The following is a 115,343-nucleotide window of genomic DNA, read 5'->3' as shown; positions in this document are numbered from 1 at the left end:
CGAATCAACGGCTCGGTCTACCGGATTTACATGAATGCGAATACGGGGGAAGAAGAGAAGATCGAGGAAGTCATGGATGCGGACGACCATTTTAAGAAGGAGCAGCATAATAAACCGTTTGTAAGCTAGGCCATTCATTGATTTTCCACAGCCTTCTAATCATTCAGGAGGCTGTTTTTTGTACATGTCCTTTTCGCAAAAACTTCATCTTTCAGGTAAAAAGTCATGGTATAATGGCCTGGTTATACAACGATGAAGATTACAGCAGGATGAGGATGGTGGCAGGAATGTTGCCCAAAATAACAGATATGCTATTTTTTCAGTTGGCTGCTTCGGACGACAAGACGGATACGTTTGATTATAGAGCCAGAATTATGGATATGAAAGAAGACAACTATCTGGTCGAAATACCGATCAATGTGGACACCGGCAAAATGAAGATGCTGCATCTCGGTGACGAGCTTTCCGTTGTGTTTGTAAATGAAAATGGACTAAGGCATTATTTTAATTCGCATGTTACCGGATTTGAAAAAGACAGGGTGCAGCTGATTCATATTCGCAAGCCGCTGGAACATGAAATCACAAAGGTCCAGCGGCGCAGCTATTTGCGGGTTCCGGCATCGCTGGAAATTGCAGTGCAGTCGCAGGAGCATGCCATTCATTTTATAACCCATACGATTGACGTAGGCGGGGGTGGTGTGTCCTTTAACGCCAGACCCGAAGCCGTACTGCAGTCAGGCTGGAGCCTTAAATGCTGGCTGCTGGTGCCTTACAAGAACGGGACCAGGGAGCATGTCAGGTTTGAAGCGGAAATTGTGAGGATTGTCGTGCAGGAGAACGGTACAAGCCAGGTTATGGCGGCCTATAAAAAAATTCCTGATCTGGAACGGCAGAAGGTTATCAGATACTGCTTTGAACAGCAGCTGGAGCACCGGCATTAAAAGAAATGAACGTATGAGGAGAGTAAAATTTCCGGTATGGAGGAAAAAGGCCTGTTTTTGCATCATCGTGCTAGGTGTGGTATAATTTTCACGTCGCAGGCAATGCCTGTTTTTTTATTGAGGCTTTAGGTTGAGGAGGGTGCCCCGTTGGTAAGGCAGAGTACGGCATCGAACGGGAAAATCAACATCGCCATTGACGGGCCTGCCGGGGCAGGCAAAAGTACGGTTGCCCGCAGGGTGGCTGAAGCATTATCTTATGTGTATGTGGACACTGGTGCCATGTACCGGGCAGCGACCTGGTATTTGATGAAACATGAGGTTTTACCGGAAGATGTCCAGGAAGTGCTTCAACATGTACCCAAAATGGTGATTGAATTAAAACCGGACCCGTCCGGGCAGAAGGTCATCTGCAACGGAGTGGATGTCACTGCGGAAATTCGTTCGCTGGACGTGACCGGCAACGTATCCAGGTATGCCAGTATCGCGGGTTTGCGGGAGCATTTAACGTCAGGCCAGCGCCGGATGGCGGAATGCAAAGGCGTAGTCATGGACGGCCGTGATATCGGTACGACCGTGCTGCCGGACGCAGAGTTGAAAGTATTCATGACTGCCAGCGTCAAGGAGCGTGCTCTTCGCCGATTCAAAGAATTGCGGGAAGTGGGCATCACGCTGGAGCAGCTCGAACGCGATATTGCGGCTCGGGACAAATTGGACGAAGACAGGGAAGTTTCCCCGCTTCGCCGCAGCGAAGATGCCATTATGCTGGATACGACGCATATGGATATCGAAGAGGTTGTCGATACGATCGTATCCTACTGCAAAACGGCGATAGGATGGAGAGATTGAGCAATGATTTATGAATTGTGCAGTGGAATTCTGCGCATCCTGTATCGGTTTCTGTTCAGATTGGAGGCGATCGGCACCGAGAACGTGCCGGCCGAAGGCGGTGTACTGCTTTGTTCCAATCATATCAGCAACCTGGATCCGCCTACCGTTGGTATCTTGCTGAACCGAAAGGTTCGCTTTATGGCCAAAGCCGAGCTATTTGATGTTCCTGTCCTTGGACCGCTGATCGCGAAGCTTGGAGCTTTTCCGGTAAAGCGGGGCGGAGTGAGCAAGGAATCGATCAAGCTGGCCCTCACGATTTTACGTGATGGAGAGGTTATGGGCATATTTCCGGAAGGATCGCGGAACGCCCAGGGAATGAGCAAGAAAGGGGCTGCAAGCTTTGCGCTTCGCAGTGGGGCCGCCGCCGTGCCTGTAGCGATCGTGGGCGACTACAAGCTGTTCCGGAAGACGAAGGTCATTTACGGGAAGCCGGTTGATCTCGAGCAGTACAAGGCGGCCGTGGAAGGCGATCCTTTGGAACTGGCAACCGAAGGCATTATGTCCAGAATCCGCACGATGAAAGAGACCGGTCAGCCGACACAGAGCTGAGCTTGACAAGCTGGGCATACATGAATGTTTTGAACTCTGCTATACGCAGGTTTGAATAAAGGTGTTTTTGAATTGAGGAGGGTATTGACATGTCGGAAGAAACAAGAAACCAAGAAGCTGTTGAGGCGGCAACTCAAGACGAGCTTGACCAGATGGTATCGCTCAAAAAAGGGGATACTGTCAAAGGAACAATCGTGAAGCTGGAAGATAACCAAGCGGTAGTAAGCATTGGATATAAATACGATGGCGTAATTCCACTTCGCGAGCTGTCTTTCGATGGAGAGGAGCCGCAGGTCGGACAAGAAATCGAAGCCAGGGTTACAAGCATCAACGACAACAAAGAGCAGCTGGTGTTGTCCAAGCGTGCTATTGACAGCGAGAATGCATGGGAGAAGCTGCAGCAGAATTTTGATAACCAGGATGTATTCGAAGTTACCGTAACCGATGTAGTAAAAGGCGGCGTTGTAGCAGATGTTGGTGTGCGCGGATTTATTCCGGCTTCCATGGTGGAACGTCATTTTGTTGAGGATTTCAGCGATTACAAGGGACGTACATTGCGCGTTAAAGTAAAAGAACTGGACCGTGAAAATAACAAGGTCATTCTTTCCCAAAAAGATGTGCTCGAATCCGAATTCGAAGCGAATAAGCAAAAAGTGATGTCCGAGCTGCAGGAAGGCCAGGAGATTGTGGGTACAGTTCAGCGTCTGACCCAGTTTGGAGCTTTTGTTGATGTGGGTGGTGTAGATGGGCTGGTTCACGTTTCCGAAATTGCCTGGACTCATGTTGACAAGCCGTCCGACGTCGTATCCGAAGGACAGCAGGTGAAGGTAAAAGTGCTCAAGGTGGATCCTGAAAAAGGAAAAATCAGCCTGAGTATGAAAGCAGCTCAACCGGGTCCGTGGGAATCCGCTGCAGGACAATTCAACAACGGTGATATTGTGACAGGCGTAGTAAAACGTCTCGTTAACTTTGGAGCATTCGTTGAAATCGCTCCTGGTGTAGAAGGTCTGGTGCACATTTCGCAGATTTCACACAAGCACATTGGAACTCCTCAGGAAGTGCTTGAAGAGGGTCAGGAAGTGAAAGCGAAAATTCTGGAAATGAATCCGGCAGAGAAGCGTGTCAGCCTGAGCATCAAGGAAACGGAAGAAGCGCCGGCACCATCGCCTAGAGCTGAAAGACCCGAAAGATCGCGTGACCGTGCTCCTAGAGAGCAACTGAACAACCCGAATGTATCCTTGAACAATGAAGGCATGAGCGTTACTCTTGGAGAGCGCTTTGGCGACAAGCTTAGCAAATTCAAGTGATTGAGCAAACGGCAATATTACGCATGAACGTACACCATCGGCGGACCCAGAGGGTTCGCCGATTGTTGTTGCAAACATCATTTTTTTGCTATGATTAGGTAGCGAAAATGGACAGGAGGAATGGCAATATGGCAAGACCCGTCGTGGCGATTGTAGGTCGTCCGAATGTCGGGAAGTCAACGATATTCAACCGTATCATTGGTGATCGTTTGTCCATTGTGGAAGACAAGCCCGGAATAACCCGTGACCGGATTTACGGTGTGGCCGATTGGAACGGCAAGCCTTTCAGCATTATCGATACCGGCGGTATCGAGATTGACGGCGAGGATGTGATTCTGAAATCTATCCGCATGCAGGCCGAGCTGGCGATTGAAGAGGCAGATGTCATCGTATTTATGTGTGATGCCAAGACCGGGGTCACCCAGGCGGACGAGGAGGTTGCGCAGATTTTGTACCGTTCTGGCAAGCCGGTCGTTGTCGCTGTGAATAAAGTCGATAATATTGAACGCAGCGATCTGATCTATGAATTTTACACTTTCGGTTTCGGTGATCCGATCGGTGTTTCGGGCAGTCACGGGACCGGCATTGGCGATCTGCTGGATGCCATCACAGACAGCCTTCCTGAGCTGGAGGATGACGAATATGGTGAAGATGTGATTCGTGTGGCCCTGATTGGACGCCCGAATGTCGGCAAGTCTTCGCTTGTCAACGCGATCCTGGGCGAAGAACGGGTCATCGTCAGCGATGTCGCCGGTACGACACGTGATGCGATTGATACGCCGTTTGAACGGGATGGGCAGCGCTATGTGCTGATCGACACGGCGGGCATGCGCAAGCGCGGCAAGGTGTATGAAACGACCGAGAAATACAGCGTTATGCGCGCGATGCGTGCCATCGAGCGTGCTGACGTGGTGCTGGTCGTGATCAACGGCGAAGAAGGCATTATTGAGCAGGATAAGCATATTGCCGGTTATGCTTATGAAGCCGGCAAGGCTTCCTTGTTTGTCGTAAACAAATGGGATGTCGTAGAGAAGGATGACAAGACGATGCGGCAGTTCGAAACGAAAATCCGTGATCATTTTCTCTTTATGACCTATGCCCCTGTAGTATTCCTTTCGGCCAAAACGAAACAGCGCCTGCACAAGCTGCTTCCCGTCGTTCAGCATGTATCGCAGCAGCATGCGATGAGAGTGCAGACACATCTGTTGAATGATGTCGTGTCCGATGCAGTAGCCATCAATCCTCCGCCTACGGATAAAGGGCGCAGACTGCGCATCAATTATGCGACACAGGTGGCCGTGAAACCTCCGACGATGGTGGTGTTTGTCAATGATCCGGAATTGATGCATTTCTCCTATGAGAGATACTTGGAGAACAAAATCCGTGCCGCTTTCAATTTTGAAGGAACACCGATTCGCATATTTACCCGGCACAAGTCTGATGAAGGTTAGGGGAGAGCGGCTTGATTTTACAGATTGCAGCTGTAGTGGTCAGCTATCTTTTGGGCTCGGTCAGCTTTAGCGTTTTGATCGGACGTTTTCTGAAGGGGGTAGATGTAAGGCAGCACGGAAGCGGCAATGCGGGGGCGACCAATACGTTGCGCGTTTTGGGCAAAGGTCCCGCCATTATGGTGCTGCTGCTTGATGTGTGCAAAGGCATTGCTGCCGTATGGCTCGGCTACTGGCTGGGGGGCGGTTCGCAATGGGCCGCTGCGCTGTCCGGCATTGCCGCCATCGCGGGTCATAACTGGCCGCTTTATTTTCATTTTCGCGGCGGAAAGGGCATTGCTACGGCCATCGGTGTGCTCGCCACACTCTGCTTCTTCCCGGCGCTTATCGCGGGAATTATCGCTATTTTATCTATTGTAATTACCCGTTACGTGTCGCTTGGTTCACTGATTTTTGTCATTCTGACACCATGGATGATTCTCGTACTGGGTTATTCGTGGCCGCTGTTTTGGAGCAGCCTTATTATTTGTGTATTCGCCGTTTGGAGGCACAGAACGAATATCAGCAAGCTGATTCAAGGCAAGGAGAACAGGCTGGGCTCCAAGGGAGGAGATCGACTTGGCTGACAAGGTTGCTGTACTTGTTGCTGGCAGTTGGGGAACGGCCCTGGCTTCGGTGCTGGCGAACAACGGGCATGAAGTGCTGATTTGGACCCGCAATGAAGGGCAGGCCGAAGAAATCAACACTCGTCACACGAACAGCCGTTACCTGCCGGATGTCGGGCTGTCTTCCCGCATTGCGGCGGTGACCGACATGAGTGTGGCCGCCGGGAATGCCAATGCGGTCATTATTGTTGCTCCTTCTGCGGTCATGCGGCAGGTATGCGCCGATTTCAAGCCATACTACAGGGAAGATATGCTCATTGTGCATGCGACGAAGGGGTTTGAGACCGAGAGTCTGAAGCGGATGTCGACCGTGATCGCAGAGGAGCTGGGTTGCCCGGAAGGTCAAATCGTAGTGCTGTCCGGTCCCAGCCATGCGGAGGAGGTTGTCCGCAAATGCCCAACGACCGTTGTCGTTGCGTCCCAGGATGAGCGCGGCGCGCAGGCTGCCCAGGATCTGTTTATGAATTCCTACTTCAGGGTATATACGAACCGTGACCAGGTTGGCGTGGAACTGGCGGGAGCGTTAAAGAACATCATTGCGCTCGGAGCAGGCATGTCGGACGGTCTGGGCTTTGGCGATAATGCCAAAGCGGCCTTGCTGACACGCGGATTGGCCGAGATTACAAGAGCAGGCATAGACATGGGGGCCAATCCGCTGACGTTTGCCGGACTGGCCGGCATTGGAGACCTGGTCGTAACGGCCACAAGCAAGCACAGCAGGAATTGGCGCGCAGGCTCGCTGCTCGGTCAGGGACAGCCATTGGATCAGGTGCTAAGCACAATGGGCATGGTGGTTGAAGGAATCCGGACCACGAAGGCCGCCTATGCTATCTCCAGCAAACTGAATGTGCAAATGCCTATCACGGAGCAGCTGTACAAAGTATTGTTTGAACAGAAGGACGTACGCAGCGCGGTGGAAGCGCTCATGGGGCGTGACCCGAAAACGGAGATGGAAGTCATGCCTTTAAAAACATGGGAGCAATGGCACTCCTAGAATACTCACCTTTTACTCCCGGCATTCATACACTGAATGTAGCAATGCCGGAGGAGGGGAGACAGTGAGCAAGAATTTTCCTAAGGACGCGCTGAACGCAATCAACAAAAAAAGCGGTAAGACGATATCCGAAAATGCCGTCAAAAAACTGGCAAGTACGGTTAAACCGGAGACATTGCAAAGTGAGGCAAAGCTTCGCCAACTGATCAAACAAGTATCCGCCATGGCGAATATCCCGGTGTCGGAAGATACAGTGAAGGACATAGTGGGCGCGGTTAGTAAGAGCGGCATGAATCCTTCCAACCTGGAAGCGTTGATGAAAATGATGATCAAGAAATAAACGGCCGTTTTGTTTTTTCGTCAAGCCCGCAAACCGGACAGGTTTGTGGGCTTTTTTCCAAGGCGAAGAGCAAAAGCGGGTGAAAGGAGCAGGCGGCTTTGAACAACATAAAAGGGTCGGACATGCTCCGCAATGTACCGGTGCTTGCTACAGCGCTGTATGATGCATCCGAGGCCTGGGCGGATTCTCCAGCCGTATGGCTGCTGGGAGGGAGCTGCTCGCTGCTGCTGCAGCAGGTGGAATTGGGCCGGCAGCCGAACGATATTGATATATATGCTGACCTTGCTGCTGCTAAGCAGCTGCATACAGCTGCGCCGGGCATATCAGAGGATGAGCAGGAGTTAAACCGCAGCGGCCTGTACACATCGCTCCTCAGCCATTACCGTGTAAGCGGGCTGCGGCTTGAGCTTGTCGGCGGCTTTGAAATCATGACCGGGGGTTCATGGTACAGGCTTGAGGTTGAGCATGTTCTGCAGGAGCATGCCCCGCAGATAAGGCTGAACAATAATCTGCTGTATCTTACCCCGTTAAGCCATGAATTCATGTTCAACCTGCTGCGGGATAGGCCTGACCGGTATGAAGCTATTGCGAAGGTAATGAATGTCCGGCCGGACATTCACGCCCCGCTTGTGAGCAGGCTAATGCAGGCCAACGTCTGGGCAGACAGTCTTTTAAGCCGGATGTCCGCTCTGCTGCCGTGGACCGCAGACTTGATTGCCGGGCAGCAAACCCGTGACAAGGGAGGAAAACAGTGTGAATCATGAAGTGACTTTTCTTCCTGCCGGAAAAAAAACGGTTGTCCGCACCGGCATGACCGTGCTTGAAGCCGCACGCAAAGCCGGTATTCATATCCCGACCCGTTGTGCCGGCAAGGCTTCCTGCCTGATGTGCAAAATTACGGTGATTCCTGCAGATGGGGAAATCACCCTGCCGACGGCTGCGGAAGAGCGCAAACTCGGGCTTCTGTTGAGTAAGGGAGTACGTTTGTCCTGTCAAGCCAGGGTTACAGGCAAGACGGAAGTAACTGTGCCTGAAGACCCCTTGAAGGCGGCTGTACGGCGGCAATTGGAACGGCAGGCTGAGGATGACCTGTGGTAAGCAATTAAAAATGTTGAACCATGCAAAACCGCCAAGGGCGGTTTTTCTGTTATGCGACGGGTATGGTCAGCTGTAAAACTGCATATATATTGCGGTAGCGGCCCAGGAAATTGAACAGGGATTCTTTCATTCCGGCTGCAATAGAATAGATGCAGTCATATTTATGAGGACACATACATAATATGATACCAGTCCAAATTCATGTACGCGTGCAGACCGCTCACGCCGATTCGATCAGCACATGAACCGTGCCGGAATGCTCGGCGGCGGACGACTTCCGTGCTTGCTCTGCCGCAGCAGGGGATCAAATCTTCTGATTGAACACGAAGCGTATGCTCTTGCAGCATTGTTCCTTCGGAGACTTTTGAGGAGGGGATTTCATTGGAGAAAGTAGACATTTTTAAAGACATTGCCGAGCGCACCGGAGGAGATATTTATCTGGGGGTCGTCGGTGCAGTCCGCACGGGAAAATCCACATTCATCAAGCGATTTATGGAAACTATTGTACTTCCCAACATTGCGAGTGAAGCAGATCGGCTGCGGGCCACCGATGAACTGCCACAAAGTGCGGCCGGTAAAACGATTATGACGACAGAACCGAAATTTGTGCCAAACAATGCGGTGCAAATCAAGGTGGCCGAGGGGCTTGACGTAAATGTCCGACTGGTGGACTGTGTCGGTTATGCTGTGGATGGCGCCAAAGGGTATGAGGATGAAAACGGTCCCCGCATGATTTCGACTCCATGGTTCGAAGAGCCGATCCCTTTCCAGGAAGCGGCCGAGATTGGCACCCGCAAAGTGATCCAGGAGCATTCCACACTGGGGGTAGTGGTGACGACAGACGGCACGATTGCGGAAATACCACGCAGCTCGTATATAGAGGCGGAAGAGCGGGTTATTGAGGAGCTCAAGGAGGTCGGAAAGCCATTTGTCATCGTGATTAACTCGACCCGCCCGCGCAGTGAGGAAGCGCTGGAACTGCGCAATGAGCTTGCTGCCAAATATGATATTCCGGTGATGACGTTAAGCGCTTCGACGATGACGGAAGAGGATGTCACTGGTGTGCTGAGAGAAGTGCTGTACGAATTCCCTGTTCATGAAGTCAATGTCAATCTGCCCAGCTGGGTTATGGTGCTGAATGAGCGGCATTGGCTGCGTACGAACTATGAAAGTTCAGTTAGAGATACGGTCAAGGATATTCGTAGACTGCGGGATGTGGACAGGGTGGTCGGCCAGTTCATGGAGTATGAATTTATCGAACGAGCCGGGCTCAGCGGTATGAATATGGGCCAGGGAGTGGCTGAAATTGATCTGTATGCGCCTGACGAACTGTACGACCAGATTCTTGTGGAAGTAGTCGGGGAGGAAATCCGCGGGAAAGATCATCTGCTGCAGCTGATGCAGGAATTCACCCATGCGAAGCGGGAATACGACCGGTTTGCGGAAGCGCTGGAAATGGTGAAGACGACCGGCTACGGCATAGCCGCCCCTTCGCTGGCTGAAATGGCGCTGGATGAACCGCAGTTGATTCGTCAGGGATCACGGTTCGGGGTTCGCCTGAAAGCGACGGCCCCATCGATCCATATGATCCGGGTGGATGTTGAGTCCGAATTCGCTCCGATCATCGGCACGGAGAAGCAAAGCGAAGAGCTGGTCCGTTACCTGATGCAGGATTTCGAGAATGATCCGATCAAGATTTGGGAATCCGACATCTTCGGAAGATCGCTCCATTCTATCGTAAGGGAAGGCATTCAGGGCAAAATTGCGATGATGCCGGACAATGCCCGCTACAAGCTGCAGGAAACTTTGGGCCGTATTATCAATGAGGGCTCTGGCGGTCTGATCGCCATCATTTTATGATGTATGGAAGATGTTTTTCTATAAAAATGTGTCTGGTACGAAAAACCGTGAAGAGTTGAACTCTTTGCGGTTTTTTTGTTTACGGGTATCCAGTCGAAGAAGTAGAACAAGAAAAACATAAAACCTATTTACATAGTCGGTTTAACGCGTTATATTAATATTCAAATTTAAATGATAGTACATACTTGAGGGGGAACAGAGAGAATGAAATCGAAAGCATCCAAAACGATGTGGCTGGTATCCGCGTTGGCGGTCATGGCCCTATTTCTTGGTGCATGCGGCGTTCAGCTTCCGGAGCAGGAGGCGGCGGACGGCCAGCAGAGCACCGCTGCAGCCGGTGGTGACTTGCGCGGCAAGCGGATTGCCCTGATCATGGAATTCAATACCGGAACTTTCTCGCAGCAATATGTGCAGGGTGTCGAAGAGGAAGTCAAAAAGTTTGGCGGTACGCTTACGAAATTCGTGGCAGATAACGATAAAGCGAAAATGGCTTCCCTGGTCGAAAGCGCGGTTAACCAACATTTTGATGCCATTCTGACAGACCATGGAGACGCCTTGCTTGAGCCGGGCTTGAAGAAAGCGGTGGAACGCGGCATTCCGGTCGTTGTGTTTGACGCAACGGTCAATGTGCCGGGAGCAACGGTTCTTTCCCAGGACGATCAAAAAATGGCCGAACTTACGCTGGAGCAGATGAAGAAGGATCTGAACGGCAAGGGCAAGATCGTAAAAGTATGGGTGGCCGGCTTTGCTCCGATGGAAAGACGCCAGCAGTCTTACGCCAAGTTTATGGAAGAGAACCCGGGAATCGAGGAGATCGCTTCCTTTGGCAGTGCGCAAAACCCGGCCCTGGACACTCAGGCCAAAATGGAAGCCGTACTGAAGCAGTATCCGAAGGGTGAGATTACGGCGGTATGGGCAGCCTGGGACGAATTTGCCAAAGGTGCAGCGCGGGCGATCCAGCAGGCCGGCAGAGATGAAATCAAAGTATATGGTATCGATATGAGTGACGAGGATTTGCAGATGATCCAGGATCCTGCCAACCCGTGGGCAGCTTCGGCGGCGGTCGATCCGACGGATATCGGGCGCGTTCAGGTCCGCTATGCTTACCAGAAGCTGCATGGAGACGAAACAGAGAACAGCGTCGTGCTGGAGCCGGTTTATGTACATCGTGATTCCTTGCCTGACCAGCAAATTTCCACAGCAGAGCTTTCTCAATATGTAGAGGGTTGGGGACAGAGCGAGCAGGGCAAAAAGGACTGGATGGCTGAATACGAAGTGTCCAAGTGACCGGTCTGATAATTCAAAATGGAGAGGAGGCGCGCTGAAGGCGCGCCTTTCCGGTGTTAGGAGGAAAATTCTATGAATTCAGGTGCCTACAAGCTGGAAATGAGCGGCATCTGTAAATCCTTTGCGGGTGTGGCAGCACTGCATGAAGTCAGCTTTACCGTATCCGGCGGGGAAATTCACGCTTTGCTTGGTGCGAACGGGGCTGGCAAAAGCACACTGATGAAAATTTTAGCAGGCGCATACAGTCCGGACAGCGGCAGCATCTGTGCGAACGGCAGCGAGCTGAGGATCAATTCCCCGGCGGAAGCCAAAAAAGCGGGCATCCATTGCGTGTACCAGGAGGTAGACTCTGCGCTTGTTCCCCAATTGACTGTTGCTGAAAATATTATGCTGGACACCCTTTCCACGCCAGGCGGAGGGCTGTGGGCGGGAGGATCGCGCATGCGCCTGCAGGCAAGGGAGGCGTTGGTCCGTCTGAAAGCGGACATTGATGTCCGCGCAAAGGTCGCGGATCTGACGCTGGCCGAAAAGCAGATGGTGCTGATCGCCCGCATTCTGACTCAAAAGGCGAATGTTATCATTTTTGACGAGCCGACGGCTCCGCTCAGCCAGGAAGAGACGGGCCGCCTGTTCGATACGATTCATCAGTTAAAGCAGGAAGGTGTTGCCTGCATTTTGATCACACACCGGCTGCCTGAGGTAACGAAGCATTGCGACCGCGTAACGGTGATGCGGGATGGCACTCGTGTATTTACGGGGGAAGCGGCGTCCGTGGATGCGGCTGGTATCGTGACATATATGCTTGGCAAAACCTTCGCGGAGGAATTTCCCAAGGTGGAGGCCGAGCAGGGGGAAATCGTGCTTGAAACCCGTGCCCTGCGGCGCGGAGCAAAGGTGCGCGGGGTGGATTTGCACGTCCGGAGCGGCGAGGTATTGGCCGTCGTGGGAATGGTGGGTGCGGGCAAGACAGAGCTGTCCCGGCTGTTGACCGGAGCGGACAGGCCGGAAGAAGGGGCTGTGCTGCTGCGCGGCAAGACTGTTCATATGAAGCAGCCTGCGGATGGAGTGGCCCATGGTATTGTCTCTGTTCCTGAGGAGCGTCGCAAGCAGGGGATTCTGATCGAGGAGTCCGTGGAACACAATCTGAGCCTGCCGCTTCTGGACAAGCTGAGCACGCTTGGCTTCGTCAACCGCCGAAGGGAACGCGCCCATGCCGGGCAGCTCGTATCGGCGCTGCATATCAAGGCTGCCTCCGTCCGGCAGGAGGCCAAATATTTGAGCGGAGGCAACCAGCAAAAAATCGCCATTGGGAAATGGCTGAACTCCGGAGCAGAAGTGTTTGTTTTCGATGAGCCTACGAAGGGTGTTGACATCGGAGCCAAAAGCGATATTTTCCGCTTGATCGGCAAGCTTGCAGCAGAGGGAAAGGCCGTCATCTACCTGACCTGCGAGTTTGCGGAGGGGCTCGGAATCGGGGACCGCATCGCGGTCATGTACGATGGTGTTATCGTTAAAGAGTTTGCGCGCGGGGAAGCCGATCAGGAGAGGCTGCTGCTGTACGCAAGTGGTGGAGAGGATGTAAGGCATGAAGGATAAATTGTTGAATTTGCTGTTCCGCTATGGGGCTGTAGTCGTGATTATAGGAGTAATCGCATACTTTTCGCTCACACTGCCGTACTTTTTTACTTATGATAATCTGACTGATATTCTTGGTTCGATTGCGATCGTTACCTTTGTAGCCATCGGGGTGACCCTGTCGCTTATCGTGGACGGCTTTGATCTGTCCGTGGGCTCGACGGTTTCCCTTACCACCGTGGCTTCCGCCTCGCTGATGATCTGGTATGAACAGCCGGTCTATATCGTGATTTTGGTATCGCTGGCCATCGGTGCGGTCATCGGGTTGCTGAACGCGTTTATGATCGTAAAGCTCAGAATTCCCGACCTGCTGGCTACTTTGGCTGTGATGTATATCGTCAGCGGGGTTCACAAGACCTATGCGCAGGGCTACACGATCTATAACCATATGCAGTTTCCGGATGGGACCAAGGCCCCGGGTGAAATGGCCCGCTCGTTTCTGCTGCTTGGACAGGGCAGATGGCTCGGACTGCCGTTCTCCGTCGTACTGCTGATCACCGCGGTTATTCTGGTGCATGTCTTTTTGACCTATACCAAGTACGGCCGGCAAATGTATGTCACCGGGGGGAACGAAGAGGCTGCCAGATTGTCCGGAATCAAGGTGAAGAAGGTGCGGACGCTTGCCTATGTCGCTTCAGGGCTGTTTGCCGCCATCGCCGGCATTTTGTATGCTTCGCGTGTTGGCTCTGGACAGATTGATGCGGGCGCTCCGTTGCTGATGGAGGCGGTGGCCGCCGTTTTTGTAGGATTTTCTGTGCTTGGGGCGGGCAAGCCGAACGTGATCGGCACATTTGTTGGTTCCATTCTGATCGGTGTGCTTGTGAACGGCCTGACGATGATGAATGTGCAATATTTCGCGCATGACATTATTAAAGGAATCGTGCTCGTTTTGGCGCTTTCCGTCACATTTTACGTACTGAACCGCCGGCGGGCTTGAAATTGTTGCTGGCATGTATTACTATAAACCTTGTTCCGCGTCGGAAATTCCCTGTACAACGGGCAGGAACGGCGGTGCTGATGAAAAATAAGCGGTTATACGTATATTTGATGGCAAAACGGAAAGAGATAATATTACTTTAAACACATACTAGGTTCAGGAGGTGAACAGGCAATGAACAAAACAGACTTGATTAATCAGGTGTCCGAGAAGGCGGAGTTGTCCAAGAAGGATGCTACCAAAGCGGTTGACGCGATTTTCGACGCGATCTCCGAAGCTCTCCAATCCGGAGACAAGGTGCAGCTTGTCGGATTCGGCAACTTTGAAGTCCGTGAACGTTCCGCACGGAAAGGACGCAACCCGCAAACAGGAGAAGAAATCGAAATCCCTGCGAGCAAAATCCCGGCTTTCAAACCCGGCAAAGCGCTCAAAGACGGAATTAAATAAGATTTCTTACATATTTCCATTGTTGCACGACAAGGCCGTGAATCTGATTCACGGCCTTTCGATTTGAAATGAGAATATACGGTCTTCACGGTACCAGGTTGACAAAAGAGGGGCGCGTCTGCATCATGGAGATATTGAAAACGGGAGGGACTCGTTATGGATGAAGAAAAAAGTACTGCCGATTATATCGTGATTAAAGCCAAGAGCAGCGGATGTCAGGTGTTTGGTCTGACACGCGGTCAGGATACCAAGCTGCACCACTCCGAGAAGCTGGACAAGGGCGAGGTGTTGATCGTGCAGTTCACGGAGCATACCTCAGGCATCAAGGTGCGCGGCAAGGCTCTTGTCATGACCAAGCACGGTGTTGTGGATACGGAAGAATGAAAAAGCAGGCATAGCCTGCTTTTTTTTGTTGTACAATGTGGTATGAAGCCTTGTCTCGGACAAAATAAAGCCGGCAAGGAGCGGAGGGGGCAACAAGCCATGAAACGGTTGACGGTTTTCGCCGGGGCGCTGCTGCTGACGGTTGGTGCGGCCGCACTTCTTCCCGCCCTGCAGCAGCTTGATCATTTTGCAGGCAGAGCGGAAAATACGAGGGCAGTGCTGCTGCCGCAGCCGCGGATGGAACTGAACGAATATAATCTGGTTGACCAGTTGAACGGGCTTCCACTGACGATGCAGATCGCCAAGGCGAGCTGGAAAGGGGTGGTGCTTACTCTTGACCTGAAAATGCCGGACACGGCCGCCGGCCCTGCCACGGTGTACGAAAATATAGCTGAAGCCGCCAGCTATTGTTTTTACGAGACGAGCAATGTGCAGCAGCTGCTGCTCCGAATCGTCGCCGAAGATCCCTGGACGGGAAAAAGACATCTGCTCATTGCGGCGGATATCAGGCGGGATGAGTGGCCGGCTGAGGCGCTGCGCACGCTTAAAGGCTGGTCAGAGCCTGAATTGCCGGAAGAACTCAAGAACGAATTCCGTATTTCGGATACGAAGCTATGGCGCACCCGCTACCATGTTCAGCCGCCGGCTGAAAACGCAGCCGCATTTTATACGCCTTAAGTCGCTTGTCTCCATGATTTATGTTATAATGGACGCTATTGCAATAAGTTAAATGGACAGTCTAGTAAAGGCTCGGAGGCTAAGGATGAAATCGTATCGCGTACCCCAGTTGGCAAAAAAATATGTGGAATACGACATGATACAGCAGCACACGGACATGCCGTCATTTCCTGAAAGCCGCGCCCGCCTGCTGTTTGCGTTCCTGAACCGGAGCGGTGACCAGAAGGACGGTCGGGATGAATTGTATCCGCTAGTTACATCATTGGTACAAATGGGGCTTGATACCCATGATATGATCGATACCGCCAAGGAAATGCCCAGCCCGTCCAAAATGAGATCCAGGCAGCTCAAGGTGCTTGCCGGAGATTATTTTAGCGGGCGTTTTTACCAGCTGCTCGCCCAGGCCGGAAGCATTGACGCTGTCGCGATGTTGAGTAAAGCAGTCTGTGATGTGAATGAGAGCAAGACGGGCATGTACCGCAGCATGTGCAAATTTCTCATGCCGCCTCAGGAATATTTGAACGGGATGGCGGTTTTGAAGAAGAGGCTTTTTATTTCCTTCACTCCCTGGATTCGCGAGTCTGACCGGAAGCTGTGGGAAAGCCTGCTTCAGGAATTCAGCCTGTGCGATACGCTGGCCGAGGAATTAACGAGACTGGAAGCGGCAGAGCGCTCCAGATTCAGCTTTGCCTTCTGGGGACTGCTGGAGAAAGGAACGGCGGAGGAGAAGGAGCTGCTGCTGAACGGAACGCTTGACGGCAAGTCATGGCGCCAGCTGCTGCTGAAATACAAGGTGGGTGATTTGCTGGCGGACAAGCTGGATGCCGTGCTCGGACGGATTCGGGGAATTCTGTCGGAAGCTGACGACAAGGACCGGGAAGAGTTCGGACGAATGACAGAGCCCTTCCTGCGTCTTATCCATACGCCCGGGACTGCCGTAAGGGAAGGTTAGGTGAAGTGAATGAAATCAGGTGAAGCCAAGCCGAAGGAACAGTTTGTGCATGAGGTATTTGAGAGCATTGCAGGCAAATACGATATGATGAACGACATCCTGAGCCTGCGCAGGCATAAGGCGTGGCGCAGTTTTACGATGAAGAAGATGGACATGCAAAAGGGAGATACCGCCATCGACCTCTGCTGCGGCACGTGCGACTGGACGCTGGCGATGGCCCATGCAAGTGAAACGGGGCACATCCGCGGACTCGATTTTAGCCAAAACATGCTTGAAGTCGGCAAGAGAAAAATTGAGCAGGAGGGAAAAGAAAATCAGATTACCCTCGTGCAGGGCAATGCCATGGAGCTGCCGTTTCCGGACAATACGTTTGATTATGCAACCATCGGCTTTGGCTTGCGCAATGTGCCGGATTTGCGACGCGTGCTGCAGGAAATGCAGCGGGTCGTCAAGCCGGGGGGGCGGGTCGTCTGTCTGGAACTGTCCAAACCGACCTGGCAGCCGTTCAAAGGCATTTACTATTTTTATTTTGAACAGATTTTGCCAAGACTCGGCAAATTATTCGCCAAACGGTATGAGCAGTACAAATGGCTCCCGGATTCATTGGCGCTTTTTCCGGGGAGGGAGGAACTGGCCGCCATTTTCCGGGAAACCGGACTGCAGAATGTAACGGCCCATTCCCTCACCGGAGGCATTGCAGCACTGCATATTGGAGTCAAGGAGAGTCAGCATGTTTAGGAAAATCGCTATTTTTTCGGAAATGATCAAAATCGAGCATACTTTGTTTGCTCTTCCGTTTGCCTTTATGGGCGCGATGCTCGGGTCTTTCATGGTCAATGGCGCGCTGCCTACCTGGGCGGAAATCGGCTGGATCCTGCTGGCCATGTTCGGAGCGCGTAGCGCCGCCTTCGGCTTCAACCGCATGATTGACCGCGTAATCGACGGCAAAAATCCCCGGACGGCCTCCAGAGCGATTCCGGCCGGGCTGCTTAAGTCGTCGGAAGTTATTATTTTTGTAATTGTGTGTCTCGCACTTCTTTTCTGGGCGGCCTCCCATTTGAGCCCGCTTGCGTTCCGGCTCTTTCCGGTAGCGCTCTTTATGCTTGTGTTTTACTCCTACACCAAGCGTTTTACGTGGCTCTGCCATATCGTGCTGGGCCTGACCATCGGCCTTGCCCCGCTCGGGGGCTGGGTTGCGGTTACAGGGAGATTTGATGCCGCGGCATTGGTGCTGTACATTACGATTGTATTCTGGACAGCCGGTTTTGATATCATTTACGCCTGTCAGGATGTTGATTTTGACCAAAAAGAGGGCGTATATTCGATTCCGGCCCGCTTTGGCGTGGCAGGAGCGCTGAAAATTGCCCGTGCGTTTCATATCATTACCGCGATCGGGTTTATCCTGCTGTTCTTTGCGGCTGATCTGAGCTGGTGGTATTTGGCTGGCATGATTATTTCATATATTATACTTTTTTATGAGCACTATATTGTAACGCCGAATGACCTTAGCCGTTTGCAAACCGCATTTTTCAATATGAACAGCATTTTGAGCATCGTTGTGTTTGCTTTCACTCTTATTGATTTGGTGGTGCGCCATTACGAATGACTAATTATGCGGGAAAACGTATTGTCGTCGGAATTACAGGGGCCAGCGGCTCCATATATGGTGTGAGGCTTACAGAGGTTTTGTTGTCCATGGGCTTCGAAGTTCATCTCGTTGTGTCGAACGCCGGGTGGAGGGTGCTGAAAGAAGAATTGGAATGGAATGTTACTGACCGGGAAGGCATACTGAACGACAAGTTCGGAGACCGTCCCGGTCCTCTTGTCTACCATCCAGTTACGGATATCGGGGCTACGATTGCCAGCGGCTCCTACCTGGCGGACGGCATGATTATCATGCCATGCTCTATGGGAACACTGTCTGCTGTAGCCCACGGTTCCTCGGATAATTTGCTGGCCAGGGCAGCGGATGTCATGCTGAAGGAGGGGCGGCCGCTCGTGCTGGTTCCCCGGGAAACGCCGCTGCACGCCATCCATCTGGAAAATATGCTCAAGCTGGCGCGACTGGGCGTTAAAATCATACCAGCCATGCCGGCTTTCTATTTCAAGCCGCGCAGTCTGGAAGACATCGTGTTGTTTCTCGTAGGCAAAGTGCTTGACAGCCTTCGAATTGAACATCATCTGTTTACGAGATGGGGGGATAACCATGGAGACAGTGATCAGTCGCACCACACGGGTAGGTAAAATTAAATATACGAACGCCTGGCCTGTCTTTCATTCTTTTAATCCGGAACTGCTGCAGCATTCTGTAGAATTGGTGTCAGAAGTTCCGGCCTTGCTGAACCGGCGCATGCTGGAGGGAAGTCTGGAGGTTAGCGCAATGTCTTCCTTCGCCTACGCGCAAGGCTCGGACCACTTTATGCTGCTGCCGGATTTGTCGGTCAGCGCGGACGGTGCCGTGCAATCGATATTGCTGTTTTCACGCGAGCCGCTTGAAAAGGCAGTCAACGGCACCATTGCCTTGACCAACACATCCGCAACATCGGTCAACCTGCTCAAAATTCTCGTTGAGAAGTATTTGAAGGGGAAACCGGAATACTTCACAAGCGAGCCGGATTTGACAGAAATGCTGCAGCGAGCTGACGCCGGTTTGCTGATCGGAGACCATGCGATCAAGGCTTCCTGGGAAAATAACGGATATTATGTGACGGATTTGGGCCAGCTCTGGAAAGAATGGACTGGCCACAGCATGACCTTTGCTGTCTGGGCTGTGCGCCGTGAGGCAGCTCTATCCAATCCGGAAGCGATCAGCGAAATTGTACATGCTTTCCATTCAAGCAAGGAGCGCAGCCTCAAGCGTCTTACGCCGCTCATCGACCACGCCGTGCGGGAAATCGGGGGCAGCGAGCATTATTGGCACGGATATTTTTCGAATTTATGTTATGATTTCGGCATGAGGCAGCAACAGGGTTTGGAGTTGTATTTTAAATATGCGTATGAATTGGGCCTGCTGAAGCACGAGATTAAACTGCAAATATGGAGTGACAATACGCTGACACGGGTGAAGGAATGAATCGATTGGAACTATTCGGGTTGCTGAAGAAAGATATGAATTTCATAGAGGAAGAGCTGTATCGCAGCATCGACAGCCGGGAAGAACTGATTAATGATACCTCGCTGCACCTGCTCAAGGCAGGCGGCAAACGGCTGCGGCCTGTATTTGTCCTGCTTGGCGGGAAGTTTGGGGAATATGATCTGCAAAAGCTGAAGCGGGTCGCTGTCCCGCTTGAACTCATACATTCGGCCTCCCTCGTTCATGATGATGTGATTGACGATGCCGAGACGCGGCGCGGACAGCCGACTGTGAAATCGAAGTGGGACAACCGGATTGCAATGTATACCGGTGATTACATATATGCACGGGCCTTGAGTATTGTGGCGGAGCTTCCAAATCCGGCGATTCATCATGTGCTGTCCAAAGCGCTGGTGCAGATGTCCATAGGCGAGATGGAACAGATCCGCGACTTTTTTAACGTTGACCAGGGTGTCCGCAATTATCTGCTCCGCATCCGCCGCAAGACAGCATTGCTGATTGCGGTCAGCTGCGAGCTTGGAGCGATGGCATCAGATGCCACGGCACGCATAAGCTCCTTGCTCTACTCCTTCGGCTACAATGTTGGAATGGCTTTTCAGATCCATGATGATATTCTGGATTTGCTGGGCACGGAAAAACAGATCGGAAAGCCTCCGGGCAGCGATATGAGACAGGGGAATATTACGCTCCCTGTCATCTACGCCTTGCAGCAGCCGGAATTGCGCGAAGCCTTGCTTGCGGAAATCAACCTGATCCGCGAGCGTGAAGACAGGCACAGCCCGCGTGCCGCCATCGAGCTGATCAAAAAAAGTGACGGAATTGCTAAAGCAGAAAATCTCGCTGACCGATATATTAAGAAAGCTTTAGATTCACTTGATCTTCTGCCTGAGGTTAAAACCAAAAAAACGCTGCGTGACCTTGCTCATTTTGTAACCCGCCGTTCCTACTGAGAACAACAGTGTGTATCAGCAAAGGGCCGGGGTGTGACGAAAATTTCTTAAAGAGGTAGTTCAAAAAGTCATCTTTTGATCACGAAGTAAGTCAGGAAGCGGACTCGACATCGAATCTTGAATTCAGCCGGGCCTGAGCGGATGCTTCCGAAGCATGTTTCCTACGGAAACATTTCAGGTGCTCACGTACCTCAAGTACGCTCCGCTCCTCAGTCCCTAGCTTCATCCAACCTTCTCGGTGCTGAAAACCTGACTTTTTGAACACGCACTTAAATGTTTACAAACTTTCTGTTAAAATATCGTTGATCTAGCCAAAACTGTATTTGCGATAGGGAGTGAGCCAATGGATCGTACATTTTTGATGGTTAAACCTGACGGTGTTCAGCGCGGGCTGATCGGCAGAATTATCAGCCGCCTGGAAGACAAGGGCTTCAAATTAACGGCCGCGAAGCTTGTGCAAGTGACCCGGGAACAGGCCGAACGTCATTATGAGGAGCATAAGGGGAAACCCTTTTTCGAAAATCTGGTCAATTTCATTACATCCGGACCGGTTCTCGCCATGGTTTGGGAGGGGGACGACATTATCACCCTTTCGCGCACTCTGATCGGCAAGACGTCGGTCACTGAAGCGCTTCCCGGCACGATTCGGGGAGACTTTGCCGCGCACACCCCCTTTAACCTGATTCACGGTTCCGACTCGCCTCAAAGTGCCGACCGGGAAATTGCCAACTTTTTTGGTCCTGAGGAAGAGGTTCAATACGATAAAAGCGTAGCGGCCTGGATCTAAGCAAAACTTATTGCACAAAGGAATGGTATCATGAGTGAGCTGGAAAGCGGTCAGCCGGACCCTGATTATAACGCATTTATCCGCAGCATCAAAGACAGCACAGGCATTGATCTCGCACAATACAAGGAAGCGCAGATGAAGCGCCGGCTAACGACACTCCGCAACAAGAACGGCTTCACCAGCTTTGTTTCGTTTTATAACGCCATGATGAAGGAAAAGCCGCTTTTTTATGAATTTCTGGATCGCATGACGATCAATGTATCGGAATTCTGGCGCAACCCCAACCGCTGGGAGGTGCTCAGGGATATTGTCCTTCCCGGTCTGCTGGCGAATAACCGCAAGCTGAAGCTGTGGAGCGCGGCCTGCTCCACCGGTGAGGAGCCGTACAGTCTGGCGATGGTGCTTGACGGCAAAGGCATCCTGGGGAATTGCACCATTCTGGCTTCGGATATTGATGATGGAGCCCTGGCGAAAGCCCAGGAGGGCAAATATCTGGAGCGTTCGCTGAAGGATGTGCCCAAGGACGTGGCCGGCAAGTATTTCAAGCCTGACGGTCAGATGTTCCGGGTCGATGACCGTCTCAAGCAGGCCATCCGGTTCCGGAAACAGAATCTGCTGCTGGACAAGTTTGAGGAAGGGTACGACCTGATCATCTGCAGAAACGTCATGATCTATTTTACGGAAGAAGCGAAGCATCAGCTGTATCATAAGTTTGCGGCAAGCCTCCGTCCGGGAGGGGTGTTGTTCGTAGGCAGCACGGAGCAGATTTTCTCGCCCGGCCAGTATCATCTGGAAGCGACGGAAACGTTTTTTTACCGCAAAAAATCGTAATGTCGATTGTGAATCACGCCTCTTCTCCTGCAACGGAGGGAGGGGTGATTTTTTTTACACGTTTTTCTTGCATACCAAGTGCATTTCTTGTCAAAGCGCATACCCTGTACTATAATGAGTTAACGGATTTTAGCGATGTACAGTTTAACAGTTTAAAGGGGGAACGCAGCATGAGTTTACGCTACTTGACAGCAGGGGAAACGCACGGACCCCAATTGACGGCTATTGTGGAGGGTCTGCCAAGCAACCTGCGTCTGGATTTCGAGGAAATTAATTTTCAGCTGCAAAGACGCCAGAAAGGCTACGGACGCGGACGCCGGATGCAGATTGAGACAGATACGGCCAATATCGTTGGAGGTGTACGGCACGGATTTACCACAGGAGCGCCTGTCGCCATTGTCGTAGAGAACAAGGACTGGACACACTGGCGGAACATTATGAACATTGAACCGATCGAGGGTACGGATGAGGAGAAGCGGCGAGTGCATCGTCCGCGTCCCGGTCATGCGGATCTGAACGGCGGGTTGAAATACAATTTGAAGGATCTGCGCAACGTGCTGGAACGCTCAAGCGCCCGGGAAACGGCGATCCGTGTCGCCTGCGGTGCGCTGGCTCGCCAGCTGTTGGCCGAATTCGGGATCAAGGTCGCCGGCCAGGTCATCCGTATCGGGGAAATCGAGGCTCCTTACAAAGAGCTGCCGATTGACGAACTAATTGCTGTAACCGAGGCATCCTCCGTTCGTGTAACCGATCCGGAGACTGAGAAGAAGATGGAAGCCTATATTGACGAGATCAAGAAGGAAGGGGATTCCGTCGGCGGCATCGTGGAATGCATCGTGGAAGGTGTGCCGATTGGCCTAGGCAGTCATGTGCAGTATGATCGCAAGCTGGATGGACGTATTGCCCAAGGGGTCTTGTCCATCAACGCCTTCAAGGGTGTGGAAATCGGCATCGGCTTTGAAGCGGGCAAGCTGCGCGGCTCCCAGGTGCATGACGAGATCCTGTACACAGAGGAGCAGGGCTATCATCGCCGAACGAACCGCCTCGGCGGCTTTGAAGGCGGCATGACAAACGGAATGCCAGTGGTTGTGCGCGGAGTCATGAAGCCGATCCCTACGCTGTACAAACCGCTTCAGAGCGTAGATATTGACTCCAAGGAAGCGTTCACGGCCCAGGTTGAACGTTCGGACGCCTGCGCCGTGCCGGCTGCCAGCGTGGTCATGGAGCATGTGGTCGCATGGGAAATTGCGAAGGCGCTGCTTGAGAAGTTCGGCGGGGATTCCATTGAGGAAGTACGCGCCAACATGGAAGCCTATCAGGCACAGCTGGAAAGGTACTAAGATGGGGACACTGACTGTTGAGCTGGGAGAAAGATCCTACCCGATTTATATCGGGCAGGGTTTGCTGGAAAAGGCCGGGGCCTATTTTGAACAGCGCGGACTGTCCAAGAAAAGTCCTCATTTGATTATAAGCGACAGCAATACGGCGCCGCTCTATTTAAATAAATTGACTGAGCGTCTCGCAAACGCAGGATACAATACGCTAGCTTTCGTCGTGGAAGCAGGGGAAAAGTCCAAATCGTTGTCTGTATATGAAGAGGTCATTACAGCCGCCATTGAAGGCGGGCTGGACAGAAGCTCCTCCATCACGGCGCTGGGCGGCGGGGTTGTCGGAGATCTTGCGGGCTTTGCCGCGGCAAGCTATATGCGTGGCATTCGCTTCGTCCAGATTCCGACCACGATTCTGGCTCATGACAGCAGTGTCGGCGGCAAAGTAGGCATTAATCATCCTCTGGCGAAAAATATGATCGGCGCTTTTCATCAGCCTGAGCTGGTCCTGTATGACGTGGATACACTGCTTACGTTGCCGTCGCGTGAGGTATCCGCCGGACTTGCGGAAATGCTCAAGCACGGCTTGATCTGGGACGCCGATTTTGCCCGCTGGTGCCAGGAACATGCGCAAGAGCTGCTGGCGCTTGAGCCGGAAGCGCTGGAGTATGGATTGGAGAAGGGCTGTGCGGTCAAAGCGAAGGTTGTTTCCCAGGATGAGAAGGAGAATGGGCAACGTGCGATTTTGAATCTCGGGCATACCATCGGCCATGCGATTGAGGCGATCGCCGGTTACGGCACGTTACTGCACGGCGAGGCGATTTCCATCGGCATGGTGGGCTCCGCCATGCTCGGCGTGCGGCTTGGCGCAGATCCATCCCTTGTGCAAGAGACGAGAGCCATGCTCCAGTCGCTGCGGCTTCCGGTCGTTCTGCCCCGTGAGCTGGAGACCGATGCCATAATGAGCGCGATGATGCATGACAAAAAGTTTAAAGAGGGCAGCATTACGTTTGTAGTGCCCCTTTCCATCGGACAGGTGGAGATCCGGAAGGACATTCCTGCCTCCCTTGTCAGGGAAATCGTGGAACAGCTGAAGGAGGTGTAGGTCTTGTACAACCGAGGAATCCGTGGGGCGACAACCGTCACGCACAATGATGAGCAGGAAATTCTTGAAGCTACCGTGCAGCTCCTGTCCGAGATGGTGAAGCGCAACGATCTGGACCCGGAATATATATCGAATATCTGGATTACCATGACCCAGGACCTGAATGCGACCTTCCCCGCCAAGGCGATCCGACAGCTGGAAGGCTGGGAGTTCGTGCCTCTGATGTGCTCTGTTGAAATTGATGTCAAAGGCGGTCTGTCCAGATGCATTCGGCTGCTGGTACAGGTGAACACAGAGAAATCGCAGCGCGAGATAAAACATGTGTATTTGAACGAGGCTCAGGTGCTGCGTCCCGATTTGGCGGTTGCCACCCGGTCGGATATGTGAGCCATATCAAGGTTGCCAGAAGCGTACAAATAGGATATAGTGGTGTCAGTAGCAGAGTAGAGTGAGTTTGAGTTGAGATTGAGAAGAGTGCAGTTTAGAGCCGAGTCCATATGCATGAAGACCGAAAGAAACGGTATGCCGTTTTGCCCTTGAGAGGGGAACAGGCATATTATTCTTTGGTGCAGGGTAATAGACTGCTTGCGGAAGCTGCAGCTCTGCCTTGCGGGGAGAAGTTTCTTTTGTGTAAACACGGTGTTCGGGATGCCGTACATATGGCAGCATTCTTATAATTTCAACGATGAACAAGCCTCTACCGGCCGGTAGAGGCTTTTTTTTGATGTTCAGTTCATTCTGCTCCAAATTTGAGAGGAAGTGAACCCATGTTAACCCCAAGTGTTGAACAAGTGATTTCCATGTCTGGTGATTTCAATCTGATTCCGGTATACAAAAAGGTGCTGGCCGATATGGAAACGCCAATCCGGATTTTCCGCCGCTGTGCGGACAGAGACCGGGCCTTTCTGCTCGAGAGTGTGGAAGGAGGGGTGCAGTGGGCACGCTATTCTTTTATAGGGACAGATCCATTTCTTATGATTTCCGGCAAAAAGGGGCGAATTACGCTTGAACAAAACGGGGAGAAGCGGGTGCTGGAAGGAAAACCGGTAGAGTCTCTGAAAGCCCTGCTGCGCGGCTACCGCAGTCCGCGCCTTGAGGATATGCCTCCTTTTACCGGCGGCGCCATCGGCTTTTTCGGTTACGATCTGCTCCAATATTATGAGAAGCTGCCGGAGCATGCTGTCGACGATCTCAATATGGACGATATCCGCTTTATGTTCTGTGATCAGCTTATCGTTTTTGACCATGTCAAGCAGCAGATGATGCTTGTGGGTAATGTCCATATTCATCAGGGAGCTTCAGATGAGGAGATCAGGCTTGCCTATGCAGAGGTGGAGCGGAAGCTGGAAGCGGTGGCGGAGCGGCTGCGGGAGCCAGTCGTGGGAGATTTTGGCGGTGCGGCCGTCGTGCCTGGCGATGTTGAGCTCGGAGAAATCCATTCCAACCTGACGAAGGAGCAGTTCATCAGCAATGTTGAGCGGGCGAAGGAATACATCCGGGCAGGGGATATATTTCAGGTGGTGCTGTCCCAGCGTTTTCATATCGACACTGAGGTATCGCCGCTGCAGGTGTACCGGACGCTTCGTACGCTGAACCCGTCACCCTACATGTATTATTTGAAAATGGACGAAGAGATCATCGTAGGCACTTCTCCCGAGGCTCTGGTGAAGGTAGAGAACGGGCGGGTCGAGACGAGACCGATTGCGGGTACGCGCCCGCGCGGGGCCAGTGAAGAAGAAGACAGGGCGCTTGCCGAGGAACTGCTTCAGGATGAGAAGGAACGTGCCGAGCATCTCATGCTCGTGGATTTGGGCCGCAATGATTTGGGCCGCGTTTCCGAATTCGGGACGGTAAAATGCGATACCTTCATGGAAATTGAGCGTTATTCGCATGTGATGCATATCGTTTCCAACGTCTCCGGGCGTCTGGCCGAGGATAAGGATTTCTTCGACGCCTTTCTGTCCTGTCTGCCTGCGGGTACCGTGTCGGGAGCGCCGAAGCTGCGGGCGATGGAAATTATTGCCGAGCTTGAACGGGAAGCGCGCGGTGCGTATGCAGGCGCTATCGGATATCTTGGCTTTTCCGGAAATATGGACTCCTGCATTACGATTCGGACCATTGTCTTCAAAAAAGGCCGCGCTTACGTCCAGGCCGGCGCTGGTATCGTCTGGGATTCGGTAGCGGAAAGCGAGTATCAGGAGACGGTCAATAAGGCCAAAGCCATGCTGAAGGCGATTCGTACGGCAGAAGCCATGTTCGCACAGCCGAAGCGGGAGAGCGATGTCCTGAACCAGGATTACCTGTACAACTCCCGATAACCGGCGGGATTCGGCTGACAGTCGTAATTTTATGGACGATAAGGAGGAAAATACGGTGGAAAGGCAGCATCTTATACAGGCAGGGCTAAATCAAGTGTTGCAGGGGGCGGATTTGTCACGTTTCGAGGCGCGTGCCATCATGGAACGGATTATGACGGGGGAAGCGACACCGGCGCAAATCGGAGGACTGTTGGCGGCGCTGCGCATGAAAGGAGAGACGGTTGACGAGATTACCGGCTTTGCGGAGGCGATGCGCAGTCACGCCGGCAGGATAGCCGTCAGCGGAGAGCAACTGCTGGATACATGCGGCACCGGGGGGTCAGGCATTCATAAATTCAATATTTCCACGGTGTCGGCCATCATTGCGGCTGCGGAATCGGTTCGGGTAGCGAAGCATGGCAACCGCTCCGCCAGCGGGCGGGCTGGCAGTGCCGATGTGCTGGAGGCCTTAGGGGTCAATATTCATTTGTCCGGCGAGCAGGCGAGACACTGTCTGGACAGAATCGGCATCTGCTTCCTGTTTGCACAGGTGTATCACCCGTCCATGAAGTATGCCGCCGCACCGCGCCGTGAATTGGGAGTCCGTACCGTATTTAACATGCTGGGCCCGCTCACGAATCCGGCAGGGGCAGACCGCCAACTGCTCGGCATCTATGATAACAGCAAGACAGAAGTGATCGCATCGGTGCTGAACCAGCTCGGGTCCAAGCGCGCGCTGGTCGTCAGCAGCGCTGAGGGATTGGACGAAATCAGCATTTCGGGACCGACAACAGTATCCGAGCTGAAGGATGGAGCGGTGACAACCTATGAAATCACCCCCTCGGATTTGGGGCTGCGCAGTCATCCGCTTGAGCATGTGCTCGGCGGGGATGCCGCGGACAACGCGGACATCATCCGCACCATTCTGAACGGCGAGAAGGGGCCGTACAGGGATGTCGTGCTTGCCAACGCGGGAGCCTGCATTTATGTGGCAGGTAAGGTTTCTTCACTCCAGGAAGGAGTTCACAGAGCGGCCAAGGCGATTGATTCGGGCAGAGCTTTGGAGAAGCTGGAGCAGTTAATTCAGGCAACGGGGGAATACGAATATGTATCTTGATAAAATTGTGGTTACCAAGCAAAAGGAAACAGCGGCGCTGAAGGAGCATTTTTCCATTCTTGAAGCGGAGCGGACGATTGCGGACATGCCGCCGGCGCGCGGCTTCGAGGATGCGCTGGCCAACCGGCCCAAACGGAGGCTGGGGCTGATTGCCGAGGTCAAAAAGGCGTCTCCCTCCAAGGGACTGATCCGGCCCGACTTTGACCCGGTCCAGATCGCCCGCGCCTATGAGGCTGCAGGGGCAGACTGTATTTCGGTGCTGACGGATGTCGATTATTTTCAGGGAAGTCCTGATTATTTGCGGGAAATCAGACAGGCGGTCGGACTTCCGCTGCTGCGGAAGGATTTCGTCATCGACGAAGCGCAAATTTACGAAGCCCGCCTCCTTGGAGCGGATGCCGTACTGCTCATTGCCGCTATTCTGGATAAGGAGCGTATGCGTCGCTTCCTGAACACTGTGCGCGAAACGGGGCTGGATGCGCTGGTGGAAGTGCATGACAGAGCGGAAATGGAAATGGTGCTTGAGCTTGGGGCAACCCTGATCGGTGTCAATAACCGCGATCTCAAGACGTTTGAAACACGTCTGCAGACGACGGAGGAGCTAGCCGAGTTGGTCACAGAAGGCGTCACCCTGATCAGCGAGAGCGGAATCGCCGGACCGCAGGATATTGAGTATCTGTACAGCAAAGGGGCAAAGGGCGTGCTTGTCGGCGAATATCTGATGCGGCGGCAGGACGTAGGCCAGGCTGTCCATGATTTGATGGAAGGCTGAATATAGCTGAGTTTACGATGCATGAAGAAAGAGAGGAGGGGCAGCCCAGTGCGGGAAACAGAAGTGAAAATTTGTGGACTTCAAAGCGTTGAAGTGCTAAAATCAATGGTACATTTAAATATTGATTATATCGGATTTGTATTCGCAGAGAGCAAGCGCCGCGTCGACCCAGAGCAGGCGGCAGAGCTTATAAAGGTGCTGGGGGATTGGAAAACGGATCGCCGCCCTCGCAGCGTAGGTGTGTTTGTCAACCCGGACATCGAGCAGCTGCAGGAGGTTATGGACATGGCGCAACTGGATGTGATCCAGCTTCACGGCCAGGAAAGCCCCGTTTTCTGCGCTTCTGTCAAGGAGCGGCTCGGAACGTCGGTGATCAAGGCGCTCCCGGTTCAGGGAGGACCTGATGAGGCTGTGGCAGGCACGCAGCGGCTGGACCCCTACGGAGGCCGTGTTGACGCTTTCCTGCTGGACACCTATGATCCCCGCTATGGGGGAGGATCGGGCCGCACCTTTGCCTGGGAGGCCATCCCTGCTTATCACGAGCGTGCGGGGATGCACGGCATCCCTTTATTTATAGCCGGTGGTCTTACTCCCGATAACGCGGGTGCGCTCATCTCGGCCTATGACCCGGAAGGGCTCGATGTATCCAGCGGTGTGGAGACGGACGGTGTCAAAGACATCGCAAAAATTACAGCATTCGTGGAAAGGGTGAAGCGTCATGGCACAACTGCCTGATCATAACGGCCGTTTCGGCGTTTTCGGGGGACGATTCGTACCAGAGACGCTGATGAACGCTCTGATCGAGCTGGAGGAATCCTACCGGAAATATGCGGACGATCCGGAATTTAATGAAGAGCTGAACTATCTGCTGAAGCAGTACTCCGGCAGGGAGACCCCGCTATATTATGCGGAGCGGCTTACCAAGCATCTGAACGGAGCAAAAATATATTTGAAGCGCGAGGACTTGAACCATACGGGGGCGCACAAAATCAACAATGCGCTCGGCCAGGGACTGCTTGCCAAAAGAATGGGCAAGCATAAGGTCATCGCCGAAACAGGCGCAGGCCAGCACGGTGTGGCCACCGCCACGGTAGCCGCCTTGCTGGGACTAGAGTGCAAGGTCTTCATGGGTGAGGAGGATACGGTTCGCCAGCAGTTGAACGTATTCCGCATGAAGCTGCTCGGCGCGGAGGTCATCCCTGTGACCTCAGGGTCCAGAACGTTGAAGGATGCCGGCAACGAGGCCCTTCGCTACTGGGTCAGTCATGTGCATGATACGTTCTACATTCTCGGCTCCGCGGTCGGCCCGCATCCGTACCCGATGATGGTCCGCAATTTCCAGCGTGTGATCGGGGACGAGACCCGACGGCAGATCCTCGAGAGCGAAGGACGGCTGCCGGATGTCGTCGTCGCGGCCATTGGCGGCGGCAGCAACGCCATCGGCATGTTCTATCCTTTTATCGAGGATAAGGAGGTGGCTCTCGTCGGTGTCGAAGCGGCGGGCAAGGGCATGGATACAGACCTGCACGCGGCAACGATGAGCAAGGGGACGCACGGGGTCTTCCAGGGCTCCATGAGCTATCTGCTGCAGGACGAGTATGGGCAGGTGCAGCCAGCCCATTCCATTTCGGCAGGCCTGGATTATCCGGGTGTAGGTCCGGAGCACTCCTATCTGAAGGATATTCAGCGGGCCAAATACGTGCCCATTACCGATGCCGAGGCGCTGGATGCGCTGCAGCTGCTGTGCAGAACGGAAGGAATACTGCCTGCCCTGGAGTCCTCCCATGCGGTGGCAGAAGTGGTTAAAATGGCTCCCGGCATGTCAAAGGATGACATTATCGTGATCTGCCTGTCCGGACGGGGAGATAAGGACGTGGAATCGATTATGAAACACACGGGAGGCGGACAGTCGTGAACTTGATGGATGCAACGTTTAAACGCCTCCGTGAGCAAAAAAAGACGGCGCTGATCCCGTTTTTGACGGTCGGCGATCCGGATGTGGAGACGACGGTGGACATTATCCGCGAGCTGGAGAAAGCCGGGGCGGATATGCTGGAGCTGGGCGTTCCGTACTCCGACCCCCTTGCAGACGGGCCGGTCATTCAGCGCGCTTCGGAGAGGGCTTTGCAGAACCGGATTACGATCCGTACCTGTCTGGAGGCGGCGGATAAGGCAAGGGAAGCCGGGGTTCGGATGCCGTTTATTCTCTTCACGTATTACAACCCGGTGCTGCAAATGGGAATGGAGACGTTCTTCGAGGCTTTGCAGCAGCACGGAATCAGCGGCATCATCATCCCTGATCTGCCGGTTGAAGAAGCCGAGGAGCTTGGACAGCAGGCGGAGCAGGCCGGTGTAAATCTTGTGCCACTCGTCGCGCCGACCTCGGATACGCGCATCGAACGAATTGTGCGCAACGCGCGCGGTTTTATATACTGCGTGTCTTCGCTGGGAGTAACGGGGGAAAGAGCGTCATTTTTTGAAGGTGTAGATCAGTTTATCGAGCGCGTGAAGCGTCATACGGATCTTCCTGTCGCCGTTGGCTTCGGAATTTCCAACGGCGAACAGGTGAAGCGCTTCTCGCGGATTTGCGACGGCGTTGTCGTAGGCAGCGCGATTGTGCGCCAGGTGGAGGAAGCTATCCCACTGCTGGGCGATCCTTCCCGCCGCAAGGAAGGACTGTTGCAAATTCGCAGCTTTGTGGCACAATTGAGAGCATAACCTATTTTGCAGACAAGGAGGCGAGGGCTGTGCAGCCTAAACCGCAAATTGGCAATTTACCGGTGTACCAGCCGGGTAAACCGATCGAGGAGGTCAAGCGTGAGCTCGGACTGGATCAAGTCATCAAGCTGGCATCCAACGAAAATCCGTACGGGAGCTCTCCCGCAGTCAAGGAGGCCATTCAGGCGGAACTATCCAATTTGAGTCTTTATCCCGACGGAAGTGCTGTAGAGCTGACCAAGGCGCTCACGCGTCATACAGGAGTGCAGGAGAATCAGGTTATTTTCGGCTGCGGCTCGGACGAGATCATCGCGCTGATTGCAAGAGCCTTCCTGATGCCTGGAGACGAGAACATTATGGCTGACCAGACCTTCTCGGTTTACAAAAGCAATGCGGATATTGAAGGAGCACTCTCGGTCGAGGTTCCGCTTGTGGATGGGGTACACGACCTGAACGCCATGCTCTCCCATGTCAATGACCGGACAAAAATCATTTGGGTATGCAATCCGAACAATCCGACAGGCACCATCGTATCCGAGGAAGAGCTGACCCTGTTCCTGGACCGGGTTCCCGGGCATGTCATGGTTGTTCTGGATGAAGCCTATTTCGAATACGTTACAGACAGCTCGTATCCGAACAGTATCCCGTTGCTGTCAAGATACAGCAATTTGGTTGTGCTGCGTACCTTCTCCAAGATTTACGGCATCGCGTCTTTGCGGGTCGGCTACGGAATCGCCCATCCGGAGGTCATCCGGCTGATTAACCAGGTGCGTGAGCCTTTCAACACATCGCGGATCGGTCAGGCCGCTGCTATTGCAGCGCTTAGCGACCAGGCCTTCGTGAAGGAATGCCAGGCCAATAACGCCGCAGGCATCGAATATTTGCAAAAAGAATTCAAGAGACTGGGCCTTGCCGCTTTTCCGGCGCACGGGAACTTTATTCTGGTGGATGCCGGTCGACCTTCCAAAGAAGTATTCCAATCGCTTCTGCAAAAAGGGGTTATTGTCCGCGCAGGATTTGAGAAATATCCGACCTACATACGCGTAACCGTCGGTTCCCAGTCACAGAACGAAATTTTCATCAGCGCGCTTGAACAGGTGCTGGGCTTGGAAAAGATGAAGGTGCAGCCTTAATAACGCGGATAGGAACGATATTCATGAAAATTGCTATATTTGGGGTGGGCCTGATTGGAGGATCGCTCGCGCTTTGCTTTAAAGGCAAACCGGGGATCACCGTCGTAGGCCATGCCCATCTTCCAGAATTATTGGAACCGATGGTCAGCCGCGGAGTCGTTGACTCTGCGACTTTGTCCGTCGAGGAAGCGGCGCTGGACGCCGATTTTATATTTCTGTGCGTGCCTGTAGGGCAGCTTGAGCACTACCTGCTGCTGCTGAGCAAGCTTCCGCTGAAAAAAGGCTGTATCATCAGCGATGTGGGAAGCACCAAGCAGTCCATTACCACGCTTGCGGAGCAGATTCCTTGGGACGGTGTTTATTTTATCGGCGGGCATCCGATGGCAGGCTCGGAGCGTTCGGGCATTACGGCCGCGTCGGCCGTTTTATTCGAAAACGCTTATTATGTGCTGTCTCCGGCAGCGGATGTTCCCGAGCAGGTATGCAGCTCCCTTGAAAAGCTGCTGCAGTTTACCGGTGCGCAGATTGTAAGAGTGGAGCCGGGAATGCATGACGATATTGTGGGGGCGATCAGCCATCTTCCGCATATTATCGCCGCTTCCCTGGTAAACCAGGTGCGCACGCATAATGAAGAGAACGGGCTTTACCGCGTGCTTGCCGCAGGTGGCTTCAGAGATATTACGCGTATTGCCTCCAGCGACCCGATTGTATGGCGTGACATTCTGCTCAGCAATCGTGATGTGCTGCTGAATCTGCTGCAGGAGTGGAATGAGCAGATTGAGCGCTTTACGTGTCTGCTGCTGGAACGGGACGGCGAAGGCATTGAGGACGAATTCAGGACGGCTGGTGCATTTCGCAGCGAATTACCTGAGCGGCGGAAGGGAATGATCACTCCTTTATTCGACCTGTACATTGATGTTCCGGACACGCCCGGCATTATCGGCCAAATCGCTACCCAGCTTGGCGATCACCGCATCAACCTCAGCAATATGCAGATTATCGAGAGCAGAGAGGATGTGCCGGGCATTCTGCGGCTGTCGTTCAGACAGGAAGAGGATTGGGAGAAAGCGAAAAAGCTGCTTAGCGAGCAGCGCTACCACGTGGTTGTTTAAACGAAGCGAAATAGCCGGACCGCAGCGCATGCACTGCAGTACGGCTATTTTTTTATAAAAAAAGAAAACGCTTTAAAAAAACCGTTGACAAAATGAAAACGGATACATATACTAAAAGTACAGTATGGTTTCTCTCCACTCCTATCCTTTAACTCCACTACTTGCAACATAGTAGTAACCACTTGGGTTCTGGCCTGGGTGGTCTTTTTTTGCTTTTTTCATGTCAACAGGGTGAACCCCATTGTGGAACTTTTAGATTGCAGCTAATATATGGTACAATGGGTGAGGAAAATTTGGAACATAGATGGCAGCTGTACTTTATAGGGCGCGAAGAGACAAGAGAGCGCAACTTTTACAAACCTGTTCGGTAATACATAAAAGAGGATCGAACGGGGAGGAGGCACATGGGCGAGGAGGGTCTCACTCGGATGATGACGGATTCCCAGTTGATTCAGGAAATTAAGCAAGGGAATATTGAATTATATTCACATTTAATGAGAAGGTATCAGCGGAAGATTCTGGCTTTCGTGTATCATATGTTGAAAAGCTCCGGACTTGAAATGATGGCCGAGGATTTGTGCTCGGAAACCTTTTATAAGGCTTATCGCAGTCTTCACTCCTTTCGGGAAGTGGACGCGTCTTTCTCAACCTGGTTATATACCATTGCGCGGAATACGGTGCTCAGCGAACTGCGCAAGCAGCGCAGCGGCAGCGTACCTCTCGAGGAGAGCGGATATACTCCGATCGCCCCTCCGGATGCCATTCCCGAGCAGGCGATATTAAGGACTGAGCAGGTTGAAATGGTGCGGGAGGCGATTAAAAATCTGCCGGAAAAGCAACGCTCCGCGTTAATTTTACGGGAGTATGACCAGTTGGACTACCAGGAGATTGCCAAGGTGCTCGGACAAACGGTGAGCGCGGTCAAGTCGCTTTTGTTCCGGGCCAGGTCAAGTGTAAAGAATCAACTGGAGCCTTATCTTTATGAGCCCCTACTTGAGGAAAGGGAAGGAATGAGCAGCCGATGAAATGCAGGGAGGCTAAGGAATTGTTCGGTGTTTTGAAAGATCTGCCCGAACAAGACCCGCGGCGCAGAATGGTGGAAGACCATAATGCGCACTGCGAGCGCTGTTCGGCGGAATGGTCGGGCTGGCAGCTAAGCCGCTCGGCTATGCTTCAAATTCCCGATGAGGTGACAGAAGAACAGGCGGAGAACGTCAACCGCCGGGTCATGGATCGGATTTATGCGGAATCGCCCTGGCTCGTGCCAGGTGAAAACCGCCGTTCCCGTATCAGTCCGGCGTTGCGCAGATCCATTTCGGCTTGGATTGCCGGTTTCCTGGCCATCTTTCTGTGCAGTTTTTTGGTTTTGACGATGAGCAGCCATCCGGTGGGGAATGGCCAGGGGCACACTTCAACCGGAGCACAGCAGTCGGGGATACTGCCGACTGGAGTGGCGGGGGCCGATTCTGTGTCCGACAGCATAAAGGTGGTTATTCCTGAACCGATAAACGGTATTATGGAGCCGCTGATCGGCAATATTGTCCCGGCCTATCCGGAATACTGGATGGTGCTGTCCTTTCTGGCAGTGGCTCTGGCGCTGTTGTCGATCGGCTGGGTGCACCGGGTAAGAAGATAGAGCCAGCACCAAAGACTACAAGAAACGGGAACGTGAGGGAAGAACATGCTGATAGGATTGATCAGACATGGTTTGACGGATTGGAATGTGCTTGGAAGAATTCAGGGCCAAAGCGATATTCCCTTGAATGAAGAAGGCCGGGAGCAGGCGAGATTGCTGGGCATGCGTCTGCAGAAAGAGCCGTATCAATGGGACGCGGTAGTGACGAGCGGTTTATCCCGGGCCAGGGAGACGGGAGAGATTATCGCTTCCATGCTGGGAATCGAGCTGCTGGAGCCGGATGTCCGTCTGAATGAAAGGTCTTTCGGTCAGGTTGAGGGACTGACCCAGGCGGAGCGGGAGAACAAATGGGGCGCAGACTGGCATCTGCTGGAGCTGGGGCAGGAAAGTGAAGAGGCGATGCGACGGAGAGGGCTGACATTTTTGAAGGCCCTATGGGAAGAGAACCGTGACCGCAACTTGCTTGTGGTCTCTCACGGGGCTTTTCTTGCCCAACTGTTTACAGCGCTCTATGAGGACAAGCATTCCGAAAGAATCGGCAATCTTTCGTTAACGATTCTGGAACGACAGGATATGGAATGGTCTCCTGTGCTTTACAACTGCACCAAGCACCTCCTTTAGCAGTAAGCAGCAACTTCACTTCGTTTCACAGGTGTGTGACATATCAGGGATGTCTCAAAGCGGATTTTTCTGCTGCAGGACATCCTTTTTTGGAATAAAAGGCTGAGGAAAGGAGCTGCTTGCACTCATTTCCCGGCCTTTTTGCATTCATGTACTGCGGCTTCGGACTTTATGGATAAATTTAGGTTTAGAAAGCACGCAATCGGTCAAAGCTGATTCTAGACAGCTCAGATTACCGGAGTTTGGCAGAAACCATCTGGAGGGCGGCGGGGGCAATGAACCTATGAATCTGGCGGAAATGCTAACTTATGCCGACATCGGCCAATTGAATAGGATTGCCAGCCACTATGAATGTGAATGCAAACCGAACTCCAAGCATGAATTAATTCAAGGCATTCTCACAAAGCTGGGACGGCGCGATTTTTTTGAGCAACAGGTACGAAATCTGCCATTACCGTACCGCAGGTTTCTGAATACGCTGCTGTTTGATGAACGGCCATATTTCGGCATGGAAGAGCTGATCGCGGCGGCCAGACAGGCTCTGGATGATGAGGCGGAAATTACGCCACGGGAAATGGTCACATGTCTTCGCAGCGCAGGCTGGCTGTTCAACGGTTCGACGAATCATACCCGGTATCTGTTTCAGGTGCCTGCCGATTTAAAACAGCGTCTGAGCGAAGTGACCAGGCAGCATATGCGGGAACTGATCGAGAGCACGGACGAGCCTGCGGTTTACAGAGACGAGGGGCATTTGCTTGGGGAGGATTTAAAGCTGATGCTGCGCTTCATTGGCTCGCACGAGATTGTGCTGAATCCCGAAGGTGTGATGTATCGCCGCACCCAGCAGCAGATGATGGAGCATCTGCATGTTGCGGAGCCTCTGCTTGGTAAAGGTGGCTGGCGTTTCGGTTACGGGCGATTTTTCAAACACTATCCGGACCGCTTGGCCCTGCTGTATGATTACGCCTTTTACCGCAAGTGGATTGCTGAAGCAGGCGGCCTCCTTGTGTTGACAGCAAAGGGGGAGGAAGCGCTTGATATTCCGACCGAGGAAGAACTGATACAGTTATTCAGGTTTTGGTTAAGACTGTATAAGGGGGCGGTCCCCAATATATCTTCTCTCATATATTGGACCTCCATTTGCGCAAAAAGCTGGGTACCGCAGGCATCCTTGTTCGAACAAATCGGTCCATTCATTAAGCCTTTTTACTACGACAGTCCTGAAGCCGTTTTTGATAAAAGAATCATCCGCATGCTCATGCATTTCGGGCTGCTGCGCGTGGGTGAACATCAAGCCGCCGGAACCGTTGTGCAGATGACGGCGTGGGGCATGAGGACGGCGGGCTGCTGCAGCCCGCCAGGCACCGGGGCAGGAAAGAAGAAGGTTTGACAATAGTACGGCGTATTGCTAGAATCACACCCAAAACAGAAGGGTGGATTCAATATGATCGCTTATCAAGGGAAATGGCCCTCGCTTCATTCGTCGGTTTATACCGCTGAAGGAGCACGTATTATTGGTGATGTTACGATCGGACAGGATTGCTCGATATGGTTCAATGCCGTTCTGCGCGGCGATATGGCACCGATTGCGATCGGTGACCGCAGCAATATTCAGGATGGAGTCATCGGCCATGTCAATACCAACCAGCCGCTGATGGTGTCAGAAGACGTATCTGTTGGCCATGGAGCCATTATTCATGGCTGCTCTATCGGCAGGGGCACATTGATTGGAATGGGGGCTATTGTACTGAACGGAGCAGATATTGGTGAATATGCTTTAATAGGAGCAGGATCGCTTGTGACCGAAAACATGCGTATTCCTCCCTACACGCTTTCGCTGGGTACTCCTGCAAGAGTTGTAAGAGAATTAACGGAGGCCGATTTAAAGCGGATGGCGGATACAACGTTAAACTATGTGGCAAAAGGAAGAGCATATAAAAACTCTTGAGAACCCTTGTTTGGAGGTGCATCCTATGGATAAAATGAAGGTTACTTATGAAGTCATGCTTGGTCTGTCGGCGGAGCTGGTGCTGGATGAAGCATTGCGCAAGTACAAAAGCGACAAACTGTACCGTGAAATTGACGAGGCGCTTGCTTCCAAGGATGAAGTAGCTTTCCGAACTCTTACGGATGAACTGAAAACGTTGACTTAATGGCCATTGCAGGTATACGCTTGCGATTCAAAGCCAGTCACAGTAAAATAAAGTGGTTATGAAACCTGATCGCTCATGCGGTTAGGTTTCTTTTGGTACATAGATCAATTCGTACACCGCTTGAGTGACTGGAGGCCTGATGTAATTTGTCCATAACCTTTTTGTGGAGCAGGGAGTTGCTGCTGAACCGTTATTTTTTGTGGCTGCTCTTCTGGTGCAATCTGTTGGGGACCGTGGGAGGTTATGTATGGTATGACAACCAGCTCGCGTATACGTGGGATCGCTATCCTCACTGGCTGATCGTCTTCGTTCCTGACAGTCCCACAGCGAGCCTGTTTTTTACCATTGCTTTGCTGTTTCTGCTGTTCCCTCCTGTCAGCAGAGGCTGGACCGTACTCAGACATTTGGTTGAGGGACTGGCTGTCGTAACCAGTGTAAAGTATGGGATTTGGGCTTCTGCCATCATCTTCGCGGGAGCGTCACAAGGGGGGGCTATCGGTTCGCTTGACTGGATGCTTGTAGCTTCCCATACGATTATGGCGGTGGAGGCATTGGTGTATATCCGCTTTTTTGCAGTGCGATCCGCAGGCTTGACCGTCGCTCTCCTGTGGACGCTGCTGAACGATCTGATGGATTATACCTACGGGATTAATCCCTGGCTGCCGCGTGAGCTGTTTGACGATGTGCCTGCCGTCCGCAATTTTACAGTAGCTCTCACGCTGGCCAGCGCCGCTGCCTGCTGGCTGGTGATGGCCCTGTCGCGGAGGAGGGCAGGCACAAGCTGATTCTCGCCCACCGGTTCTCAGCTTTCGGTTCTAGGCCATTCGTCCATGCCATACAGATAGGGTAGGAGGGATGTCCAATGAACGGTGTTGCCGGTATCATCCGGGTGCTGCTGTGTACGGCGCTTCTGTTTGCCTTGCTGCCGCAGGCGGTTTCCGGCGCGTATGAAGCGGCCCCGGCACAAACTGCCACTCCGACACAGCAGCTTGCCCTTGACCAGGCAGCAGTTGCTTTGTATAAGCATGCCAAGGAAGGAAATATCATAGAAGTGCGCCGCCGTCTTGCAGAGGTTGTACAACTGTTTGGCACCGGAAACGTTCAGAAAGCGATGTCGGTGGAAGGGATTCATGCCTTTTCCGGGGCTATTCTGGACGTTCAGGAGGCGGTAAACGCGGCTGCCATATCCCCGGAGGCCGTCATTCAAGCCGCCGCAGGCTTGAGGCTGGCGGCTGATGTGCTCGCCCACCCCAAGGAGCCCTTGTGGCAGCAGTATTACAAAATACTGTATGAAGATTTAAAAGAAGCGGAGAACCAGTTCACAAAAGGGAGCGCTTCAGGATTTGCCCAGGCTGTGGGAAGGCTGGAGGATCATTATAATACGATAAGGCCGTCCGCTATCATCAGCATGCCGCCGTCTGCTGTAAACAGGACCGATTCGTGGTTATCCTTTATGAGGGGAGCGGGCGGAAGCCTGAATTCCGACCCGGCTGCCGTGAGGTCTGCGCTTACCGCCGGGCGTGAGACGCTGAACGTATTGTTCGGCCGTGAGAAGGATGCTGCGGCCTTTGGCCCATTCATGCTGGCCGCAGACGACGATGCGCTGGAATGGCTGATCGGATGTGTCATCCTGGCAGCCCTGGTTTATGCCGGCATCCGGAAATACCGGGGGGAGCACAGTTTTTTTCCTCCTGCCCGCTGATGTCTGTGAAGGTTGGCTGATTTAAAAAGAGCAAGTATCCGGTGGTCAGATGCGCCGATACTTGCTCTTTCTTCTTCACTTAATTCTTCTCAGTTCAGCTTCCTGCTGGATAGAACGGGCAGAAAGCAGCTCGATAATTTGATGTTGATTCTCCAAGATAGTTTCCACATTTTTGAGTCTGTCATTAGTCTCCAATACGGCACGTTTAATCATATCAAGGTCTTGTTTCATCTCTTGCTGCTCTTGCTTCACCTCAAGCAGGTCTTGTTTCATGCTTTGCTGTTCTTGCTTCATCTCTTGCAGGTCTTGTTTCATGCTTTGCTGTTCTTGCTTCATCTCTTGCTGATCAGTTTTTAATTCCGCAAGCTGCCTGCTAACAGGTTCCAACTCTTCTTTGATAACGGACCGCAACAGCTCAGATAATTCATTGCTCATATGTTCCGCTCCTTCGAGAATTTATATTGCTATTTTATCAAAGGCTAGAGTTTAATTCTATCGATATTTTGTGTTTGTTATGAGGCTTATTCTTCCCGGAAGCCCTCGCCATGCACGTCATGCACATCGTTGATGATTACAAATGCTTTGGGATCGACCGATTTCACAATCTGATGAAGCCGGCGCATTTCCTGTCTGGATACAACGCAATAAGCGACATATTTGGCCTGTTTGGAATAAGCGCCGATGGCCGGGATGATCGTCACTCCCCGTTCCATGTCTCTTGTAACGATCTCTGCGATCTCGTGGGCATAATCGCTGATAATCATGAACGCTCTGGCCGAATAAGCCCCTTCCTGAATAAAATCAATCACTTTGGACGCTATAAATACAGCAACCAGAGTGTAAAGGATTTTTTCCTTCGGGATATACAGTAGAGACAGGCCGATAATAAGAATATCGATGCCGAGAAGCACCTGCCCCATGCTCCAGCCGAATCTGCGGTTGAGGATGCGGGCGATGATGTCCGAGCCGCCGGTGGTACCACCGAAACGAAACACGATGCCAAGACCGCCTCCAAGCGTGACCCCGGCATAGAGGGCTGCCAGAATAAAATCATGCTCCGTGGCGAACGGCTCGATCCAGCCTGAATCAATCAGTTTTTCGAACAGCCACAGAAAGAAGGTTAAAGATCCGATGCCGACACCCGTATATACAATCTGGCGTCCGCCAAGTATTTTCCATCCAAGCAAGAACAACGGGATATTCAGCAAAAGAGTAGATAAAGAAGGTGAAATGGAGAATGCGTAATTAAGCAAAACGGTGATGCCTGTTACGCCTCCTTCCATCAGTTGGTTGGGAATAATGAAATACAGCAGACCGAACGCATACACCGCAGTTCCCAGCAGGATTGGAATGATTTGCTTCAGTTGTGAGCCGATATTAAACGTTTTCAATGTTACCCCTCGCATCAATCGTATTCGTTTGCCAAGAAGCCCATTTGGCAATCTTACCCTAGTATACCTTGTTCCGAGACGATTAAAAAATAATTGTTTTCAAAGTTCCTTTACGATAACATATGAATAAACCTTCACAATAAAGGAGAAAAGGCTTTTATGGAAAAAACGCTTGCTGAGCTCCAGCGTGAAGTCGATCAATACATATCGCAATTCAAGGAAGGCTACTTCAGCCCGCTGGCCATGCTGGCAAGAATGTCGGAAGAGGTCGGGGAGCTGGCACGTGAGGTCAACCACTCCTTCGGTGAGAAGCCCAAGAAGAAAGACGAAGCTGACAATTCCATTGAACTGGAGCTTGGCGATATTCTCTTTATTACGATCTGCTTTGCCAATTCACTGGGCATTGATCTGACGGAAGCCCATAATAAGATCATGAATAAATTCAATACACGGGATGCAGACCGCTGGACCAGGAAGGACACCGATTAGGCAGTCCATACATATGCTGTACCAAACGGTGGATCGCACGGAGGTGCAGCATCATGAAGGCGGATGAATATGTACAGAAAGCATATTTCAGTATTTTGAGCAACGATTTTGAAGAGGCTATCCGTTGGTTTGAGCGGGCGATAGCGGCCGAGCCCGACAATGCGGATTACCGCTACCGCTGCTCTATTACCTATGCGCGCAGCGGCCGCCTGGATCAGGCTCTGGAGCATGCAAAACTTGCCGTTACGCTGGCACCGGGACAGGATGAGTATAAAATTCACCTGAACTCTCTTGAAGCCAAACGCCTGGCCGGAGAAGTGCGAAAAATGCTGTCCGGGGGTGGTTCGCCGGATGACCCGGCACGTGCACGGGCGATAAACATGCTTTATGAAGCGGTGAAGCTGGATCCGCTGTGTGCGGATGCCTATGTTCTGCTTGCCCTTGCCCATAACGAGTTGAACCAGTTCGACGAGGCTCTGGCCGCCGTAGGGGAAGCGATAGACCTTTTGCCGCAGGAAGGGCAGCTGATAGAACTGCAGCTGGAGCTGCTGGAACGCAAAAAAAATTATCGGGATTCACAGAAATAGACTGCCATTTTCGCAGCATAAGGAGTTGTTTTCATGACAGATAAGATCAGAGTAGCAGTCGTTGGCGCCGGAGGAAGAATGGGCCGCGAGGTTCTGAAGCTCGTGCTCCAGGATGAGGGGCTGGAGCTGGCTGCCGCCGTGAACCGTTCCCACACGGGAGTGGATGCAGGTCTGCTGGTTGGTCTGCCGGAAGCGGGAATCAACATAACAGGCGACCTTGAAAGAGCTCTCAGGGAAAGCCAGCCCGATGTGATGGTTGACTTTACTGCACCCCATTCGGCATATGATCATACTGCACTGGCCATCGAGCTAGGTGTCAGACCAGTTATGGGGACCACAGGCTTTACGCCGGAGCAGATCGAAGAGTTGGACAAGCAGTGCCAGCTTCGCGGCATTGGAGGCCTGATTGCCCCCAATTTCTCAATCGGCGTCATTCTGATGATGAAATTTGCTGCCCAGGCAGCCAAATTTTTCCCTCACCTGGAGATCATCGAAACCCATGGAGACCATAAGCTGGATGCTCCTTCCGGAACAGCGATCAAAACGGCGGAGCTGATTGCACAGAACCGGGAGGAGCTGCGCCAGGGCAATCCGGCGGAGGAAGAGACGATTGAGGGTGCACGTGGCGGATATTATCAAGGCTTCCGCATCCACAGCCTGCGGCTGCCAGGTGTATTTGCACAGCAGGAGGTTATATTCGGCGGCCATGGGCAATCTCTCAGAATACGCCATGACTCCTATGAACGTGAAGGTTATATGCCGGGGGTAAAAATCGGAATCGAAAAAGTGATGAGCCATACGGGACTTGTCTACGGATTTGAACACTTTATAGATTAATGTTTGGTAAAGGCGGCAAGAAAAACGATACATCGGATGGGGGAGAGACGAATATGTTAAAAATATCATTCATTGCCCATGACCGCAAAAAGGACGAAATGATCAACTTCGTAACCGCATATGAGCATGTGTTCAAGGATCATCAGTTGTATTCCACAGGAACTACAGGGCAGCGGATTATGGAAGCTACAGGATTGAAAATTCACCGCTACATGTCTGGTCCCCTCGGCGGGGACCAGCAGATCGGCGCCATGGTGGCCCAGAACGACATGGACCTGATTATCTTTCTGCGCGACCCGCTCATGGCACAGCCGCATGAGCCGGATATCACCGCTCTCCTGCGCCTGTGTGACGTGCAGGGTATTCCGCTTGCGACGAATATCGCCACAGCTGAAATATTGGTGAAGGCGCTCGACCGCGGAGACTTTGCATGGCGGGAGCTGGTTCACAAATACAAGCCGGGCATTCAGGACGGTGAAATCAAATGAGCCTGGACATTCTTGTATTCGGCGCCCATGCGGATGATGCCGAAATCGGAATGGCCGGCACGATCGTCAAGCATACCGCGGCCGGCCTGAAGGTCGGAATTTGTGATCTGACCCGAGCGGAAATGTCCTCCAATGGTACGGTGGAGAGACGTGCGGCGGAAGCGGTTGCCGCTTCCGCCTTGCTTGGTCTCTCCGCACGCACCAATTTGGGGCTCCCGGACAGGGGATTGTACATCACACCGGAGCATGTGGCCACCGTCACCGCGGAAATACGACGCCATGCTCCGAAGATTGTATTTGCGCCGTACTGGGAAGACCGCCATCCGGATCATGTCATGTGCAGCAGGCTGGTGGAGGAAGCAGTCTTCAACGCCAAGCTGCGCCGCTTCATGCCAGAGCTGCCGCCTGTCCGTGTAGATCAGCTCTACTTTTATTTTATTAATGATCTGGGACGGGCTGATCTAATTGTCGATATAACCGGGTATTATAATCTTAAGGAAAAGGCGCTGGGCTGCTACAGCTCTCAATTTGAGCAAGGGGCTGCAGGAGCTGACGTGGTATCTACCCCTCTCAATCAAGGATACATAGAACGGGTCAAAGCGCGGGACTCCATGCTGGGACAGCGGAGTCTGACTCCGTTTGCCGAGGGGTTTGCGGTGAAGTCCCCTTATAAAGTTGAATTATTTTAAATTTATTTTTTCTTGCCGGAATGTGAAAAGGGGGCTGCTATCATGAATGACATGCTCAGAATCGGAATTACCTGCTACCCATCATTGGGAGGTTCCGGTGTCGTGGCTACCGAACTGGGCAAGCTGCTGGCCGAGCAGGGTCATGAGGTGCATTTTATTGCCAACGGGATTCCGTTCAGACTGGGCGGAAATTTTCATAAAAACATTTTTTATCATGAAGTGGAAGTCAATGATTATTATGTGTTCCGCTATCCTCCTTATGATCTGTCGCTGGCAACGAAGATGGCCCAGGTCGTGAAGATGAAAAACCTTGACGTGCTTCATGTGCATTATGCGGTTCCACATGCGGTATGTGCTTTTCTGGCCAAGCAAATGGTCGGGGATCGCCTGAAAGTCGTTACGACACTGCATGGAACCGATATCACGGTGCTGGCCCAGGACGAATCGTTAAAGGATCTGATCAGGCTTGCCATTAACGAAAGCGATGCGGTTACGGCCGTATCGAAGGATCTGATTCGTGAAACGCGGGAAGTGCTCGATATTACACGCGAGATCGATTTGAGTTATAATTTTGTCGATAAAAGAGTGTATTATCCGCGGGATTCCGCTTCGCTGCGCAGCGATTTTGCCGCGCCGGACGAGAAAATTATGATGCATATTTCCAATTTCCGTCCTGTAAAAAGGGTAGGCGATGTGCTTGATGTGTTTGAAAAGGTGCAGCGGGAGGTCAAATCCAAGCTGCTGCTCGTCGGCGAAGGTCCGGATCTGCCAAAAATCCGCAGTAAAATCGAAGAGCTGGGCCTGGAAGACAAGGTGTATTTCATCGGCAAGCAGGATGATATCGCGCAGGTGCTGTCCATGGCCGATGTACTGATGCTGCCCTCGGAAAAGGAGAGCTTCGGACTGGTTGCGCTCGAAGCGATGGCCTGCGGCGTGCCAACGGTCGGCTCCACCGCCGGGGGTATACCGGAGCTTGTCATTCATGGCGAGACCGGATATCTGGCCCCGATTGGAGATACGGAGCAAATGGCCGAATATGCCATCCGCTTGCTGACGGACAGCAAGGATGCGGCCAGATTGCGCAAGGCCTGCCTGCAGCGGGCGCAGACCGAGTTCTGCAACGACAGAATCAGAAGACAGTATGAAGAAATCTATTACCGTGTATTAGGACGCGAGGTGCCTGATCTGAAACCAGTGAACTGTTAGAGGTTGTTCAAAAAGTCATCTTTTGATCACGAAGGAAGTCAGGAAGTGGACTCGACATCGAATCTTGAATTCAGCCGGGCCTAAGCGGATGCTTCCGAAGCATGTTTCCTGCGGAAACATTTCAGGTGCTCACGTACCCCAAGTACGCTCCGCTCCTCAGTCCCTAGCTTCATCCAACCTTCTCGGTGCTGAAAACCTGACTTTTTGAACACTCACTATTAGTGCAAACGCGTCTGTTTTTGCGGATTACAGCAGTAAAGGTGGAAAGGCTATGAACAGTTGGCGTTACGCGGATCCGGATATGGCTCTGGAAGCCGGGCAGGTCCTTGACCGGCTGATCAGCGCCGGGCATGAAGCCTATTGGGTCGGCGGCTGTGTACGTGATGAACTGCTCGGACGCTCCATCCAGGATATGGACCTGACAACATCGGCAGTGCCTGATGAGGTGGTTGGGCTGTTTGACAACGTCATACCGACAGGGATTCAGCACGGTACGGTAACGGTCATCTCGGGCGGCTTTTCCTTCGAGGTGACAACCTTCCGGACCGAATCCGGTTACGAGGATCATCGCCGCCCACAGGATGTCAGGTTTGTGAAAGATATAAGGGAAGACCTGCGGCGCCGGGATTTTACGATGAATGCGATGGCGCTGACGAGGGATGGAAAGCTTGTGGACCCGTTCGGCGGCGAAGCCGATATTCGAAGCTGTCTCATCCGCTGTGTTGGTGCGGCGGATGAGCGGTTTGAGGAAGATGCGCTGCGGATGCTCCGCTGCATACGGTTTGCCGCTGTCTTTGGCTTCCGCATCGCGCCAGCGACCTGGAAGGCTCTGCTGCGCAAAAGGCATCTGCTGCGCTTTATTGCCATGGAGCGGGTGCGGACCGAGATGGAGAAAATCATGAAAGGCCCTGATCCGCTGCGCGGACTGGAGCTGCTGCGCAGAAGCGGCCTGTTGTCCAGCACAAAGGCGGCAACGCCCTGGCAGAGCATTCCCGCTCATTCCCTTGGCAGGCTGCATAACCTTCCTGAACAACAGCGCTGGGAGCTGCTTTTGCTGGCAGGAAGCTTTGCGCCGGAACAGGCGGCTGCCATGCTGCGGGACTGGACGTTCTCCAACGCTTTCCGGACCCGCATGCTGCGGCTGCTGGAATGGGAGAAAGCGGTCGCAACTGTTCCGCCATCTGTCTCTGATGAAAGGGAGCTGCGGCGGCTGTGGATTTCGTGGCTGCTCCGGTGGGGAAGGGAATCAGCTGAGGATTGGCTCGCTGTTAACGGAGCCCTGCCACCTGACTACAGGCAGGACGCCGCTTCCTGGAGGGTGGCGGAAGTGCTGGCAGCCAAGGGCAAGGAATGGACAGACCACACTGAAATCCTACAAATGAAGGATTTGGACATTACGGGCAATGATCTGCTGGCGGTGCTGAACCGGCGGGGCGGGCCGTGGCTGGGCAGGGTGATGGACCGCCTTCTGCTGGCTGCGGCCTGCGGGGACATCAGAAACGAAAAGGAAATGCTGATTGAGGAAGCAAAGCGGGTGACGGAAGTTGAAGAAGCATGAGCTGTTGTTGAATATGCTTGAGGAAGCAGGTGCTTCCCCTGTATCCGGCGAGGAAGTCAGCCGGATGCTGAACGTAAGCAGAACGGCAGTATGGAAGCATGTGAATAAGCTGCGGGAGCTTGGTTATGTTATTGAGGCATCACCGCGGCTGGGTTATACGCTTGCGGCGAAGCCGGACAAGCTGAATGCCGACAAACTGTCAGAGGTGATCCGGACGCAGTCGTTCGGACGGCGTCTGCATCTGCTCGATACGACGGTGTCGACCCAGGGGGATGCGATGCGCCTGGCGGAGCAGGGAGCGCCTGAAGGCACGCTGGTGGTGTCCGAGGAGCAGACCGGAGGGCGTGGAAGACAAGGGCGTAAATTTTTTTCCCCGCCCCGCAAAGGGGTATGGATGAGCGTCATTCTGCGTCCGCAGCAGCCGTTGCAGTATACGCCGCAGCTTACGCTGTTGGCCGGTGTGGCTGTATGCCGGGCTGTAAGGCGTGTAGCGGGGGTCGAGGCATTTATCAAATGGCCGAACGATCTGCTGGTGGACGGCCGTAAAGTATGCGGCATCCTGCTTGAATCGGCGGTCGAGGATCAGAGGATCCGCTACTGCATCGCGGGGATCGGGATTGATGTCAACCTGGACGCCGAGGATTATCCTGAAGAGCTGAGGGCTATAGCCACATCGCTGAAGGAAGCGGCCGGAGCGCCTGTTGACCGAACCGCTTTGATCGCGGCTGTCATGGAGGAACTGGAGAGCCTGTATATGCTGTATGGTCAGGAGGGATTCAAGCCCATCGGCGTATTGTGGGAGGCGCTGTCGGCCATCGTCGGCCGCAAGGTGTCCGTCAGGGACAACGGGCAGCCTGTTGAAGGGATTGCGGAAGGGCTGGATGCTGCGGGAGCGCTGCTTGTCCGGCGCAGTGACGGGAGTCTGGCGACGGTCTTTTCCGGAGACATTCAAATTAATCAGTGAAAAATTTGATTCAATTTGTTATACTTTGCTGGAGGCGGTATCGGCTTGTTCCGAACTGCACTCCAGGGCAGGTTGCCCGCAAACTTGACCATCATAGCGCTTCATTGCTGGCTACGTTGGATTCTGCTCTGAGCCGAACAGGACCGAGACAGAAGGGACGATCGCGAGTGACTCTTTTTTGGCTGTTCGGACCTTTTCGACGCATATCCGAGATGAGATGCGTCTGCAAAAAGGTTTTTTTGTGTTTGTCCAAAAAAGAAGAAGGGAGCCACAAGGATGGCAAAACAGGCGCTAAACATTGTGAAGATGAAAAAAATGAAAGAGGAAGGCACCCCGATCAGCATGATCACCGCATACGATTACCCGTCAGCCAGACTGGCCGAAGAGGCGGGGATCGATATCATTCTCGTCGGTGATTCGCTTGGCAATGTCGTACTTGGATACGACTCCACCATTCCGGTGACACTGGATGATATGGTCTACCATACAAGAGCGGTGGCGCGTGGTGCCGAGCATACGTTTATTGTGGCAGATATGCCGTTTATGACATACCACGGGAGTATTCAGGAAAGTCTTGCCGGAATCCGCCGGCTGATGCAGGAAGGCGGAGCCCATGCCGTTAAAATGGAGGGTGGCGCTGAAATCGCTCCGGTCGTGCGGGCGGCTGTGCAGGCGGGTGTTCCAGTTCTGGGGCATATCGGACTGACCCCGCAGTCCGTCAATCAGATCGGAGGCTACCGGATTCAGGGCAAGGACGCTGCAGATGCGCGCAGACTGCTCACTGACGCCAAAGCGCTGGAAGAAGCCGGCGCGTTCGGCATTGTGCTGGAGCTGGTTACGGAGGAAGTGGCCGCTCTCATTGCCAAGGAGCTCTCCATTCCGACCATTGGCATTGGCGCCGGCCGGGGCTGTGACGGTCAGGTGCTGGTCTACCATGATGTGCTTCAATATGCGTCACCATACAGACCAAAGCGGTTTGTACAGACCTACGGAGACATTGGAACCTTGATCAAAGACAGCATCGGACGTTATGTGGCTGATGTGAAGGGACGGGTTTTTCCGGCGGAGCAGCATGTTTTTAGTGCAGATGACGGGGTAATGGATACATTATACGGAAGTCGCTCAGAAAAGGTGGAGAACAGATCATGATGATCGTCAGGGACGTCCAGCAGCTGCGTGCCGCGCTGGCTTCACGCCGGCGTGCCCCGGGCACGGGAATAGAGAAGAAGGTCGGCTTTGTCCCAACGATGGGTTATCTGCATGAGGGACATGCCAGCCTGATGCGTGCCGCCCGCGAGCAAAGCGATATCGTGGTGCTCAGCATATTCGTGAATCCTATTCAATTCGGGCCTGGCGAAGATTTTGAAAGCTATCCGCGGGACGAGGAACGGGATGCGGCGGTCGCCCGGCGTGAAGGGGTCGACATTTTGTTCATCCCAACGGTTGAAGTGATGTACCCCCAGCCCACCCGGACCAAAATCCGGGTATCCGGCCTGACAGACCGGCTGTGCGGAGCGTCGCGGCCCGGTCATTTTGACGGTGTAACGACTGTTGTCGCCAAATTGTTCAACATGGTTCAGCCGGACTACGCATTTTTCGGTATGAAGGATGCTCAGCAGGTAGCTGTTTTGCAGCAGATGGTGACTGACCTGAACATCAATGTCCAGATTGTTCCCTGCCCGATCGTACGGGAGCATGACGGACTCGCTCTCAGCTCACGCAACGTTTATTTAAGCGAAGAAGAGCGGGAGCAGGCCTTAGTATTGTCCCGTTCCTTGCGTGAAGCGCACGAAGGAATATCGCAAGGGCAAATGGCTACGGTGGGCGAGCTCCGTTCTTTTCTGGAAGCCGGCATAACCTCTGTACCACTTGCCCGCATTGATTATGTGGAAATACTGACCTTCCCGTCTCTGCAACCGCTGAAGGCTGAAGAACGGCTTGATGATATTAAGGAAGATGTTATAGCGGCGCTGGCTGTATTTTTTGGCAAAACGCGTCTGATCGACAATATGAGACTTGAAAAAGCGGAGGTCCTTTCCCATGTTTAGAACGATGATGAAGTCCAAAATTCATCGCGCGACCGTAACGGAAGCCAATTTGAATTATGTGGGCAGCATTACGATCGATGAAAGCCTGATGGAAGCGGCGGATCTGCTGGAGAATGAAAAGGTGCAGATCGTCAATAATAACAACGGGGCGCGTCTGGAGACTTATGTGATCACCGGACCGCGCGGCAGCGGCGTCATCTGCCTGAACGGGGCCGCGGCCCGTCTTGTTCAGCCCGAGGATACTATCATTATTATTTCTTATGCAGCCATGACCAATGAAGAAGCCAGGACCTATAAACCGACCGTCGTATTTGTGGACGGGGACAACCGTCCGATACAGACGATGCAGAAGGAAACACATGCGACGGTCATGTAATCGATGGGAGTGCGGATGAAAAGAGCTCTTTGGGCGAAAAATGTGACTGTACACTCATGGCGCTTAAAGCCGCAGGCCAGCAATGGCCGCAGTGGAGGAATCATTTTTCCATGAAGGGTGGGATGCACAATATGCTCCGGCATGTATTCGCAGAAATGAACGGCATGTTAGATGAAATTGTGAAGCAATACCCTTCGGCTCAAGGACCCCGCAAGGAAGAGCTCCTCCAAAAATGGAACCTGCTCCGTCGCATGAGTGATTCCATTATGGATGAGTGGCTGGCTTTTGAAGAGAAAATGGGAAAACTGGTCGGAAGCGGAATATTGCAATCCGCCGATGATGCGCCCATGTTACCCGAAATGGGCCATGAAGCGTTTATCCGTGGCCAGGGCTATTACAGACTGATGATGTACCCGGAGGCGCTTGCCCAGTTTGGAGAGGTTGCCGAATTTTATCCTCAAAGCCTGCTGATCCAAATGTACGCGGCCATGTCGCATATGCATTTGAATCAGCTGGAGGAAGCGGAATCGTTGTTTCATTATTCCCTTGGCCTGACAGAGAGCGGTCAGATCAAGGCGGCTATTTATAATGCTCTCGGCTGCGTACGGGCGAAAAAGAATCAACCCGAGCAGGCTGTGCAGCATTTTATGCTGGCGCTGCAGCTTGATCCTGCGCTGAATGAAGCGCGCCATAATATGGAGACATACCGCTCGGACCCCGGGCGACTGCGCTACAGCAGCCATTTCATGGCCTATATGTGAAACGTAACGCCTAATGAGCGATGCCTGCGTGCATCGCTTTTTGCTTGTTTCATGTTCAAAGAGCCCATCTTCTGATATGCTGTATGTATTACAGACCGGGTTATCCCACCCGGTTCATTGTTTCAAATAAACTCAAAGACTGAATGAGGGGATCAGGCTCAAGATGAAGTTTGCCGTATTGGATTTTGAAACGACAGGAACCCAGTCTGCCGATGATATCATTCAGGTCGGACTGGCTATTATAGATCATGATTACAGCATTTCACAGGTATATGCTTCCTATGTCAATCCGGGAAGGCCGATTCCGCCCTTTATTACGGGATTAACGGGCATCACGGACGCGGATGTAGAGAACGGTCCTTCTCTGGAGGACATGATGGTCGAACTTGTCCCCCTGCTGAATGATGTTGTGCTCGTTGGACATAACGTCGCATTTGACTTTAACTTTTTGCAAAATGCCCTTGACCGCTGCGGATACTTGCCTTTCAGCGGGCGTATTCTGGATACGATGGACTTTCTCAAGATTCTGTTTCCGTCCTTATCCTCCTATCAGCTGGGCTTTGTCGCGGCCGATTTCGGGATCGTTCATGACCGTCCGCACCAGGCGGACAGCGACGCGCTTGTTACGGCTGAGGTATTTCTCAAATGCCTTGATGAGTTGAATGCCCTCCCGGTTCTTGCCGTACAGAGGCTTAGTGATTTGTTCGCGGAGGAGGACAGCGACCTGGCCTGGTTTTTCGACGGAATCAGGGAGCAGAAGGAAAGAGAGCCGGTGCAGGAGCTGGAGGGGCATACGTATTACCGCCAGTTTGCCCTTAAAGTGGATGACTGGACGGATATTGAGCCGCCACGCAGCGAGCCTGGCGATAATCCGTTGTCAGGCGTGAGCTTTGACGAGTACATGGAGCAAGTGCAGGAGCGGCTGCGGACGTCCCTATCCCATTACGAGGCGCGGGAGTCGCAGAACCAGATGATCGAGAGCGTCATGACGGCGCTCAGTGAAGAGAAACATTTGCTCATTGAGGCTGGAACCGGTACGGGGAAATCACTTGGATATATGCTCCCCTCGCTGTATCACAGCGTCAGGAACGGGGAAAAAGTGATGATCAGCACCCACACCATCAACCTGCAGGAGCAGCTGCGGGAAAGGGATATTCCGCTGCTCACACGCGCGGTCCCGTTTCCTTTCCGGGCGGCCGTGTTCAAGGGCAGGGGCCATTATTTGTGTCTGCGTAAATTTGAACATAAAATAAACAGAAGAGATTTCGTAACCCCGAAGGAAGATTTGCTCACAGCTGCACAGATGATAGTGTGGCTTGCGCAAACCGAAACCGGGGATGATGAGGAACTGAACCTCGGCAGCCGTGGCGGGGACTTCTGGGAAACGGTGGCCAGCGACTCCGACTCCTGCCTTGGCAGACAATGCCCATGGTTCCGCAAATGTTATTACCATAGAGCACGCCAGGAAGCCGGAACCGCAGATGTTGTGGTCACCAACCACTCCAAGCTGTTCACGGATGTCAAAGCCAGCCATCAACTGCTTCCCGCATATGAGCATCTGATTATTGACGAGGCGCATCATCTGGAAGAGGTGGCAGGCAAGCATCTGGGCATGCATATGAAATATTTCACGTTCGTCCATGCGCTGACCCGTTTGTTCAAGGACAGCAAGAACGGGCAGCTGCCCGTCCTGCGCCAGCAGCTTATGTCTTCCGGGCACGAGAAGGCCACGGAATGGGCGTATGTGATCGACAGCCTGTATCCGGCGATGGTGGAGGTTAAGGAGACCTGGGATAAGCTCAGCGATATGCTTTTCGGCATGCTGCCTGAACGGAGTGACGCTCCCCCGGGGGAGACCGGACAGTTCTCGGCTCGTCTCAAGCCTTCCGATAAACCAAAGGGTTGGACGGAGGCGGAGCAACTGGAAAATCAGATTTATGTTGCGCTTGGCGAGATCGTCCGCAAGGGAGACAAAATGTTGCAGGAAATCAAGGACGAGCAGGACGATTACGGTTCCGAGAGTCTGGTAACCGATATTACAGGGCTGGTTAAAGATTTGGCTGCCTTCCGTGACAGCCTGCGCTTTTTTATCAAAATGGATGATCTGACCACTGTATACTGGCTTGAAGCCAGCGGCCAATTTAAAGGGAAATCGTTGCAGTTTTACGCCGTGCCGGTGGATGTCAGCCAGCAGTTGAAGGAGATGTTTTTTGACAAGAAAAAAAGCGTTGTGCTCACCTCCGCAACCTTGTCCGTAGACAAATCATTCCAATATATGATCGACCAGCTCGGTCTTCAGGAGGCTGCGGAGGAGGGCGGTCTGCTTACCTCCCTGCTGCCTTCCCCGTTCAACTATCGGGAGCAGGCGCTGCTTGTCATCCCGCGGGATTTTCCGAGCGTAAAAGGAAGCGTGGGGGACGCCAGGTTCGTGGACATGCTCGTGGACTCGCTCCGCAGCGCGGCTGAGGTAACTCAGGGACGGATGCTTGTCCTCTTTACCTCGTACCGGATGCTCAAGCAGGTATACGAGCCGCTGAAGGAGGCGCTTGCTTCGAGTAAAATTACGGTGCTGGGGCAGGGTATGGATAGCGGCAGCCGCAGCAAGCTGACACGAAGGTTTCAGGAAGCCAAGGCGTCCGTGCTGCTCGGTACAAGCAGCTTCTGGGAGGGTGTCGATATTCCCGGAGAGGCTTTGACCTGTCTGGCTATTGTCAGACTGCCTTTTCAGCCGCCGAACAGCCCGTTGCTGGAGGCGAAGAGCGAACTGCTCCAGGAGCAGAAGAAGAACCCGTTCATGAAACTGTCCGTGCCGCAGGCGGTCATCCGCTTCAAGCAGGGCTTCGGACGCCTCGTCCGTACGGCCAAGGACCGTGGAGTAGTCATCGTGTATGATACCCGTGTCATCGAATCTTATTACGGAAAGCACTTCCTCTACTCACTGCCGGGACCGAAAATAGAGCATATGCAGACCGAGCAGATGGTGCCCCGGATTTCCGAATGGCTTCATACGGAAGCGGGCAGCTAAGCTCATTACGATTCATTAGTCCGTGAATTTAGGAGGATTATGCATGAAAGCAGATAAAATATCCGAAGCTGTGGTGCGCAGGCTGCCCGTCTACCTGCGCTACCTGAACGAGCTTCATAAACGGGAGGTCACCACGGTTTCATCCCAGGAGCTGGGGCAGAAGCTGGACCTGAATCCGGCGCAGATCCGCAAGGACCTGGCTTATTTCGGTGATTTCGGACGCAAGGGAATCGGCTACGATGTGATGTATCTGATCGATAAAATACGCCATATACTCAAAATAGACCAGCAAATCAACGTTGCGCTGGTGGGGGCTGGTAATCTCGGGCAGGCGCTGTCCAATTACAACGCTTATTTAAAGGATAATATGAAAATCGTGGCAGTCTTCGATTCCTCGCCAGCCAAGATCGGGCGGCAAATCAACACCCTGACCGTGCAGCCGATGGAGGAGCTGAGAGATACGGTCAGAAAGCTGCACATCCGGATCGGCATTATCACTGTACCGGATTTTGAAGCCCAGCATGTGGCTGACGAGATGATCGGGAGCGGGATAGAGGCGATTCTGAATTTTGCGCCAACTATCATCAAAGCCCCTGCGCATATTCGCATTCATGCGACGGACTTTACGACAGACCTGCTGAGCCTGGCCTATTACCTGGAGAACGGAAAGGATGACAATGAAGATGACGACCAATAAATGGCTGATAAAAAATGGGGCATATGCGGTGAACCGTGATGAAAAAGCGGTTGTCCACGGCTACATGATCATTGAAGACAGCCGGATCACCTATATCGGAGAAGAGCTGCCCGCAGGAGAGGAAGCCACAGAGGTGGTAGACGGCACAGGACTGCTTTTTCTGCCAGGTCTGATCAACACGCACGGCCATGCCGCCATGTCGCTGCTGCGCGGCTACGGAGACGATATGGTGCTGCAGGAATGGCTGCAAACGAAGATGTGGCCGATGGAAGCCAAATTCACCGCCTCGGATGTGTACTGGGGGACGTCGCTGTCTGTGCTTGAAATGCTCAAGGGAGGCACGACCGCTTTTCTGGATATGTATGACCATATGGATGAAGTGGCCAAAGTGGTCGAGCAATCCGGCATCCGCGCCAGCCTGATGCGCGGCGCCATCGGTCTATGCTCGGAAGAGGAGCAGCGTGCCAAGCTGGCGGAGGCGGTAGCCTTTGCGAAAAACTGGCACGGGCAAGCCGGCGGCCGCATTACGGCCATGATGTCTCCGCACGCGCCGTATACCTGCCCGCCAGCTTTTATTGAGCAGTTCGTGCAGGCGGCCCATGACCTCAATCTGCCGCTTCACACCCACATGTCGGAAACGGCCGCCGAGGTGGAGCAGAACGTGCGTGAATACGGTCTTCGCCCTGTTGCACATCTGGATAAGCTGGGCTTCTTCTCCCGGCCTTCCCTGGTTGCGCATGCCGTCCATTTGAATGATGAAGAGATTGCCCTGCTCGCCGAGCGCAAGGTGGCCGTTTCCCACAATCCGGGAAGCAACCTCAAGCTGGCCAGCGGTGTAGCGCGGGTGACAGACCTGCTTAAAGCGGGGGTAATCGTGTCGCTCGGAACAGATGGTCCGGCAAGCAACAACAATCTGGACATGTTCGAGGAAATGCGGTTGGCCGCTTTGATTCATAAGGGAGTTACAGGCGACCCGACGGCGGTCCCGGCGGGCGAGGCCCTGCGCATGGCTACGGAATATGGTGCGAAATCGATTGCCCTGAAGGAAGTGGGAGCGCTCGCCGCAGGCAACAAGGCCGATTTTATTGCCCTGAATATGGATCAGCCGCATTTTCTGCCGAAAACGGATTTGGTTTCCCATGCTGTGTACTCGGCCAGCGCCAAGGATGTTCTGCACGTCTGGGTGGACGGCCGTCAGGTTGTCAAGAACGGTGAATGCCTGACCATGGATGAGGAGCGGATCAAGCACGAAGCGCAAGCGGCGTTTACCGGCTTGCTCTCTCGCTGATCAAACCACACCATCGGAAAGGAAGCTTGGATTGAAAAACAGAAAAACGATGATCGCCTATGCGGTGTTTATTTTCATCCTGCTGTTGCTCGCCCTTTACTTGTACTATTCCTATGTAACCCAGGGGCAGAAACAGGAGGAGAGCGACGCCATTCTGAAAGCGAAACAGACAGCGGGGCTGGCCGCAACGGATAAGACGTGGAAAAGCGTGTGGACCGAAACCTATTGGGTGGTGGAAGGCACGGATGCCGAAAACAGAAAGATCATGGTATGGGTGCCTTTTCAAAGGGTAGAGGACGGGGCGGACATCCCGCAGCAGGGAACCCAGGGCGTGCACAGTGAGCTGCTGCAAAACGGAGTAAGCGAGGAGCAGATTCGCACAGCCATCATATCCGCAAATCCCGATCTTGAGATTGTGCGTCTGCTGCCCGGTGTTTTTAACGGGGAATATGTCTGGCAGTTGTTCTATAAAAGCAACAACAGCTATTTTTATCAATTTTACAAATTTGCGGACGGAAGTCCGGTAGGCACTCCTTTTCAACTTCCCAATACCCTTCAGTGACGGAGGGCGCATGAAACCTGATCATATGTGAGCGGAATCGCTCCGGCTGCGGCTGGAGCCTTTTTGCATATTTCTGATTAAAATATCCGTTTGTGAAAAATATTACATATCTTATAAACTGTTCAAACTTTGCCTTCGAAATATGATATACGATATAATATATTCAAGCTTATACTAGTGATAGAGCGATAGGTTAACAAGGCTCATTTTTTACTTTACGGTTCAAAAAAAAGTCCCAATACGTTTCTGCTGGCATTTCATGATCGAGAGGAGGGCGTTTTTTTGAAACTTCGTATTTTGCCTATAGCTTTAACGGCGATCATAACAGCTTCCGTGCTGTTCGGCGGATGGTTCTTGTACCGTCATATGGCGATTCAGAATCCGCTTCAGCAGGTAGTGACTCAATATCCGGGCGTTTCCAGCGCTCAAATAGCGATTAAACAGGATGAAGTCGTTTTGAAACTTGTGCTGCAACCGGATGCGGATCTGCGTGGTCTGGTACAGCAGGTCAAGAAAGAAGGCCAGTCCATTATCGGCAGCCGCCAGTTAAAGATGGACATCCAGGACCGCTCCAGCGTACAGCTGGATAAGTGGTGGTCACAGGCCATGTTCCCGATTGCCGAAGCGATGGAAAATAAAAAGTACACGCAAATCCCGGCAACGCTGGAATCGCTGGAGCAGAAGGACTCCAAGGTACAGACCCAGACTGAAATGGACGATCAGAACGTCTATATAAGACTGAAGGAAGGACAAGCCAGCAAATTTATTATTCTGCCGCGCGAGCCGGAAACGATGGGAGTGTGGCCTAATGCCTAGATGGGTGAAGGAAATGCTGATCGGCATCGTGCCGGTCCTGGTGATTTTTCTTGTTTTTATCGGGTTTAATGTAGTGCCGCTTGTTATTGCGGTGGCGGTGCTGGGCGGACTGATGCTGCTGCTGCATATGCGCGGCGGATTGGCGGTCGGAGCGGGCCAGGAACGCAAGCGCAAGAAAATCGGGTCGACCGGGCTGACCTTTGAGCAGATCGGCGGCCAGGAGAGCGCCAAGCAGGAGCTCCAGGAGGCGCTTGATTTCCTGATCCGCCATGAAGAAATTTCGAAATTCGGCATCCGTCCCTTAAAGGGCATTCTGCTCACCGGACCTCCCGGAACGGGTAAAACCCTGATGGCCAAAGCCGCAGCCCAGTATACCAATTCAGTATTTGTGGCGGCTGCTGGCAGTGAGTTTGTTGAAATGTACGTAGGCGTAGGCGCGAGCAGGATCCGTGAGCTGTTCCGGGACGCCAGAGCGAGGGCCGCCAAGGAAAAAAAGGAAAATGCCATTATTTTCATCGATGAAATTGATGTCATTGGCGGCAAACGCGAAGGCGGCCAGCAGCGTGAATACGACCAGACACTGAACCAGCTGCTGACCGAGATGGACGGAATTTATTCGTCAGACACTCCGCGCATCCTGCTGATTGCGGCCACTAACCGCAAGGAGATGCTGGACAGCGCGCTGCTGCGCCCGGGCCGGTTTGACCGCCATATCCAGGTCGATCTTCCTGACAAAAAGGGCAGAAAGCATATCCTTGATCTCCATGCCAAGAACAAGCCCTTGGCTGTGGAAGTGGATTTGGAAAAAATCGCCGAGGAGGCCTACGGGTTTTCCGGCGCTCAGTTGGAGAGCGTCATGAACGAGGCGGCGATCTATGCGATGCGCCAGAACCTGGACATGATCGGCCAGAACCATTTGTCCATGGCGATTGATAAAGTGATGATGGGCGAGAAAACAGACCGTGAATCGAACGAAGAAGAGAAGAAGAGAGTCGCCATCCACGAGCTGGGACATGCCATCATGGCCGAGATTGTCCGTCCAGGCAGCGTGAAGCAGGTGGCCCTCAGCCCGCGCGGCAAAGCGCTCGGTTATGTGCGCCATAACCCGCAGCAGGAGCACTATCTGTATACCAAGGATTTTCTTGAAGAACAGATTATGATTGCCCTTGCCGGTGCCGTGGCTGAAGAAATGTACTATGGTGGACGCAGCACAGGTTCCAGCAACGATTTCGAACAAGCCCTGAGCATCGTGGAAATGATGATGAAGTCCGGCCTGACGTCCTTAGGCATCATGAACATGGAGATGGTGACCAAGGAAGAGCTGATGCGTGAAAATAAAGAGCTTCTGAACGCGCTCCATGCCCGTACCAATGAGCTGCTGGAGCAGCATCGCAGCATTTTTGACAATTCTCTCGAAATCCTGTTGAAGGAAGAAACGCTGACCGGGGAGCAATTCCGGTGTCAATTTCGTGAAAACAGCCTTTTACCAGCATAAATTATGATGCTGGTATTTTTTTTTACTTTTGTTCCGTGCTAAGATATTATTATCTATTGGGTCATAAATCTGTATTTTTCGACAGCGAAGGATACAATACATCAGAGAGACCTTGAAAGGATGGAGCCAAGAACCATGCAATTTAAAAAAATCGGCGTAATTGGCGGCGGTACGATGGGGCAGGGCATCTCCGAAATGCTTGCTTCCAAAGGCATCGACGTGCTGCTGGTTGAGCAAACCCCTGCAAAACTGGACTACGCGTACGAAATGATCGAAACCAGCCTGGACAAACAGCTGGAGAAATGGGCCATTACCCAGGCGGAGAAGAAGCTGATTCTTTCCCGTATTCACAAGGTGACCCATTTTGGTGAATTGAGCGCTTGCGATATGGTCATCGAGACCATCACGGAGGATTTGGATGCGAAGAAGGAAGTGTTCAAGCAGCTTGATCAATTTTGTCCGCGAAATATTATACTTGCAAGCAATACCTCCACGCTCAGCTTGACCGAGCTCGCCAGCTCGACCATGTATCCTGAGCGTGTCATTGGCATGCACTTTATTTATCCGGTGTCCCGCATCGATCTTGTTGAAATCATCCGTGGGCTTAAAACCTCAGACGAAATTTTTGAGCATACTAAATCCTTTGTAGAGAGCTTCCTTGAGAAAAAAGGCGTCATGGTCTATGAGTCTCCGGGTTTTGTCACGAGCCGCATCATCTGTCTGCTGATCAATGAGGCTGCGCATGTGCTGCAGGAGGGCGTAGCCTCTGCTCAGGATATTGATGACGCGATGCGGATCGGCTACAACTTCCAGCACGGGCCGCTCGAAATGGCCGACCGTTTCGGTCTTGATTCCGTACTGGCCGCGCTTGAGCGCATGTTCCGTGAGTTCGGCGAATTGAAATACCGTCCGTCCATCGTCCTGAAGAAAATGGTGCGTGCCGGCAATCTCGGTGTAAAAACAGGCGAAGGCTTCTTCAAGTACGACAAGGATGGTGACCGTTTATGAAAATTTTGGTAATCAATGCAGGCAGCTCTTCCCTGAAATATCAGCTGTATGATATGACGGATGAGTCTGTGCTCGCCAAAGGGCTTGTGGAACGGATCGGTATGGATTCCTCCATTCTGACACACAAACCGACCAATAAAAACGAAATGACAGAAGTCAGCGAGATTTTGGAGCATACCACAGCGATCCGCAAAGTATTGAACGCACTGGTGGACAAGGAGCACGGGGTCATCGGCAGCATCGATGAAATCGATGCTGTTGGGCACCGTGTCGTGCACGGCGGCGAGTCGTTTAAAGAATCCGCTGTCGTTACCGAAGAAGCGAAGAAGGAAATTCGCCGTCTGTTCGACCTTGCACCGCTGCATAATCCTCCTTCAATGATGGGCATCAAGGCTGCGGAAGTGAATATGCCGAACATTCCACAGGTGGTCGTATTCGATACAGCCTTCCATCAGACGATGCCGGAGAAGGCCTACATGTACGCTATCCCAAGAGTGCTGTACAACAAATATAAAGTGCGCCGTTACGGCGCACATGGCACATCCCATGATTTTGTCAGCAAGGAAGCCGCCAAATTCCTGGGCCGTCCGCTGGAGGAGCTGAAGATCATAACGTGCCACATCGGCAACGGTGCAAGTATAACAGCCGTAAAAGGCGGCGTCTCTGTCGATACGTCCATGGGGATGACTCCGCTGGAAGGCCTGATGATGGGGACACGCAGCGGCGATTTGGACCCTGCCATCGTTCCTTTTGTTATGAACAAGGAAGACTTGACGGTTAACGAAGTGAATTCGATGCTGAACAAACACAGCGGATTGCTGGCTATTTCCGGTATCAGCAGCGATATGCGTGAAATTACGGACGGCATGGAGAAAGGGGACGCTAACTCCAAGCTTGCGTTCGATATGTATACTTATCGTGTCCGCAAGTACATCGGCTCTTACGCAGCGGCCATGAACGGCGTTGACGCCATCGTGTTCACAGCCGGTGTTGGCGAGAACTCGGTCGTGCTGCGCCAGAAGGTGCTGGAGGAACTTACCTACCTGGGCGTGGAAATCGACGAGTCGCTCAATTCCATACGTTCAGGCGATCCGCGCCGCATTTCCACAGAGCAGTCCAAAGTGGAAATTCTCGTCATTCCGACAAATGAAGAACTGGTGATTGCCCGCGACACGTTCCGCCTTGTACAATAGGAACAGATATTATTAGCTATGCCTTGATCAAACAGCCTGCCCAGGGGGCAAGGCTGTTTGATTTCGGTTGCAGAGGAGAGATATATGTGGCTATAAAATGTACGATTTCCGAGGTCGGCCGCCATGTGGAGCAGACGGTTACCATTGGCGCCTGGGTCCATAACAAACGTTCCAGTGGTAAAATACAGTTCCTGCAGCTTCGTGACGGAAGCGGCTACATTCAAGGCGTTGTCGTGAAAAGCGAAGTACCGGAGCAGGTATGGGATGACGCGAAAAGCCTGACACAGGAAAGCTCCCTGTATGTGACAGGTGTGGTCCGCGAAGAACCGCGCAGCCAGTCTGGTTACGAGCTGACTGTCACAGGTGTTGAGATCATCCATCTGACAGAAAACTATCCGATCACGCCGAAGGAGCATGGCGTGGATTTTCTGATGGACCATCGTCATCTGTGGCTGCGCGCTCCGAAGCAGCGTGCGATTTTGCTGATCCGTGCGCAGATCATCCGTGCGGTGCAACAGTTCTTCGACAGCAACGGCTTCACCAAGGTGGATCCGCCGATTCTGACTCCGTCCTCTGCTGAAGGCACGACAGAGCTGTTCCATATCAAATATTTTGACGAGGACGCGTTCCTGACACAAAGCGGTCAACTCTACATGGAAGCCGCCGCCATGGCCTTGGGCAAGGTGTATTCCTTCGGCCCAACCTTCAGAGCCGAGAAGTCCAAGACGCGCCGCCACCTGATCGAATTCTGGATGATTGAGCCGGAGATGGCGTTTGTGGACCTGGAAGAGAGTCTGCGCATCCAGGAGCAGTTTGTAAGCTATGTCGTGCAATCCGTACTGGAGAACTGTCGCAAGGAGCTGGAGACGATCGGAAGAGACATCTCCAAGCTGGAGAACATCATAGGCGAGTTCCCGCGCATCACTTATGATGAAGCTATCGAATTCCTGCAAGGCCAAGGCTTCGATATTCCGTGGGGGGAAGATTTCGGGGCGCCTCATGAAACGGCCATTGCGGAAAGATACGACAAACCGGTATTCATCACCCACTATCCGGCAAGCATCAAGGCGTTTTATATGAAGCCCGACCCTAACCGCCCGGAGGTTGTGCTGTGCGCGGATATGATCGCGCCGGAAGGATACGGGGAGATTATCGGCGGCTCGCAGCGGATTGACGATCCAGCATTAATGGAACAGCGCTTTGCCGAACATAATCTGGCTAAAGAAGCTTATCAGTGGTACATGGATCTGCGCACCTACGGCACGGTTCCTCATTCCGGCTTCGGCCTCGGCCTGGAACGCACCGTCGCCTGGATTTGCGGCCTGGACCATGTCCGCGAGACGATTCCGTTCCCGCGTATGCTGTACCGTCTCTACCCTTAACCGATGAACAATCGGTTCCGTAATGAGGCGGGGCACTGGGCGGAAGGGGCCGCCTTCGCGCTGGAAGCCGGTGTTGTGCAAATTCCCTACGTTCTGCTGCGGCATTACCGCAACCTGCAATTGTCGGATGCGGAAGTAATGCTGCTAATCCAACTGCTGGCGTTCAGGCAGGCGGAGCATAATGAATTTCCGACACTGGACCAGTTGATGGAACGAATGGGCCTGTCTGCGGAAGCGCTGGGTAAAATGCTGCAAAAGCTGATGCAGGAAGGCTGGATCAGCATTGAATCCGGCTCCTATGAGCAGTCGGATGTGCAGTATGAGCGTTACCAGTTCACAGGCCTTTACCGCAAGCTGGCGGAACATCTGGCTGCTGAGCGGCGCCCGGCGGTTAGCGCAGAGCAGGACGAGGATCTGTTTTCATTGGGTTATGCTCTGGAAGGCAAGCGGAACCTGTTTACCATCTTTGAGCGGGAATTCGGCAGGCCGCTGTCTCCGATGGAGCTTGAAACGATCTCAGGCTGGGTGGATCAGGACCAGTATTCCGAGGATCTGATTCTAATGGCATTGAAGGAGTCTGTGTTTGCAGGCAAGGTCCATTTTCGCTACATCGATCGTATTTTGCTGGAATGGAGCCGCAATCGGGTGAGGAATGCGGAAGATGTGAAGGCATATACACAAAAATTTCGCACAGGCGGACGGTCATAGTAGTACGCTTAGTCTGGCTTTTATGAAAGACGCGCTTTCCATTGGAAGGCGCGTTTGTTATTTAGTCGGGATGGATGGCTACAACCGGTCAAATATGCTCAAGGCGTCTGCCTGTGTGTAAATATAAGGCGATTCGGGTTCAACTGCAGGTGTAATTTTGGCTGCGCGGATCTCCAGTCTCTCCACATCTTCATCTGTCGCCACACGCAGTATTCCTTCCACTTTGACCCAGGAATCCTTGGCCAGCTTTGGTGCATGCTCCGCCTCAACCATGATGCCGAACGGGGTGGCATCTGCAGGGCAGCACATGACCAGGAATCGTCCGATAGCAAAGATCATGCCATTCCCCATTTCCTTGTCTCTATACACAAAACCTGTAATGGATATCGGCTTCCCCTCAAACTCATGCTTATATAAATCGAGGGCCCCTATCGTCTCTGAAAATATTTTCTCATGGACGATGATTTTCGGCTGCAGATACATACGTTTGGCAAGCTCGGCAAACTCCGTATTGTATTCATCTGGTGGCATAAATCTTTCGTCCAGCGATCTCAAGACCGTTTCTTGTTCGTTCTCCATTGTCGCTTCTTGCCGCAGAGCCTGGGAGGAGTCAGCCTTTTCCTTTCGGCGAATCTCCTGACCGGGAAGTGAGTAGGACATGCCCTTCCTCGCGGCCATTTCGCTGCCCAGGGATTTGTCCGGCAGCAAGGTGCCGAGTAGAAGAGGCAGAACAAAAAGGCCGTAAACGAAGATTTTTTTGATTAAAGTATCCGGAAGGGCATGCCCACAATCGCAGAGCTCCCCGGCTCGGCCGGCAGCTGCATGGATTCCCAGCCCAAGGGCGATGAACAGCAGAGGAACAGGGCAGCACAGCAGCAGAAGCTGCATATGTGGAGCAAGATAATATTTGAGCGCATCCGTGTGGTTGAGATGCATGATGTAGACGGCCAGACCGGACAGCAGCAGTGAGCGCAGCAAATAATGCATTCGTATGGAGAAGGAAGGATTCATCAACTGCTCGCCTCCTTATGATTGAACAATACCGTTCACAGTGACGGAGCCTGCGAACACAAGCAGAATGATAAGCGCTCCAATCCCGATGACAAACCGGAGACGGAACGTGCTCAGCATCATCAGCGTACCCTTAAAGTCGAGCATGGGGCCAAGCACCAGAAAGGAAACAAGCGGTCCAACTGCAAAGGAGTGGACAAACGCCGAGGCGACAAAGGCATCTGAAGTCGAACAGAGCGAAAGTACATAGGCGAAGCCCATCATAAACCCATAAGAAAGCAGCGGCCCGCTGCCCATAGCCAGCAAGTCGTCACGGTGGATGAAGGACTGAATGGCCGCCGTCAGCAGACAGCCGATGATCAGGTATTTTCCCATATCGATCAGTTCATCCCCTGTGTGGACAAAAAAGCTAGTCCATGTTCGTTGATGACGATGATTGGACGCCTCATGCCCATGAGCCGAACGATGCTGCAAGGAGCGCTTAAGCGGGTCACTTTTGACAAAAAAGCACACAAGAAGCCCTGTGATCACCGCTACGGCGCAGGCAAGCCCAAACCGGGCCGCGACAATACCGGGCTGATCCGGAAAAGCCATCACCGTGGCGGCCAACACAATGGGGTTAATGATCGGTCCGCTCAGAATGAAAGTGATAGCAATATGCGCAGGCATCCCTTTCCGCATCAGCCGGCGTACGACCGGAATAAGCCCGCATTCGCAAATCGGAAGCAGAATGCCGAGCAGGACAGCAAACAGAACGCCTACAAATGGATTGGAGGGCATCAACCGGCGCACCCATTCCTCAGATACAAACAGCAGCACCAGCGAGGACAGCAGTACACCGGCCAGCATAAAAGGAAGAGCTTCCAGAAAAAGGCCCATAAAGATGGTTTTCATATGCTGAAGCGCACTGGATTTGAGCAATAACAGCCAATGCGGGCTAAAAATGACAATGACGGGAATGGCAAAGGCAGAGGACAGGAACAGGGGCAGCAGTTTAAAGAGCATGGTTTTTGGCATCTTCCGTCTCCTTTGCAATCGATCTTGAAGACATTGTATGCTTGTCCGCCTCAGAACAGAATACCCGTCTGGACGGAGGCTTTTTCCATATGGATGAATATACTGTTTTTGAATGTACAAAAAATAAATTGGACTGGAGGGGAGCACATGGATCAGGCGAATGGGCGGATGGAGCGGCAGCAGACGTTTTCCCGGCAAAATTTAGTGATACTCGTCTTGTTTTTGCTGCTGATCGTTATTCTTTTCGTTTTTTGACATTTGGGCACGGCAGAACATAAATATTGCGGGCTGGCTGGACATTCATCCATGCGTTAAATGCCCGTGGGTCATATAGTATGTTGTGAAGTATTTCTGGAGCAGGTGGCCCCAAATGAAGAAAATTGTGCAGCATTCTGCAAAGGAGGTGATCCAATGAGCTGCACAAGAGGAGCTTGTTATCCTTTTTTCACTTCCACTGGCGTAATTCTGGTACTGTTTATCCTGCTTGTAATCATCTCCCGTACATTCTTTATCTGAATTTAGTTAAAAGCAACCTTGTATTTTGGAGAGGCTCCCGGTGCTCCGGGGGTCTATTTGTTGCATTGAAGTGGCCATGAAAACGAGCAGGGGCTACTGAATATACTGAGCGTAAATGGGCCAGTAGAGTATTGATAGCATGTACGAGGTGGAGGTGATAACGATGCGGAAAGAAGCGCTTGAGGCGGCCAAATGTCTGATCCAGCAGGATTTCCCCAACTGCTCGCTTGCTGTGCTGGGGGGCAGTGTGATAAGGGATCAGGCTACGCCTTACTCCGATTTGGATATTGTCATCTATGACGACAGCCAGGAGCTTCCTTTTCGGAGAACCGTTACAACTTTCGGTTGGATTACGGAGCTGTTTATGCTGAATTCATCGTCCTACCGTGAGCTATTTGACGCGGGGATCCACGGTGGAAATCCCACGCTGCAACGGATCATAGCGGAGGGAGAGGTCATCCGTGCCGTTGACGATGGGCTTGATATCCTTGAGGAAGCATGTGCTGATCTGGATTACGGACCCATGCCCTGGGGGGATTACGAGCTGGATCAGGCCAGATATGAAATTACGGAACATATTCAGGATTTGAAAGGAAGCGTGCAGCTCTGTGAAACCTGGTTTGTGGTGAGCAGACTGAGCGAAGCGCTGTGCAAACTGATGCTTAGAGCGAACAATCAATGGATCGGGGAAGGAAAGCATTTAATCCGCAACCTGAGAGGATTCGATGCAGAGAAGGGAGCAGCCCTTGAGGCGGCCCTTGAGGAATTGTACAGGAATGACTCCATGGAGCAGCTCATAACGCTCGGTCTCCAATGGCTGGAACCGTATGGCGGCCCCTTGCTTGAAGGATTTGAAGAATACTGATCTCAGCTTGCACTCCAAAAAAGCCCCGGTTGCCGGGACTTTTTTTCGTAATTGACGGATGCTCCACGTTAATACCATACAGAACGAGTGATGATTACCAACAGAATGAACAGAACCAGAATGGCGCCTGTGGAAGTGAAGAGTCCGCTATACCCAACGCCCATGAGTTTTCGCTCCTTTCTTATCTAAAGTCTTATTACCAGAAGTATCCTGGATAGCCATAGCCGTAAGGAACCTGGTTTCCGTAGCCGTATGGGGCATACCCGCCATACCCGCCACCATATCCGCCATACCCGCCATAGGCATATGGGGCGGTGCCGATAGCAAGGAGGTCAAAAAGCACGAGAGGCAGGATTGCAGAGGTTTTCACTTTTTTATTCATATTGGCTACATAGAGTTTATTGCCGCTGATTCGCACAAGCTTGCCTTGTACGATGCTTCCGTCCTTTCTCAGGGCATACACTTGCTTGCCCACAAGCTTGCGGACGTCGCTTTTGCGGACTGCCGCTTTTGACATATGAGTCACCTCCGGTGTTGAGTCGTTATTCTCTTGGTTGTTTATTAAGTAACGGAATATTCTATGGATTATATCCACCCGGTGCCTGTATGTTGTCCTATATGAGAGCAATTGGACTTATCCCCCCCTCGTCAAACGGTTGACAAACAGAGTAAGGGTGTTTATATTAATCGTAATAATTACAATTTAAAAAAGGAGCAGTGATTATGGATCACAAAAGAGTGCCTGTCACCGTTTTAAGCGGCTATTTGGGCTCAGGGAAAACAACGGTATTAAATCATGTTCTGAACAACCGGGAAGGCATGAAGGTGGCGGTCATCGTGAATGATATGAGTGAACTAAACATCGACGCCCGCCTGGTTAAAGGGGAAGCGAATTTGTCTCGTACCGAAGAAAAGCTGGTGGAGCTGTCCAACGGCTGTATTTGCTGTACGCTGCGCGAGGATTTGCTGCTGGAAGTAAACAAGCTTGTGCAGGAAGGAGATTTTGATTACATCCTGATTGAATCGACCGGGATATCTGAACCGGTGCCGGTTGCCCAAACTTTTACATATGCGGATGAAAGTTTGAACATCAGTTTGTCTGCTGCAGTCAGGCTGGATTGTATGGTTACGGTGGTTGATGCATACCGGTTCTGGCATGATTTTGCGTCAGGGGAAAGCCTTTTGGAACGAGGTGAAGCTGCTGGTGCCGAAGATACAAGAGATGTCGTTGATTTGCTGATGGACCAGATTGAAACCTGTGACGTACTGCTTCTTAACAAATGTGATCTGGTGGAAGAGGAGGAGCTGAACAAACTGGAAGAAATGATGCGGAAGCTTCAGCCGACAGCCAAAATCATTCGTACCCTCAAAGGTCAGGTTGAGCCCTCCGAGATTCTGAATACAGGACTGTTTGATTTTGAACGGGCCAGCCTGTCCCCTGGCTGGATTCAGGAGCTCAACAAGGACAGCCATACTCCTGAAACGGATGAATACGGCATCAGTTCGTTTGTGTACCGCCGAAGAAGAGCGTTTCATCCGGGACGTTTGGCCGATTATCTCGGCAAATGGCCCGCAGAGATTGTACGAGCCAAGGGCCAGATGTGGATTGCGGTCGAGCAGGACTGGGCAGCCAGCTTCAGCCAGGCCGGACCCTCCATTCAATTCGGGCCAGCCGGAGCCTGGCTGGCAGCATTTTCGCGTGAGGAGCAGGAAGAGGTTTTTCACAGCTATCCTGAGGCAAGGCTCGCATGGGATGACAAATGGGGGGACCGATTGAACGAATTTGTGATGATCGGGATCGGTATGGACCGTGAAGCCATTGAACAGCATCTGGATGCCTGCTTGTTAAATGAAGAAGAAATGGCCATGAATTGGGCTTCCTTCGACAATCCTCTCCCGTGGCTGCCGGAAGAGAAAGGATAGCAAAAAGTAATAATTACTGTTAAAATAAGTATCGTCATAAGTTGCAGAAGCTGGCACTGTACAGCTTCTGCATTAGGGAAAGGACGATATGCCATGACAGAGCACGAGCATAAACAGAGCCATGAAGCCATGGTTAAGGATATGATTCATATCATGTCACAGCACGGCTGGCGCATCACCGAGCAGCGGAAGAAGCTTGCCGAAATATTTGCCAAGGCGGATGGTTATTTGTCACCCAAGGATGTCTATGATCAAATGACGGTCAACTATCCAAACGTAAGCTTTGATACCGTGTACCGCAATCTGCGCTTATTGAGCGAGATGGGCGCCCTGGAACAGTTTTATTTTATGGATGGCGGTTTGAAATTCCGTGCGAGCTGCACAGAACACCATCATCACCATCTGATTTGCGTTAACTGTGAAAAGACGCTTACCTTTGATTACTGCCCCATGGAGCAGTCTCTTCACCTGCCGGGTTCCTTCAAGATTATGAACCACAGGTTTGAGGTGTACGGTGTCTGTGAAGAATGCCAGATTCACAACGTGAAGCCGTAAAGAAGCTGTGCTGCCCGGCTTCTTTTTTGCGGGATTTTAAATAGGTTGACGCGGTGTGTAAGCGGGTGTTAAACTGATTCGTACGTAAAAATTACATTTAAGCAGAAAGTATTATTTTTTTCAACATAGATCGTAATATTTACAGGAATATTGATTGGCTGGAAAGGAAGCGAATTTGTATGCTTTTGGCATCATTACAGAATGTCGTGTTTGGTTATAACGATGTTCCGGGACTTGAGGATGCGAGTGTTGAAATTTATGCGGGCGAGTTTGTCGCCATCACCGGACCGAACGGGGCGTCCAAGTCGACGCTGCTGAAGCTGCTGCTCGGGCTGCTGCAGCCCTGGAAGGGCAAGGTGTTTCGCTCTCCGCTCAATGCTGAGGGCAAGAAGCTTGTGATCGGATATGTGTCACAGCAGATCGCGGCCTTTAATGGAGGATTTCCCAGCACGGTTCTGGAGTTCGTCCGTTCGGGCAGATATACGAAGGGCTCCTGGCTGCGCAGAATGACGGAAGAAGATCATAAGCAGACGGAGAAGGCCTTGCGGCAGGTTGGCATGTGGGGCCTGAGATACCGGAGAATCGGTGAGCTGTCCGGAGGGCAGAAGCAGCGTATCTGTATTGCGCGGGCACTCGCCCAGGAGCCGGATCTGCTCATTCTGGATGAGCCGACTACCGGTATGGACCAGCAAAGCCGCCAGGGCTTTTATGAATTGATGCATCACCAGGTAAAGGCGCACGGCAGAACCGTCGTTATGGTGACTCACGGACTTTCGGAGGTACAGGGTTACCTGGACCGCATCATCGAGCTGCAAAGAAAGGAGGAGGGCGGATGGAAATGCTGCACTACGACTTCATGCAGCGGGCATTTTACGCCGGTGGGATAATTGCGCTACTGGCATCGGTGCTAGGTGTCTACCTGATGCTGCGCAGACAGGCGTTGATGGCGGATATGCTGTCCCACGTCTCGCTGGCCGGTGTGGCAGCCGGAGCCTATTTGAAGCTGAATCCGACCTTGAGCGGTTTTGCGGTTGCGGTTCTGGGGGCGATCATCGTGGAATATGTACGACGCTCCTATAAAACCTACAGTGAAATATCCGTCGCCATCATTATGGTAGGCGGGCTTTCAACGGCTGTTATTCTGATGAGCCTCAATCAGAGTGTCAACAAAAGCTTTACGTCTTATTTGTTCGGTTCGGTCGTGGCGGTTAATGCAACGGAGCTTAAATTGATGTTTTTTGTAGCCGCTGTAGCTGCGGTATTCTTTATTCTTTTCAGACGTCCGCTGTATCAGATTACGTTTGATGAAGAAACAGCGAAAACGAACGGCTTGCCAGTTAACTGGATTTCGTTTGGCTTCAGCATCCTGACCGGGATGGTCGTCGCGGCTGCCATGCCAATCGTTGGTGTACTGCTCGTCTCATCGCTGATCGTGCTGCCGGCGGCACTGGCTATACGGATCGCTCCCAGCTTCACGACAGCCATCTTTCTGGCGATGGGGATCGGCCTGATTGGCGTTTTCACTGGCCTGACCGCCTCCTATGAATTCAGCACACCGCCTGGAGGCACGATTGCCTTCGCCCTGCTGCTGCTGTTGATTCTGGGAACGGGCATCAAACGGCTGGTTCTGAAGCTGGCCAAGCTCAAATCGGCCGGCAATCCAGAAGATCAGGCCAGAATTCATGAACAGGTTACAAATTTCACTAAAGACGTGCCTGAGCAATGAAGGTAGCTGCTCCGCCACGATAGAATCATAAGATGGGAGAGAAAGTTTTGAACAAGAGGTTTGCAAAAACATGGATGGTTAGTGCGGGATTGGCGCTTGTCTTGGCAGGCTGCGGCTCCGGGGCGGACAGCGCGACCTCCGGTTCCGGAAATCGTGCAGAGACGGAAGCGGACGGCGGCAAGCTGAATATTGTAACGACAATTTACCCGATGTACGAGTTCAGCAGACAAGTGGCCGGGGATCATGCCAATGTAACAGCCCTGGTGCCTGCCGGCACGGAGCCTCATGATTGGGAGCCAAGCGCCAAGGACATGGCACAGATTCAGGATGCGGATGTCTTTGTATACAACGGTATTGTGGAGACCTGGGTGGAAGATGCGCTGGCCAGCACGAATAACGATCAGCGTATTGCAGTGGAAGCCTCCAGCGGTATAGATCTAACGGAAGGAACGGAGGTAGAGCATGCTGAGGAAGGTGGGGAACACGATCATGAGGAAGAAGGCCATTCCCATGACTACGCGCTGGACCCCCATGTATGGCTGAGTCCTGTGCTGGCCCAGAAGGAAGTAGAGGCCATCAAGGCGGCGCTGATCAAGGCGGACCCTGTCAATCAGGCCGATTATGAAGCCAATGCGGACGCCTATATCTCCAAGCTTAAGGAGCTGGATCAGGCTTACCGTGACGGTCTTGCGGGCGTAAAAAGCAAAGAATTTGTCACCCAGCACGCCGCATTTGCTTACCTTGCCACAGAGTATGGCCTGACCCAGGTGCCGATCTCCGGCCTTTCGCCCGAACAGGAGCCTTCTCCGGACCAGATGGCACAGATTGTGCAATTTGCTAAGGAGCATCAGGTGAAAACGATTTTCTTCGAAACACTGGTTGATCCGAAAGTAGCCGAGACCATTGCTTCCGAGATTAGTGCCAAGGCCGCTGTACTGAATCCGTTGGAAGGGCTGACTGAGGATGAAATCAAGAATAATCGTGATTTTATCACTGTAATGCAGGAGAATCTCAAAGCTCTGATTACTGCGCTGAATGAATAAAGATGACAAACATATAGAAGGCATTATCGTTTATTTAAAGCATCCAAAAATTCGAGCAGCGTGGTGCCTTCTAATTCATCCAAAAGCTGATCCAGTCTGGTTCGTCTCTTTAAAGAGCCGCTTAGTACAATTTCCAGACGCTGATCTTTATCGACAAGAACAGAATCCACCGTTAATGCATTACAAAGCAAACCTGCAATCACTGCTATTTGCTGTGGGGTTAATTGGGAAATAAGGGGGGGATTGTTTTTATTATTCGAGTTATTATTTGCGTTATTACTATTTGAGTTTTTATTGTTTCTGCACTTTTTCATATTGGCCATCGCTGTTTCCCCCACGTAAGCTCTGTGATCATCCCGGGATAACAATTTCCGCAGGTCCCGGTGACGGTATTCCGAAAACCAGTGCTAAAGCGATAATAATAACTATAACAAGATTAATGCTACGGGTAGAAATGACCATTCCGTTCGCCTCCTTTATTTGTTTATTTCTATCTGAAGCCGGTGAAGTATTTTCCTTATGGAAGGGGACTGAATCGGTTGCCGCGGGAGCCGTGTGTACCGGAGTCTATTGAGAAGTTTGCGGGGCGACAAAAATCAGAAAAAACAATATGCTCGTAATCAATATGATGGATATGTCCTTGAAATTTTCCTGAGCCGTGCTGTCTTCAGTCTGGTCCATGATTTGCCTCCGCTAACGTTCGTTATGCTCTTATTATAAGGGTTTGATTAGAAAAAAGTTCGGGTTCAAGACAGGTCAAGCAAAAAAGGGCGCCGAATTGCTTGTCTTCCAAATCCCTTGCCTATTCAGCATATGTAGCTCATGGATAAAGGTGAAACGGGAGACCACTGTATTGGGCTCCCGTTTACGCGGTCTTGCAAATTATAGTAAATGCTGCTGATTGCGCAGTGAAAGATGAAAAGCGATACTGGTGATCAATTCCATATCATGATTCCGCACGGCTTCCTGGATCCGCAGTTTCATTTCCTGTTCCGTACCTCTCAAAAATTGGGTCATCCACAACGAAGTATACACTCTGTCCGTCATCCTAAGCCCTCCCCCGGGAAACATTTGTTATTGTGATTATATATGTACAACCTTAATGAAAAATGTCGGTTGCCTTAAAATCAGCTTAACGTCTTCATCTCCTGTTATACTCATGCTTGTGATAGAGCATAAACGGGAGGGGAAGAGAATGGGCTGGAGGACAGTTCATGAACCGTTATGTCCGCAAGGATGGGGATGTAAGCGGCTTTCAGCTGCCGGAAAATTTTCATCACGGTTGTCTGGATGAAATGTTTCAAGCTCTGGAAGAGGGGCGGCCGGCGGAAACGGACAGCAGGGATAACCGTTTAAGCATGGCGATGGTGCTCGGCGCGCTGGAGAGCGCCAAAAGCGGGCGCAGAGTGGCGATTAAAGAGCTGAACTGCTAAAAAGGAAGCCTGCCCGGCGTGGTGCCGTGCAGGCTTTACTTTGCTTTAAGATGTCACAAAGTATTGACTTCCTGGATAAGCTTCCTGATATCGCAAGAAAAACTTCGCATGCGGTCTGTATTTTCTTACCAGCGGCTTCCCGCGGGGGAGGGGCAGGTGGAGGCCTGGAGCTTGGCCTTGATCTCCATCAGGCAGCCGCACCAGCGGCAGGTGGTGCCGAATTGAAAGGCTTCGCACGCCCGGCAGGCCTGCATCCTTCGTCCGTATTCCTCCTCCGTTGCCAGGTTAAGGGAACGGATGCGGGCAACGCTGCCAAACAGCTGCCGGACTTCCTCCTCCGAAATATGAACCGTTGCGGTGCAGCATTTGCAGAAGCTGCTCTGCGACGGTGCGGACATGTTGGACATGCTCGCAACCTCCTCCTATTTGACACTCAGCACGACGACAGAGGCGGCAGGCAGCTTGATGAACCAGCTGCCAGCTTCCTGCCGGAAGTCACGGAATTCAGCTGGGGTAACCTGTTCAGGCTCATCGAAGGTATTATGGGCGTCCAGAGCGGAGGCTTGCAGTATTCGGCCCGAAACGACAGCGGCCTCTGTTCCGCGCAGTTCACAGCGCAGCTCAGCGGAATCCGCATGGTGCAGATTGCAGAGGGAAATATGCATCGTACCCTCGGTGTCGACTGAGGCTGAGGCGCTGATCTGCTCAATGGACTCGCCGTTCATCTCATAGCGCGGCGAATCCAGCGCTAGATCCACCCGCACTGCGTCTTGATGAACCTTGAACATATCGAAAATATGATAGGTTGGGGTCAGGAGCATCCGGCTGCCTTCAGTCAGAATGACGGCCTGCAGCACATTGACCAATTGGGCGATGTTCGCCATCTGCACCCTGTCGTTGTGCTTGTGGAATATGTTCAGGTTCACCGCCGCCACCAGTGCATCGCGCAAGGTGTTCTGCTGGTACAGGAAGCCGGGGTTGGTGCCTGGCTCGACGTCATACCAGGTTCCCCATTCATCCACGATGAGGGCGACTCTTTTCTCCGGATCGTATTTGGACATAATCGCATCATGCCGTTCGATTAACTCATCCATATAGACGGTCTGCTTGAACGTTTGGAACCATAGCTGTTCATCAAAGCCGGTAGAAGGGCCTTTGTTGCCCCATTCGCCTGTCTGGGTCGTATAATAATGCAGGCTGAGACCGTCCATCAAGTCGCCGGCTTCGCGCATGAGCACCTCGGTCCAGTTATAATCGGCGGTGTTAGGTCCGCATGCAATTTTGTATATTTTATTGGCTCCATAATTGCGAACGTAAGAAGAGTAGTGGCGGTACAGGTCGGAATAATACTTCGGCCGCATGTTGCCCCCGCAGCCCCAGTTCTCATTGCCGATGCCGAAGTATTTCAGGGACCACGGTTTTTCGCGGCCATTTGCTTCACGCCATTCCGTCATGGGCGATTCACCTTCGAAGGTTATGTATTCCACCCATTCGGCCATTTCACGGACGGTACCGCTGCCGACATTGCCTGCGATATATGGCTCCGTGCCAATGAGCTCGCAAAAGCGCAGAAATTCATGTGTGCCGAAATGATTGTTTTCCACAACACCGCCCCAATGGACATTCACGACTTTTTTACGCTGCTCATACGGTCCTACGCCGTCCTTCCACAGATACGCGTCGGCAAAGCAGCCCCCTGGCCAGCGCAGAACAGGGATTTGCAGGGCACGCAGCGCTTCGATCACGTCATTGCGCATGCCCTCCGTATGCGCAATGGGGGAGTCATGGCCGACCCAGATCCCTTCATAAATGCAGCGTCCGAGATGCTCGGCAAAATGGCTATACAAGTTGCGGTTGATCGTTCCTTTGTTAATGTCTGCGTTAATAATAAGCTTGCTCAAAGCTCCCATCTCCTTTTCATGTGACCTAAAATGAATTGAGAAAACGATTGCAAAATAATTCGCAGCAGCAGCAACTAATTTAATAAAAATATTTATCAATAATATATATGCGAATCATATGCTTATCTTATCATTCCATGGCCGATTTGCAATGAAAAAATAGCAGAAAACCAACAAAAATCAGACTTTTGTAAGCGTAATCAACAATAAAGACTTTTTTAGCGTTAAACTTAAGTTAGTTGAGGAAGTTATAAAATTCCTAAGAGGAGATGAAGAGCATGTCTGTTGGTGTATTGGCTCATTTATTCGGCAGCCTGCCTTATCGGGAACTGGCCGCCAAAATCGGGAATGCAGGCTTCACCCATATTCAACTGGCCTTGTGGAAAGCGGTCAGTGACGCGGATTTTACGAAGCCCGGCCGGCTTAGTCCGGGGCTGGTTATGGCCATGGCCGAGGAATTCCGCAAGCACGGTGTGACGGTATCCGTACTTGGCTGCTATCTGCATTTTTTCCATCACGATCCCGTGGTGTTGCGGGAGAACAAGGAGCGGTTTAAAGAGCTGATTCGGTATGCGCGGCTGTTTGGAGCGCCGATGGTGGCGGCGGAGACGGGAACCCATCCGGACAGGAAATATAACGAGCTGGACCGGATTATTTTGCGCGAGACGGTCCTGGAGCTGGCGGAAGAGGCGGAAAAGTGGGGCGTGTTTATCGGCCTGGAGGCAGCAAACGGACATCTCGTCGGAACCGCCCAGGAACTGAATGAGCTTCTCATGCAGGTGCCTTCCTCCCATATCGGGGTGGTGCTGGATCCCGGCAATTTGCTCCATGAGGGGAACATAGGCAGACAGGATGAGGTCATCCGGGAAGCGTTTGACCTGCTGGGCACGCGCATTATCGCCTGCCATGCCAAGGACCGCAAGCTCACGGAGGAAGGACGGGTTATCACTGTGTCGCCGGGCCTGGGAGACATGAATTACCCGTTGTACATGAGCCTTCTGCAGCAGTATAAGCCGGAGGTCCACATTATTATGGAACATGCGGGCGAGCAGGAAATGGCTGCCTGCAAGACATTTGTTGAGGACACACGGACTGAGGCGGCAAAGCTCTCGGTTGCGGCGGAAACTTCAGGAAGTACGGAGCGAACTTGACGATTGGCCAGATTGCAGAAAAAGCCGGAAGATCAGATTCCATGTGATCTCCGGCTTTTGCAGCTGCTCAGGAAGGAGAGAAACCTTCCTCCCGCAAATACTCTTCGGCTTCATCGCGTGCTTCGAACACCATTTCGAGGCTTTCGCCCGCGTAAATATACCACATATCGTCTTCCTGCATCAGCTTCAATGTATGCCCCTCCGAATCTGTCCAAACAGAGGTTTGCCCAGCTGTGCTTGAGGTGGGCGTGTATTCAGCAGCCCCCGGTTCCGGGCGATTCTGTCCCGAGAGCGAGTGAATCGAAGCCTGTACGATTGCTTTCAGCTCCTCGGTCGCGAAATCGCGGATATTCACGAGCCCTTTGGCATCCGTCTCATATTCCGGCAGAAGCCCTGCATATACATACCCATTTCCGTTGGGATGCAGATGGTGGACGACCGTTTTTTTATCAAAGACGCTGCTCTCATAGTGGAAGTTGACCCGTCCCAGAGAGACGTCCTTCCGTTCCAGCTCGGGGAAGGATTCAAGAATGCTGATTTTTTGCTCAAACGTTAGCATAAGGCCTCCGGTATATTTTTTCTTGTGATGAACCGGATTATATCACAATGCTTGCAGTTGCACCAATGAAAGGGCCTCTCCGCAGCAAGCCGCCTTCCCGCAGGTGGATGTACAGCAGTTTGCAATACCACCCTATTCCTTCAGCGAACCTATGAGCAGGCCCTTGATGAAATACCGCTGCAGGAACGGATAGAACAGCACCACCGGACCGATGGTCAGAATGGCCGTAGCCATCTTCACCGACTCCTGCGGCAGCGTCTGGGCGCCGTGAATAGCGCCGCTGCTTTGCATTTGCTGGATCATGCTGATCTCGGAGTTCAGCTTAAACAGCAGGTATTGAAGGGGATACAGCTTCTCGTTGTCGACTAGCATGATGGCATTAAACCAGTTGTTCCAGTAGGCAATGCCATAGAACAGCGTGATCGTGGCAAGGACGGGCATGCTCAGGGGGAAGAAGATCCGGAACGCAATATAGAAATCGCTGGCGCCGTCGATCTTCGCGGCCTCCGTGAGCGACGCCGGAATTTGGGACATGTAGTTGCGCACGAGAAACAGGTTGAACGGGTTGAACAGCAGTGATGGAATGATCAAGGCCCAGATCGTGTTGTTCAATCCGAGATTAAGGTTGATCAGGTACCAAGGCACGAGCCCCGTGTTGAACACCATGGTGATGAAAAAGAACAATCCGAGCCCGTTGCGGTAACGGATATGCCTGGCGGCCAGCGTGTAGCCGGCCATGGACGTAATGGTAACGGCCAGGATCGTGCCGATCACAGTCACGAAGATCGAGATCATATAGCTCTGGTACAGCGGCGTGTTGCCGAAGAGAAGCAGCTTGTAGGCATCAAGCGACAGCTCGCTCGGAAACAGCTGGTAGCCGTGCTGTTTAATGCTGGCCTCATCGGTAAAGGACACCATGAGCACCAGCAGCATCGGCAGAATGCACAGAATGGAGATGCTGCCGATCAGGAGGGCGTTCACGGTGTCGAACCATTTGGGTCTGGACGTCATCAGGTTTCGCTCCTTTCAGGACAGTTTCTGCTTGTGTTAGAACAACGCATGGTCCGGATTTACCTTTTTCACGATTTTGTTGCTGCTCCATACGAGCATAAAGCCGACCACGGACTGGTACAAGCCGACAGCCATCGCCTGCGCCGGGTTGCCGATCGTGCGGAGGGAACGGAACACATACGTGTCAATAACGTCAACGGTCGGATACAGGAGGCCGTTGTCTCTCACGACGGCATAGATCATATCGAAGCTGCCATACATGATTTTGCCGAGCGCCAGCAGGGTCAGAATAGACACGGTCGGCAGCATGAGCGGAATCGTGATGTGCCGGATGAGCTGCCAGCGGGTGGCACCGTCGATCCGTCCTGCTTCGTAATAGCTATCGTCGATGCCCGTAATGGCAGCCAGATAGATGACAAGGTTCATGCCTAGGTCCTTCCAGACCGCGGAGATCGTAAGAATCCAGGTCCAATATTGCGGCGAGGCATACCAGTTGACGGGATCGATATGGAAGAACGCCAGAATCCGGTTCAGGATGCCGTAGTCGGTCGACAGCAGGCTGTAAATGATGTAGCTGACGATGACCCAGGACAAAAAATGCGGGAACAGGATCGTGGATTGGGTCACTCGCGAAAACCAGCGGCTGCGCAGCTCGTTGAACAGAATGGCCAGCGCCATGGCGGCCAGCGTGCCGACGATAATGAACAAGAAGTTGAGCTTCAGCGTATTGAAGGTGACCTCCCACGCCCGGGGCGACGAGAAGAAGAACCTGAAATTGTCAAAGCCGACCCAGTCCGAGTTGAAAAGCCCGGTCTTGAAGTTGAATTTCTGAAACGCAATGAGCATGTACGGGAGCGTGAAGTAGCCGAAGACTAGCGTATAGATGGCAGCCGGTACGATAAGCAGGTACGCGGAACCGTTCGAGCGGATTTCACGCAGAAAGCTGGAGCGGCTTTTTTTCATGGGGGCACATCCTTTCATCAATGATAGGGGCTGCAGGCGTTAGCAGTTCTGTTTTGAGTGTAAAAAGAGTTGCCGTGGCCCGTAAACTATGAAAATGGGGTTTGTACGGATTGGAAGGCGGGAAGGGGGACTTTAAAAAAGGGCGAAAACTTCAAATTTTAGTATTCAGGACAGCGCTACCAGGATGAAAAATGGCGGAAAAATACCGGTTCTATAAGGTTTTTAGCTAGTGGTTCCAATGGTTGGAAGAAAGGCTTCGAAAAATAAGAATGCGTTTTCATATTGATGAATGGCCGCTGCAAATGTAATATGAAATAAAATGCAGATCTGATCCCGGCGTATCCGATGGCGAGATAACGTCGTTAAAATGACATATATATAACATATATATGTCATTTAACGACAGCGATTTTGGTTGAATGCAGATCGAAGCTGATGCTTCAAGATGATGACCAAATGGCAAGGAGGGAGAATATGATCCGGCAGCGATTGTTCCGTTATGCGGTGTACCGCAACATGTTTCTCAGTTTTGTTTTGCTTACGGCAGCCATGATTGCCCTCGTAACTGTCGTCCTGTTCATGATGTTCTCCTGGAGCACCGCGAAAGAGGTAGGGAAAATTTCCGAGTCGATGCTGAAGCAGAACAGCGCTGTGTCCAGCGTGATCCGCGACCAGGTCTATAATGTGGGCAACCTTCTGCTCAGCGACAAGGAGATCGTGGGCGCATTGTTGGACAAAGGGAGTGATCCTGTCAGGCAGTACGGGGTGTTTGGCACCCTTAACCGAATTCAGTCGACCTATCCGTTCATCCATTCGATCGGCATTTATAACGGCTCGAATAACACGTATCTCAACACGAAGGGCATTACCAAAGATCAGGAGAAGGAGCTGCTGGAGGAGATCAACAGCAAGAATACCTCCTACTTCCACCTCTTTCCGCGCCGGATTTCGGCCGCCAATTCTCCAAATCCAACCGAGGACGTTCTCACCTTTGTCCTCCTTCCGAGCTATTATTCGCCGCTCAGCTCCAAAGGCGCCATCGTGATCAACATGAGCACTGTCACCATCCAGGAGCTTATTGGAGGGTACCGGAACGAAACGGCGGATTCCCTGTACGTTATTGACGACAGCGGAACGATCATCACCCATTCGGACCGGGCCCGCTTTATGGAGGACGTCTCGCACGAGTCCTATGTGCAATCCATTCTTTCATCCCCTACAGAGAGTGGCTATTTCACTCGCTCCATTGACGGCCGCAAGAGCGTCGTCACCTACGTCAAGTCCAGAGATATGAACTGGACGTTTATCAGCGTAAGCCAATATCAAAATCTGCTGTTTAACATGCAGGCTTTGCGTACGACCGCCCTGGTTCTCGCTCTGGTCTGTTTCGCCGTCAGCATCTTCCTGTCGATCTGGCTGACACACCATGCGTACAACCCGATCCGCCATCTGCTGGAGAAAATAAGCGCTATTCCGAAAATGAAGGGGAGCCGGCGGCAAATCAATGAATTCGCCATACTGGTTACGACCTACGCGGAAATGACGGAGAGGATGCGGTCGATGGAATCCGAGGCTTCCGTCGCCCGCCAGGCCCATGTGCAGCAGCTGCTGACCGGCGGCGATGAGATGGCATTCCGCCGTCTGGCCGGGGACGGCAGGGGGCCGTATTTCCTGGCCGCTGCCCTGCTCCTCGATAGCCCAGATGGCTTGCCTGGGGGCGAGAATGAGGAAGTACAGTCGTATTCCTGCGCCACCGTCGCCCGGGCGGTACAGCAAATGCTGGAACCGGAGGGAGCAAGCGTGGCCGCGGTCGGTGAAGGCATCGTGGCGATTATCCTGCCCATCAAGCAGAACCGGCTTCCTATTGGTGTAGTCGGCATGCTGGAGGAGCTGCAGGGCGAGATTCTGCGCACGCTGCGCGTGTCTGTCACCGTCGGCATCGGGACGGCCGCACAGACGTACGACGAGCTGCGCGAATCGTTCGATTACGCTCAGTCCTGCTTCCGCCAGCGGTTTTTCGAAGGCAAGGGCAGGCTGTTCCACTGCGACCCGGTAGCCGCCACGGGAAAGGAGCGGTCCGACGCGCAGTATCCGGACAAGCGGGAGAAACGCATCATCGAGGCGATCAAGCTGCAGCAGCGGGATAAGCTGGAGAAAGAAATCGAGCTGTGGATTAAGGAAATGCGGGATTACACATACCACGAAGTGATGTTCTTCATCAATCAGTTCATCGGCGGGTTGTACAAGCAGCTTAATGTCCATACCGTGAAAAACCGGGAGAGCGCGGAGCTCTTCCTTGGCTTCACACGGCGGATTACCCGCTTTCAGACGCTTCAGGAAACGGCGGATGCCTTGAAAGAGCTCGCCCTGCGGCTCTGCAGCCTGTCCGAGGAAGCGGGCGCGGTACGGCATGCCGAGGTCGTGGATTTCATTCAGATGTATGTGCGCAAGCATTACGCACGGCCGGATATGTCGCTTGAGCAAGTGGCGGGCGAGGTCAAGCTGTCCCGCAGCTATGTCGGCAAACTGTTCAAAGCGCACTGCGAGCTGTCGTTCAATGATTACCTGAACGCCGTCCGCCTGGAAAAAGCGAGAGAGCTGCTTGCGAGCACGGAGCAGCCGGTGCAATCGATCAGTGAGCAGGTGGGCATCTTGAATACGACCTATTTCTATACGCTGTTCAAAAAACATTATCAGATATCGCCGGCTCAGTTCCGAAGCCAGCATGCAATGGAGAAGAAAGAAGCGCAGTGATACGCACTTCAAGCGTTTTAAAATGGCGGAATCCATCATTTTGAAGTATGCGCCGTTCTCAATGTCTTCTTAAGATAGAAATCGTACCGCAACCGCAGGACAATACTACTTCAAGTCAGGGGGAACAGGCATGAAAAAAAGGAAAGCGCTAGCGCGATGGTTAACCGCGCTCTTCATCGTTTCCGTGATCACTGGCTGCTCCGGTGCAGGTGATGCCGGGGGAGAGAACGGCTCGGCAAACGGGGAGAACGGCGGCGGGGACAAGCTGCCGGTCCGGTATTTGCTTCCGGGCAACGCACCGCAGGATTTGGACACGGTGGTCAAGGCGATTAACGAAAAGCTTGCGGCTGACGGTCTAAACCTTACGTACGAGCCGACGTACATTGCCTGGGACGCATGGGATCAGAAGACGAACCTCATGATGTCGACGGGGGAAGAATTCGAGCTGATCGCGATCATGCACGATGTGAAAGGACCGACGGTGCTTGCCGGCAACGGCGGGATCATTCCGATCGACGATTTGCTGAATCAGTATGGCAGCGAGTTGAAAAAATCTATGCCGGACTGGATCTGGGAATCTGCGAAAATCAACGGCAAGATCAGCTACGTGCCCAACTTTTGGGCGGATACCGCTTACAATGACGGCATGTTCACCATACGGACGGATCTGCTCGAAAAGAACGGTCTGAAGCCTCCGACATCGCCGGAGGAGCTGCTGGATGCGGCGGAGACGCTACAGAAGAACTGGCCGCAGGAGAACAAGAACGTGTATATCAAAATGTTGGAGGAGCCTGCCTACTTCCTGCATACGACGTACGACACCTATCCGTTTACCGTGGCCGACAACATGATTTACATTGACCAGCAGGGGAATGTGAAGTCCTGGCTTGAAACCGGGGAGTTCAAAAAAGATGTGCAGTACATGAACGAGGCCTATCAGCGCGGGTTGATCATGAGCGATTTGCTGACGACGCCGACGGAAGTCATCAACCAGGAGGAACTGGCCGGACGTTATCTGTACCGTCCGGGGGATGTCGGCTTAAGCGACGCTATTATGCAGACGTTCCCGGACGCCAAGCTGGACATTTACTATTTGGCTGAGCAGCCGAAGTTCAGAGCCTATGCGATCCGGAATTCCAACGGGGTATCTGCTACCTCTCCGCATCCGGAAGCTGCCATTCAATTTTTGAATTGGGTGTACAGCAGCCAGGAGAACATGGATCTCGTGCAGAACGGCGTGAAGGATGTGCATTGGGAGGATACCGGCAAGAACACCAAAGACTATCTCGCCAAGAACGAGAACGGCTCCCCGGCTTATGAGCTGCCGTACTGGCTGCTCGGCCATGTCGAGATGAACCGGTATCCGACGAACATCGACCCGGCACGGCTGGAGCGCCGCACGACGGTTGCCGACGATGCCGTGAACAGCATTGCGATCGGCTTCACCTTTGACCCGACAAACGTCGCTTCCCAATACGCCAACTGCATCGCCGAGTTGAAGACAAGCGTCTATCCGGTCATGCAAGGTGTCGTGAAATACGAGGACGGCTATGATAACATGCTCGCCGCCATGAAAGCAGCCGGTCTCGACGAGGTTGTGGCGGAATATAAACGGCAATTCGATGAGTGGAGAGCCGGTCAAGGAGGACATTGAAAATGACCATTCAGGAGCCATTTCCAGCCATTCGGGAAGGCTGGAAATGGTTTGGGGAAAGCCGATACGGCATGTTCATTCATTTTGGGCCATATGCCCAATACGGGCGCGGCGAACAGGTGCTGTTCCGGGAGCGTTTGGACCAGTCCGAATATGCGAGCAAGGCCTGCAAGTGGAACCCGGAGTTTTTTGACGCCGAGCTGTGGGCTTACACGGCCCGCAAGGCGGGCATGAAATATGCTTGCTTAACGACACGGCATCATGATGGATATTGCTTATGGGATACGGCCACGACGGACTACTCGAGCGCGAAGCAGGCGCCCGGCAGGGATCTGGTGCGGGAGTTCACCGACGCGTTCCGGGCTGAGGGTCTTCGGGTCGGCTTATATTATTCCTGGATCGATTGGCGAATTCCGGCTTATTTCGACGGCCCGGAAAAGGATCCGCAAGGCTGGGAGGACATAAAGCGGTACTTGCACGCCCAGGTGGAGGAATTGGTCACGAAATACGGGCGCATCGACCATTTCTTTTTTGACGGTGTGTGGCCGAGAACTGCCGAAGACCTGGACAGCATGAAGCTGGTCGAGCGGATGAAGTCGATTCAGCCGGATATTCTGGTCAACAATCGTCTCGGGCTGGCCGAGGAGGAGAAGCTGCATGCGGACGGAGGCGGCGGATCGGGAGATTCCGAGGTGCTTGGCGACTTTGGTTCGCCGGAGCATGTCATCGTTCCGGACCGGAAACGGCTCTGGGAATCTAGCCAGGTGACGACATGGCGGCTGTGGGGGTATACGAACGGTGAACGATGGCGTCCGGCCGACGTCCTGCTCGACATGCTGTGCGAGTGCGCTGAAAAAGGCGGCAGGGCAGGCGGGAATCTGCTGCTTAACGTCGGGCCGCAGCCGGACGGACTTCTGCCGCCGGTATTCGTGGAACGAGCGCTCAAGATCGGACAATGGCTGGAGGTTCACGGTGAGGCGATCTACGGCTCGGACGGCGGCAACCTGACCGAGTTCATCACGTATGGACGGCAGACGATGAAAGGCAATCATCTGTATCTCATTATCCGGTTCTGGGATGGAAGGCCTGGACTGCGGTTGGCGGATCTCGTTACGCCCGTGACCCGTGTGACACTGCTGACGACGGGACAGGAGCTCATGTTTCGGCAGGACGGCGACGTGCTCTGGATCGAGGGGCTGCCGCGGGAACGTCCGACCGAATTGTTCCCGGTGATCCGGATCAAATGCGAGAGCCGTCCGGAGACAAATCAATGGGGGCGCGAGCGTCTCTGGACGGGTGATCCTTCCCGGATAGCCGATTGGGCAAGGACGCGCGGGACATCCGTCTATGTCGACGGTCAGCCGAGACCCGGCAAGGAGTAGCCGATGAGAACCATACCGGCCAAGTAAGCAGGAGAACACGAAGTAGACGAAAAAATAACCGGACTGGGCCAGGATAATTCTCTGATCCAGTCCGGTATTGATTTACAAGAAAGCTGCTTATGGGACAGCTATCCGTTGAAGGCGGAACGCGGTGTCCATTTTTTGTTAGTCTGTTAGCAGAAAACCGGCACGTTCCAGGGCCTGGACTGCCTGTTCAATTCGTTCCTGATCCGGTGCAGTCAGCGTATGAAGATGAATGCCGCCGGTCAGCTCCGACAAATACGATGCGTTCGTGGAAGTGATGCGCAGAATGAATTCATGAACGTCCTGGCGGGTGGAAGCGAGAATGGGAGCTGTAATCTCACCGTAAACCGGGTGCTCGACAATGACGTCCTTTACCGTGACTCCGTAATCCACAATAAGCTGCAACTCCTCCTCAGTCCGCTCGGGGCCGTGCTGCACAGCGACAATCCGTTCAACAGGCCTGTCCGCCGCCTCCGGCTTAGCCAGATACATATAACCCTGACTTGTCGCCATAATCGGTTCATTCCTGGCCTTAAGCAGCGTGATGTCCTGCACAATAACTTGGCGCGACACGGATGCCCTCCGGGCCAGCTCGCTGCCTGTCAGCGGGGAATGCTGCTTCAGCCATTGCAGCAGCTTCTCTCTTCGCTCCGTACCGTTTAGCTTCATTTCTCCGTTCATCTATTTTAATTCCTCCTTTAACAGGCTACAGCTTGCTGATCGCCGTTTGATGCAGGGTGTTCAGGAGTGTGTCAATTTCCTGCAGGGTCGTATGCTGCCCGAACGAGATGCGTATGAAACGCAAAGCCTCCTGGTCCGATGCCCCCAAAGCCTTGACGGAAGGGGAGGGCTCCTGCTGTCCTGCGGCGCATGCGCTTCCGGTGGATATGCATATTCCGTTGCGGTTGCATTCTAACATTATATACTGCCCTTCGGCTTTCAGAAAATAGCAGCCTGCAATGTGAGGCAGCACCTGCGCGCGGGCTTCATCTACAACAGGCTTCAGTGGAATGCCAAGCCGCTGCCCTTCCATGAAAAGATGTGATTTTAATTTCCGGAAATGCTGCGCAAGCTCTGTCATTTGCCCGGTCATAGCAGCAGCGGCTGTTACAAAGGCGCCGATGCCCGGAACGTTGACCGTGCCCGGCCTGAAGCCTTTTTCGTGCGTGGTTCCGGGGTAGAGGGGCTTCCATTCGACTCCAGGACGAATATATACCGCGCCTACACCTTTCGGGCCGTAAACCTTGTGGCTGGACACTGTAAGCACATCAAAGCCCAGTTCATCCGCATGAACAGGTATTTTGCCAAAGGTTTGAACCGCATCGGTATGAAGGAGGATATTGCGCTTTTTTAGAATCGGTGACAGCTCCTGCAGGTCCTGAATGATGCCGGTTTCCGAATTGGCGTGCTGTATGGAGACGAGCCCTGTGTCTTCCCTTACATGGCTGAGCAGAAGTTCAGGGGTGATCCGTCCACTGCTGTCCGGCTGCATGACGGAAATACCCCATCCCTGACTCTGCAGCAAAAATACCAGATTGCGGATCGATGAATGCTCCACTGAGGTGGTAACAAAATGCCGTCGTGCTGCGGGCAACCCGTTTAATACGGATTGCAGGGCAAGTATATTCGATTCCGTGCCCCCGCTTGTAAAATAAATTCCATCCTCATGCCCATGAATCAGGCCGGCAAGCTGTCTGCGGCAATATTTAAGGATATGCTCGGCTTTGCCCCCTGCGTCGTGCAGGCTGCTGGCATTTCCGTAGACTTCTTGATTCAGTTCATGAAACACCTGCATGGCTTCATCGCTCATCGGGGCCGATGCGGCATAGTCGAGATAGATCATGTCATCTCTCCTCAATATGGAAGTTAAATGTGAAATAAAAGCCTTGAGTTTATTGTAGGGATGTGTAAATATATGTGTCAAGACACATGTAACGACAAGGGGTGTTTTTATGTCTTCACCATCGGTAATTGTGATTGGCGGCGGAGCTGCAGCCCTGTCCCTGGCTGCAGCAATGCCCGAAGATATACAGATAACGCTGCTTACCAAGAGCACGACGGGTCGAAGCAATTCCATGCTGGCACAGGGAGGCATTGCCTCCTTCCATCAAACGGGAGATTCTGCGGCTGAACATCTGGCCGATACGCTCGCTGCCGGGGGTGGACACAATGACGTTAATATGGCTGCCGGTATCATTAAGGATGGCAAACGCATGATTGAACGGCTGCTAGAGCAGCATTTTCCTTTTGACCTTGATGAGCATGGAGAACCGCAGCTTGGTCGGGAAGGGGGACATCACAGGAACCGGATCTTTCATGCAGGCGGGGATGCGACAGGTAAAATGCTGGTGCAGCATCTGGCGGGGCGTCTGCAAGAGAATGTCAGCGTAATGGAGCAGGTCACGGTGTATGAGCTGCTGCTGGAACAGGGCAGATGCACCGGAGTGCTTGCCAGCCATGAGGAAACGGGGTTATTCGAGATGAGGGCGGATGCAGTTATCATTGCAGCCGGAGGCTGCGGCAGCCTGTTCAGCCGCCATACCAATGATACGACCTTGACGGGCGACGGCCTCATGATGGCCTATGCGGCAGGCGCTGAGCTTACAGATTTGGAATTCATTCAATTTCATCCGACCCTGCTCGTTCATGAGGAGGTTTGCTACGGGCTTGTTTCCGAGGCGGTACGCGGTGAGGGCGGGGTGATCCGGGACGAAAACGGCAGACGCATCATGAGCGGGCGCCATGCAATGGGCGACCTTGCCCCGCGCGATGTGGTAGCCCGGGTGATGCATGAGGAAATCCGGAGCGGGCATTCACTGTATATCGATATCAGCGGTTGCAGCCATTTTGCAGAACGTTTCCCGACGATATCAAGCCTGTGTGAGACTGCGGGAGTGGATATCCACGAGGGCCGCATCCCGGTTGCTCCGGGTATGCATTTTCTGATGGGAGGTATCCGTGTAAACGAATGGGGCGAGAGCACAGTCCCAGGCTTGTATGCGATAGGCGAGGCCGCCTGCACAGGTCTGCACGGAGCCAACCGGCTAGCCAGCAACTCGCTGCTGGAAGCATTGGTCATGGGCAACCGGGCGGCACAGCGGATTGCACAGGTTGTGCCTGCCCGGATAACGGACGAGAGCACGCATAGCCTTTCGGCACAGGAAAGGGACGGCTGTTATGAAGTCCCCCACATCACCCTTGAAGAGCTTCAGTGGCACATGAGTAAATCTGTTTCCATCCAAAGGAGCGGGGAAGAGCTTCAAGCCCTGTACCGCTGGCTGCATGAAGTGCAGACCGACCCCATTCATGTGCAAAAGATCACAAAAGAGCAGCTCGAACGCCTTCATCTATGGCAGCTCGCCAAGCTCGTTACAGCCTCTGCATTGCTGCGTGAAGAAAGCAGGGGCGCTCATTATCGGACCGATTTTCCGGCAAGAGATGATGCGGGCTGGAAAGGGAAACAAATCATTCATAGCAGGGACGGCATACAAATCCGGGAGAATGAAGGGATTGCTCAAACATGGAACGTTTACAGCTGAAACGCATGCTGGAGGATTTTTTCACCGAGGATATCGGGAACGGCGATCTGACGTCTTCCCTGATCTTCGAGGATCAAGTCTGTGAAGCCATTATTCACAGCAAGGGCAGCGGTATCTTTGCAGGCAGCGATATGATCCGGGAAGGCTTTGCGCTGCTCAATGCGGACATCGAGGTGGAAATGTGCAGGAGAGACGGGGATGCACTCGCTCCCGGCACCGTTATTGCCGAATTAAAGGGTAGCGCGGCATCACTTCTGACGGGAGAAAGGGTCGTGCTGAATCTCATTCAGCGCATGTCAGGCATTGCGACGCTAACAAGGGAGTGCGTCACCCGGCTCAATGATTCAAGCATCCGGCTGTGTGACACCCGAAAGACCACCCCGGGCTTGAGAATGCTTGAAAAGTACGCCGTCCGCATTGGCGGCGGTCATAACCACCGCTTCGGACTTTATGACGGCATCATGATTAAGGATAACCATATCGCCGCCTGCGGCTCCATCCGGGAAGCTGTTGCCAAAGTCCGTGGCGCCGCAGGGCATATGGTCAAGATCGAGGTGGAAATCGAGGATGAAGGGCAGCTTCGGGAGGCGATCGAGGCAGGCGCGGATGTCATCATGTTTGATAACTGCCCGCCGGATACGGTCTGCAAATTCGCCGCACTGACCCCGCCGCATATCGTGACAGAGGCTTCGGGCGGCATTACCCCGGATAGTCTGCCTTTGTTCCGGGGGACGGGAGTGAACTGCATTTCGCTCGGATTTTTGACCCATTCGGTGCAAAGCCTTGATATCAGTATGGATGTAAAAATATAACAGGTGTGATTATAAAAATATGGGAGAGGAATGGTTGAACAATGTCTATTCTGGAAGCGTTGAACGGGCAGCACGGAATGATGCCTGAGCATTACAAGCAGATGACGACAGCCGAAATGGAGCAGCGTGTTGCCGTGCTGAAAGAAAAGTTCGGCAAAAGGCTGCTCATTCCAGGCCACCATTATCAGAAGGACGAGGTCATTCAATTCGCCGATATAACTGGCGATTCACTGCAACTGGCACAGCAGTCTGCGCTGAATACGGAGGCTGAATATATCGTATTTTGCGGAGTTCATTTTATGGCGGAAACGGCCGACATGCTGACCTCGGAAGGGCAGACGGTCATCCTTCCCGACATGCGTGCAGGCTGCTCCATGGCGGATATGGCCGATATCATGCAGACGGAGAGGGCGTGGCAGGAGCTGCAGGCCTTGTTCGGAGACACGATACTGCCTTTGACCTATGTGAATTCCACCGCTGAGATCAAGGCTTTTGTCGGGAGAAACGGCGGAGCAACCGTGACGTCTTCCAATGCCAGCAAAATAGTGGATTGGGCCCTTAAGCAGAAACAGCGGATCCTCTTCCTGCCGGACCAGCACTTGGGACGGAATACCGCTTATGATTTGGGCGTGCCCTTGGAGCAGATGGCAGTATGGGACCCACATGAGAACAGGCTGCTGACAGAACAGGACCCTGAAACTATCAAAGTTATTTTATGGAAAGGGCACTGCTCAGTTCATGAGAAATTTACCGTGGAAAACGTCCTTCGGCAGAGAGAGCTCGACCCTGAGGTCCGCATCATCGTGCACCCGGAATGTTCGCATGAAGTGGTGCAGCTGGCGGATAGCGCAGGCTCGACCAAATTTATCATCGAGACGATCCGCAATGCGGCGCCAGGCACCAAATGGGCGGTAGGCACAGAGATGAATCTTGTGCAAAGAATTATCCGCGAGCACCCTGAACAGCACATCGTTTCTCTTAATCCCGACATGTGTCCGTGCCTGACCATGAACCGTATTGATCTTCCTCATCTCCTGTGGTCGCTTGAGTCCATTGACCAGAGGGAACCGGCAGGAATTGTAAAAGTGCCGTCCCATATCCAGCGCGAAGCAGTGCTGGCTTTGGACAAAATGCTCCATATTGTATAACATGTAAGGATACAGACCTGAGCCACCAGTTCAGGCTGTATCCTTTTATTTCGTACAAAAGCGTTCATTGCCGGGCAAAACGGGTATTAAGACAGCAATGAAGGAGTGAGCGCATGGCAGCAAGAGACTATTATTTCGATAATGTAAAATTTGTACTGATTGCACTCGTCGTCACCGGACATTTGATTGAGCCGCTTGGCACCGAGCCTTTTTTGCGGCCGCTGTATTTGTTTATTTACGCTTTTCATATCCCGCTGTTTGTTCTGATATCAGGCTATTTCTGCAAAAACCTGAGCAGCGGCGAATATACCAATAAGGTGATCAGCAGGCTGGTTGTTCCTTATGTTATTTTCGAAACGTTGTATTCTTTGTTTGATTATTACGTGCTCGGTGAACAGACGCTGAAGTTTTCTTACTTTACGCCATATTGGCTGATGTGGTTTTTGTTCAGCATGATCCTGTGGAAGGTGGCATTGCCTTATGCTGTCAAAATCCGCTATGCGCTGCCCATATCCATTATGGTGGCCATCCTGGCCGGTTATGCGAATGATGCTCAGTATTATGCAAGCGTTTCGCGCACCCTGGTTTTCTTTCCGTTTTTTCTCGCCGGTTATTATTTGAAAAGGGAGCATATTTCCCGTCTGCGGACCCCGCTAATACGATGTATAGCGGTTATCATCGTTTTGACTGCCGCAGTGGCAATGATTTTGTACGGAAACGGTTTGGAGGAAAAATGGTTTTACGGCAGCGTTCCTTATGAAGCTATGGGACACCCGGAATGGAGTGCAGGCCTGTACCGGGCGGCTGTTTATACCGGGGCGGTTTTGCTTGGCGGAGCAGTGCTGGTGCTTGTGCCGGAAAACAGGATTCCGCTGATTACCGCCGGGGGAAGAAATACGCTCTATGTATACCTGCTGCACGGATTCATCATCAAGTTATTGGCAAAGGCCAGCGGTTTTTATGCGTTGTTTCGCTATCCGGCACTGCAGCTGCTTCTTCCGGTGGCCGGCATCCTGTTGACGGTACTGCTGTCCGGCGGCGGCCTCCGTCACTTGTTTAAAGGGCTGGTGGAGCCGCGGCTGAACAGATTGTTTAAAAAGCCGCTAAGCAACCGGAGTCAAAGCCGAACGATGAGCAGATAGGTTTTTATAGATAAAGGGAGTGTCCCAGGTTAATGATTTTTGGGACACTCCTCTCTTTTTGCCATGCCCCTAGCTGAGCAAACGTGTCGTGGCGGAGGGAGCGGCAGCCATTTGGCCATCAAGCATTGCCGTTTTCCACCGTTTATAGCTGTCCAGGGCAGCTCCGCTTTCGAGCGCGGCTTTACAGGTGTAAATCCCTTCCTCGATCGATTGCACACGTTCTCCGATATAAAGCCGCACCGCACTGTTCAGCAGCACCTGATTCGTAAACGCCATATGGCCGGTGCCGTTTAACACCTGCTCCGTCACCTCGATCTGGAGGGCCGGTGTCCAGGCCAGCTCGGGCGGGACACTTTCCAGGCCGAACATCTCGGGATCGATCAGTTCGAGCCGGGCCTCTCCATTTTCCACAAAATAAGTCCGCGTCGGGCGTTCGATGAACAGGTCCTCGGAGCCCTCACAGCCCTGGACGATGACCGCTTTACGGTAGCCGAGCTTGACGAGCAGCTTGGCGGTTCTTTCAAAGACGGTGTTGTGGAAAACCCCGAATGCAAGATAAGGCGAGCAGCTGTAATCAATCAGCTTCTCCGCCGTATTCAGCACGGTTCGCAGCCCCAGCTCTTCCCGGAGCGGACGCAGCCTGCCAAGAGGCGGACATTCCTGCTCGGCGGAGACGAACATCACCCCTGTGAGAGCCGCAGCTGCCGCGGCTTGGCGGCGCGGGACGCGGGCGCCGTCGATCCCCATCGCCCCAAGCAGCATCGGAATTGTAATTCCCCGCTTCGGCGGCAGTGGCTCGGTGCCATGCAGCATGACGGGCAGACCGCAGGACGCCACAATAAAGGCGGAGGCAAAAGTAGCCATAAACGTCGAGGTCCGTCCGTCATACGGACCTGCGAAATCGATGCCTTCGCTGCTGCCCGAACGGTTCGCAAAGCTGCGGCATACGTCCACGAACGCTTTGAGCTCGTCTACGTTTTCAATCTTGATCCGTTCGGCGGTAAGAAAGGCGCCAATCTGGGCCGGGGTTGCCGTTTGTGTGAGGATAAGCCGGGCGGCGGCGGCGGCCTCCTCATAGGTCAGATCCCGGGCTCCGCGCTTGCCGCGTCCGACTTCCTTCAGTAATTCAACCATATTCATATCCAATCTCCCCCTTTTGCGCTATGCCTTCAGCATTTGATGAGCCTTCACGATGGAAACGGCAACGTCCACGATTCTTTTCCGCTCGTTCATAGCTTTCTTGCGCAGCAGCTCGTAGGCTTCAGCTTCGGGAATGCCGTTGACCTCGCCCAGAATGCCCTTGGCCATATCAATCCATTTGCGTTCCTCCAGCCGGGCCTTTAACTGGTCACGCTCGCTCTTCCACTGCTTGCGTTCGAAAAAACGCTTGGCGCCAAAATGAAGCGCCCAGTTCAGCTCATGCTCCTTCATGCCGGGAGTCAGGATTCCGTCTATGGACACGTCAACCTCACAATCTTCCGTTGAGGAGAGGGCCGCGTCCGCACTGCACCACCAAAAAAGCGGCATCTCCTTATTCTCTGTCAACTCCACGCCCCACATCTGGATCGACGCGACAGGCAGATGCAAAATAGCGGCATCGACATCCTGAAGCTTCTGGCCGGCTGAAGCTTTGTCACGGACCAGGAAAACCTGATAACCGTAAGCTTCCAGGACGGCCTCCGGATTCGCGCTGCTCGGGCGTTCTCTTTTCTGAACATCAATGACCAAAAATGAACGCATGAAGAGGCTCCCCCTCCTGTAAATGACTTAGGTCCACATACTTCTATGAGTAAAAGATAAATGAAGGCAGAAAATCTGACACATCCTTTTGCTTATTTTGCTGTCTTTTGCATGAAAAAGCAATCGTATTTTTTGAAATGTGATAAATGATACCCGAAAAAAAGCGTGTGTATCGTAAACTATATTATTTGACTATTTTTACGTCAATAATATTGACATGAATACTGAATACGTATATATTGAAACCAATAATTTAAAATTTATGAAGTCGGATACAATGGCGTATCCATAACAAGCGGCAACGAAGCCCATTTTCACCTGTGAACAAATGTTTCAGGGGGAAGTGGGCTTTTTTGGTTTTTAAGAAGATGGTTGAGATGTGATTTGCGGAGGGGAGACGCGTTATGGAGAATAAAAAGAAGCTCGTAATGATCGGTAACGGAATGGCAGGGGTAAGAACGTTAGAGCATGTGCTGAAGGTGGCCCCCGGGCTCTATGATATTACGATTTTTGGCGCAGAGCCTTATCCCAACTATAACCGCATTATGCTTTCTTCCGTGCTTGCGGGGGGCACCGGTCTGGAGGATATCGTCATCAATGATTGGAACTGGTACGAGGAAAATGGCGTCCAGTTGTATGCCGGAGACCCTGTAATCGGAATCGATACGAAACGCAAGAAAGTAAAATCCGTCTCCGGCCGTGAAGTGGCCTACGACGTTCTGCTGCTGGCAATGGGCTCGAAGGCCTTTATCCTGCCTCTGCCAGGAGCTGATAAGGAGGGCGTGATCGGCTTCCGTGACATCAAGGACTGCCATACGATGATGGATGCGGCGGGAAAATACCGTAAGGCGGCCGTCATCGGCGGCGGACTGCTGGGCCTGGAAGCGGCAAGAGGGCTGCTGAACCTCGGTATGGAGGTCACGGTCATTCATAACAGCCAATATTTGATGAACCGTCAGCTTGATCCGGCGTCTTCCCTTATGCTGCAGCGTGAGCTGGAACGGCAGGGAATGACCTTCCGGCTGGGGTGCCAGACGGCGGCGATTGAAGGACATAAGCGGGCGGAACGCCTGGTATTCAGGGATGGCAGCTCCGAGCAGGCTGACCTGGTTGTGATGGCTGTCGGCATTCAGCCAGAAATCATGCTGGCGAAGGAAGCAGGCATCGGTACCGGACGAGGAATCCTCGTGAACGACTTTATGGAAACGAATGTGCCTGATATTTACGCTGTCGGGGAATGTGCAGAGCACCGGGGAATCACCTATGGGCTGGTGGCTCCGCTGTATGAGCAGGGCACTGTGCTTGCGAAGCGGCTGGCGGGAATTGAAACACCGGGTTATGAAGGCTCGGTCACTTCCGCCAAGCTGAAGGTTTCCGGTGTGGATGTATTCTCCGCCGGGCTGTTCGAGGATGCTCCGGGTCTGCGCGCTTTGCGCTATCAGGATGAGATTGACGAAGTGTATAAAAAAATCGTGCTCAAGGATGACAAACTGGTCGGAGCCGTATTGTTCGGGGATACGACCGATGGAGCTTCTTTATTTTCATTGATTAAATCCGGAGAATCCGTAGCAGGCAGGGAAAAAGAGCTGCTGCTCGGCTTCCCGGCCGGTAAAGCTGAAGCTTCCGGGCTGGCCAGATTCGAGCAAATGCCGGACGATGAGATTGTGTGCGGCTGCAACGGGGTCACCAAGCAGATGATCGGTGAAGCGGTAGCCGGCGGATGCCGGACAGTGGGAGAGATCAAGGCTTGCACGAAGGCTTCGGCATCCTGCGGCGGCTGCAAGCCGCTCGTGGAAGGATTGCTCCAGTTCTATGCGGGGGATGAAGCGGGAGAAGGCGTGAAGGAAGGCATCTGTTCATGCACCAAGCTGAGCCGTGAAGAAATCATCAGCGGTATCAAAGAAATGGGCCTGAGCACAGTGAAAGAGGTTATGAATGTACTGGGCTGGGATGAGCCTGGGGGCTGCTCCAAATGCCGACCTGCGCTGAATTATTATCTGGGCATGATTTCGCCCGCCACTTATAAAGACGAGAAAGAGTCCCGCATCACCAATGAGCGTTATCACGCCAACATTCAGAAGGACGGCACGTATTCGGTTGTGCCCCGTATTTATGGCGGTGTAACCTCTCCGGCCGAGCTGAAGAAAATTGTTGACGTGGCGGAGAAATACAACGTGCCTCTAGTCAAATTCACAGGCGGACAACGGCTTGACCTGCTGGGAGTGAAGAAAGAGGATCTGCCGGGAATGTGGGCGGATCTCGATATGCCGTCAGGGCATGCTTATGGCAAAACGCTGCGCACAGTGAAAACCTGTGTCGGCAATACCTTCTGCCGTTTCGGGACACAGGATGCAATGGGCATGGGCATCAAGCTTGAGCAGGCGTTTGAGCGTCTGAATGCGCCAGCGAAGGTCAAGCTTGCCGTCTCCGGATGTCCGCGAAATTGTGCCGAAGCGACGATCAAGGATCTGGGTGTCGTAGCCATTGACGGAGCCTGGGAGCTCTATGTCGGCGGCAACGGAGGCATCAAGGTCAGAGCAGCCGAACTGCTGTGTACCGTTAAAACGGAGGACGAGGTTATTGAATGGACAGCTGCTTATTTACAGTATTACCGTGAGCAGGCGAGCTGGAATGAGCGCACGGCGCACTGGGTGGAAAGGGTAGGCCTGGAGTCGATCAAAGCAGCGCTGGCGGACGTGGAAGAACGGAAGGCGCTGGTGGAAAGAATTACGGAAACACTCAGTTATACGACCGATCCGTGGAAGGAAATTATCGAGAATCCCGAGCTGCGCAAAAACTTCGAGCCGCTGGGCAGCCTGTAAACGGTACATGAGCGTATGCTTTCGAAGTAGTTTTGTACGAAGGGATATCAACGCAGTAACGCTTACAAAACTTTAAGGGGGAAGCATACATGGAGGAGAAAATCCGGGTAGCGAGTGTAGAGGAAATCGACCTCAGGGGCGCAAGAACGTTCCGGGTGGGGGAAATAGAAATCGCTGTATTCCGTTTGGACGACGGCAGCATTCAAGCATTGGAAAACCGTTGTCCGCATAAAGGAGGAAAGTTGTCGGAGGGCATGGTATGTGGTACGAAGGTGCACTGTCCGCTGCATGACTGGAAAATCGATCTGGCAAACGGGCTTGTCCAGGCCCCGGATGAAGGTTGTGTAACCACGTTCCGGACCGAAACAGACGACAGCGGCAGCGTGTATGTGATATTGGAGAAAGAAGAGCTGAAGTCTGCTTCAGGAACCTGATCAGCGGAGGTTGGCTTGAAGAAGTGATGAGGGGGGGACAGGTCGCTGAACGGGGGCGTCCATATCGCAGCCTTATATTTTTCGGTTTTGGTCCAATAACGACAAATTATTGTCGCTGTTGGATCTTTTTCGCATTTTATTATCGCTTGACTTGGTGTAAACACCAGGTTGTAGCATGAAGGTGCTCAGATCAAACTGACAGACAGGAGAGATTAGATAATGAAACATCATCATAATAAAGTTGCTCTTATAACAGGTTCCAATTCTGGCGTAGGATTCGAGCTGGCCAAGAAAATGTTGTCCGAAGGCTGGCAGATCATCGCACTGAGCCGTTCCAATTTTCCGGCTGATGAAGTGATTCAAACGGCTCAAAAGTCGAATCAGCTGAGAATTTATAAAGGGGATCTGGCTGATTTTTCAAGTCTCAGGAGAGCACTGGATCAGATTAAGAAGAGCGAGGACCATATTGATCTGCTTTTCAATAATGCCGGCGTGTCATTCGGAGAATTCCAGTACTCGATACAAGGGCGCGAGACGCATTTTGAGGTCAATACAGTGGTACCCTACATTATTTTCATGGAGCTGAGAGAGCTTTTGTTAAAGGGGGAACTGAAAACCGTTATCAACACTTCATCCAACGCCCTGCTGATGGTCAAACAGTTCGATTACAATACATTAGACAAGCCTGTCGGATTCAAAAAACTTCTGGGTCCGTACGCCGCCACCAAATTGGCCCTTTCACTATGGACCCAGCAAATCGCCCCTGCACAATTGACGGAGGAAATCCGTATTCGCAGCGTTTGCCCCGGCCCTAGCAAGACCAAGATGTCCAAGGGTGCAGGGATGCCAGGCTTCATGATTCCGATTGCCAACCTGTTCTTCTCCCATCCGAGTGCAGGAGCGGCCCGTTTATATGACGCTGCATTGGGTCATCATAAAGACGCTACGGGCATTTTTCTTAATAAAGGTAAAGCGACGCCCTTCAAGTTCAAGGACCAGAGCGCGAATGTTCTGGATAAAGTAGACAGAATCTATAAGCAGGAATTTGTATGTGCAAATATGTAATGAGTGTTAAATTAACCGCCAAGTGAAGCAAACGAATATATCGTTGGAGGGGAACGATTCCCGTCACAAAAACAATCGCCTTACCCATGTAAAGGGTAGGGCGATTGTTTTATTTAACGCTGGTTAAGGTACGTCGATAGCCGTTTTTCTTATAACATTAGCACGGGCGGGCGTTTCAAGAAACCGCCTTGCCTGCACTTGCCGTAGAGACGCGCAACCAGGTATTTTTCCATTTCATGTGCATGACGATAATCAGAGTGAGCGCTGCAGCCACGATCAGGCTCACTGTGATAAAGCCGGGAGCATACGAGCCGGTCGTTTTATACAGATTGCCGAGAATGAGCGGCAGGGCGTAACCGCCAACCCCGCCAGCGGCGCCGACGATACCGGTCATCAGGCCAATCTCATTGCCGAAACGCTGTGGCACGAGCTGGAACACGGCACCATTGCCTGCACCGAGGCACATCATACCGGCGAACAGAAGTACGATCACGACCGGCAGCGGCGGCAGCAGGGCCACACAAGCCAGCATGATTCCTGCACCTGCATAAAGGAAAGTCAGCATGCGGGCTCCGCCGATTTTATCGGACAAAAAGCCGCCGACAGGCCGGAAGAAGCTGCCTGCAATTACACAAATCGTTGTAATATCCGCCGCCTGCACAGCAGCAAGTCCATACTGGCTGTTGAAAAAGATCGTAAGGTAGTTGGCGAGTCCAACAAAACCGCCGAAGGTTACACAATACAGTCCACAGAACACCCAGGCGTCCTTTTGGCTGAGAATACCTGCGTAGGCTGACAGCTTTTTGGGCTCTGGACGGTTCGGGCTGTTGCGGGCAAACAGAGTGAATATGACAAATACGATGGCGATGGGAATAATAGCGAGTCCAAATACGATTTCCCAGCTTCCAAAATGCTGTGCCAGACGATTGGCGAACAAGGTGGCCAGCACAGTGCCGCTGTTGCCCGCCCCGGCAATGCCCATGGCCAGCCCTTGATGTTCTTTCGGGTACCATTGACCTGCAAGTGGCAAGGCGGCTGCGAAGGATGCCCCCGCCACGCCGAGCAGCAGCGCTACAACGTAAAGCTGATCCAGGGAATCGACCCACAGCCAGCCCAGCAGCAGCGGAAGCAGCGTCATCAGCATGCCGATCTGTCCTGTCAGCTTTGGCCCGATATAATCGGATAAAAAGCCGAACAGCAGTCTCAGAATTGAGCCTCCGAGCACCGGAAGGGCGACCAACTGTGCCTTCTGCACGGGGTCCATGGGGATATCCGCCGCGATGACAACGGCCAGCGGGCCGATCATGCCCCAGATCATAAAGCTGATGTCAAAATAGAGGAATGCTCCCAGCAGGGTGGGCTTATGCCCGGATTGCAAAAAACTTTTCTTCTCCATCCTTCATCTCTCTCCCTTTTGTTTTTCTCCTTTTTGTCTAGGTGAATCCAAAAGAGGCCGCAATTCGTCCGTGGAAGAACGATTTGCGGCCTCTTTGCCGTAGCGTTGAACACGTCATTGTGCCCCCCGCTGATGATTTGTTTTCACAGCATTGTGAATTTGATTTGATTCAAATTATAAAAAGCAGAAAAACAAATGTCAATATAGATAACACAAAAATTTGATCTATTAAAAACCTAGCTTGTTTCCATTAAAATGTGTCATTTTTATTGACATTAATCCTTTCATCGAATACCCTATTTTTATGAACTGTCACAATGGAGTGACGGTATACCCGGCAATGGAGCCCTTTTCTATTTACATTAGGAAAGGGCTTATTCTGTCTTCTGGCCGAGCAAATGGCTTGCTTGTTATAAGCTGTATATAAAGAGAACGGATTTGGTTCCTGAAGGGGAGAGGGTAGGATGAGAGAAAGACTGGTTGTGATCGGCAACGGGATGGCAGGGATAAAATGTGTGGAGGAAGTTCTGAAGCTTGCCCCCGAGAGGTTTGATATTACCATTTTCGGAGCGGAGCCCCATCCGAACTATAACCGGATTATGCTTTCTAAAATGCTGCAGGGAGATGTAGCCTTTGATGACATCGTGCTGAATGACTGGGCCTGGTATCCAGAACACGGCATTAAGCTGCATGCAGGAGTACGGGTAGACCGGATCGATACAGCCAGCCGTGTCGTAGTAGCAGCCGACGGCAGCAAGGTCCCTTACGATGTGCTGGTGCTTGCTACAGGTTCTTCGGCCTTCATTCCCCCCATATCTGGAGCGGATAAAGAAGGGGTCATGGCGTTTCGTACAATGGAAGACTGTGAGGCATTAATACAAAGCGCGGGCAGCTACCGTAAAGCAGCGGTGATCGGCGGCGGGCTGCTTGGTCTGGAGGCGGCGCGGGGGCTGCTTCATCTCGGTATGGAAGCACAGGTGATTCATAACGCACCTTACCTGATGAACCGTCAGCTGGATCCGACGGCGGCAGGACTGCTGCAGACCGAGCTTGAGCGGCGGGGCATGGTATTCCACCTCAGCAAAAATACGGTCAAAATTACGGGCCGCAAACGCGCGAACGGATTACGTTTTGCAGATGGCAGTACATTAGACGCAGACGTGATCATCATGGCGGTGGGTATACAGCCTAACATTGAATTGGCCAAGGAATGCGGCCTGCGCACGAACCGGGCAATTGTTGTTGATGATTATCTTGCTGCGAGTATCCCGGGAATTTATGCGGTCGGGGAATGCGCCGAGCATCGGGGCATCGCTTATGGTCTGGTGGCCCCGCTGTTTGAGCAGGCCAGAGTGCTGGCGAATGTGTTATGCAACAGGGAGACGGCACCCTACACCGGCTCCATCCCTTATTCACAATTAAAGGTAGCGGGAGTCGATGTGTTTTCGGCTGGAGAAATCGGGGGCCGTGGCATCATTACAGCTTTTCAGCAATATGACGGCATCCGCAAAACCTATAAAAAAGTAACGATGGTCAATGGCAGGACTGTCGGGGCCATCCTGTACGGGGACACCTCCGAAGCTCCAACTCTCCTGAAGGCGGTCCAGTTTGGTGAAGAGGCAGCCAAGCTTGCCGTGTCTGAAGGCGGCGAAAACCCGATGGAAACCGCAGTGATGGCGATGGCAGAGCAGGAGACGGTGTGCGCCTGCAATGCGGTCACGAAGCTGACGATTCTGCAGGCTGTTACCCGAGACGGCCATAAGACGGAAGAAGAAGTACGGAAGCATACGAAGGCTTCCTCGTCATGCGGCGGCTGCCGTCCTATGGTGCAGGTTTTGGTCAAGCTCGCAGCATCCGGGAAGGCTGTGGCCGGGACAACTGAGGAGCCTGCTGCAGCCGAAAAGGTGCCGGTATGCGGCTGCACCTCGCTGGACCCTGCGGAACTCAAACAGGCTGTGAACAGTCTGTCCGCCTCCACGCCTGGAGAAGCATTCGCCCTTTTGGGATGGCGGCAAAAAGAAGGCTGTGAGGTGTGCAGACCGGCAGTCCATTATTATCTGGGCATGCAGAAGAGCTCGGAAAAAGCATTTAAGCCTCGTTCGTCCGCTATCTATGGGAGCACAAAACCATCCATGGTCACCTTTATTCATGATGGAGCCCTGGAGCAAGGTTCTGGCGCTGAAAGCTGCACTGGCTTGGTGGCCGAGTTGAAGCTGAGATGGAACGGATTGAGTTTTCCTGTCCCGATTACAGCAGCGGTTGCCGCCGGAACCGCATCACCTGCCGCTGTTCTAATTCGTGATATCGGGCTGGCTGCCTGCCCGGCAGGCTGGGAGGTGTATGCAGGCGGGAGCGGACGTCCTGTGCGGGAAGCCCAACTGATCGGGGTGAGCGAGACGGCGGAGGAGGCTGCAAATTTGGCAATTGCCTGCCTGCAGCTGTACCGGAAGGAAGCCTGGTATGATGAGACTTTGTGGAAATGGTTGGAGCGCGCAGGTCTTCTTTCGGTAAGAGAAACTTTGTATGACCCTGCGGTGCAGCAAAGTCTGTTGGCAGAATTGCGGGAGCTGCCGCAGCCGGTTGAAACGGCTTAAATGATGAAGTGAAGGTAAAGGATAGAGCGGGAGGGTGCATTGGAATGAAAGAGTGGATGACAGGGACTACTGCTGTTCAGGATCCTGACGGAACCTGGAACAAGGTGCTGCAAACCCAGTGCCCGTTTTGCAGCGTGCAGTGCAAGGCGCAAATTACAATGGAAACAGCTCCCTCAGGGACCGTATCCTATACCGTCGAAGGGCTGCCTAATGCGGCATCCGGCGGCAGATTGTGTGTCAAGGGACTGAATGCCCACCAGCATGCGCTCCATACTGAACGGCTGCTGCAGCCTCTCATGAGAAAAGAGGGGGAACTGGTTCCCGCCACATGGGAGGAAGCGCTGCAAGCGATCGCGGAACGCTTTGCCGAGGGGGCCGCAGCGTATGGCCCTGACTCTATTGGGGTATATGGCGGCGGATCGCTGACCAATGAAACAGCTTATTTGCTTGGCAAGTTCGCCCGTGTTGGCATCGGAACGAAGTACATTGACTATAACGGACGGTTCTGCATGTCGGCTGCCGCCTCGGCAGGCAGCAAGACCTTTGGCATCGACCGCGGGTTGACCTGCAGACTGGCCGATATTCCGCTGGCCCGCTGCATCATATTGGCAGGCACCAATATCGCAGAATGCCAGCCGACCTTGATGCCTTATTTTAATGAAGCGAAGGAAAAAGGGGCGTTCATTATTGTCATTGATCCGCGCGTTACGGCAACGGCCAAGATGGCGAACCTGCATCTGCAAATTAGGCCAGGGACGGACATGATGCTGGCGGACGCCATGCTGAAGGTCATGCTTGATGAAGGATGGATCGATGAAAAGTTTATCCGGGAACGGACGAGCGGTTATGAGGAATTACGGTCCCGTATGCAGACGGTCGATTTGGCGGAGGCAGCACTGCTATGCGGGGTTGAAGAGGAGTTGATTCGCAAGGCGGCATCCGTCTACGGGCAGGCGGAGACTGGCATTATTTTCACGGCAAGGGGCGTGGAGCAGCAGACGGACGGACATCTGGCTGTGAGGGCATTCCTGAATCTGGTGCTGGCGAGTGGCAAAATCGGCCGGGAAGGCTGCGGCTACGGTGCGGTCACCGGGCAGGGCAACGGCCAGGGCGGCAGGGAGCACGGGCAGAAAGCAGACCAGTTGCCAGGCTACAGATCAATCGAAAACGAGGCGGACCGCGCCTATACGGCTTCCGTGTGGGGAGTGGCACCGGAAGACATTCCCGGCAAAGGCGTATCCGCATATGAAATGATGGAACTGATGCACCAGGGACAAATCAGGACGCTTTTCCTGATGGGCTCCAATCCGATTGTATCCAATCCCAATGTGAATCTGGTTAAAGAGGCGCTGGAAAAGCTGGATTTTCTGGTGGTGGCGGATATGCTGCTCTCCGAAACCGCCCGTTTGGCGGACATCGTGCTCCCCGTTACATCTTATCTGGAGAACACCGGCACGCTCACGAACCTTGAAGGAAGAGTGCTGCTGCGGGAGGCAGCCCTTCCGGCGCCGGGAGACGCACGTCAAGATTGGAGTATTCTGTGCGCCATTGCCGCACGGATTGGCAAAGGGAAGCTGTTCTCCTATTCGTCTTCTGAAGATATTTTCGAGGAATTAAGAATGGCGAGCAAAGGCGGGGCGGCGGATTATTACGGCATTACGTACGACAGGCTGCGCAAAGAGGAGGGTATCTATTGGCCATGTCCTTCAACGGATCATCCTGGAACGCCGTTTATGTTCTCCGCTGCATTCGCCCATCCTGACGGGAAAGCCGTATTCACATCCCTGCAAAATCCCGTTTCCAAGGAAGCTGTCAGTGAGGAATATCCGCTTGTCCTGACAAACGGCAGAGTGCTGGCCCATTATCTCACGGGTGTCCAGACGAGAAGAAGCCCGGCGCTGGCAGCGAGATCGGAGGCCAATTTTGCAGAAATTCATCCGGATACAGCCCGCCGTTACCGGATTGAAGAAGGCCAATGGATCGAGATTGAGTCGGTATGGGGCAGCTTCTCCGTCCGCAGTCGCATTTCCGGCCACATCCGCAGGGACACTATTTTTGTGCCCATGCATTGGGGAGGTGTGCAGAACGTGAACCTTGCAACCACTCCTGCGCTGGACCCGTTCTGCAAAATGCCTGGTTTTAAGGTGGCTGCAGTGCGAATCAAGCGGGTATATTAATCATCAATCGAAACAGTCTTCTCACCGAGAGGAAGGCGTATGGGATTTTCCAAACGCCTTTTTTTTGTCCTAGTAAATCCTTGCTTCTATTTAAGCACAGTGGGAAGCTTGACAGCAAAGAGCTTGCCTCCGCTCTGAATGTACAGCATTCCGTCAGACTGAATGGTAGGTCCGAAGCGGCGTGAGCCTGTATCCAAAGTGAAGACGGGTTCTAATGTATTGAGATGAAAAGCGCGGAAAACTCCGTCAGACTGCCCTATATATACACCTTTACCGAAGATATCCGCTTGCACTGTCGGGTTATCCCCTAGGTCATAATTGATCTCCTGCCCGTTTGCCAGCTTGATTGCCACCAAACCGCCGGTATTATAGTTTTGGTAAAACATTTTGCCATCATAAACGGTGTATAAAGGCCGTCGGTTTTCATATTGCTGACTCCACTTTTTCATCGGTTGCTGGTCCTTGCTATATTTCCAAAAATCGTATTTAACCAAAGTCCCCTTCTCAAAAATATAAAAGTCATTGCCGTCCAAAAAAGCGGAATTAATAGTTCCCCCAGAAGATATGGATCCATTGTTATTTTCTCTATCTGTCCAGCGGTATACACGTTTTCCCTTGTCCTCACCGGTCTGCAGATCAAAGATGGCTACTTCAATTTTTCGATCCACCGGGTCCTCCATGTTAGGATAGAGGTCACTAATCGAGTAGACAAGACCATCCTTGACAGTAAGCGGGTAATTCTGTCTGATATGCTCCCATAGCTTTTTGCCTGTTTTGGCGTCATAAGCATTGATTTGTATGGCGGATAAAGCCCCTTGCACAAGATAGGAGCGGATAATAACGTTTCCGCTTTGCATCATTGTCGGATCACCTGCTGAATATGTGGGATCGGTTTCTGAAACGGTCCATTTGACCTTGCCGGTCGCTGCATCTACGGCGGCAAACTTGAGGCCGGCGGTTACATATACGGTGTCTCCAATCCACTGTATGCTGTTAACGCTGCTTAATTTGAGGGAAGCGGTCCATTTCCTTTGACCATTCTCATTTAGAGCGGATAGTGTGCCTTTCTGGTTAATCCCGTAAATAGTCCCGTTGCCGTGCAACAGGAAAGGCAGCATATCCGATCCATACTCCCACAGCTTTTTGCCGGTTTTGGCATGAAGAGCAGCCAGTTTACCTTTCTTGTCCAGGACGATGAGCTTTTCTTTGACAGCAATAACGTTAGTCATAAAAGAAGATTCGGCGGTGTTGAATTCGCTAATTCCGTAAGTCCAGGCCGATTTTAGCGCAGGGGCTTTGATTTCATTGTGCAAAGGATTGCTGATGCTGACAGAAGCTTGTTGTGCGTTCACAACAGGGGCAGTTACTCCGCTTAGGTCCGCAAGCAACAGAGCGGTTGCCAGACATGCGGCGGTCTTATGTCGCGTTAATTTTGTTCTCATCCTTTAGAGCTCCTTTGCAATGTAAATTTATGTATATGAGTTAGACGTGAGCGAACATGAAAAGTTGCTTTGAAGCCGTGATCTCACGTATTTTCTTGCCATTGTACTGGACGGTGAGCGGCGCATCTCTTGACCTTTCAGCAACCAGGCCCATCCCAAGATTAGTAAGAATAAATCTGTGATATAATAATGACCAGCAATGCGAAATGGACTAACGGGCGGGGATACATGTGAAATTGGAGCGATTGGTCTCTATCATCTACAAACTGCTGAATCACGAAGTTGTGTCTGCCCCCGTGCTGGCTGAGCAGTTTCAAGTTTCCCAAAGAACCATCTATCGGGATATCGATGTGATCTGTGCCGCGGGCTTCCCGGTCGTATCGTATCAGGGAACTAAAGGCGGGTATGGCATGATGGATGGATATAAAATGGATAAAAGCCTGCTCGGTTCTTACGATGTCAATTCCCTGATTACCGTGCTCCACAGCCTCTCCACCGTGTTTGAAGACGAGCGTGCGCAAGGAACCATTGAACGACTGCAAACGATTGAAACGGACTATCAGACCCCGAGTCTATCGGTGGACCTTGAAACTCACCGGACGGCTCCCGAAGCGCTTCGTCAATTGCGTGCAAGTATTTTGGAGCGAAAGATCGTCCGCTTTGATTATATTAATGCAAAAAATGAACGTACGGTCCGTGACATGGAACCGCTGCGGCTTCATTTTAAATATCGCAATTGGTATGTTTATGGGTTTTGCCGAACACGACGGGATTATCGGGAGTTCCGGCTATCCCGGATGTTGAACTTGTTCCTGACCGAGGAAACTTTCGGACCGCATCACGAGCTGCCGGAAGAGGCTGCTTCTTCAAACAAGGAATGGCAAGGACAGTTGGAGGATGTGGTGATCCGGGTGGGGCCGGAGGCTTTGGCGGATGTGATTGATCAGTTTCCCCAGGCAGATAAGCAATTTCATGCCGATGGAAGCATGACGATGCGAATTCCTGTTTATCAGCCATTGCAAGCACGATGGCTTTGGACCATTCTGCTGGGTTTTGGCAGCGGTGCCGAAGTCCTCGAACCCCCTGCACTGCGAGGCATTTTAAAAGAACAGCTTCAAAAGACACTCAAACTTTATGAAGAAGTATGACAGGCTGCTGTCATGCTTCTTTGCTTATACTAATAACAGATGCCATAACAAATCCATGACAAATCAAAAGGAGACGATACGAATGACGAATCATCCAGTTTTGGTATCAGCAACCTGAGGAGTCCGTTTAAATATTGCTTTGAAGTCATTCAATTCATCCCAAAAAAGGTCGATATTTCTGAGAACAGAGAAATCGGCCTTTTTACAGTTGATCCCCATTCTTAGAAAGGAGAATGTATTGTATCTATGGAAATTGAAAATCTAATTACAGTAAAATCGAGAGAAGATTTGAGGAATTGGCTACAGGAAAATGGAAAAACCAAAAAATTTTGTTGGGTCGTAGTGAGCATGACGCCAACCCCTGATACATTGTTATATTTGGACGCGGTCGAAGAAGCTTTGTGTTTTGGATGGATTGATGGAGTCAAAAAGAAAATATCTGACACAGAGCTGGCGCAGAGACTGTCTCCCAGAAGCCCCAAAAGTTCATGGACTGAATTGAATAAAGAACGTGTCCGCCGCCTTGAAAAGCTGGGGTTCATGAGCGACGAAGGAAGAAAGGTGCTTCCTGATATGGACCACGATTCTTTTAAAATAGATCCGATTATAGAGCAAAGACTAAAAGAGGACAGGCAAGTATATGAGAATTTTTTGGCATTTCCGGCTCTTTATAAAAGAGTCCGGATCGACACGATACAAAGCAATAAAAATCAGCCGGAATTATTTGAAAGCAGATTAGACAAATTTATAACAAACACGAAAGAAAATAAAATGTATGGTCAATGGCATGATCATGGACGCCTGCTGGATTATTAAGATGCGCTAGAATATAATTAGGAGATTGTGTATTGGCTTGACCTTCACTGGGTATGAATCTGCGGGGAGGATCTGGGATGAACGTAATGGTTGAACGTGTGGAATGGGGTTCACCCGAATATGAGCAGGGGCTTGAATTGAGAGACCGGGTGCTGAGACAACCGCTCGGGCTTAGCATTCAGGATGATCCTATCCATGAGGAGAACGGGGATTATCATTTTCGCGCGGTTGCAGACGGACATACGGCAGGCGTGCTTCTTCTGAGAAAATTGGATAACAGCCGGCTGCAAATGAAGCAGGTAGCCGTGGATGCGGCCGTACAGGGGCAAAGTATCGGGAGGAGAATGGTCGAGTTTGCGGAACAGACAGCCCAGGAGCTGGGATTTTGCGAAATCCTGCTGCATGCCCGCCTGACGGCGGTACCTTTTTACGAGAAGCTCGGTTACGTCAAAGAGGGAGACTTGTTTACAGAAGTGGGAATCCCCCATTTTCATATGATCAAAGATTTACACGGGCAGGGGCAATAATATTTAAGTAAATTCCAATTGCCATATACTTCTGACAACCATCCAATGTTATAATGATTTGGAATACATAACCAAGAAGATGGTGGATTCGGGTAAACCGCAGGTTTGTGGAATGGATATATACAGGAGGAAAGATTATGGATGAAATGACCCGGATGATGAAGGAGCTGACGGAAACGGATGGAGTTTCGGGCTTTGAAGGCAATGTCAAGGATAAAATGCTGGAGTATTTGCAGCCGCTGACAGAAGAGATCGTTAAGGACCGTCTCGGCAGCGTGCTGGGCAAAAAGACAGGAGACGCTACTGGACCGAAGGTGCTTTTGGCCGGCCATCTGGATGAAATCGGCTTTCTGGTGACCGCCATTACGCCGAAGGGTTTTCTGCGCTTCCAGCAGCTTGGCGGCTGGTGGCCCCATTCGGTGCTTTCCCAACGGGTAAAGGTAAAGACGCGCAAAGGAGATTACATAGGTATCGTCGGCTCCAAGCCACCGCATATTCTGGACAAGGCCGAGCGGGACAAGGTCGTTCCGCTCAAGAACATGTACATTGATATCGGGGCTAAGGATGCAGAGGATGCGAAAGCGATGGGCGTGCGTCCGGGAGACTGGATTGTGCCTGTATCTGAATTTATGACCATGCGCAATGATGAGCTGTGGGTCGGCAAAGCCCTCGATAACCGCGCAGGCTGCGCGCTGGCTGTAGAAGTGCTGAAAAGGCTGCAAAATGACAGCCATCCCAACATCATCTATGCCGGAGCTACAGTGCAGGAGGAAGTAGGACTGCGCGGCGCCGTAACGGTGGCCAACGCGGTTCAGCCCGATATCGCCTTTGCGCTGGACGTGGGTGTAGCTTACGATACACCGGGCAATGAGTCCCAGCATACAGTTTCCAATATAGGGGAAGGGCCGCTGGTGCTGCTATTTGACGCCAGCATGATTCCTCATACCGGCCTGCGTGATCTGGTGATGGATACGGCTGAGGAACTGAGCATTCCGGTTCAGGTTGATGTCATGCCAGGGGGCGGGACAGACGGCGGCAGATTTCATATCAGCGGCATTGGCTGTCCGACCTTGTCTGTCGGGTTTCCGGTACGATATATACACTCCCATAATGGTGTGATGTCCAAGCAGGATTTTGATCAGGCTGCGGCACTGCTAACTGCAGTCATCAAGAAGCTCGACCGTGACAAAGTGAATGAATGGTTTGGCTGAGTTTTGACACAAAATACAAAATCATGTATACTTATTGCTAATTGCGAACAGAAAACAGCATATGCTTTAAACCGGAGGAGCCTGCCAACAGCGGGCTCTTTTTGTGTTTTTTTGGGATTTCAGGTCAAAAAGCCGGTATTTATGGAAAAGCTGAAGGAGTAACATCCGTGCACAAGCTTTCCTTAAATCGCAGGAAAAACATCCGCTTACTGTAGTTTTCCGTAGTCTGTCTTCTGTGAAAGTACACCGATAGGCGTTCGGCTTATCGCAAATGTTTCTTAGTTAAGGGGGAGAGAAACTTGTCTTTGCTGCATGCAGCCATCTTACTGCCCTTCATCTTTGCCGCAGCCATCCCGCTTGCCCAGCGGCTGGCTCGCCGCGTGCATGCCGGCTGGTTCGTTCTTCCGGCCCCGGTTCTGCTGTTTGTGTATTTTCTGGGCCGTCTGCCTGATGTGCAGAATGGCGGGCAGGGCCTCTCGGTCTTGCCGTGGATGCCATCGCTGGGAGTCGACTTTAGCGTCAGACTGGATGGTCTGAGTCTGCTGTTCGCCTTGCTCATCAGTGGGATCGGCTCTCTGGTAGTTCTGTATTCATTATTTTATCTCGATAAAAACAAAGAGGCGGTTCACCGCTTTTACGTGTACCTGCTCATGTTTATGGGCGCTATGCTGGGCGTGGTCTTGTCCGACAACCTGATGGTCCTGTACGGTTTTTGGGAGCTTACGAGCGTGTCGTCGTTTCTCCTTATTGCCTTCTGGCATCACAGGGAAAGATCATTATACGGGGCTCTGAAGTCCATGCTGATTACAGTATTCGGCGGTCTTGCCTTGTTCAGCGGCTTTATCCTTCTTTATGTCATGACCGGAACGTTTAGTATTAGCGAGATTATGAGTCAGGCGGGGTTGTTGGCTGATTATTCGCTGCTGGTGCCTGCCATGCTGCTGATCCTGATCGGCGCATTCACCAAATCTGCCCAGTTTCCGTTTCACATCTGGCTGCCGGATGCGATGGAAGCACCGACGCCGGTCAGCGCTTATCTGCATTCCGCCACAATGGTGAAGGCGGGCATTTATCTGGTTGCGCGCTTGAGTCCGCTGTTTGCCGGTTTGGCAGGCTGGTTTTGGCTGGTTACCGGGTTTGGTCTTCTGACCCTCATCTATGCCTCTTACCGGGCGCTAAAGCAGACCGATTTGAAAGCCATGCTGGCGTTCTCCACCGTCAGTCAGCTTGGTTTGATTATGAGTTTGCTGGGCATCGGTTCTGCCGCTGCGTTTTATACGGGAGAGGAAGCTCTCTTTTATACCAAGGCTACAACAGCGGCCATCTTTCACCTGATCAATCATGCGATATTTAAAGGCGCTCTGTTCATGGTTGTGGGAAATGTCGATCATGAAGCAGGCACGAGGGATATCCGCAAGCTTGGCGGGTTGATGGCGCTTATGCCTGTGACCTTCACAGTCGCTTTGATCGGCACATTTTCCATGGCAGGACTGCCGCCGTTTAACGGTTTTCTCAGTAAAGAAATGTTCTTCACCGGTGTGCTGAGCGTCATGGAATTGGATGTATGGAATTTGCATACCTGGGGGGCGCTCATCCCTGGAGTTGCCTGGATTGCCAGCATTTTTACCTTCGTGTACAGCATGCTGCTTGTGTTCAAGACTTTTACCGGAAAGTTGAAACCGGAAGAATTGGAGCGGAAGCCTCATGAAGCGCCGCTCGGCATGCTGATCCCGCCTGTGGTGCTTGGTTCGCTCGCTGTTGTGTTTGGTCTGTTCCCGAATTTGCTGTCCCAATTGCTGATCGAGCCGGCCATGTCAGCCGTTCATCCGAATGTGCTTGCAGCCGGTGAATCGTTTCATGTCCATATTTCCTTCTGGCACGGCTGGACGGCGGAAATATTCATGACGATCGGGGTGGTGCTGCTTGGCGCCGTACTGTACAGGCTGCATGGACAGGTACGTGTGCTCCACCAGCCGCTTACTGAGCGGATCAGCATCAATCAGGCATATGATTCAGGCTTGCAGCTGCTGGATAAAGTGGCGCTTAAAGTCACGAGGACTTATATGACCGGATCTGTCCGTCACTATCTGTTGTATATTTTTTCGTTTTTGATCGCTGCTTTGGTGATCGCATTCTACGCGGCGGACGGGATAAGCCTGAATATGGAAGGCTATGCCCCAATGTCGTTTTACGAAGTCGTTGTGCTGCTTGTGCTTGTGCTGGCGACGCTGGCTGTCCCGTTCGCGAAATCACGTGTCACCTCCATTATTTTGACGGGGGCCGTTGGGTATGCGGTCTCGCTGTTCTTTGTTGTATTCCGGGCGCCGGACCTGGCGTTGACCCAGATTATCGTCGAGACCGTGTCGGTGACGCTCTTTCTGCTCTGCTTCTATCATCTGCCGAAGCTGCGCAGGGACCGGTCATCCCTGAAGTTCAGGCTGCCGAATCTGGTCATTTCCATCGGAGTCGGGGCAGTTATGACCCTTATCGCCCTTGCTGCCAGCGGCAGCCGGGCTTTCGATTCCATTTCGGATTTCTTCCTGGCTGAAAGCTATAACCTGGCCGGTGGACGCAATGTCGTCAATGTCATCCTCGTTGATTTCAGAGGATTTGATACGCTGCTGGAGATTATGGTGCTCGGGATTGCCTCTTTGGCGATCTTTGCATTGGTGAAACTGAGTCTGGATGCAGATATGGGTATGCCAAAGTCCCAAAAAAAACGCCCGGGAGCAGGCATGTATCTTGCCAGGAGCAATGACGTTATTCTCCGGACAGCAGCCAGAACGGGCGTTGTATATATCGTGATGACGTTTGCGTTATATCTGTTTTTTGCGGGACATCATGAGCCGGGAGGAGGTTTCATCGGGGCATTGATGACTTCGGGCGGGCTGGTGCTGATGCTGATGGCTTTCGGAATGAAGACTGTAAACCGGCTTATTCCGATTGATTTTATAAAGCTGATCGCCATCGGTCTTTCAGTTGCCCTCTTGACAGGCATCGGCTCCTTCGTGTTCCAGGTTCCGTTTCTAACACATGCATTCGGTTATTTTCAGCTTCCGCTGCTTGGCAAAACGGAGCTGGCCACGGCCGTGCTGTTTGATCTTGGTGTCTATCTGGCCGTCATCGGCGTCACGATGAATATTTTGTATACGATTGTGAGGGATGAGTAGGCATGGAACTGTATATGGCTTTGGCAATTGGTGTGTTATTTTCCGTAGGAGTATATATGATCCTCTCCAGAAGCCTGCTGCGGGTCATTCTCGGCACATCCCTGCTGACACATGGCGTACATCTGCTGCTGCTCACGATGTCGCGGCTAAAGACTGGCGCGCCTCCGCTGCTTGGGGAAGAAGCGCAGTCCTATGTGGACCCGCTGCCGCAGGCGCTTATTCTAACCTCCATCGTCATCAGCTTTGGCGTGACATCCTTTTTCTTCGTACTTGCTTACAAAGGCTATCAGAAGCTGGGTACGGACAGCATGGATCAGCTTGGGGAGGAAGATCATGAATAATCTGCTTGTTTTGCCGCTTTTGCTTCCTTTGTGTACGGCGGTTGTACTTGTATTTCTTAAAAATAGAGTTTCAGCCCAGCGGATCATCAGCGCCGTCAGTGTCTTGTTAAATTTGATTGTTGGGGCTGTCATCGTACAGCAGGTTCGTGAACAGGGAATTCAGACGCTTCATATGGGGGGATGGATGCCGCCGTATGGCATTGTGTTTGTGGCAGATATGTTCGCGGCTCTGCTGGTGCTGACGTCGGCGGTTGTCAGTGCAGCCTGTCTGTTTTACGCCTTCGGCACGATCGGAGAGCAGCGTGAGAAGCATTATTTTTATCCGTTTTTTCAATTTCTGCTCGCCGGGGTGAACGGTTCATTTCTAACCGGGGATATCTTCAACCTGTTCGTCTGCTTTGAGGTGATGCTGATCGCATCTTATGCGCTGCTCGTTCTGGGAGGAACGAAGTTGCAGATCCGCGAGACTTTAAAATATATACTCGTCAATATTGTGTCCTCCACCCTGTTCGTAGCTTCGGTAGCTTATTTGTACGGTGTGGTAGGCACCCTGAACATGGCGGACTTAAGCTTGCGCATTACAGAAACGGGGCAAGGAGGAATTCTGTCTGTCATTGCGATCCTGTTTCTGATCGTGTTTGGTTTGAAGGCTGGTCTGTTCCTGTTTTTCTGGCTGCCGGGCTCCTACAGTGCCCCGCCTCCGGCGGTCGCGGCCCTGTTCGGTGCGCTTCTGACCAAGGTGGGTTTGTACGCTATCATTCGTACATTTACACTCATTTTTCCGCAGCAGCTCTTTGATATCCAAAGCTGGATCGGCTGGCTGGCGGCAGGCACGATGATTCTGGGAGGCATCGGAGCCGTTGCTTACGGAGATATCCGGCGCATCCTGAATTACAATGTCATCATCGGTGTTGGTTTTATCGCATTCGGCGTGGCCGTCGGGAACGGAGACGCCATGAACGGGGCTGTGTATTACCTGGTCCATGACATGATTGCCAAAGCGCTGCTGTTTTTCCTGGGCGGCATGATGATTGCGGCTGCAGGTACGGATAAGCTGAGCGAAATGGGCGGCATGATCAAGCGTTATCCCGCAGTAGGCTGGATGTTCCTCATTGTGGCGCTGGCGCTTGTTGGCATTCCGCCGCTCAGCGGCTTTCCTGGCAAGCTGCTGATTGTACGCGGCGGTCTGGGGGAAGGAGAATATTGGCTGACAGCTGTAGGCGTTGCTTCCAGCCTCATCGTGCTTTATTCCCTGATCCGTGTGTTCATGAAAGCGTTCTGGGGAGAGGAGCAGAGCGCTGCTCCTGCTGTCGGGAATGTCGGGAATGATCCCAAAACCACGATGTCGTGGAAGCTGGCCTATATCCCGTCGGTTTTTCTGCTGCTGTTCGTCTTTATTCTGGGCTTCGCTTCGGAAGGGATATATTCGTACGTGTCCCAAGCGGGAGAGGTGCTGATACAGCCGGCCCTTTATATTGAAGCCGTATTAAAGGAGTAGTTGAGATGGCCTATCAAATTGGGTTGAATATTGCGATTGCGCTGGTATGGACCTTTCTCCACGATGAATGGTCGGCTTCACGGTTTGTGGTGGGGTACCTGATCGGCATGGTGCTCATATGGGCGATTTACCGTGTGCGTCCGGACAGGTTTTATATGCAAAAGGCGCTGGCGGTTATTTATTTGCTGCTGCTGTTTCTGAAAGAACTGTGGGTATCCAGTCTGGCGGTTGTCCGGCAAATTCTCCGCCCCAAGCTGAACATTCGTCCTGGCATTTTCGCCATGACCACGGAGCTGGAGACGGATTTTGAAATTACGCTGCTCTCCTGCCTGATCTGTCTGACTCCCGGCACGCTGACGCTGGAGGTAGGGCATGACGGACGGACGCTTTATATTCATGCCATGGATATTGAGGATGCGGATGAATTATCCCGCCAGATTAAAAGCACCTTTGAAAAGGCGATTATGGAGGTGACACGGGTATGATGCACGGACTGCTCATTGCTTCGCTGGCTATTATGTCGCTGGCAGCGCTCGGCTGCCTGCTGCGGCTGCTGATGGGTCCTTCCATGGCGGACAGGATCACGGCGCTGGATACGATCGGCATTATCATCCTGTCCATGATTGCCGTGCTCAGCATGCTGCTGGAGACGAAGGCTTTCATGGATATCATTCTGCTATTGGGCATTTTGACGTTTATCGGAACGACCGCTTTTGCCAGATATATAGAAAGGGGCGTGGTGATTGAACGTGGAGACGATGATCATCATCGGTGAATGGATTTGCGGAATCATTGTGCTGGTTGGTTCGTTGTTTACCGCGCTCAGCGCCTTCGGATTGCTGCGGCTGCCTGACGCGTATTTGCGCTCCCATGCGGCCACGAAGAGCGCCACGCTTGGGGTGCTGCTGGTGCTGTTGGGAGCGTTCCTTTACTTTTGGCTCTATTTGGACCATGTGAGCGTCAAGCTGCTGTTGGGCATTCTGTTTGTATTTATCACCGGCCCTGTGGCTGGCCATTTGAACGGCAGAGCCGCTTATCGTTCCGGCGTTTCGCTCTGGGAGCAGAGTGTGCGGGATGATCTTAAAAAGGCGCATGCGGAAGAGAAAGCCAAGAGTAAAGCATAAGAAATCCAATTAAACCTTTGTAGCTGCTGGTTTGCCGGTTTCATGCTGCGAAAGTTAAGGCTTGACAGTCAAGCCGCCTGTCGAACGTGGCAAGGCATGTGAACCCGCTTTTCGGGAGCCTTGCATGATTATCCCGATGGATCAGGTTATGAAACGCTGAAAAACGGGAACCGAAAATTCAGCGACTGGAAACATTTGGTCAGGGGGACGGATTCGTTCAAAAATCGTGCCGATCAAAGCTGACGTTTGATGTGCACGCTTTGCACATTCGAACATGAGGATGCGTCGGAAGCCAGATGACTGCAGTGGGTATGAGCGCAACGCGGGCAGGCAAAGCCGTTCGGTCACTTCATTGCAATCAATGCTTCCATGCAT

The 115,343-nt window shown here is 52.4% G+C and carries 118 protein-coding genes (1 of these 118 running past the window's edge); 99 read left to right on the top strand and 19 right to left on the bottom strand.

All coding sequences use genetic code 11. The features are described from left to right. The 45 genes from ypeB to ACE41H_RS03990 all read left to right on the top strand — a co-directional run. Nucleotides 1–129 carry the 3' end of a germination protein YpeB gene (ypeB, locus tag ACE41H_RS04210; protein ID WP_375353543.1) on the top strand. Its footprint begins 1,251 nt before the window's first position, so the window shows 129 of its 1,380 coding nt (coding positions 1,252–1,380); its start codon lies off the left edge, out of view; the stop codon is at nt 127–129. A 158-nt stretch (nt 130–287) separates the two neighbouring features. After that, on the top strand, nt 288–941 hold the full coding sequence (locus ACE41H_RS04205; protein WP_375353542.1) for a flagellar brake protein: 654 nt from the start codon (nt 288–290) through the stop codon (nt 939–941). Nucleotides 942–1,088: 147 nt separating this feature from the next. Beyond that, on the top strand, nt 1,089–1,787 hold the full coding sequence (gene cmk / locus ACE41H_RS04200; RefSeq protein ID WP_375353541.1) for a (d)CMP kinase: 699 nt from the start codon (nt 1,089–1,091) through the stop codon (nt 1,785–1,787). Nucleotides 1,788–1,790: 3 nt separating this feature from the next. Continuing rightward, a complete protein-coding gene (locus tag ACE41H_RS04195) occupies nt 1,791–2,378 on the top strand; it encodes a lysophospholipid acyltransferase family protein (protein WP_375353540.1) in 588 nt (195 codons plus the stop codon). An 89-nt stretch (nt 2,379–2,467) separates the two neighbouring features. Beyond that, complete coding sequence (rpsA, locus tag ACE41H_RS04190; protein ID WP_375353539.1) at nt 2,468–3,685, top strand: 30S ribosomal protein S1; 1,218 nt, start codon at nt 2,468–2,470, stop codon at nt 3,683–3,685. Nucleotides 3,686–3,813: 128 nt separating this feature from the next. Next, nucleotides 3,814–5,136, top strand: coding sequence for a ribosome biogenesis GTPase Der (gene der, locus ACE41H_RS04185; RefSeq protein WP_375353538.1), 1,323 nt, complete (start codon nt 3,814–3,816; stop codon nt 5,134–5,136). 11 nt (nt 5,137–5,147) lie between these two features. Next, complete coding sequence (plsY, locus tag ACE41H_RS04180) at nt 5,148–5,759, top strand: glycerol-3-phosphate 1-O-acyltransferase PlsY (RefSeq protein ID WP_375353537.1); 612 nt, start codon at nt 5,148–5,150, stop codon at nt 5,757–5,759. Beyond that, nucleotides 5,752–6,792 (top strand): NAD(P)H-dependent glycerol-3-phosphate dehydrogenase, encoded by a 1,041-nt coding sequence (locus ACE41H_RS04175; RefSeq protein WP_375353536.1) that lies wholly within the window; start codon nt 5,752–5,754, stop codon nt 6,790–6,792. The genes plsY and ACE41H_RS04175 overlap by 8 nt, the downstream gene beginning before the upstream one ends. A gap of 64 nt (nt 6,793–6,856) precedes the next feature. Next, a complete protein-coding gene (locus ACE41H_RS04170) occupies nt 6,857–7,132 on the top strand; it encodes a stage VI sporulation protein F (RefSeq protein WP_375353535.1) in 276 nt (91 codons plus the stop codon). 98 nt (nt 7,133–7,230) lie between these two features. Then, on the top strand, nt 7,231–7,896 hold the full coding sequence (locus ACE41H_RS04165; RefSeq protein ID WP_375353534.1) for a hypothetical protein: 666 nt from the start codon (nt 7,231–7,233) through the stop codon (nt 7,894–7,896). Then, nucleotides 7,886–8,230 carry a 2Fe-2S iron-sulfur cluster-binding protein gene (locus ACE41H_RS04160; RefSeq protein WP_375353533.1) on the top strand — a complete coding sequence of 115 codons (345 nt, stop codon included), beginning with the start codon at nt 7,886–7,888 and terminating at the stop codon, nt 8,228–8,230. Before ACE41H_RS04165 ends, ACE41H_RS04160 begins: the two co-directional genes overlap by 11 nt. Nucleotides 8,231–8,611: 381 nt before the next feature. After that, complete coding sequence (gene spoIVA, locus ACE41H_RS04155) at nt 8,612–10,090, top strand: stage IV sporulation protein A (protein WP_375353532.1); 1,479 nt, start codon at nt 8,612–8,614, stop codon at nt 10,088–10,090. 204 nt (nt 10,091–10,294) lie between these two features. Next, nucleotides 10,295–11,377 carry a sugar ABC transporter substrate-binding protein gene (locus ACE41H_RS04150; RefSeq protein ID WP_375353531.1) on the top strand — a complete coding sequence of 361 codons (1,083 nt, stop codon included), beginning with the start codon at nt 10,295–10,297 and terminating at the stop codon, nt 11,375–11,377. Between the two features lie 72 nt (nt 11,378–11,449). Further along, nucleotides 11,450–12,973, top strand: coding sequence for a sugar ABC transporter ATP-binding protein (locus tag ACE41H_RS04145; protein WP_375353530.1), 1,524 nt, complete (start codon nt 11,450–11,452; stop codon nt 12,971–12,973). Then, nucleotides 12,963–13,949 (top strand): ABC transporter permease, encoded by a 987-nt coding sequence (locus ACE41H_RS04140; protein WP_375353529.1) that lies wholly within the window; start codon nt 12,963–12,965, stop codon nt 13,947–13,949. Before ACE41H_RS04145 ends, ACE41H_RS04140 begins: the two co-directional genes overlap by 11 nt. A gap of 174 nt (nt 13,950–14,123) precedes the next feature. Continuing rightward, nucleotides 14,124–14,396 (top strand): non-specific DNA-binding protein Hbs, encoded by a 273-nt coding sequence (gene hbs / locus ACE41H_RS04135; protein ID WP_375353528.1) that lies wholly within the window; start codon nt 14,124–14,126, stop codon nt 14,394–14,396. 156 nt (nt 14,397–14,552) lie between these two features. Next, the gene (gene mtrB, locus ACE41H_RS04130) at nt 14,553–14,780 is read left to right on the top strand and encodes a trp RNA-binding attenuation protein MtrB (RefSeq protein WP_375353527.1); all 228 of its coding nucleotides are present in this window, start codon (nt 14,553–14,555) and stop codon (nt 14,778–14,780) included. Between the two features lie 99 nt (nt 14,781–14,879). Further along, complete coding sequence (locus tag ACE41H_RS04125) at nt 14,880–15,458, top strand: hypothetical protein (protein ID WP_375353526.1); 579 nt, start codon at nt 14,880–14,882, stop codon at nt 15,456–15,458. Nucleotides 15,459–15,543: 85 nt separating this feature from the next. Continuing rightward, nucleotides 15,544–16,410, top strand: a complete 867-nt coding sequence (locus ACE41H_RS04120) for a heptaprenyl diphosphate synthase component 1 (RefSeq protein WP_375353525.1) — start codon at nt 15,544–15,546, stop codon at nt 16,408–16,410. Nucleotides 16,411–16,419: 9 nt separating this feature from the next. Then, nucleotides 16,420–17,148 carry a demethylmenaquinone methyltransferase gene (locus ACE41H_RS04115; protein ID WP_375353524.1) on the top strand — a complete coding sequence of 243 codons (729 nt, stop codon included), beginning with the start codon at nt 16,420–16,422 and terminating at the stop codon, nt 17,146–17,148. Continuing rightward, nucleotides 17,141–18,016: a UbiA-like polyprenyltransferase gene (locus ACE41H_RS04110; RefSeq protein ID WP_375353523.1), complete on the top strand. Its 876-nt coding sequence runs from the start codon at nt 17,141–17,143 to the stop codon at nt 18,014–18,016. The genes ACE41H_RS04115 and ACE41H_RS04110 overlap by 8 nt, the downstream gene beginning before the upstream one ends. After that, a complete protein-coding gene (locus ACE41H_RS04105; protein WP_375353522.1) occupies nt 18,013–18,654 on the top strand; it encodes a UbiX family flavin prenyltransferase in 642 nt (213 codons plus the stop codon). Before ACE41H_RS04110 ends, ACE41H_RS04105 begins: the two co-directional genes overlap by 4 nt. Next, on the top strand, nt 18,617–19,483 hold the full coding sequence (locus ACE41H_RS04100; RefSeq protein WP_375353521.1) for a menaquinone biosynthesis protein: 867 nt from the start codon (nt 18,617–18,619) through the stop codon (nt 19,481–19,483). Before ACE41H_RS04105 ends, ACE41H_RS04100 begins: the two co-directional genes overlap by 38 nt. After that, nucleotides 19,480–20,454 carry a polyprenyl synthetase family protein gene (locus ACE41H_RS04095; protein ID WP_375353520.1) on the top strand — a complete coding sequence of 325 codons (975 nt, stop codon included), beginning with the start codon at nt 19,480–19,482 and terminating at the stop codon, nt 20,452–20,454. The genes ACE41H_RS04100 and ACE41H_RS04095 overlap by 4 nt, the downstream gene beginning before the upstream one ends. 343 nt (nt 20,455–20,797) lie before the next feature. Then, on the top strand, nt 20,798–21,241 hold the full coding sequence (gene ndk / locus ACE41H_RS04090) for a nucleoside-diphosphate kinase (RefSeq protein WP_375353519.1): 444 nt from the start codon (nt 20,798–20,800) through the stop codon (nt 21,239–21,241). Between the two features lie 30 nt (nt 21,242–21,271). Then, on the top strand, nt 21,272–22,072 hold the full coding sequence (locus ACE41H_RS04085) for a CheR family methyltransferase (RefSeq protein ID WP_375353518.1): 801 nt from the start codon (nt 21,272–21,274) through the stop codon (nt 22,070–22,072). 170 nt (nt 22,073–22,242) lie between these two features. After that, on the top strand, nt 22,243–23,412 hold the full coding sequence (gene aroC / locus ACE41H_RS04080) for a chorismate synthase (RefSeq protein WP_375353517.1): 1,170 nt from the start codon (nt 22,243–22,245) through the stop codon (nt 23,410–23,412). A gap of 1 nt (nt 23,413) precedes the next feature. Then, complete coding sequence (aroB, locus tag ACE41H_RS04075) at nt 23,414–24,505, top strand: 3-dehydroquinate synthase (RefSeq protein WP_375353516.1); 1,092 nt, start codon at nt 23,414–23,416, stop codon at nt 24,503–24,505. Nucleotides 24,506–24,508: 3 nt separating this feature from the next. Continuing rightward, nucleotides 24,509–24,892 (top strand): chorismate mutase, encoded by a 384-nt coding sequence (aroH, locus tag ACE41H_RS04070; RefSeq protein WP_375353515.1) that lies wholly within the window; start codon nt 24,509–24,511, stop codon nt 24,890–24,892. Between the two features lie 380 nt (nt 24,893–25,272). Beyond that, the gene (gene trpE, locus ACE41H_RS04065; protein ID WP_375353514.1) at nt 25,273–26,823 is read left to right on the top strand and encodes an anthranilate synthase component I; all 1,551 of its coding nucleotides are present in this window, start codon (nt 25,273–25,275) and stop codon (nt 26,821–26,823) included. 55 nt (nt 26,824–26,878) lie between these two features. Next, nucleotides 26,879–27,919, top strand: coding sequence for an anthranilate phosphoribosyltransferase (trpD, locus tag ACE41H_RS04060; protein WP_375353513.1), 1,041 nt, complete (start codon nt 26,879–26,881; stop codon nt 27,917–27,919). After that, nucleotides 27,909–28,691 carry an indole-3-glycerol phosphate synthase TrpC gene (gene trpC, locus ACE41H_RS04055; RefSeq protein ID WP_375353512.1) on the top strand — a complete coding sequence of 261 codons (783 nt, stop codon included), beginning with the start codon at nt 27,909–27,911 and terminating at the stop codon, nt 28,689–28,691. Before trpD ends, trpC begins: the two co-directional genes overlap by 11 nt. Before the next feature lie 48 nt (nt 28,692–28,739). Further along, on the top strand, nt 28,740–29,426 hold the full coding sequence (locus ACE41H_RS04050) for a phosphoribosylanthranilate isomerase (protein ID WP_375353511.1): 687 nt from the start codon (nt 28,740–28,742) through the stop codon (nt 29,424–29,426). Further along, a complete protein-coding gene (gene trpB, locus ACE41H_RS04045) occupies nt 29,410–30,606 on the top strand; it encodes a tryptophan synthase subunit beta (protein ID WP_375353510.1) in 1,197 nt (398 codons plus the stop codon). The genes ACE41H_RS04050 and trpB overlap by 17 nt, the downstream gene beginning before the upstream one ends. After that, complete coding sequence (gene trpA, locus ACE41H_RS04040) at nt 30,603–31,409, top strand: tryptophan synthase subunit alpha (RefSeq protein WP_375353509.1); 807 nt, start codon at nt 30,603–30,605, stop codon at nt 31,407–31,409. The genes trpB and trpA overlap by 4 nt, the downstream gene beginning before the upstream one ends. A 29-nt stretch (nt 31,410–31,438) precedes the next feature. After that, a complete protein-coding gene (gene hisC / locus ACE41H_RS04035; protein WP_375353508.1) occupies nt 31,439–32,542 on the top strand; it encodes a histidinol-phosphate transaminase in 1,104 nt (367 codons plus the stop codon). Nucleotides 32,543–32,565: 23 nt separating this feature from the next. Next, on the top strand, nt 32,566–33,654 hold the full coding sequence (locus ACE41H_RS04030) for a prephenate dehydrogenase (protein ID WP_375353507.1): 1,089 nt from the start codon (nt 32,566–32,568) through the stop codon (nt 33,652–33,654). A gap of 431 nt (nt 33,655–34,085) precedes the next feature. Then, nucleotides 34,086–34,679 (top strand): RNA polymerase sigma factor, encoded by a 594-nt coding sequence (locus ACE41H_RS04025; RefSeq protein ID WP_511055479.1) that lies wholly within the window; start codon nt 34,086–34,088, stop codon nt 34,677–34,679. Nucleotides 34,680–34,699: 20 nt separating this feature from the next. After that, nucleotides 34,700–35,290, top strand: coding sequence for a hypothetical protein (locus tag ACE41H_RS04020; protein ID WP_375353505.1), 591 nt, complete (start codon nt 34,700–34,702; stop codon nt 35,288–35,290). A 45-nt stretch (nt 35,291–35,335) separates the two neighbouring features. Next, complete coding sequence (locus ACE41H_RS04015) at nt 35,336–35,911, top strand: histidine phosphatase family protein (RefSeq protein ID WP_375353504.1); 576 nt, start codon at nt 35,336–35,338, stop codon at nt 35,909–35,911. Between the two features lie 283 nt (nt 35,912–36,194). After that, nucleotides 36,195–37,301 (top strand): hypothetical protein, encoded by a 1,107-nt coding sequence (locus tag ACE41H_RS04010; protein WP_375353503.1) that lies wholly within the window; start codon nt 36,195–36,197, stop codon nt 37,299–37,301. Nucleotides 37,302–37,355: 54 nt separating this feature from the next. Continuing rightward, nucleotides 37,356–37,859, top strand: coding sequence for a gamma carbonic anhydrase family protein (locus tag ACE41H_RS04005; protein ID WP_375353502.1), 504 nt, complete (start codon nt 37,356–37,358; stop codon nt 37,857–37,859). Between the two features lie 25 nt (nt 37,860–37,884). After that, nucleotides 37,885–38,064, top strand: coding sequence for an IDEAL domain-containing protein (locus ACE41H_RS04000; protein WP_375353501.1), 180 nt, complete (start codon nt 37,885–37,887; stop codon nt 38,062–38,064). Nucleotides 38,065–38,210: 146 nt separating this feature from the next. Next, on the top strand, nt 38,211–38,849 hold the full coding sequence (locus tag ACE41H_RS03995) for a DUF1405 domain-containing protein (RefSeq protein WP_375353500.1): 639 nt from the start codon (nt 38,211–38,213) through the stop codon (nt 38,847–38,849). Nucleotides 38,850–38,926: 77 nt separating this feature from the next. Next, nucleotides 38,927–39,766 carry a sporulation protein YpjB gene (locus ACE41H_RS03990; protein ID WP_375353499.1) on the top strand — a complete coding sequence of 280 codons (840 nt, stop codon included), beginning with the start codon at nt 38,927–38,929 and terminating at the stop codon, nt 39,764–39,766. A gap of 75 nt (nt 39,767–39,841) precedes the next feature. Here ACE41H_RS03990 and ACE41H_RS03985 read toward each other — a convergent pair whose 3' ends face one another. Further along, complete coding sequence (locus ACE41H_RS03985; protein ID WP_375353498.1) at nt 39,842–40,201, bottom strand: hypothetical protein; 360 nt, start codon at nt 40,199–40,201, stop codon at nt 39,842–39,844. Nucleotides 40,202–40,287: 86 nt separating this feature from the next. Further along, complete coding sequence (locus ACE41H_RS03980) at nt 40,288–41,157, bottom strand: YitT family protein (RefSeq protein ID WP_375353497.1); 870 nt, start codon at nt 41,155–41,157, stop codon at nt 40,288–40,290. Nucleotides 41,158–41,316: 159 nt separating this feature from the next. Here ACE41H_RS03980 and ACE41H_RS03975 point away from each other — a divergent pair, with 159 nt between their 5' ends. From ACE41H_RS03975 to ACE41H_RS03870, 22 genes are all read left to right on the top strand, one after another. Beyond that, nucleotides 41,317–41,646: a nucleotide pyrophosphohydrolase gene (locus ACE41H_RS03975; protein WP_375353496.1), complete on the top strand. Its 330-nt coding sequence runs from the start codon at nt 41,317–41,319 to the stop codon at nt 41,644–41,646. 53 nt (nt 41,647–41,699) lie between these two features. After that, nucleotides 41,700–42,233, top strand: a complete 534-nt coding sequence (locus ACE41H_RS03970; protein WP_375353495.1) for a tetratricopeptide repeat protein — start codon at nt 41,700–41,702, stop codon at nt 42,231–42,233. A 33-nt stretch (nt 42,234–42,266) separates the two neighbouring features. After that, nucleotides 42,267–43,070 (top strand): 4-hydroxy-tetrahydrodipicolinate reductase, encoded by an 804-nt coding sequence (dapB, locus tag ACE41H_RS03965; protein WP_375353494.1) that lies wholly within the window; start codon nt 42,267–42,269, stop codon nt 43,068–43,070. A 53-nt stretch (nt 43,071–43,123) separates the two neighbouring features. Then, complete coding sequence (mgsA, locus tag ACE41H_RS03960; protein ID WP_375353493.1) at nt 43,124–43,558, top strand: methylglyoxal synthase; 435 nt, start codon at nt 43,124–43,126, stop codon at nt 43,556–43,558. After that, nucleotides 43,555–44,247 carry a bacillithiol biosynthesis deacetylase BshB1 gene (gene bshB1, locus ACE41H_RS03955; RefSeq protein ID WP_375353492.1) on the top strand — a complete coding sequence of 231 codons (693 nt, stop codon included), beginning with the start codon at nt 43,555–43,557 and terminating at the stop codon, nt 44,245–44,247. Before mgsA ends, bshB1 begins: the two co-directional genes overlap by 4 nt. Nucleotides 44,248–44,289: 42 nt before the next feature. After that, nucleotides 44,290–45,453 carry an N-acetyl-alpha-D-glucosaminyl L-malate synthase BshA gene (bshA, locus tag ACE41H_RS03950; protein WP_375353491.1) on the top strand — a complete coding sequence of 388 codons (1,164 nt, stop codon included), beginning with the start codon at nt 44,290–44,292 and terminating at the stop codon, nt 45,451–45,453. Nucleotides 45,454–45,724: 271 nt separating this feature from the next. Then, nucleotides 45,725–47,011 carry a CCA tRNA nucleotidyltransferase gene (locus ACE41H_RS03945; protein ID WP_375353490.1) on the top strand — a complete coding sequence of 429 codons (1,287 nt, stop codon included), beginning with the start codon at nt 45,725–45,727 and terminating at the stop codon, nt 47,009–47,011. Next, nucleotides 46,998–47,975, top strand: coding sequence for a biotin--[acetyl-CoA-carboxylase] ligase (locus ACE41H_RS03940; protein ID WP_375353489.1), 978 nt, complete (start codon nt 46,998–47,000; stop codon nt 47,973–47,975). The genes ACE41H_RS03945 and ACE41H_RS03940 overlap by 14 nt, the downstream gene beginning before the upstream one ends. Before the next feature lie 276 nt (nt 47,976–48,251). Beyond that, entirely contained in the window at nt 48,252–49,124 is an 873-nt protein-coding gene (gene panB, locus ACE41H_RS03935) for a 3-methyl-2-oxobutanoate hydroxymethyltransferase (RefSeq protein ID WP_375353488.1), read from the top strand. Then, complete coding sequence (gene panC, locus ACE41H_RS03930; RefSeq protein ID WP_375353487.1) at nt 49,121–50,023, top strand: pantoate--beta-alanine ligase; 903 nt, start codon at nt 49,121–49,123, stop codon at nt 50,021–50,023. Before panB ends, panC begins: the two co-directional genes overlap by 4 nt. Beyond that, nucleotides 50,016–50,399 carry an aspartate 1-decarboxylase gene (panD, locus tag ACE41H_RS03925; RefSeq protein ID WP_375353486.1) on the top strand — a complete coding sequence of 128 codons (384 nt, stop codon included), beginning with the start codon at nt 50,016–50,018 and terminating at the stop codon, nt 50,397–50,399. The genes panC and panD overlap by 8 nt, the downstream gene beginning before the upstream one ends. A 110-nt stretch (nt 50,400–50,509) precedes the next feature. Beyond that, on the top strand, nt 50,510–51,160 hold the full coding sequence (locus tag ACE41H_RS03920; RefSeq protein ID WP_375353484.1) for a hypothetical protein: 651 nt from the start codon (nt 50,510–50,512) through the stop codon (nt 51,158–51,160). Between the two features lie 163 nt (nt 51,161–51,323). Continuing rightward, nucleotides 51,324–54,185, top strand: a complete 2,862-nt coding sequence (gene dinG, locus ACE41H_RS03915; RefSeq protein WP_375353483.1) for an ATP-dependent DNA helicase DinG, 3'-5' exoribonuclease type — start codon at nt 51,324–51,326, stop codon at nt 54,183–54,185. 43 nt (nt 54,186–54,228) lie between these two features. Beyond that, on the top strand, nt 54,229–54,882 hold the full coding sequence (locus ACE41H_RS03910; protein WP_375353482.1) for a redox-sensing transcriptional repressor Rex: 654 nt from the start codon (nt 54,229–54,231) through the stop codon (nt 54,880–54,882). After that, complete coding sequence (locus ACE41H_RS03905; protein ID WP_375353607.1) at nt 54,869–56,170, top strand: amidohydrolase; 1,302 nt, start codon at nt 54,869–54,871, stop codon at nt 56,168–56,170. The genes ACE41H_RS03910 and ACE41H_RS03905 overlap by 14 nt, the downstream gene beginning before the upstream one ends. 31 nt (nt 56,171–56,201) lie before the next feature. Then, the gene (locus ACE41H_RS03900) at nt 56,202–56,732 is read left to right on the top strand and encodes a cell wall elongation regulator TseB-like domain-containing protein (protein ID WP_375353481.1); all 531 of its coding nucleotides are present in this window, start codon (nt 56,202–56,204) and stop codon (nt 56,730–56,732) included. A 282-nt stretch (nt 56,733–57,014) separates the two neighbouring features. Then, nucleotides 57,015–57,548, top strand: a complete 534-nt coding sequence (locus tag ACE41H_RS03895; RefSeq protein WP_375353480.1) for a hypothetical protein — start codon at nt 57,015–57,017, stop codon at nt 57,546–57,548. Further along, the gene (locus ACE41H_RS03890; protein WP_375353479.1) at nt 57,541–59,043 is read left to right on the top strand and encodes an AAA family ATPase; all 1,503 of its coding nucleotides are present in this window, start codon (nt 57,541–57,543) and stop codon (nt 59,041–59,043) included. Before ACE41H_RS03895 ends, ACE41H_RS03890 begins: the two co-directional genes overlap by 8 nt. A 135-nt stretch (nt 59,044–59,178) precedes the next feature. Beyond that, nucleotides 59,179–60,051 (top strand): 3-hydroxyacyl-CoA dehydrogenase family protein, encoded by an 873-nt coding sequence (locus ACE41H_RS03885; protein WP_375353478.1) that lies wholly within the window; start codon nt 59,179–59,181, stop codon nt 60,049–60,051. Then, a complete protein-coding gene (locus ACE41H_RS03880) occupies nt 60,048–61,244 on the top strand; it encodes an acetate/propionate family kinase (protein WP_375353477.1) in 1,197 nt (398 codons plus the stop codon). Before ACE41H_RS03885 ends, ACE41H_RS03880 begins: the two co-directional genes overlap by 4 nt. Nucleotides 61,245–61,330: 86 nt before the next feature. Further along, nucleotides 61,331–62,626 (top strand): asparagine--tRNA ligase, encoded by a 1,296-nt coding sequence (gene asnS / locus ACE41H_RS03875; protein WP_375353476.1) that lies wholly within the window; start codon nt 61,331–61,333, stop codon nt 62,624–62,626. A 3-nt stretch (nt 62,627–62,629) separates the two neighbouring features. After that, nucleotides 62,630–63,334 carry a DnaD domain protein gene (locus tag ACE41H_RS03870; protein WP_375353475.1) on the top strand — a complete coding sequence of 235 codons (705 nt, stop codon included), beginning with the start codon at nt 62,630–62,632 and terminating at the stop codon, nt 63,332–63,334. A 78-nt stretch (nt 63,335–63,412) separates the two neighbouring features. On the opposite strand, the gene ACE41H_RS03865 is transcribed toward ACE41H_RS03870, so the two are convergent. Together ACE41H_RS03865 and ACE41H_RS03860 are read right to left on the bottom strand one after the other, a co-directional pair. Next, nucleotides 63,413–64,345 (bottom strand): TIGR03943 family putative permease subunit, encoded by a 933-nt coding sequence (locus ACE41H_RS03865; RefSeq protein ID WP_375353606.1) that lies wholly within the window; start codon nt 64,343–64,345, stop codon nt 63,413–63,415. Between the two features lie 15 nt (nt 64,346–64,360). Further along, entirely contained in the window at nt 64,361–65,362 is a 1,002-nt protein-coding gene (locus ACE41H_RS03860) for a permease (RefSeq protein WP_375353474.1), read from the bottom strand. A gap of 89 nt (nt 65,363–65,451) precedes the next feature. Between ACE41H_RS03860 and ACE41H_RS03855 the strand changes: the two genes are divergently transcribed. The 3 genes from ACE41H_RS03855 (at nt 65,452) to ACE41H_RS03845 (ending at nt 66,743) form a co-directional block, all read left to right on the top strand. Then, nucleotides 65,452–65,640: a hypothetical protein gene (locus ACE41H_RS03855; protein WP_375353473.1), complete on the top strand. Its 189-nt coding sequence runs from the start codon at nt 65,452–65,454 to the stop codon at nt 65,638–65,640. Nucleotides 65,641–65,773: 133 nt separating this feature from the next. After that, entirely contained in the window at nt 65,774–65,878 is a 105-nt protein-coding gene (locus ACE41H_RS03850; protein ID WP_375353472.1) for a YjcZ family sporulation protein, read from the top strand. A gap of 163 nt (nt 65,879–66,041) precedes the next feature. Further along, the gene (locus ACE41H_RS03845) at nt 66,042–66,743 is read left to right on the top strand and encodes a nucleotidyltransferase domain-containing protein (protein WP_375353471.1); all 702 of its coding nucleotides are present in this window, start codon (nt 66,042–66,044) and stop codon (nt 66,741–66,743) included. Between the two features lie 68 nt (nt 66,744–66,811). Here the strand turns inward: ACE41H_RS03845 and ACE41H_RS03840 are convergent, their stop codons facing one another. Both ACE41H_RS03840 and ACE41H_RS03835 read right to left on the bottom strand, forming a co-directional pair. Continuing rightward, nucleotides 66,812–66,907, bottom strand: coding sequence for a YjcZ family sporulation protein (locus ACE41H_RS03840; protein WP_375353470.1), 96 nt, complete (start codon nt 66,905–66,907; stop codon nt 66,812–66,814). A gap of 32 nt (nt 66,908–66,939) precedes the next feature. After that, nucleotides 66,940–67,260: a hypothetical protein gene (locus tag ACE41H_RS03835; protein ID WP_375353469.1), complete on the bottom strand. Its 321-nt coding sequence runs from the start codon at nt 67,258–67,260 to the stop codon at nt 66,940–66,942. 206 nt (nt 67,261–67,466) lie between these two features. On the opposite strand from ACE41H_RS03835, the gene ACE41H_RS03830 reads away from it, so the two are divergent. From ACE41H_RS03830 to ACE41H_RS03810, 5 genes are all read left to right on the top strand, one after another. Continuing rightward, the gene (locus ACE41H_RS03830; protein ID WP_375353468.1) at nt 67,467–68,666 is read left to right on the top strand and encodes a GTP-binding protein; all 1,200 of its coding nucleotides are present in this window, start codon (nt 67,467–67,469) and stop codon (nt 68,664–68,666) included. 93 nt (nt 68,667–68,759) lie between these two features. Further along, complete coding sequence (locus tag ACE41H_RS03825) at nt 68,760–69,221, top strand: Fur family transcriptional regulator (protein WP_375353467.1); 462 nt, start codon at nt 68,760–68,762, stop codon at nt 69,219–69,221. A gap of 179 nt (nt 69,222–69,400) precedes the next feature. After that, entirely contained in the window at nt 69,401–70,108 is a 708-nt protein-coding gene (locus ACE41H_RS03820) for a metal ABC transporter ATP-binding protein (RefSeq protein WP_375353466.1), read from the top strand. Next, on the top strand, nt 70,054–70,947 hold the full coding sequence (locus tag ACE41H_RS03815; RefSeq protein WP_375353465.1) for a metal ABC transporter permease: 894 nt from the start codon (nt 70,054–70,056) through the stop codon (nt 70,945–70,947). The genes ACE41H_RS03820 and ACE41H_RS03815 overlap by 55 nt, the downstream gene beginning before the upstream one ends. Nucleotides 70,948–70,994: 47 nt before the next feature. Next, the gene (locus tag ACE41H_RS03810; RefSeq protein WP_375353464.1) at nt 70,995–71,990 is read left to right on the top strand and encodes a metal ABC transporter substrate-binding protein; all 996 of its coding nucleotides are present in this window, start codon (nt 70,995–70,997) and stop codon (nt 71,988–71,990) included. A 23-nt stretch (nt 71,991–72,013) separates the two neighbouring features. Here the strand turns inward: ACE41H_RS03810 and ACE41H_RS03805 are convergent, their stop codons facing one another. Beyond that, nucleotides 72,014–72,313, bottom strand: a complete 300-nt coding sequence (locus tag ACE41H_RS03805) for a hypothetical protein (protein WP_375353463.1) — start codon at nt 72,311–72,313, stop codon at nt 72,014–72,016. A 559-nt stretch (nt 72,314–72,872) separates the two neighbouring features. Then, on the bottom strand, nt 72,873–73,037 hold the full coding sequence (locus ACE41H_RS03800; protein WP_375353462.1) for a hypothetical protein: 165 nt from the start codon (nt 73,035–73,037) through the stop codon (nt 72,873–72,875). Nucleotides 73,038–73,204: 167 nt separating this feature from the next. Between ACE41H_RS03800 and ACE41H_RS03795 the strand changes: the two genes are divergently transcribed. Further along, the gene (locus tag ACE41H_RS03795; RefSeq protein ID WP_375353461.1) at nt 73,205–73,423 is read left to right on the top strand and encodes a hypothetical protein; all 219 of its coding nucleotides are present in this window, start codon (nt 73,205–73,207) and stop codon (nt 73,421–73,423) included. A gap of 125 nt (nt 73,424–73,548) precedes the next feature. On the opposite strand, the gene ACE41H_RS03790 is transcribed toward ACE41H_RS03795, so the two are convergent. Together ACE41H_RS03790 and ACE41H_RS03785 are read right to left on the bottom strand one after the other, a co-directional pair. Further along, a complete protein-coding gene (locus tag ACE41H_RS03790; RefSeq protein WP_375353460.1) occupies nt 73,549–73,830 on the bottom strand; it encodes a DUF6171 family protein in 282 nt (93 codons plus the stop codon). Nucleotides 73,831–73,845: 15 nt separating this feature from the next. Continuing rightward, entirely contained in the window at nt 73,846–75,333 is a 1,488-nt protein-coding gene (locus ACE41H_RS03785; protein WP_375353459.1) for an alpha-N-arabinofuranosidase, read from the bottom strand. Nucleotides 75,334–75,602: 269 nt separating this feature from the next. Between ACE41H_RS03785 and ACE41H_RS03780 the strand changes: the two genes are divergently transcribed. Then, complete coding sequence (locus ACE41H_RS03780; protein WP_375353458.1) at nt 75,603–76,475, top strand: sugar phosphate isomerase/epimerase family protein; 873 nt, start codon at nt 75,603–75,605, stop codon at nt 76,473–76,475. A 67-nt stretch (nt 76,476–76,542) separates the two neighbouring features. Here the strand turns inward: ACE41H_RS03780 and ACE41H_RS03775 are convergent, their stop codons facing one another. The 3 genes from ACE41H_RS03775 to ACE41H_RS03765 form a co-directional block, all read right to left on the bottom strand. Beyond that, nucleotides 76,543–77,034, bottom strand: a complete 492-nt coding sequence (locus ACE41H_RS03775) for a hypothetical protein (RefSeq protein WP_375353457.1) — start codon at nt 77,032–77,034, stop codon at nt 76,543–76,545. Between the two features lie 132 nt (nt 77,035–77,166). Continuing rightward, a complete protein-coding gene (locus ACE41H_RS03770) occupies nt 77,167–78,045 on the bottom strand; it encodes a carbohydrate ABC transporter permease (RefSeq protein WP_375353456.1) in 879 nt (292 codons plus the stop codon). Between the two features lie 36 nt (nt 78,046–78,081). Then, a complete protein-coding gene (locus ACE41H_RS03765) occupies nt 78,082–79,008 on the bottom strand; it encodes an ABC transporter permease (RefSeq protein WP_375353455.1) in 927 nt (308 codons plus the stop codon). Between the two features lie 474 nt (nt 79,009–79,482). On the opposite strand from ACE41H_RS03765, the gene ACE41H_RS03760 reads away from it, so the two are divergent. The 3 genes from ACE41H_RS03760 (at nt 79,483) to ACE41H_RS03750 (ending at nt 84,798) form a co-directional block, all read left to right on the top strand. Continuing rightward, a complete protein-coding gene (locus ACE41H_RS03760; protein ID WP_375353454.1) occupies nt 79,483–81,762 on the top strand; it encodes a helix-turn-helix domain-containing protein in 2,280 nt (759 codons plus the stop codon). 130 nt (nt 81,763–81,892) lie between these two features. Then, nucleotides 81,893–83,416, top strand: a complete 1,524-nt coding sequence (locus ACE41H_RS03755) for an extracellular solute-binding protein (protein ID WP_375353453.1) — start codon at nt 81,893–81,895, stop codon at nt 83,414–83,416. Nucleotides 83,417–83,418: 2 nt separating this feature from the next. After that, entirely contained in the window at nt 83,419–84,798 is a 1,380-nt protein-coding gene (locus tag ACE41H_RS03750; protein ID WP_375353452.1) for an alpha-L-fucosidase, read from the top strand. A gap of 165 nt (nt 84,799–84,963) precedes the next feature. Here the strand turns inward: ACE41H_RS03750 and ACE41H_RS03745 are convergent, their stop codons facing one another. Together ACE41H_RS03745 and ACE41H_RS03740 are read right to left on the bottom strand one after the other, a co-directional pair. Further along, complete coding sequence (locus ACE41H_RS03745; protein WP_375353451.1) at nt 84,964–85,503, bottom strand: transcription repressor NadR; 540 nt, start codon at nt 85,501–85,503, stop codon at nt 84,964–84,966. A 25-nt stretch (nt 85,504–85,528) separates the two neighbouring features. After that, a complete protein-coding gene (locus ACE41H_RS03740) occupies nt 85,529–86,665 on the bottom strand; it encodes an IscS subfamily cysteine desulfurase (protein ID WP_375353450.1) in 1,137 nt (378 codons plus the stop codon). Nucleotides 86,666–86,774: 109 nt separating this feature from the next. Between ACE41H_RS03740 and nadB the strand changes: the two genes are divergently transcribed. From nadB to ACE41H_RS03720, 4 genes are all read left to right on the top strand, one after another. After that, nucleotides 86,775–88,361, top strand: coding sequence for an L-aspartate oxidase (nadB, locus tag ACE41H_RS03735; protein ID WP_375353449.1), 1,587 nt, complete (start codon nt 86,775–86,777; stop codon nt 88,359–88,361). After that, nucleotides 88,343–89,173 (top strand): carboxylating nicotinate-nucleotide diphosphorylase, encoded by an 831-nt coding sequence (gene nadC / locus ACE41H_RS03730; protein WP_375353448.1) that lies wholly within the window; start codon nt 88,343–88,345, stop codon nt 89,171–89,173. The genes nadB and nadC overlap by 19 nt, the downstream gene beginning before the upstream one ends. 41 nt (nt 89,174–89,214) lie before the next feature. Continuing rightward, on the top strand, nt 89,215–90,321 hold the full coding sequence (gene nadA, locus ACE41H_RS03725) for a quinolinate synthase NadA (RefSeq protein ID WP_375353447.1): 1,107 nt from the start codon (nt 89,215–89,217) through the stop codon (nt 90,319–90,321). A gap of 113 nt (nt 90,322–90,434) precedes the next feature. Beyond that, nucleotides 90,435–91,463, top strand: a complete 1,029-nt coding sequence (locus ACE41H_RS03720; protein ID WP_375353446.1) for an acyltransferase family protein — start codon at nt 90,435–90,437, stop codon at nt 91,461–91,463. A gap of 69 nt (nt 91,464–91,532) precedes the next feature. On the opposite strand, the gene ACE41H_RS03715 is transcribed toward ACE41H_RS03720, so the two are convergent. Together ACE41H_RS03715 and ACE41H_RS03710 are read right to left on the bottom strand one after the other, a co-directional pair. Continuing rightward, entirely contained in the window at nt 91,533–92,603 is a 1,071-nt protein-coding gene (locus ACE41H_RS03715; RefSeq protein ID WP_375353445.1) for an anthranilate phosphoribosyltransferase, read from the bottom strand. A 21-nt stretch (nt 92,604–92,624) separates the two neighbouring features. Then, the gene (locus tag ACE41H_RS03710) at nt 92,625–93,203 is read right to left on the bottom strand and encodes an ANTAR domain-containing response regulator (RefSeq protein ID WP_375353444.1); all 579 of its coding nucleotides are present in this window, start codon (nt 93,201–93,203) and stop codon (nt 92,625–92,627) included. Between the two features lie 404 nt (nt 93,204–93,607). Here ACE41H_RS03710 and nirB (ACE41H_RS03705) point away from each other — a divergent pair, with 404 nt between their 5' ends. The 3 genes from nirB (ACE41H_RS03705) to ACE41H_RS03695 all read left to right on the top strand — a co-directional run bounded on the left by nirB (ACE41H_RS03705) (nt 93,608) and on the right by ACE41H_RS03695 (nt 97,524). Further along, entirely contained in the window at nt 93,608–96,025 is a 2,418-nt protein-coding gene (nirB, locus tag ACE41H_RS03705; protein WP_375353443.1) for a nitrite reductase large subunit NirB, read from the top strand. Between the two features lie 89 nt (nt 96,026–96,114). After that, nucleotides 96,115–96,459 (top strand): nitrite reductase small subunit NirD, encoded by a 345-nt coding sequence (gene nirD, locus ACE41H_RS03700; RefSeq protein WP_375353442.1) that lies wholly within the window; start codon nt 96,115–96,117, stop codon nt 96,457–96,459. 219 nt (nt 96,460–96,678) lie between these two features. Further along, nucleotides 96,679–97,524 carry an SDR family NAD(P)-dependent oxidoreductase gene (locus tag ACE41H_RS03695; RefSeq protein WP_375353441.1) on the top strand — a complete coding sequence of 282 codons (846 nt, stop codon included), beginning with the start codon at nt 96,679–96,681 and terminating at the stop codon, nt 97,522–97,524. A gap of 175 nt (nt 97,525–97,699) precedes the next feature. Here ACE41H_RS03695 and ACE41H_RS03690 read toward each other — a convergent pair whose 3' ends face one another. Beyond that, complete coding sequence (locus tag ACE41H_RS03690) at nt 97,700–98,920, bottom strand: nitrate/nitrite transporter (protein ID WP_375353440.1); 1,221 nt, start codon at nt 98,918–98,920, stop codon at nt 97,700–97,702. A 464-nt stretch (nt 98,921–99,384) separates the two neighbouring features. Here ACE41H_RS03690 and nirB (ACE41H_RS03685) point away from each other — a divergent pair, with 464 nt between their 5' ends. Continuing rightward, nucleotides 99,385–101,514 carry a nitrite reductase large subunit NirB gene (gene nirB, locus ACE41H_RS03685; protein ID WP_375353439.1) on the top strand — a complete coding sequence of 710 codons (2,130 nt, stop codon included), beginning with the start codon at nt 99,385–99,387 and terminating at the stop codon, nt 101,512–101,514. 56 nt (nt 101,515–101,570) lie between these two features. Beyond that, on the top strand, nt 101,571–103,691 hold the full coding sequence (nasC, locus tag ACE41H_RS03680) for an assimilatory nitrate reductase catalytic subunit NasC (RefSeq protein ID WP_375353605.1): 2,121 nt from the start codon (nt 101,571–101,573) through the stop codon (nt 103,689–103,691). Nucleotides 103,692–103,777: 86 nt separating this feature from the next. On the opposite strand, the gene ACE41H_RS03675 is transcribed toward nasC, so the two are convergent. Continuing rightward, nucleotides 103,778–105,133, bottom strand: coding sequence for an outer membrane protein assembly factor BamB family protein (locus ACE41H_RS03675; protein WP_375353438.1), 1,356 nt, complete (start codon nt 105,131–105,133; stop codon nt 103,778–103,780). Nucleotides 105,134–105,363: 230 nt separating this feature from the next. Between ACE41H_RS03675 and ACE41H_RS03670 the strand changes: the two genes are divergently transcribed. From ACE41H_RS03670 to mnhG, 10 genes are all read left to right on the top strand, one after another. Next, a complete protein-coding gene (locus ACE41H_RS03670; RefSeq protein ID WP_375353437.1) occupies nt 105,364–106,281 on the top strand; it encodes a helix-turn-helix transcriptional regulator in 918 nt (305 codons plus the stop codon). A 246-nt stretch (nt 106,282–106,527) separates the two neighbouring features. Continuing rightward, entirely contained in the window at nt 106,528–107,097 is a 570-nt protein-coding gene (locus ACE41H_RS03665) for a YdeI/OmpD-associated family protein (RefSeq protein ID WP_375353436.1), read from the top strand. 77 nt (nt 107,098–107,174) lie between these two features. Next, the gene (locus ACE41H_RS03660; protein WP_375353435.1) at nt 107,175–107,624 is read left to right on the top strand and encodes a GNAT family N-acetyltransferase; all 450 of its coding nucleotides are present in this window, start codon (nt 107,175–107,177) and stop codon (nt 107,622–107,624) included. A gap of 137 nt (nt 107,625–107,761) precedes the next feature. Continuing rightward, nucleotides 107,762–108,835, top strand: coding sequence for a M42 family metallopeptidase (locus tag ACE41H_RS03655; protein ID WP_375353434.1), 1,074 nt, complete (start codon nt 107,762–107,764; stop codon nt 108,833–108,835). Between the two features lie 299 nt (nt 108,836–109,134). After that, the gene (locus ACE41H_RS03650; RefSeq protein ID WP_375353433.1) at nt 109,135–112,005 is read left to right on the top strand and encodes a Na+/H+ antiporter subunit A; all 2,871 of its coding nucleotides are present in this window, start codon (nt 109,135–109,137) and stop codon (nt 112,003–112,005) included. A gap of 2 nt (nt 112,006–112,007) precedes the next feature. Then, nucleotides 112,008–112,346 (top strand): Na(+)/H(+) antiporter subunit C, encoded by a 339-nt coding sequence (locus ACE41H_RS03645; RefSeq protein WP_375353432.1) that lies wholly within the window; start codon nt 112,008–112,010, stop codon nt 112,344–112,346. Beyond that, nucleotides 112,339–113,844 (top strand): Na+/H+ antiporter subunit D, encoded by a 1,506-nt coding sequence (locus tag ACE41H_RS03640; RefSeq protein ID WP_375353431.1) that lies wholly within the window; start codon nt 112,339–112,341, stop codon nt 113,842–113,844. The genes ACE41H_RS03645 and ACE41H_RS03640 overlap by 8 nt, the downstream gene beginning before the upstream one ends. 5 nt (nt 113,845–113,849) lie before the next feature. After that, entirely contained in the window at nt 113,850–114,329 is a 480-nt protein-coding gene (locus ACE41H_RS03635; protein WP_375353430.1) for a Na+/H+ antiporter subunit E, read from the top strand. Continuing rightward, the gene (locus tag ACE41H_RS03630) at nt 114,326–114,619 is read left to right on the top strand and encodes a Na(+)/H(+) antiporter subunit F1 (RefSeq protein WP_375353429.1); all 294 of its coding nucleotides are present in this window, start codon (nt 114,326–114,328) and stop codon (nt 114,617–114,619) included. The genes ACE41H_RS03635 and ACE41H_RS03630 overlap by 4 nt, the downstream gene beginning before the upstream one ends. Next, a complete protein-coding gene (gene mnhG, locus ACE41H_RS03625) occupies nt 114,603–114,968 on the top strand; it encodes a monovalent cation/H(+) antiporter subunit G (protein WP_375353604.1) in 366 nt (121 codons plus the stop codon). The genes ACE41H_RS03630 and mnhG overlap by 17 nt, the downstream gene beginning before the upstream one ends. Nucleotides 114,969–115,343 lie beyond the last annotated feature (375 nt).

This window comes from Paenibacillus enshidis (assembly GCF_042136365.1).
Lineage (GTDB): Bacteria > Bacillota > Bacilli > Paenibacillales > Paenibacillaceae > Paenibacillus > Paenibacillus enshidis.
The sequence above is the reverse complement of the archived record's forward strand: the minus strand, read 5'-3'. Positions and strand labels throughout refer to the sequence as shown.

Bases quoted from the DNA above. Each gene is read 5' to 3' on its own strand.
- ACE41H_RS04205 (WP_375353542.1), top strand. From the start codon at position 288: ATGTTGCCCAAAATAACAGATATGCTATTTTTTCAGTTGGCTGCTTCG.
- ACE41H_RS04195 (WP_375353540.1), top strand. From the start codon at position 1,791: ATGATTTATGAATTGTGCAGTGGAATTCTGCGCATCCTGTATCGGTTT.
- rpsA (WP_375353539.1), top strand. From the start codon at position 2,468: ATGTCGGAAGAAACAAGAAACCAAGAAGCTGTTGAGGCGGCAACTCAA.
- der (WP_375353538.1), top strand. From the start codon at position 3,814: ATGGCAAGACCCGTCGTGGCGATTGTAGGTCGTCCGAATGTCGGGAAG.
- ACE41H_RS04150 (WP_375353531.1), top strand. From the start codon at position 10,295: ATGAAATCGAAAGCATCCAAAACGATGTGGCTGGTATCCGCGTTGGCG.
- ACE41H_RS04145 (WP_375353530.1), top strand. From the start codon at position 11,450: ATGAATTCAGGTGCCTACAAGCTGGAAATGAGCGGCATCTGTAAATCC.
- ACE41H_RS04140 (WP_375353529.1), top strand. From the start codon at position 12,963: ATGAAGGATAAATTGTTGAATTTGCTGTTCCGCTATGGGGCTGTAGTC.
- hbs (WP_375353528.1), top strand. From the start codon at position 14,124: ATGAACAAAACAGACTTGATTAATCAGGTGTCCGAGAAGGCGGAGTTG.
- mtrB (WP_375353527.1), top strand. From the start codon at position 14,553: ATGGATGAAGAAAAAAGTACTGCCGATTATATCGTGATTAAAGCCAAG.
- ACE41H_RS04125 (WP_375353526.1), top strand. From the start codon at position 14,880: ATGAAACGGTTGACGGTTTTCGCCGGGGCGCTGCTGCTGACGGTTGGT.
- ACE41H_RS04120 (WP_375353525.1), top strand. From the start codon at position 15,544: ATGAAATCGTATCGCGTACCCCAGTTGGCAAAAAAATATGTGGAATAC.
- ACE41H_RS04115 (WP_375353524.1), top strand. From the start codon at position 16,420: ATGAAATCAGGTGAAGCCAAGCCGAAGGAACAGTTTGTGCATGAGGTA.
- ACE41H_RS04110 (WP_375353523.1), top strand. From the start codon at position 17,141: ATGTTTAGGAAAATCGCTATTTTTTCGGAAATGATCAAAATCGAGCAT.
- ACE41H_RS04105 (WP_375353522.1), top strand. From the start codon at position 18,013: ATGACTAATTATGCGGGAAAACGTATTGTCGTCGGAATTACAGGGGCC.
- ACE41H_RS04100 (WP_375353521.1), top strand. From the start codon at position 18,617: ATGGAGACAGTGATCAGTCGCACCACACGGGTAGGTAAAATTAAATAT.
- ACE41H_RS04095 (WP_375353520.1), top strand. From the start codon at position 19,480: ATGAATCGATTGGAACTATTCGGGTTGCTGAAGAAAGATATGAATTTC.
- ndk (WP_375353519.1), top strand. From the start codon at position 20,798: ATGGATCGTACATTTTTGATGGTTAAACCTGACGGTGTTCAGCGCGGG.
- ACE41H_RS04085 (WP_375353518.1), top strand. From the start codon at position 21,272: ATGAGTGAGCTGGAAAGCGGTCAGCCGGACCCTGATTATAACGCATTT.
- aroC (WP_375353517.1), top strand. From the start codon at position 22,243: ATGAGTTTACGCTACTTGACAGCAGGGGAAACGCACGGACCCCAATTG.
- aroB (WP_375353516.1), top strand. From the start codon at position 23,414: ATGGGGACACTGACTGTTGAGCTGGGAGAAAGATCCTACCCGATTTAT.
- trpE (WP_375353514.1), top strand. From the start codon at position 25,273: ATGTTAACCCCAAGTGTTGAACAAGTGATTTCCATGTCTGGTGATTTC.
- trpC (WP_375353512.1), top strand. From the start codon at position 27,909: ATGTATCTTGATAAAATTGTGGTTACCAAGCAAAAGGAAACAGCGGCG.
- trpB (WP_375353510.1), top strand. From the start codon at position 29,410: ATGGCACAACTGCCTGATCATAACGGCCGTTTCGGCGTTTTCGGGGGA.
- ACE41H_RS04030 (WP_375353507.1), top strand. From the start codon at position 32,566: ATGAAAATTGCTATATTTGGGGTGGGCCTGATTGGAGGATCGCTCGCG.
- ACE41H_RS04025 (WP_511055479.1), top strand. From the start codon at position 34,086: ATGACGGATTCCCAGTTGATTCAGGAAATTAAGCAAGGGAATATTGAA.
- ACE41H_RS04015 (WP_375353504.1), top strand. From the start codon at position 35,336: ATGCTGATAGGATTGATCAGACATGGTTTGACGGATTGGAATGTGCTT.
- ACE41H_RS04010 (WP_375353503.1), top strand. From the start codon at position 36,195: ATGAATCTGGCGGAAATGCTAACTTATGCCGACATCGGCCAATTGAAT.
- ACE41H_RS04005 (WP_375353502.1), top strand. From the start codon at position 37,356: ATGATCGCTTATCAAGGGAAATGGCCCTCGCTTCATTCGTCGGTTTAT.
- ACE41H_RS04000 (WP_375353501.1), top strand. From the start codon at position 37,885: ATGGATAAAATGAAGGTTACTTATGAAGTCATGCTTGGTCTGTCGGCG.
- ACE41H_RS03990 (WP_375353499.1), top strand. From the start codon at position 38,927: ATGAACGGTGTTGCCGGTATCATCCGGGTGCTGCTGTGTACGGCGCTT.
- ACE41H_RS03985 (WP_375353498.1), bottom strand. From the start codon at position 40,201: ATGAGCAATGAATTATCTGAGCTGTTGCGGTCCGTTATCAAAGAAGAG.
- ACE41H_RS03975 (WP_375353496.1), top strand. From the start codon at position 41,317: ATGGAAAAAACGCTTGCTGAGCTCCAGCGTGAAGTCGATCAATACATA.
- ACE41H_RS03970 (WP_375353495.1), top strand. From the start codon at position 41,700: ATGAAGGCGGATGAATATGTACAGAAAGCATATTTCAGTATTTTGAGC.
- dapB (WP_375353494.1), top strand. From the start codon at position 42,267: ATGACAGATAAGATCAGAGTAGCAGTCGTTGGCGCCGGAGGAAGAATG.
- mgsA (WP_375353493.1), top strand. From the start codon at position 43,124: ATGTTAAAAATATCATTCATTGCCCATGACCGCAAAAAGGACGAAATG.
- bshB1 (WP_375353492.1), top strand. From the start codon at position 43,555: ATGAGCCTGGACATTCTTGTATTCGGCGCCCATGCGGATGATGCCGAA.
- bshA (WP_375353491.1), top strand. From the start codon at position 44,290: ATGAATGACATGCTCAGAATCGGAATTACCTGCTACCCATCATTGGGA.
- ACE41H_RS03945 (WP_375353490.1), top strand. From the start codon at position 45,725: ATGAACAGTTGGCGTTACGCGGATCCGGATATGGCTCTGGAAGCCGGG.
- panB (WP_375353488.1), top strand. From the start codon at position 48,252: ATGGCAAAACAGGCGCTAAACATTGTGAAGATGAAAAAAATGAAAGAG.
- panC (WP_375353487.1), top strand. From the start codon at position 49,121: ATGATGATCGTCAGGGACGTCCAGCAGCTGCGTGCCGCGCTGGCTTCA.
- panD (WP_375353486.1), top strand. From the start codon at position 50,016: ATGTTTAGAACGATGATGAAGTCCAAAATTCATCGCGCGACCGTAACG.
- ACE41H_RS03920 (WP_375353484.1), top strand. From the start codon at position 50,510: ATGAAGGGTGGGATGCACAATATGCTCCGGCATGTATTCGCAGAAATG.
- dinG (WP_375353483.1), top strand. From the start codon at position 51,324: ATGAAGTTTGCCGTATTGGATTTTGAAACGACAGGAACCCAGTCTGCC.
- ACE41H_RS03910 (WP_375353482.1), top strand. From the start codon at position 54,229: ATGAAAGCAGATAAAATATCCGAAGCTGTGGTGCGCAGGCTGCCCGTC.
- ACE41H_RS03905 (WP_375353607.1), top strand. From the start codon at position 54,869: ATGACGACCAATAAATGGCTGATAAAAAATGGGGCATATGCGGTGAAC.
- ACE41H_RS03890 (WP_375353479.1), top strand. From the start codon at position 57,541: ATGCCTAGATGGGTGAAGGAAATGCTGATCGGCATCGTGCCGGTCCTG.
- ACE41H_RS03885 (WP_375353478.1), top strand. From the start codon at position 59,179: ATGCAATTTAAAAAAATCGGCGTAATTGGCGGCGGTACGATGGGGCAG.
- ACE41H_RS03880 (WP_375353477.1), top strand. From the start codon at position 60,048: ATGAAAATTTTGGTAATCAATGCAGGCAGCTCTTCCCTGAAATATCAG.
- ACE41H_RS03870 (WP_375353475.1), top strand. From the start codon at position 62,630: ATGAACAATCGGTTCCGTAATGAGGCGGGGCACTGGGCGGAAGGGGCC.
- ACE41H_RS03865 (WP_375353606.1), bottom strand. From the start codon at position 64,345: ATGAATCCTTCCTTCTCCATACGAATGCATTATTTGCTGCGCTCACTG.
- ACE41H_RS03860 (WP_375353474.1), bottom strand. From the start codon at position 65,362: ATGCCAAAAACCATGCTCTTTAAACTGCTGCCCCTGTTCCTGTCCTCT.
- ACE41H_RS03855 (WP_375353473.1), top strand. From the start codon at position 65,452: ATGGATGAATATACTGTTTTTGAATGTACAAAAAATAAATTGGACTGG.
- ACE41H_RS03850 (WP_375353472.1), top strand. From the start codon at position 65,774: ATGAGCTGCACAAGAGGAGCTTGTTATCCTTTTTTCACTTCCACTGGC.
- ACE41H_RS03845 (WP_375353471.1), top strand. From the start codon at position 66,042: ATGCGGAAAGAAGCGCTTGAGGCGGCCAAATGTCTGATCCAGCAGGAT.
- ACE41H_RS03840 (WP_375353470.1), bottom strand. From the start codon at position 66,907: ATGGGCGTTGGGTATAGCGGACTCTTCACTTCCACAGGCGCCATTCTG.
- ACE41H_RS03835 (WP_375353469.1), bottom strand. From the start codon at position 67,260: ATGTCAAAAGCGGCAGTCCGCAAAAGCGACGTCCGCAAGCTTGTGGGC.
- ACE41H_RS03830 (WP_375353468.1), top strand. From the start codon at position 67,467: ATGGATCACAAAAGAGTGCCTGTCACCGTTTTAAGCGGCTATTTGGGC.
- ACE41H_RS03825 (WP_375353467.1), top strand. From the start codon at position 68,760: ATGACAGAGCACGAGCATAAACAGAGCCATGAAGCCATGGTTAAGGAT.
- ACE41H_RS03820 (WP_375353466.1), top strand. From the start codon at position 69,401: ATGCTTTTGGCATCATTACAGAATGTCGTGTTTGGTTATAACGATGTT.
- ACE41H_RS03815 (WP_375353465.1), top strand. From the start codon at position 70,054: ATGGAAATGCTGCACTACGACTTCATGCAGCGGGCATTTTACGCCGGT.
- ACE41H_RS03805 (WP_375353463.1), bottom strand. From the start codon at position 72,313: ATGGCCAATATGAAAAAGTGCAGAAACAATAAAAACTCAAATAGTAAT.
- ACE41H_RS03800 (WP_375353462.1), bottom strand. From the start codon at position 73,037: ATGACGGACAGAGTGTATACTTCGTTGTGGATGACCCAATTTTTGAGA.
- ACE41H_RS03795 (WP_375353461.1), top strand. From the start codon at position 73,205: ATGAACCGTTATGTCCGCAAGGATGGGGATGTAAGCGGCTTTCAGCTG.
- ACE41H_RS03790 (WP_375353460.1), bottom strand. From the start codon at position 73,830: ATGTCCAACATGTCCGCACCGTCGCAGAGCAGCTTCTGCAAATGCTGC.
- ACE41H_RS03785 (WP_375353459.1), bottom strand. From the start codon at position 75,333: ATGGGAGCTTTGAGCAAGCTTATTATTAACGCAGACATTAACAAAGGA.
- ACE41H_RS03780 (WP_375353458.1), top strand. From the start codon at position 75,603: ATGTCTGTTGGTGTATTGGCTCATTTATTCGGCAGCCTGCCTTATCGG.
- ACE41H_RS03775 (WP_375353457.1), bottom strand. From the start codon at position 77,034: ATGCTAACGTTTGAGCAAAAAATCAGCATTCTTGAATCCTTCCCCGAG.
- ACE41H_RS03770 (WP_375353456.1), bottom strand. From the start codon at position 78,045: ATGACGTCCAGACCCAAATGGTTCGACACCGTGAACGCCCTCCTGATC.
- ACE41H_RS03765 (WP_375353455.1), bottom strand. From the start codon at position 79,008: ATGAAAAAAAGCCGCTCCAGCTTTCTGCGTGAAATCCGCTCGAACGGT.
- ACE41H_RS03760 (WP_375353454.1), top strand. From the start codon at position 79,483: ATGATCCGGCAGCGATTGTTCCGTTATGCGGTGTACCGCAACATGTTT.
- ACE41H_RS03755 (WP_375353453.1), top strand. From the start codon at position 81,893: ATGAAAAAAAGGAAAGCGCTAGCGCGATGGTTAACCGCGCTCTTCATC.
- ACE41H_RS03750 (WP_375353452.1), top strand. From the start codon at position 83,419: ATGACCATTCAGGAGCCATTTCCAGCCATTCGGGAAGGCTGGAAATGG.
- ACE41H_RS03745 (WP_375353451.1), bottom strand. From the start codon at position 85,503: ATGAACGGAGAAATGAAGCTAAACGGTACGGAGCGAAGAGAGAAGCTG.
- ACE41H_RS03740 (WP_375353450.1), bottom strand. From the start codon at position 86,665: ATGATCTATCTCGACTATGCCGCATCGGCCCCGATGAGCGATGAAGCC.
- nadB (WP_375353449.1), top strand. From the start codon at position 86,775: ATGTCTTCACCATCGGTAATTGTGATTGGCGGCGGAGCTGCAGCCCTG.
- nadC (WP_375353448.1), top strand. From the start codon at position 88,343: ATGGAACGTTTACAGCTGAAACGCATGCTGGAGGATTTTTTCACCGAG.
- nadA (WP_375353447.1), top strand. From the start codon at position 89,215: ATGTCTATTCTGGAAGCGTTGAACGGGCAGCACGGAATGATGCCTGAG.
- ACE41H_RS03720 (WP_375353446.1), top strand. From the start codon at position 90,435: ATGGCAGCAAGAGACTATTATTTCGATAATGTAAAATTTGTACTGATT.
- ACE41H_RS03715 (WP_375353445.1), bottom strand. From the start codon at position 92,603: ATGAATATGGTTGAATTACTGAAGGAAGTCGGACGCGGCAAGCGCGGA.
- ACE41H_RS03710 (WP_375353444.1), bottom strand. From the start codon at position 93,203: ATGCGTTCATTTTTGGTCATTGATGTTCAGAAAAGAGAACGCCCGAGC.
- nirB (WP_375353443.1), top strand. From the start codon at position 93,608: ATGGAGAATAAAAAGAAGCTCGTAATGATCGGTAACGGAATGGCAGGG.
- nirD (WP_375353442.1), top strand. From the start codon at position 96,115: ATGGAGGAGAAAATCCGGGTAGCGAGTGTAGAGGAAATCGACCTCAGG.
- ACE41H_RS03695 (WP_375353441.1), top strand. From the start codon at position 96,679: ATGAAACATCATCATAATAAAGTTGCTCTTATAACAGGTTCCAATTCT.
- ACE41H_RS03690 (WP_375353440.1), bottom strand. From the start codon at position 98,920: ATGGAGAAGAAAAGTTTTTTGCAATCCGGGCATAAGCCCACCCTGCTG.
- nirB (WP_375353439.1), top strand. From the start codon at position 99,385: ATGAGAGAAAGACTGGTTGTGATCGGCAACGGGATGGCAGGGATAAAA.
- nasC (WP_375353605.1), top strand. From the start codon at position 101,571: ATGACAGGGACTACTGCTGTTCAGGATCCTGACGGAACCTGGAACAAG.
- ACE41H_RS03675 (WP_375353438.1), bottom strand. From the start codon at position 105,133: ATGAGAACAAAATTAACGCGACATAAGACCGCCGCATGTCTGGCAACC.
- ACE41H_RS03665 (WP_375353436.1), top strand. From the start codon at position 106,528: ATGGAAATTGAAAATCTAATTACAGTAAAATCGAGAGAAGATTTGAGG.
- ACE41H_RS03660 (WP_375353435.1), top strand. From the start codon at position 107,175: ATGAACGTAATGGTTGAACGTGTGGAATGGGGTTCACCCGAATATGAG.
- ACE41H_RS03655 (WP_375353434.1), top strand. From the start codon at position 107,762: ATGGATGAAATGACCCGGATGATGAAGGAGCTGACGGAAACGGATGGA.
- ACE41H_RS03645 (WP_375353432.1), top strand. From the start codon at position 112,008: ATGGAACTGTATATGGCTTTGGCAATTGGTGTGTTATTTTCCGTAGGA.
- ACE41H_RS03640 (WP_375353431.1), top strand. From the start codon at position 112,339: ATGAATAATCTGCTTGTTTTGCCGCTTTTGCTTCCTTTGTGTACGGCG.
- ACE41H_RS03635 (WP_375353430.1), top strand. From the start codon at position 113,850: ATGGCCTATCAAATTGGGTTGAATATTGCGATTGCGCTGGTATGGACC.
- ACE41H_RS03630 (WP_375353429.1), top strand. From the start codon at position 114,326: ATGATGCACGGACTGCTCATTGCTTCGCTGGCTATTATGTCGCTGGCA.
- mnhG (WP_375353604.1), top strand. From the start codon at position 114,603: ATGATCATCATCGGTGAATGGATTTGCGGAATCATTGTGCTGGTTGGT.